This window comes from Pectobacterium brasiliense, from assembly GCF_016950255.1.
GTDB classification, from domain to species: Bacteria; Pseudomonadota; Gammaproteobacteria; order Enterobacterales; family Enterobacteriaceae; genus Pectobacterium; species Pectobacterium brasiliense.
On the sequence record NZ_JACGFN010000002.1, the window covers coordinates 634,388 to 749,730 of the forward strand.

At 52.4% G+C, this 115,343-nt stretch carries 95 protein-coding genes, 3 tRNA genes, 4 rRNA genes and 1 pseudogene (2 of these 103 running past the window's edge); 46 read left to right on the top strand and 57 right to left on the bottom strand.

The features are described from left to right. Both tssC and tssB read right to left on the bottom strand, forming a co-directional pair. A protein-coding gene (gene tssC, locus H4F65_RS17440) for a type VI secretion system contractile sheath large subunit (protein ID WP_010282534.1) crosses the window boundary here: on the bottom strand, nt 1-933 show its 5' portion. 546 nt of this gene lie to the left of the window's left edge; only the first 933 of its 1,479 coding nucleotides appear in the window; it begins with the start codon at nt 931-933; its stop codon lies off the left edge, out of view. 32 nt (nt 934-965) lie between these two features. After that, a complete protein-coding gene (tssB, locus tag H4F65_RS17445) occupies nt 966-1,469 on the bottom strand; it encodes a type VI secretion system contractile sheath small subunit (protein ID WP_010282535.1) in 504 nt (167 codons plus the stop codon). A gap of 1,209 nt (nt 1,470-2,678) precedes the next feature. Here tssB and H4F65_RS17450 point away from each other — a divergent pair. Further along, the gene (locus H4F65_RS17450; protein WP_010282537.1) at nt 2,679-3,311 is read left to right on the top strand and encodes a hypothetical protein; all 633 of its coding nucleotides are present in this window, start codon (nt 2,679-2,681) and stop codon (nt 3,309-3,311) included. 652 nt (nt 3,312-3,963) lie between these two features. Here the strand turns inward: H4F65_RS17450 and H4F65_RS17455 are convergent. From H4F65_RS17455 to H4F65_RS17465, 3 genes are all read right to left on the bottom strand, one after another. Next, complete coding sequence (locus H4F65_RS17455; protein WP_039320547.1) at nt 3,964-6,453, bottom strand: S8 family peptidase; 2,490 nt, start codon at nt 6,451-6,453, stop codon at nt 3,964-3,966. Between the two features lie 8 nt (nt 6,454-6,461). Further along, the gene (locus H4F65_RS17460) at nt 6,462-7,448 is read right to left on the bottom strand and encodes an AAA family ATPase (RefSeq protein ID WP_010282541.1); all 987 of its coding nucleotides are present in this window, start codon (nt 7,446-7,448) and stop codon (nt 6,462-6,464) included. A 465-nt stretch (nt 7,449-7,913) separates the two neighbouring features. Further along, nucleotides 7,914-7,989 (bottom strand) — tRNA-Thr (locus tag H4F65_RS17465). Nucleotides 7,990-8,515: 526 nt separating this feature from the next. On the opposite strand from H4F65_RS17465, the gene H4F65_RS17470 reads away from it, so the two are divergent. Beyond that, nucleotides 8,516-8,935, top strand: coding sequence for a hypothetical protein (locus H4F65_RS17470; RefSeq protein WP_010282545.1), 420 nt, complete (start codon nt 8,516-8,518; stop codon nt 8,933-8,935). A 308-nt stretch (nt 8,936-9,243) separates the two neighbouring features. On the opposite strand, the gene proA is transcribed toward H4F65_RS17470, so the two are convergent. The 5 genes from proA to H4F65_RS17495 all read right to left on the bottom strand — a co-directional run bounded on the left by proA (nt 9,244) and on the right by H4F65_RS17495 (nt 16,365). Continuing rightward, on the bottom strand, nt 9,244-10,497 hold the full coding sequence (gene proA / locus H4F65_RS17475) for a glutamate-5-semialdehyde dehydrogenase (RefSeq protein ID WP_010282547.1): 1,254 nt from the start codon (nt 10,495-10,497) through the stop codon (nt 9,244-9,246). A 10-nt stretch (nt 10,498-10,507) separates the two neighbouring features. Continuing rightward, nucleotides 10,508-11,611, bottom strand: coding sequence for a glutamate 5-kinase (gene proB / locus H4F65_RS17480; RefSeq protein WP_010282551.1), 1,104 nt, complete (start codon nt 11,609-11,611; stop codon nt 10,508-10,510). A gap of 123 nt (nt 11,612-11,734) precedes the next feature. After that, nucleotides 11,735-12,109 (bottom strand): sigma factor-binding protein Crl, encoded by a 375-nt coding sequence (gene crl, locus H4F65_RS17485; protein ID WP_010282553.1) that lies wholly within the window; start codon nt 12,107-12,109, stop codon nt 11,735-11,737. A gap of 114 nt (nt 12,110-12,223) precedes the next feature. Next, entirely contained in the window at nt 12,224-14,323 is a 2,100-nt protein-coding gene (locus H4F65_RS17490) for an ankyrin repeat domain-containing protein (protein WP_010282554.1), read from the bottom strand. Between the two features lie 11 nt (nt 14,324-14,334). Then, on the bottom strand, nt 14,335-16,365 hold the full coding sequence (locus H4F65_RS17495; RefSeq protein ID WP_010282555.1) for an ankyrin repeat domain-containing protein: 2,031 nt from the start codon (nt 16,363-16,365) through the stop codon (nt 14,335-14,337). A 172-nt stretch (nt 16,366-16,537) separates the two neighbouring features. Here H4F65_RS17495 and H4F65_RS17500 point away from each other — a divergent pair, with 172 nt between their 5' ends. Continuing rightward, nucleotides 16,538-16,873 carry a 5-carboxymethyl-2-hydroxymuconate Delta-isomerase gene (locus H4F65_RS17500; protein ID WP_010282556.1) on the top strand — a complete coding sequence of 112 codons (336 nt, stop codon included), beginning with the start codon at nt 16,538-16,540 and terminating at the stop codon, nt 16,871-16,873. Nucleotides 16,874-16,953: 80 nt separating this feature from the next. Here the strand turns inward: H4F65_RS17500 and frsA are convergent, their stop codons facing one another. Both frsA and gpt read right to left on the bottom strand, forming a co-directional pair. Further along, nucleotides 16,954-18,201: an esterase FrsA gene (gene frsA, locus H4F65_RS17505; protein ID WP_010282557.1), complete on the bottom strand. Its 1,248-nt coding sequence runs from the start codon at nt 18,199-18,201 to the stop codon at nt 16,954-16,956. A gap of 260 nt (nt 18,202-18,461) precedes the next feature. Continuing rightward, nucleotides 18,462-18,920 carry a xanthine phosphoribosyltransferase gene (gpt, locus tag H4F65_RS17510; protein ID WP_010282559.1) on the bottom strand — a complete coding sequence of 153 codons (459 nt, stop codon included), beginning with the start codon at nt 18,918-18,920 and terminating at the stop codon, nt 18,462-18,464. A 330-nt stretch (nt 18,921-19,250) separates the two neighbouring features. Here gpt and pepD point away from each other — a divergent pair, with 330 nt between their 5' ends. Beyond that, nucleotides 19,251-20,711, top strand: a complete 1,461-nt coding sequence (pepD, locus tag H4F65_RS17515; protein ID WP_010282560.1) for a beta-Ala-His dipeptidase — start codon at nt 19,251-19,253, stop codon at nt 20,709-20,711. Nucleotides 20,712-20,777: 66 nt separating this feature from the next. Here the strand turns inward: pepD and dinB are convergent, their stop codons facing one another. Together dinB and H4F65_RS17525 are read right to left on the bottom strand one after the other, a co-directional pair. After that, entirely contained in the window at nt 20,778-21,836 is a 1,059-nt protein-coding gene (gene dinB / locus H4F65_RS17520) for a DNA polymerase IV (protein WP_010282561.1), read from the bottom strand. A 75-nt stretch (nt 21,837-21,911) separates the two neighbouring features. Then, nucleotides 21,912-22,712: a helix-turn-helix transcriptional regulator gene (locus H4F65_RS17525; RefSeq protein WP_010282562.1), complete on the bottom strand. Its 801-nt coding sequence runs from the start codon at nt 22,710-22,712 to the stop codon at nt 21,912-21,914. Nucleotides 22,713-22,932: 220 nt separating this feature from the next. Between H4F65_RS17525 and H4F65_RS17530 the strand changes: the two are divergent. Continuing rightward, nucleotides 22,933-23,715, top strand: a pseudogene (locus H4F65_RS17530) (class I SAM-dependent methyltransferase); the annotation flags it as partial. Nucleotides 23,716-23,983: 268 nt separating this feature from the next. Further along, nucleotides 23,984-24,718: a peptidoglycan meso-diaminopimelic acid protein amidase gene (gene dpaA, locus H4F65_RS17535; RefSeq protein WP_010282566.1), complete on the top strand. Its 735-nt coding sequence runs from the start codon at nt 23,984-23,986 to the stop codon at nt 24,716-24,718. Here the strand turns inward: dpaA and H4F65_RS17540 are convergent. Continuing rightward, nucleotides 24,689-25,456: a class II glutamine amidotransferase gene (locus H4F65_RS17540; RefSeq protein ID WP_010282584.1), complete on the bottom strand. Its 768-nt coding sequence runs from the start codon at nt 25,454-25,456 to the stop codon at nt 24,689-24,691. The genes dpaA and H4F65_RS17540 overlap by 30 nt on opposite strands. Before the next feature lie 157 nt (nt 25,457-25,613). Then, entirely contained in the window at nt 25,614-26,195 is a 582-nt protein-coding gene (gene lpcA / locus H4F65_RS17545; RefSeq protein ID WP_005975726.1) for a D-sedoheptulose 7-phosphate isomerase, read from the bottom strand. Between the two features lie 350 nt (nt 26,196-26,545). Between lpcA and fadE the strand changes: the two genes are divergently transcribed. Further along, nucleotides 26,546-28,993, top strand: coding sequence for an acyl-CoA dehydrogenase FadE (gene fadE / locus H4F65_RS17550; protein ID WP_010282589.1), 2,448 nt, complete (start codon nt 26,546-26,548; stop codon nt 28,991-28,993). Between the two features lie 98 nt (nt 28,994-29,091). Continuing rightward, a complete protein-coding gene (gene yajD, locus H4F65_RS17555) occupies nt 29,092-29,442 on the top strand; it encodes an HNH nuclease YajD (protein WP_010282592.1) in 351 nt (116 codons plus the stop codon). Nucleotides 29,443-29,507: 65 nt separating this feature from the next. Here the strand turns inward: yajD and mtnK are convergent, their stop codons facing one another. Further along, a complete protein-coding gene (gene mtnK, locus H4F65_RS17560; protein ID WP_010282594.1) occupies nt 29,508-30,710 on the bottom strand; it encodes an S-methyl-5-thioribose kinase in 1,203 nt (400 codons plus the stop codon). Nucleotides 30,711-30,828: 118 nt separating this feature from the next. Here mtnK and mtnA point away from each other — a divergent pair, with 118 nt between their 5' ends. Beyond that, nucleotides 30,829-31,863, top strand: coding sequence for an S-methyl-5-thioribose-1-phosphate isomerase (mtnA, locus tag H4F65_RS17565; protein ID WP_010282596.1), 1,035 nt, complete (start codon nt 30,829-30,831; stop codon nt 31,861-31,863). Between the two features lie 360 nt (nt 31,864-32,223). Here mtnA and H4F65_RS17570 read toward each other — a convergent pair whose 3' ends face one another. The 3 genes from H4F65_RS17570 to H4F65_RS17580 are packed head-to-tail and all read right to left on the bottom strand — an operon-like array spanning nt 32,224 to nt 34,069. Then, on the bottom strand, nt 32,224-32,769 hold the full coding sequence (locus H4F65_RS17570; protein ID WP_010282598.1) for a 1,2-dihydroxy-3-keto-5-methylthiopentene dioxygenase: 546 nt from the start codon (nt 32,767-32,769) through the stop codon (nt 32,224-32,226). Further along, a complete protein-coding gene (mtnC, locus tag H4F65_RS17575; protein ID WP_010282601.1) occupies nt 32,766-33,455 on the bottom strand; it encodes an acireductone synthase in 690 nt (229 codons plus the stop codon). The genes H4F65_RS17570 and mtnC overlap by 4 nt, the downstream gene beginning before the upstream one ends. Further along, entirely contained in the window at nt 33,452-34,069 is a 618-nt protein-coding gene (locus H4F65_RS17580) for a methylthioribulose 1-phosphate dehydratase (RefSeq protein ID WP_010282603.1), read from the bottom strand. Before H4F65_RS17580 ends, mtnC begins: the two co-directional genes overlap by 4 nt. Before the next feature lie 180 nt (nt 34,070-34,249). Here H4F65_RS17580 and H4F65_RS17585 point away from each other — a divergent pair, with 180 nt between their 5' ends. Continuing rightward, nucleotides 34,250-35,407 carry a pyridoxal phosphate-dependent aminotransferase gene (locus H4F65_RS17585; RefSeq protein ID WP_010282605.1) on the top strand — a complete coding sequence of 386 codons (1,158 nt, stop codon included), beginning with the start codon at nt 34,250-34,252 and terminating at the stop codon, nt 35,405-35,407. Beyond that, nucleotides 35,395-36,162: an amidohydrolase gene (locus tag H4F65_RS17590; protein WP_010282607.1), complete on the top strand. Its 768-nt coding sequence runs from the start codon at nt 35,395-35,397 to the stop codon at nt 36,160-36,162. The genes H4F65_RS17585 and H4F65_RS17590 overlap by 13 nt, the downstream gene beginning before the upstream one ends. Nucleotides 36,163-36,189: 27 nt before the next feature. On the opposite strand, the gene hpxK is transcribed toward H4F65_RS17590, so the two are convergent. The 7 genes from hpxK to H4F65_RS17625 form a co-directional block, all read right to left on the bottom strand. Beyond that, nucleotides 36,190-37,452, bottom strand: a complete 1,263-nt coding sequence (gene hpxK / locus H4F65_RS17595) for an allantoate amidohydrolase (RefSeq protein WP_010282609.1) — start codon at nt 37,450-37,452, stop codon at nt 36,190-36,192. Then, nucleotides 37,449-38,693 carry a pyridoxal-phosphate-dependent aminotransferase family protein gene (locus H4F65_RS17600; RefSeq protein WP_010282612.1) on the bottom strand — a complete coding sequence of 415 codons (1,245 nt, stop codon included), beginning with the start codon at nt 38,691-38,693 and terminating at the stop codon, nt 37,449-37,451. The genes hpxK and H4F65_RS17600 overlap by 4 nt, the downstream gene beginning before the upstream one ends. 93 nt (nt 38,694-38,786) lie before the next feature. Then, the gene (locus tag H4F65_RS17605) at nt 38,787-39,530 is read right to left on the bottom strand and encodes an amino acid ABC transporter ATP-binding protein (RefSeq protein ID WP_010282615.1); all 744 of its coding nucleotides are present in this window, start codon (nt 39,528-39,530) and stop codon (nt 38,787-38,789) included. Further along, entirely contained in the window at nt 39,511-40,164 is a 654-nt protein-coding gene (locus H4F65_RS17610; protein ID WP_085996940.1) for an amino acid ABC transporter permease, read from the bottom strand. Before H4F65_RS17610 ends, H4F65_RS17605 begins: the two co-directional genes overlap by 20 nt. Then, nucleotides 40,164-40,829 (bottom strand): amino acid ABC transporter permease, encoded by a 666-nt coding sequence (locus tag H4F65_RS17615; protein WP_010282622.1) that lies wholly within the window; start codon nt 40,827-40,829, stop codon nt 40,164-40,166. Before H4F65_RS17615 ends, H4F65_RS17610 begins: the two co-directional genes overlap by 1 nt. A 12-nt stretch (nt 40,830-40,841) precedes the next feature. Further along, a complete protein-coding gene (locus tag H4F65_RS17620) occupies nt 40,842-41,627 on the bottom strand; it encodes a transporter substrate-binding domain-containing protein (protein ID WP_481859782.1) in 786 nt (261 codons plus the stop codon). Nucleotides 41,628-42,253: 626 nt separating this feature from the next. Next, nucleotides 42,254-43,093, bottom strand: coding sequence for a MurR/RpiR family transcriptional regulator (locus H4F65_RS17625; protein ID WP_010282627.1), 840 nt, complete (start codon nt 43,091-43,093; stop codon nt 42,254-42,256). A 199-nt stretch (nt 43,094-43,292) separates the two neighbouring features. On the opposite strand from H4F65_RS17625, the gene H4F65_RS17630 reads away from it, so the two are divergent. The 4 genes from H4F65_RS17630 to hpxZ are packed head-to-tail and all read left to right on the top strand — an operon-like array spanning nt 43,293 to nt 46,894. Next, nucleotides 43,293-44,879 carry a gamma-glutamyltransferase family protein gene (locus tag H4F65_RS17630; RefSeq protein WP_010282629.1) on the top strand — a complete coding sequence of 529 codons (1,587 nt, stop codon included), beginning with the start codon at nt 43,293-43,295 and terminating at the stop codon, nt 44,877-44,879. A 26-nt stretch (nt 44,880-44,905) separates the two neighbouring features. Beyond that, on the top strand, nt 44,906-45,103 hold the full coding sequence (gene hpxX / locus H4F65_RS17635) for an oxalurate catabolism protein HpxX (RefSeq protein ID WP_010282631.1): 198 nt from the start codon (nt 44,906-44,908) through the stop codon (nt 45,101-45,103). Then, nucleotides 45,100-46,518, top strand: coding sequence for an AtzE family amidohydrolase (locus H4F65_RS17640; RefSeq protein ID WP_010282633.1), 1,419 nt, complete (start codon nt 45,100-45,102; stop codon nt 46,516-46,518). Before hpxX ends, H4F65_RS17640 begins: the two co-directional genes overlap by 4 nt. Then, nucleotides 46,508-46,894 (top strand): oxalurate catabolism protein HpxZ, encoded by a 387-nt coding sequence (hpxZ, locus tag H4F65_RS17645; RefSeq protein ID WP_010282635.1) that lies wholly within the window; start codon nt 46,508-46,510, stop codon nt 46,892-46,894. The genes H4F65_RS17640 and hpxZ overlap by 11 nt, the downstream gene beginning before the upstream one ends. Before the next feature lie 49 nt (nt 46,895-46,943). On the opposite strand, the gene H4F65_RS17650 is transcribed toward hpxZ, so the two are convergent. After that, complete coding sequence (locus H4F65_RS17650) at nt 46,944-47,336, bottom strand: VOC family protein (protein ID WP_010282638.1); 393 nt, start codon at nt 47,334-47,336, stop codon at nt 46,944-46,946. A gap of 669 nt (nt 47,337-48,005) precedes the next feature. On the opposite strand from H4F65_RS17650, the gene proV reads away from it, so the two are divergent. The 3 genes from proV to proX are packed head-to-tail and all read left to right on the top strand — an operon-like array spanning nt 48,006 to nt 51,486. Beyond that, complete coding sequence (proV, locus tag H4F65_RS17655) at nt 48,006-49,208, top strand: glycine betaine/L-proline ABC transporter ATP-binding protein ProV (protein ID WP_010282640.1); 1,203 nt, start codon at nt 48,006-48,008, stop codon at nt 49,206-49,208. Continuing rightward, nucleotides 49,201-50,454: a glycine betaine/L-proline ABC transporter permease ProW gene (proW, locus tag H4F65_RS17660; RefSeq protein ID WP_010282642.1), complete on the top strand. Its 1,254-nt coding sequence runs from the start codon at nt 49,201-49,203 to the stop codon at nt 50,452-50,454. Before proV ends, proW begins: the two co-directional genes overlap by 8 nt. A gap of 27 nt (nt 50,455-50,481) precedes the next feature. Continuing rightward, complete coding sequence (gene proX / locus H4F65_RS17665; RefSeq protein ID WP_010282645.1) at nt 50,482-51,486, top strand: glycine betaine/L-proline ABC transporter substrate-binding protein ProX; 1,005 nt, start codon at nt 50,482-50,484, stop codon at nt 51,484-51,486. Between the two features lie 59 nt (nt 51,487-51,545). Here proX and H4F65_RS17670 read toward each other — a convergent pair whose 3' ends face one another. After that, a complete protein-coding gene (locus tag H4F65_RS17670) occupies nt 51,546-52,706 on the bottom strand; it encodes a lactonase family protein (RefSeq protein ID WP_010282648.1) in 1,161 nt (386 codons plus the stop codon). A 158-nt stretch (nt 52,707-52,864) separates the two neighbouring features. On the opposite strand from H4F65_RS17670, the gene H4F65_RS17675 reads away from it, so the two are divergent. The 7 genes from H4F65_RS17675 (at nt 52,865) to H4F65_RS17705 (ending at nt 60,445) form a co-directional block, all read left to right on the top strand. Continuing rightward, complete coding sequence (locus tag H4F65_RS17675; protein WP_010282651.1) at nt 52,865-54,085, top strand: MFS transporter; 1,221 nt, start codon at nt 52,865-52,867, stop codon at nt 54,083-54,085. Nucleotides 54,086-54,290: 205 nt separating this feature from the next. Continuing rightward, nucleotides 54,291-55,022, top strand: coding sequence for an AzlC family ABC transporter permease (locus H4F65_RS17680; protein WP_010282655.1), 732 nt, complete (start codon nt 54,291-54,293; stop codon nt 55,020-55,022). Continuing rightward, complete coding sequence (ygaH, locus tag H4F65_RS17685; protein WP_010282658.1) at nt 55,019-55,348, top strand: L-valine transporter subunit YgaH; 330 nt, start codon at nt 55,019-55,021, stop codon at nt 55,346-55,348. The genes H4F65_RS17680 and ygaH overlap by 4 nt, the downstream gene beginning before the upstream one ends. 189 nt (nt 55,349-55,537) lie before the next feature. Then, nucleotides 55,538-56,053: a transcriptional repressor MprA gene (mprA, locus tag H4F65_RS17690; protein WP_039318163.1), complete on the top strand. Its 516-nt coding sequence runs from the start codon at nt 55,538-55,540 to the stop codon at nt 56,051-56,053. Nucleotides 56,054-56,326: 273 nt separating this feature from the next. Continuing rightward, nucleotides 56,327-57,502, top strand: a complete 1,176-nt coding sequence (emrA, locus tag H4F65_RS17695) for a multidrug efflux MFS transporter periplasmic adaptor subunit EmrA (protein ID WP_010282662.1) — start codon at nt 56,327-56,329, stop codon at nt 57,500-57,502. Between the two features lie 17 nt (nt 57,503-57,519). Next, the gene (gene emrB, locus H4F65_RS17700; protein WP_010282664.1) at nt 57,520-59,055 is read left to right on the top strand and encodes a multidrug efflux MFS transporter permease subunit EmrB; all 1,536 of its coding nucleotides are present in this window, start codon (nt 57,520-57,522) and stop codon (nt 59,053-59,055) included. A gap of 205 nt (nt 59,056-59,260) precedes the next feature. Further along, nucleotides 59,261-60,445 carry a NupC/NupG family nucleoside CNT transporter gene (locus H4F65_RS17705; protein WP_010282666.1) on the top strand — a complete coding sequence of 395 codons (1,185 nt, stop codon included), beginning with the start codon at nt 59,261-59,263 and terminating at the stop codon, nt 60,443-60,445. A 50-nt stretch (nt 60,446-60,495) separates the two neighbouring features. Here the strand turns inward: H4F65_RS17705 and H4F65_RS17710 are convergent, their stop codons facing one another. Both H4F65_RS17710 and H4F65_RS17715 read right to left on the bottom strand, forming a co-directional pair. Next, entirely contained in the window at nt 60,496-60,930 is a 435-nt protein-coding gene (locus H4F65_RS17710; protein ID WP_010282668.1) for a DUF3574 domain-containing protein, read from the bottom strand. Nucleotides 60,931-60,999: 69 nt separating this feature from the next. Next, entirely contained in the window at nt 61,000-62,151 is a 1,152-nt protein-coding gene (locus tag H4F65_RS17715) for a tRNA/rRNA methyltransferase (RefSeq protein WP_010282671.1), read from the bottom strand. A 249-nt stretch (nt 62,152-62,400) separates the two neighbouring features. On the opposite strand from H4F65_RS17715, the gene trxC reads away from it, so the two are divergent. From trxC to pssA, 4 genes are all read left to right on the top strand, one after another. Next, nucleotides 62,401-62,820, top strand: a complete 420-nt coding sequence (trxC, locus tag H4F65_RS17720; protein WP_010282674.1) for a thioredoxin TrxC — start codon at nt 62,401-62,403, stop codon at nt 62,818-62,820. A gap of 182 nt (nt 62,821-63,002) precedes the next feature. Beyond that, nucleotides 63,003-63,716 (top strand): tRNA-uridine aminocarboxypropyltransferase, encoded by a 714-nt coding sequence (locus H4F65_RS17725; protein WP_010282677.1) that lies wholly within the window; start codon nt 63,003-63,005, stop codon nt 63,714-63,716. A gap of 32 nt (nt 63,717-63,748) precedes the next feature. After that, nucleotides 63,749-66,397 carry a bifunctional acetate--CoA ligase family protein/GNAT family N-acetyltransferase gene (locus tag H4F65_RS17730; protein ID WP_039320523.1) on the top strand — a complete coding sequence of 883 codons (2,649 nt, stop codon included), beginning with the start codon at nt 63,749-63,751 and terminating at the stop codon, nt 66,395-66,397. A 200-nt stretch (nt 66,398-66,597) separates the two neighbouring features. Then, entirely contained in the window at nt 66,598-67,953 is a 1,356-nt protein-coding gene (gene pssA, locus H4F65_RS17735; RefSeq protein ID WP_010287554.1) for a CDP-diacylglycerol--serine O-phosphatidyltransferase, read from the top strand. A gap of 108 nt (nt 67,954-68,061) precedes the next feature. On the opposite strand, the gene H4F65_RS17740 is transcribed toward pssA, so the two are convergent. From H4F65_RS17740 to gmhB, 8 genes are all read right to left on the bottom strand, one after another. Next, nucleotides 68,062-69,342: an MFS transporter gene (locus H4F65_RS17740; RefSeq protein WP_039320520.1), complete on the bottom strand. Its 1,281-nt coding sequence runs from the start codon at nt 69,340-69,342 to the stop codon at nt 68,062-68,064. A gap of 301 nt (nt 69,343-69,643) precedes the next feature. Continuing rightward, nucleotides 69,644-69,759, bottom strand: a 5S ribosomal RNA gene (gene rrf / locus H4F65_RS17745). Nucleotides 69,760-69,796: 37 nt separating this feature from the next. Beyond that, nucleotides 69,797-69,872, bottom strand: a tRNA-Thr gene (locus tag H4F65_RS17750). 18 nt (nt 69,873-69,890) lie between these two features. Further along, nucleotides 69,891-70,006: ribosomal RNA gene (gene rrf / locus H4F65_RS17755) — 5S ribosomal RNA — on the bottom strand. A gap of 137 nt (nt 70,007-70,143) precedes the next feature. Further along, nucleotides 70,144-73,050 (bottom strand): 23S ribosomal RNA (locus H4F65_RS17760). 227 nt (nt 73,051-73,277) lie between these two features. Beyond that, nucleotides 73,278-73,353 (bottom strand) — tRNA-Glu (locus H4F65_RS17765). A gap of 140 nt (nt 73,354-73,493) precedes the next feature. Continuing rightward, nucleotides 73,494-75,035 (bottom strand): 16S ribosomal RNA (locus H4F65_RS17770). Together the 16S, 23S and 5S rRNA genes with 2 tRNA genes alongside form the textbook arrangement of a ribosomal RNA operon. Nucleotides 75,036-75,417: 382 nt before the next feature. Beyond that, nucleotides 75,418-75,981: a D-glycero-beta-D-manno-heptose 1,7-bisphosphate 7-phosphatase gene (gene gmhB, locus H4F65_RS17775; protein ID WP_010287690.1), complete on the bottom strand. Its 564-nt coding sequence runs from the start codon at nt 75,979-75,981 to the stop codon at nt 75,418-75,420. A 180-nt stretch (nt 75,982-76,161) separates the two neighbouring features. Here gmhB and metN point away from each other — a divergent pair, with 180 nt between their 5' ends. The 6 genes from metN to proS all read left to right on the top strand — a co-directional run bounded on the left by metN (nt 76,162) and on the right by proS (nt 81,825). Beyond that, the gene (metN, locus tag H4F65_RS17780) at nt 76,162-77,193 is read left to right on the top strand and encodes a methionine ABC transporter ATP-binding protein MetN (RefSeq protein ID WP_039319028.1); all 1,032 of its coding nucleotides are present in this window, start codon (nt 76,162-76,164) and stop codon (nt 77,191-77,193) included. Further along, on the top strand, nt 77,186-77,839 hold the full coding sequence (locus H4F65_RS17785) for a methionine ABC transporter permease MetI (RefSeq protein WP_010681577.1): 654 nt from the start codon (nt 77,186-77,188) through the stop codon (nt 77,837-77,839). The genes metN and H4F65_RS17785 overlap by 8 nt, the downstream gene beginning before the upstream one ends. A 64-nt stretch (nt 77,840-77,903) precedes the next feature. After that, entirely contained in the window at nt 77,904-78,719 is an 816-nt protein-coding gene (locus tag H4F65_RS17790) for a MetQ/NlpA family lipoprotein (RefSeq protein ID WP_010681578.1), read from the top strand. Nucleotides 78,720-78,837: 118 nt separating this feature from the next. Continuing rightward, nucleotides 78,838-79,248, top strand: a complete 411-nt coding sequence (rcsF, locus tag H4F65_RS17795) for an Rcs stress response system protein RcsF (protein ID WP_010681579.1) — start codon at nt 78,838-78,840, stop codon at nt 79,246-79,248. Further along, nucleotides 79,245-79,961 (top strand): tRNA (N6-threonylcarbamoyladenosine(37)-N6)-methyltransferase TrmO, encoded by a 717-nt coding sequence (gene tsaA, locus H4F65_RS17800; RefSeq protein ID WP_010681580.1) that lies wholly within the window; start codon nt 79,245-79,247, stop codon nt 79,959-79,961. Before rcsF ends, tsaA begins: the two co-directional genes overlap by 4 nt. A 145-nt stretch (nt 79,962-80,106) precedes the next feature. Then, entirely contained in the window at nt 80,107-81,825 is a 1,719-nt protein-coding gene (proS, locus tag H4F65_RS17805; protein WP_010681581.1) for a proline--tRNA ligase, read from the top strand. A 104-nt stretch (nt 81,826-81,929) separates the two neighbouring features. Here proS and rpoS read toward each other — a convergent pair whose 3' ends face one another. The 7 genes from rpoS to ftsB form a co-directional block, all read right to left on the bottom strand. After that, a complete protein-coding gene (rpoS, locus tag H4F65_RS17810; RefSeq protein ID WP_205536109.1) occupies nt 81,930-82,925 on the bottom strand; it encodes an RNA polymerase sigma factor RpoS in 996 nt (331 codons plus the stop codon). 53 nt (nt 82,926-82,978) lie between these two features. After that, complete coding sequence (nlpD, locus tag H4F65_RS17815) at nt 82,979-84,001, bottom strand: murein hydrolase activator NlpD (protein ID WP_039317034.1); 1,023 nt, start codon at nt 83,999-84,001, stop codon at nt 82,979-82,981. 358 nt (nt 84,002-84,359) lie between these two features. Next, nucleotides 84,360-84,986, bottom strand: coding sequence for a protein-L-isoaspartate(D-aspartate) O-methyltransferase (locus H4F65_RS17820; protein WP_010681583.1), 627 nt, complete (start codon nt 84,984-84,986; stop codon nt 84,360-84,362). Between the two features lie 139 nt (nt 84,987-85,125). Beyond that, nucleotides 85,126-86,172, bottom strand: coding sequence for a tRNA pseudouridine(13) synthase TruD (truD, locus tag H4F65_RS17825; protein WP_010681585.1), 1,047 nt, complete (start codon nt 86,170-86,172; stop codon nt 85,126-85,128). A gap of 90 nt (nt 86,173-86,262) precedes the next feature. Then, a complete protein-coding gene (ispF, locus tag H4F65_RS17830; protein ID WP_005973491.1) occupies nt 86,263-86,760 on the bottom strand; it encodes a 2-C-methyl-D-erythritol 2,4-cyclodiphosphate synthase in 498 nt (165 codons plus the stop codon). 53 nt (nt 86,761-86,813) lie between these two features. Continuing rightward, complete coding sequence (gene ispD, locus H4F65_RS17835) at nt 86,814-87,527, bottom strand: 2-C-methyl-D-erythritol 4-phosphate cytidylyltransferase (RefSeq protein ID WP_010681586.1); 714 nt, start codon at nt 87,525-87,527, stop codon at nt 86,814-86,816. A gap of 3 nt (nt 87,528-87,530) precedes the next feature. Then, nucleotides 87,531-87,866 carry a cell division protein FtsB gene (gene ftsB / locus H4F65_RS17840; protein WP_010681587.1) on the bottom strand — a complete coding sequence of 112 codons (336 nt, stop codon included), beginning with the start codon at nt 87,864-87,866 and terminating at the stop codon, nt 87,531-87,533. 331 nt (nt 87,867-88,197) lie between these two features. On the opposite strand from ftsB, the gene H4F65_RS17845 reads away from it, so the two are divergent. The 3 genes from H4F65_RS17845 (at nt 88,198) to H4F65_RS17855 (ending at nt 90,590) form a co-directional block, all read left to right on the top strand. Continuing rightward, nucleotides 88,198-88,983 carry a basic amino acid ABC transporter substrate-binding protein gene (locus tag H4F65_RS17845; RefSeq protein ID WP_010681588.1) on the top strand — a complete coding sequence of 262 codons (786 nt, stop codon included), beginning with the start codon at nt 88,198-88,200 and terminating at the stop codon, nt 88,981-88,983. Between the two features lie 133 nt (nt 88,984-89,116). Continuing rightward, nucleotides 89,117-89,881: an amino acid ABC transporter permease gene (locus tag H4F65_RS17850; protein WP_010681589.1), complete on the top strand. Its 765-nt coding sequence runs from the start codon at nt 89,117-89,119 to the stop codon at nt 89,879-89,881. Next, entirely contained in the window at nt 89,868-90,590 is a 723-nt protein-coding gene (locus tag H4F65_RS17855; protein WP_010681590.1) for an amino acid ABC transporter ATP-binding protein, read from the top strand. Before H4F65_RS17850 ends, H4F65_RS17855 begins: the two co-directional genes overlap by 14 nt. Nucleotides 90,591-90,650: 60 nt before the next feature. Here H4F65_RS17855 and H4F65_RS17860 read toward each other — a convergent pair whose 3' ends face one another. The 5 genes from H4F65_RS17860 to cysG all read right to left on the bottom strand — a co-directional run bounded on the left by H4F65_RS17860 (nt 90,651) and on the right by cysG (nt 95,523). Further along, nucleotides 90,651-90,986, bottom strand: coding sequence for a DUF3561 family protein (locus tag H4F65_RS17860; RefSeq protein ID WP_039272805.1), 336 nt, complete (start codon nt 90,984-90,986; stop codon nt 90,651-90,653). A gap of 55 nt (nt 90,987-91,041) precedes the next feature. Next, nucleotides 91,042-91,722, bottom strand: a complete 681-nt coding sequence (cysC, locus tag H4F65_RS17865) for an adenylyl-sulfate kinase (protein WP_172644990.1) — start codon at nt 91,720-91,722, stop codon at nt 91,042-91,044. Beyond that, the gene (cysN, locus tag H4F65_RS17870; protein WP_039317090.1) at nt 91,661-93,088 is read right to left on the bottom strand and encodes a sulfate adenylyltransferase subunit CysN; all 1,428 of its coding nucleotides are present in this window, start codon (nt 93,086-93,088) and stop codon (nt 91,661-91,663) included. The genes cysC and cysN overlap by 62 nt, the downstream gene beginning before the upstream one ends. A gap of 74 nt (nt 93,089-93,162) precedes the next feature. Then, nucleotides 93,163-94,071, bottom strand: coding sequence for a sulfate adenylyltransferase subunit CysD (cysD, locus tag H4F65_RS17875; RefSeq protein WP_010299862.1), 909 nt, complete (start codon nt 94,069-94,071; stop codon nt 93,163-93,165). A 9-nt stretch (nt 94,072-94,080) separates the two neighbouring features. Continuing rightward, nucleotides 94,081-95,523 (bottom strand): siroheme synthase CysG, encoded by a 1,443-nt coding sequence (gene cysG / locus H4F65_RS17880; protein WP_010681594.1) that lies wholly within the window; start codon nt 95,521-95,523, stop codon nt 94,081-94,083. Between the two features lie 425 nt (nt 95,524-95,948). On the opposite strand from cysG, the gene H4F65_RS17885 reads away from it, so the two are divergent. The 4 genes from H4F65_RS17885 to pta all read left to right on the top strand — a co-directional run bounded on the left by H4F65_RS17885 (nt 95,949) and on the right by pta (nt 101,962). Beyond that, on the top strand, nt 95,949-97,328 hold the full coding sequence (locus H4F65_RS17885; RefSeq protein WP_010681595.1) for an aldehyde dehydrogenase family protein: 1,380 nt from the start codon (nt 95,949-95,951) through the stop codon (nt 97,326-97,328). A 135-nt stretch (nt 97,329-97,463) separates the two neighbouring features. Then, nucleotides 97,464-98,498 carry an HTH-type transcriptional regulator EutR gene (gene eutR, locus H4F65_RS17890; protein ID WP_010681596.1) on the top strand — a complete coding sequence of 345 codons (1,035 nt, stop codon included), beginning with the start codon at nt 97,464-97,466 and terminating at the stop codon, nt 98,496-98,498. 153 nt (nt 98,499-98,651) lie between these two features. Next, nucleotides 98,652-99,689 carry an alcohol dehydrogenase AdhP gene (adhP, locus tag H4F65_RS17895; RefSeq protein WP_010681597.1) on the top strand — a complete coding sequence of 346 codons (1,038 nt, stop codon included), beginning with the start codon at nt 98,652-98,654 and terminating at the stop codon, nt 99,687-99,689. Between the two features lie 128 nt (nt 99,690-99,817). Next, nucleotides 99,818-101,962 (top strand): phosphate acetyltransferase, encoded by a 2,145-nt coding sequence (gene pta / locus H4F65_RS17900; protein WP_010681598.1) that lies wholly within the window; start codon nt 99,818-99,820, stop codon nt 101,960-101,962. Nucleotides 101,963-102,002: 40 nt separating this feature from the next. On the opposite strand, the gene H4F65_RS17905 is transcribed toward pta, so the two are convergent. From H4F65_RS17905 to H4F65_RS17920, 4 genes are all read right to left on the bottom strand, one after another. Continuing rightward, nucleotides 102,003-102,737, bottom strand: coding sequence for a phosphoadenylyl-sulfate reductase (locus H4F65_RS17905; protein WP_010681599.1), 735 nt, complete (start codon nt 102,735-102,737; stop codon nt 102,003-102,005). A gap of 12 nt (nt 102,738-102,749) precedes the next feature. Next, a complete protein-coding gene (gene cysI, locus H4F65_RS17910) occupies nt 102,750-104,483 on the bottom strand; it encodes an assimilatory sulfite reductase (NADPH) hemoprotein subunit (RefSeq protein WP_010681600.1) in 1,734 nt (577 codons plus the stop codon). After that, the gene (gene cysJ, locus H4F65_RS17915; RefSeq protein ID WP_010681601.1) at nt 104,483-106,312 is read right to left on the bottom strand and encodes an NADPH-dependent assimilatory sulfite reductase flavoprotein subunit; all 1,830 of its coding nucleotides are present in this window, start codon (nt 106,310-106,312) and stop codon (nt 104,483-104,485) included. Before cysJ ends, cysI begins: the two co-directional genes overlap by 1 nt. 289 nt (nt 106,313-106,601) lie before the next feature. Next, complete coding sequence (locus tag H4F65_RS17920; protein WP_010681602.1) at nt 106,602-108,326, bottom strand: PilZ domain-containing protein; 1,725 nt, start codon at nt 108,324-108,326, stop codon at nt 106,602-106,604. A 543-nt stretch (nt 108,327-108,869) separates the two neighbouring features. On the opposite strand from H4F65_RS17920, the gene H4F65_RS17925 reads away from it, so the two are divergent. Further along, nucleotides 108,870-109,610 carry an EAL domain-containing protein gene (locus H4F65_RS17925; RefSeq protein WP_010681603.1) on the top strand — a complete coding sequence of 247 codons (741 nt, stop codon included), beginning with the start codon at nt 108,870-108,872 and terminating at the stop codon, nt 109,608-109,610. Between the two features lie 208 nt (nt 109,611-109,818). Then, nucleotides 109,819-111,498 carry a hypothetical protein gene (locus H4F65_RS17930; RefSeq protein ID WP_010681604.1) on the top strand — a complete coding sequence of 560 codons (1,680 nt, stop codon included), beginning with the start codon at nt 109,819-109,821 and terminating at the stop codon, nt 111,496-111,498. A gap of 82 nt (nt 111,499-111,580) precedes the next feature. Here H4F65_RS17930 and H4F65_RS17935 read toward each other — a convergent pair whose 3' ends face one another. Then, the gene (locus tag H4F65_RS17935; protein WP_010681605.1) at nt 111,581-112,873 is read right to left on the bottom strand and encodes an ABC transporter substrate-binding protein; all 1,293 of its coding nucleotides are present in this window, start codon (nt 112,871-112,873) and stop codon (nt 111,581-111,583) included. A gap of 573 nt (nt 112,874-113,446) precedes the next feature. Between H4F65_RS17935 and H4F65_RS17940 the strand changes: the two genes are divergently transcribed. Further along, on the top strand, nt 113,447-114,781 hold the full coding sequence (locus H4F65_RS17940; RefSeq protein WP_010681606.1) for a glycoside hydrolase family 28 protein: 1,335 nt from the start codon (nt 113,447-113,449) through the stop codon (nt 114,779-114,781). Between the two features lie 94 nt (nt 114,782-114,875). Then, nucleotides 114,876-115,238, top strand: coding sequence for a 6-carboxytetrahydropterin synthase QueD (queD, locus tag H4F65_RS17945; RefSeq protein WP_010681607.1), 363 nt, complete (start codon nt 114,876-114,878; stop codon nt 115,236-115,238). An 84-nt stretch (nt 115,239-115,322) separates the two neighbouring features. Here queD and queE read toward each other — a convergent pair whose 3' ends face one another. Continuing rightward, nucleotides 115,323-115,343, bottom strand: the final stretch of a protein-coding gene (queE, locus tag H4F65_RS17950; RefSeq protein WP_010681608.1) for a 7-carboxy-7-deazaguanine synthase QueE. The gene runs 651 nt beyond the window's last position; 21 of the gene's 672 nt are visible here — the last part of the coding sequence; the start codon falls outside the window, past its right edge — the gene reads right to left on this strand; it ends in the stop codon at nt 115,323-115,325.

Consider the following 115,343-nt stretch of genomic DNA (forward strand, 5'->3'; position numbering starts at 1 on the left):
TGGCAGGTCGGTAATCGCACCGCCGCTCTGCGGGCCAATGATGTTCGGACACCAGCGGTATTTCGCGAAGCTGTCCGTCAACGCCGTTCCCATCAGATAGGCGGTGTTGCCCCACAGATAGTGTTCGTGATCGGTGCTGATATCTTCCTTGTAGTTGAAGCCCTTAATCGGGTTCTCTACCGGGTCATAAGGCAAGCGAGCCAGGAAGCGCGGTGCCGTCAGCCCCAGATAGCGACCATCTTCGGACTCACGCAGCGAACGCCATTTCGTGTAGGCCGGGCCTTCGAAAACGGATTTCAGATCTTTGATGGAAGGCAGATCGGTGAAGCGATCCACGCCAAAGAAGGTCGGCGCAACGGAAGAGATGAACGGCGCATGCGCCATCGCACCCACGGCGCTGACATACTGCATCAGCTTGATATCCGGTGAACTTTGCGTCAGCGCATAGTCACCGATTACGCCGCCGATAGGCTGACCACCAAACTGGCCGTAGCCGCTGGAATACACGTGCTTATAGAAGCCAGACTGTGAGATTTCAGGGGCGAATTCGAAATCTTCCAACAGCTCTTCTTTTGTCGCATGTAACACCAACAGTTTGATGTTTTCGCGGAAATCGGTGCGATCGATAAGCAGTTTCATCGAACGCCAGGAAGATTCCAGTTCCTGTAATTCTTTCGCATGCAGAATAACGTCAATCTGCTTGCTAAGTTTTTTATCCAGTTCGACGATCATGCTATCGACCAGCGCTTTGTTCACGGGTTCTGCTGCATTACCGCTATCAAGAATGTTAGCGACCAGCGCGGCAATGCCCTGTTTAGCGACGCTGTAGCCTTCATCAACCGGGCTGATACGCGCTTGAGCCATGATGTCATCAAGCAGCGATCCAGAAGCACTGGTGGCTCCTGCCTGAACCTGTTCTTCAACTATTGACATATTCGTTTCCCTATTTCGTCAATAAACATCAATTATTCGGCGGGTTTGACCAGATCGAGCTCTTTCAGAAGCTGCTCTCTGGCTTCTTCGCTGGACAACAGATCCTGCAAACGATTACGGAATGAGGGAATATTGCCGAGGGGGCCTTTCAGCGCCACCAGTGCTTCACGTAAATCAAGCAGCTTACGTAATTCAGGCACTTGCTGGGCAATGCGGTCAGGGGAGAAATCATTCAGACCGCCGATGCTCAGTTTCACTGGCAGGTCATCCTGACTTTCTTCTTCAAGGCGGTTTGGCACACTGAAGTTCAATTCCAGATTTGCTTCTTTCATCACTGAGGTAAAGTTGTTCTTATCGATCGATACGGTCTGACGTTCTTCGATCGGCGTTTCCTCTGTGCGCCCTTTCATATTTCCCACGATCATCAGCGTCAACGGCAATTCTATTTCCGCCTGCTGACCACCAGTGGCCGGAACATATTTGATATTAATACGTTCCTTTGGTGCGACAGATGCACCATCAGTTCCTTTTGCCATGTGTCTATACCAACGTAAGGGCACTCGGGCCCGGAGAAGTAAAGTCGATTCCTACCAAAAGCCCGCCATAATCCATAAGGACGGCAGCAATTCGGCAAACAAATAACGCATTTGTTTTTCGACCAGCGAGATGAAATAAATTAAAAACCGAATTAAAAAGCATAATAAAACCGTAATGTTACGGATTATATCGGCGTAAAAAGAATCACACCAAGAAGGAATTAAATACATTTATATTTTGAGTTTAGATCATACACACAACACAAACGCACGGTCAATGCTTATATAGCAGAGCAACTAAACGGAACCACTAAAACATAAAATACATTAAAAACAACAAATTAACTTAAACTTAAGTAAAAACAAACAGAAGAAAAAATAATATACCTCTGATTTTCAATTAACGGAAAAGGCATATATTTTATGCCTTTTAATTTCGTTAAAAACGAAATACTTAATGCGCTAATAAAAATCATCAATAACAAAAACCCCATTAATTTTAATTTAGTGAAAATATTTACCCTCTATTTTTTACTTTTGACAGAACAAATACCTCCATTACATTAATAAACTATTTCCCTGTTAAGAAATAAATATTAGATAGTTTAGCAATCATTTATTATTTAATTAAAATTATTAGGTTTTTATACTATAAAAAAACACAAAAATAGCATCAATGGCTTACATTGGTATTTTTGCGTTATTTACTAACAAAAACCATTGCAGTAGGCAGTGAAATGATCTTTTTAACGTCATTTTTAGGTTAAAAAATGGCAGTTATTCGGTAGAAGACGATTCCAGGCTGAACGTGATTTTCTATGTCCGATAGAAAGACGAAATGAGAGAACAGATACGACGCGCCCAAAGCAGAATGCCTAGAGAAGTTCATCGATACGGATGACCTGCGGACACATCGTGTTGCGCACCTCGTTCTTGCCCAAGCGGTTCCCGCGACTGTGCGAGTATCCCGATTATGTTTGGGGTTTTAGTCGGGGCTGGTGGCTCAAGAGGCGTTTTCACCACATATCGAGAAATGACGCCTGATTAGCGTGCAGGAAGTGTAGCCCTAGGTTGAAATTAATAATATAGTAATAAATTAATTTGGAAATAATTATCACGATATTAATTTCATTGGAATGTATTTCGCTCCTTAGTCGATTACACTACAATCCACGCTGAGTAATCTTGTCATTCATGGATGGAATAACAATGACTGAAGCAGATCTGGATGAACTGGCCGACCGTATAGTAAAGATGCTAACCACTACGGATTTTTATGAAGGGATGGGAAATGGAATATCAGAGATAGGTAAGAATTTTGGCTATCTGGCCTATGATTTTATTGATACTGATACACGGTATGCCAAATCTCGAGAAATGGAAAGATTGATAAAAGCGGTTCATAGAGGGGTTGTATCAAGAGAAAAAATCATTGAGGCAATAAAAAGAATATTTAAGGTCTTTAATCGCAATGCCTCTGAATCTCAAAAGGAAGCAATTTACCATAAAGCAGTAGGCTCCGTAGCGGGTAGTATGCTTGTTTCACAAGCAGTATTTCAAATAGCGAAGAGAATCGGCAATGCCCCCAAAGTATCTACTGGTACGGTATACTATATCTTGTTGCTTGGTGGGATGGCGAAGCGGTCAATATATCGTTCAATGCATTTAAAAAATAACACACCTGAAGTATATTCAGAATTGAGAAGGGATGATTTAGATTTTCTGTTCTTCCTTTTTGAAGAAAATGTTGAGCCGCTAACCGAAGCGATAAAGATGAGGAGAACGTATGGTAATGGAATGTTTAATCAATTAATTGATAAAATAGAATATAGGATTAAGTGACATGACTATCTTTCTAAAAAAGGTATTTATTTTCATATTAAACAACATAACCATGTTTCTTTTCAGCATATGCTTCTTTTGGATTTGTTATATTCTATTTGTTGGCTATGCTCCCTGGAGTGAAAAAACAGTCCATTTAATTATTGCAGTTTCTATTTTTATTGGGTTAGGGAAATTATCTGACTGGTTCGATAAAAAATGAATATGAGCCAATGACATGCTTAAAATATTAAAAAATCGGCTTATTTTTTTATTTAAAAACATCATATTTTCTCTTTTCAGCATATCCTTTCTTTGTATCATCTACATTTTATTGGTTGGGTATGCTCCGTGGAATGAAAAGACCATTCATCTCATCATCGCGATTGTAGTTTGCTTCGGATTAGGGAAGTTCTTCACATGGGTTGATGAAAAATGAATGTAGGGTCTCCCCTGCACTTTTTAGTTCATGAACTTCGTCATTTCCCACAATGCATAACCAGACGTTCCGGCTTTATGATGCGTCCATGTCACATCTTTATACCTGATAGAGATATGCTCTAATATCAGGCCAGCACCATCATCGATGATATTAGGAGGAGCTTAATTATTGATCCAACTAATTAGTGAAGGACATTTTCTTTCGAATCTATAAAACCTTAAATATTGCACTTTAAATTTCAATATCTATTTGATTTTCAATTCGAATGGTATTTTCAACCTCACTGTAAATATCAATATTTTCATCTGGTACATCAATGCTAACTAATAAACTATATTTAACATTATTAGTATTGCGATCCTGCGCTGTACGGTATTTCCACCATCCACCAACGGGATAGACGGCGATAGTATTCATCTCTGTTAAATCTGCAGCACTGCCTTTCCAAGCATCCGAGTGTAATGAACCTCTAACTCTTAATTGAGGACCAAGAAACCATCCTGATGCATCCCCTTCAGGTCCATTATATTCTTCATTATTTGCATTTCGGTTTATCGAAGCGCGGAAGTTATCAAGGCTCTGATTAGGTCTAATGACTGCAAACCTCAGTCCATGAGATTGATAGGTATATTGTCGTCTGAACCCTTTTTGGCTTGGATTTGGTTCAATAAAATACGACAAGGTGATTCTTAAAATAACATTTGTTTCATGTGACAGTAAGCGAAGAGCTTCTACGGGCCAAGGGAGTGAAAATAGATGCATTTCATTCAGTATAGGATCATTAGAACCATTTCGATTAAATGGAGTAATTTCAGACTGAGATATTAATGTAAGCGCATTTTCTGCACTATGCATTGCTCGATGTAAATTAGGCACTCCATAACCAACCATCCTTAATAAGCTTTCTTTAGCCGATTTGGCTGTTCCCCTTGCAAGTTCTGTTTTATATCGTTCGTGCATACGACTAGTCCATCTTGCTGTATGAACAAGTAATCCCCTGATAGTTTCAGGCCAATATTCTGGGTACTGAGCCATTAGCATAGCTGCATGTTTTGAGACTAAAGCACAGGCCGCGCTAGTATCTGAATTAACTTCAAACAACTGGTTTGTTGCCCTACCAGAAGTTGTTAGCAAAGATAGCTCAATTGTATTTGTAATTTCATCACGGTTAGGTGATAAAAGTTTGTTTCCGCCTTCCTCCACTAAATCTGGCTTATATGGTGCATGCTTTTTCCACGCCCAAGATACCGATGAGCGTGATGACGGTGCGACATCTTCTGACATAGCGAAAGGAGACCAGCCATTATATCCTCGGTCTGTATGGGTTGTTTTATTTGTATACGCTCCCACAGTCAATGCATTCCAAGATTGAGCAGGATCCTCAATTTCAGCAAGAGTCACTGAATCCCAATAATCTAATCTCAGATTTATAGGTTGAGAATTACCCGCAGAAATTATAAACAATCTACGAATATCATCCTCTAAACCAAAGCTAAACTTGTCAATTTCTGCAGACCATGAGGAGGGTTGCCCCCCAAGAGTATTAGGCTCTGCGGTCACCGCAAGTGAATAAACTCTACGCCAGTGCGGATTTTCCAACTCCAGACGACTTGATGTTCCTGTAGTAATAGCTCCGTATAGCGCAGGATCGTTAGTGGCTCTTGGAGGAAGTATTCTTCCTGATTCTATACTGTACGGAATCGAAATCTCCTGATCGTTCAATACAACTGACAGGAAATCTCCATAAACACATAGTCCTGCTTGTCTGGAACCATGATCATTATAAGGCCTTTGATTATAATTATCGAAAAGTGGCCAAGATATGTCCCAAGCCACTGCCAGCGATGAGTTAGTAAAACTAGATAATAGTGGGTTGTTGTAGTTAACACCTGTATCTAATATACAAATAGAGACATCAGTTTCATTGTTATGGGTAATTCTCGCGACAACATCTTCTGTCCACTGATGCTGCTCAGTAGGTAAAGAATTTACTATAACTGATATATCATCCCTAGCTGCTCTGATCTCTTTTAAATTAGATATTAATTCAGGGCAAATGCTTAATCTCGATAAACTCGTACGAATAAGAACAACTGTAGTATCGAAAAAGTTAATAGAAGTATTCCCGAGCCTTCCATTAATTCTTTCACATAACCGCCGAGCAATATTTATTACACCCTCATTATTACCTTTAAGCCAAAGCTCGAACCACTTTTCAGTATCGAGGCCATCTGGAATAAGATCTATTTTATCTGTCCAGAAAGAAGTTATATCTGCTAATTCAATATGCTCTATACTGTCAATTAATAAATGATTTCTAGGGAATTCGATACCATCTTTCGAAGGATTCAAATAATCATTTATTTTTTTAGCAAATTTAGCTCTATCACTTTCATTAATGTATATAATCGCGGCTTCACGGTTATTTGACTTAACTAAAGAACAAAGCTTGAAATAAGTATTATCGATTTTTTCTATAGGAAGATCACATTGTTCGAAACTGATTAGTCTAACATAAATGCCACTTTCATCAGTAATAGGAGGGAGCTTCGGCCTTTCATCATAATGATTCAATATACGGCTATATTGATTTAGTAATGATGTACCTTGAACCACTCTATCACGAGTTGGAACTTGGGGACTACGACCAGTACTCCTGGAGCGATAGTTTTCGGGGGAAACAAAGCCGTTTAATAAAATATGCCTCTTGTTGGTAGTCATCTCATCCCTTATTGTCTACTTTCTTGCCTACGCTTTATAGCCTTCACTAATAAATCGGTTGTAATATTATTTTCATTATAAAGTACTGATTCTTTGGCAGCATCTTCGCTTGCCCGCGTAATCTCTGCTGCACTTAAACCTGAAGCACTATCAATGATCTTACTCCAAAATAAACTACAGAGATCAAAGACGGCTAGTCTTTGTTCAATAAGGTTCCTGATTAAATCCCCCTCAGGTCTTATGAACGGTATAATATCGTCAAATCGTCTATATAATGCGCGATCCAAAAGTTCTGGATGATTGGTTGCAGCTAACACTATGCTCTCAGAATCATCCTGCTCAACAAAGAGCAAAAAAGAGTTTAAAACCCTGCGGATTTCTCCGACGTCATTCTGTGCACCACGCTGAGTTCCGATAGCATCGAACTCATCAAAAAAATATACAGCCCTTGTTTGCCGTATATGGTCAAAAATCAAACGTAATTTGGCTGCCGTTTCACCCATATAACGAGTGATTAGATTATCTAAGACGACTGTATAGAGTGGTAATTTTAACTCTGTGGCAATGACTGATGCAGACATTGTCTTGCCAGTACCCGGAGGGCCAGTGAAAAGTAGTTTTCTCCTTGGAATAAGCCCAAACTCAGAAAGTTTATCCTTTTGTTTTTGTTCAAGCAGGACCTGATTCAACCTTTCTCTTACGCTTACAGAAATTACTAGTTCTTGAAGATGTACTGGCCTGTTCGTTTGCTCAAGTAATCCCTTAAGATCACCATCAGGCTGCTTAACAAATGGTGTAAGTCGTTTTTCAACTAAACCTACAGAACTCGTTGTTTTCTGATTTTTATCAACTAAGTTTTTTATATCATTAGCAAGCTTATGATGACCTTGTCTTGCTTCCTTAGCTGCCACTTGCAAAGCAATAGAAAAGAAACGCTGATCATCACGATCAACGTGGCTTTTCAATAAAGCTTTGATCTGCTCTGCAGTAGCCATAACCCCTCATACACCCATGTTCTCTTGTTGCAAAGTTTACTATAAATTCATCAAGTTCGACATCGTTAGCTACATTTCTCATTGCAGGAAAGTGATGCCTTATGAGCGTGCCGTTATTAATTAAAGAGTAATCAATTGCCTAGGTCTAGTACATTCACCAAATTAATTGTATCACTCGTTGTTATGTAATCGAATGTTCATTTCTGACACTTAAGCAACTCAGGTAATACGTTTTAAGCTGTTAATTAATAAGTTTTTTTCATCACTAGGTTTTCCTTGATACAACGTTTCCGGTAAGGCAAACATGTCGCGTTTATAATGAATTGGTTTGTTGGGCGTAACGATGTAATGCTGACCAATTAGCCATGCCACAATTTTTCCACACTCACAGTGCGTAAAAGCGCATGCTAGTGTTGAATAAAACAAAAGATCGCAACGTTAACTTGATGATTTTATGATAAAAACTGGTGCCGATAATAGGAGTCGAACCTACGACCTTCGCATTACGAATGCGCTGCTCTACCAACTGAGCTATATCGGCTTTGAGATCGTCGTGGCGAGAGCCAGACGTGAACTACGGGGTGACAAATTAGTGATAATGGTACGTCAAGTCAAGCGTTTGGCGATCGTCTGCTGGTTTTATCAGCATCCACGCTGTTCTGATAATTTTCCGTGCTAATAACGCTATAGGCTATAGCTTTTCGGCTTAACGGACGCGCATGCGGAGCATGTTTCCTATGCCACCATCTTCTTCGGGTGAAGTACAAGAAAGACAGTCCCTAATCATGTGAAAACACCGTTTTATTTGCAGATGAATATTCCTGTTTTATAAAGGGTGATATTTACAATAAAAATATCTTTTTACCTTTCAGGTATAAATGCAATACATAACAAAACCCAAGTGTACTGTTTAGGATAATTCCCTATTCTTTTTATTTTCTATTTTGCTCTACTTAAATGGCCAAGACGACAAGGAGGCGGTCTTAACGTGAAGCTTTCAATAATACGTTGTCGACGACAAGGTTATTGTTAGCGTAGTCATAGAGCGCAGTAAGAGGAAATAGACCATGAATATGAAACCACTGTTTTTAGGCTTAATTCTGGGAACCAGTTACATTGGCATGGTGGCAGCAAATGATCTGGATTCCGCCCGGGCGTCAGCAGAATCGGCCCTCAGTCACGATCGCACTGAAGCGAGAGAAAAAGCGTCAGAAGCGCGAACCAAGGCGCATGAGCATGAAGCCCAAACGCGGGAAAAATCTAATGATTTCAAAGCGGATCTCAAATCAAGGGAGCCAGAAGCCAGAGAAAGGGCAGACAAAGTCAAAGCTGATGTGAAATCCCGAGAATCCGAAGCCAGAAAAGACGCCGAAAAAGGCTGGGCCGACGTCAAATCTAAAGCGGATGGTTTTAACAGCCGCGCGGAAAAAAATGCTCGTGAAACCGCCGACTCCATCCACAATGCCGCAGAGAAACATCAACGTTAATATGAAATAACGTATTATTGTAATAGAGGATAAGTCACTATTACCCTTTATCCTCCGATAGCAATACAGGCTATGTATTTGTGAATACGCCCCACAGAGCATAATCTGTTACTATCGGAGGATATTTCTCTGATGCGGTTATTTTATTGAAATTCTATTGCTGTATTAAATTTTACGTTAAATATATATAACACAGCAAAAAATCACAGTTGGAATGAGATGTCTTATTTAGACAAAAAGAGAAAAGTAATAAAACGGAGTGAACATAACGCTGCGCATATCTCTCGATATACGCAGCTATGCATTGATTAGGCGCGAATCAAATCGTCACCATAACCAATCCACTTATAGGTGGTCAGCGCTTCCAGACCCATTGGGCCGCGCGCATGCAGTTTCTGGGTACTGACCGCCACTTCTGCACCCAGACCAAACTGGCCGCCGTCGGTGAAGCGTGTACTGGCATTGACATACACCGCAGAGGAATCCACTTCACGCACGAAGCGTTCCGCATTGCTCAAAGAGCGCGTCAGAATCGCATCAGAGTGCTGTGTACCATGTTCACGAATATGGGCAACCGCCGCATCCAGATCGTCCACCAACGTAACGTTCAGGTCGTTAGAGAGCCATTCATCGTTATAGTTGGCTTCTTCCACCGCAACGACGCTTGCCGGGCCGCCAGTCAGATAAGGCATCGCTGATGGGCTGGCGTGGAGCGTAACGCCTGCCGCCGCCATTTTCTTGCTCAGCTCTGGCAGGAAACGGTCGGCAATATGTTGATTGACCAGCAGCGTTTCCAGGCTGTTACAGGCGCTAGGGCGCTGCACCTTGGCGCTTTCAATGACGGTCAGCGCTTTGACGAAATCGATGCTGTCGTCAGCATAGATGTGACAAACGCCGATACCCCCAGTGATGACAGGGATCGTCGATTGTTCGCGACACAGCTTGTGCAAGCCTGCGCCACCGCGCGGAATCAGCATATCTACGTAGCGATCCAGCTTCAGCAGCTGATTGACCAGCTCACGATCCGGGCTTTCAATCGCCTGTACCGCAGCGGCTGGCAGGCCGCACTGCGACAGCGCCTGCTGAATCACTTTTACCGTCGCCGCATTGGTGCGGTACGTCTCTTTTCCACCGCGCAAAATCACCGCGTTACCGGTTTTCAGGCACAGAGACGCCACATCAATGGTGACGTTCGGGCGCGCTTCATAAATCACACCGACTACGCCCAGCGGCACCCGGCGACGCTCCAGCTTCAGCCCGTTATCCAGCATGCTGCCGTCAATCACCTGCCCCACGGGATCGGTCAGGCGGCATACCTGACGAACATCGCTGGCAATCGCGCTCAGCCTGTCCTGCGTTAAGAGCAGACGATCCTGCAACGCCTCACTCATGCCATTTTGGCGGGCATCGGCTAAATCCAGCGCGTTAGCCGCCAGAATCGTCGCGCTTTCAGCTTCCAGCAAATCCGCAATCGTCAGCAGAGCGCGATCTTTTTGCGCTGTGCTCAAGACCGCCAGCTGATAAGAGGCCGCTTTTGCCGCTTTACCCATTTGTTCAAGCATCGCGAACTCCTTAATTGATAATCATATCGTCGCGATGGATAGCCACCGGACCATATTCGTAGCCAAGAATCTCAGCAATCTGTTGAGAGTGGTGTCCGGCAATCATACGCAGCGCATCGCTGTTATAGCGCGTCACGGCATGCGCCACATCGCGGCCCGCCAGACTACGCACGCGGATCACTTCACCACGAGAGAAGTTCCCTTCTACGGTGCGGATGCCTTTAGGCAGCAGCGAACTGCCGCGTTCGAGGATCGCCGAGAGCGCGCCATCATCAACGGTGATTTCCCCCGCCGGCGGTGCGCCGAAAATCCAGTGTTTGCGGCTTTCCAGAGGCGCATCCAGTGCATGAAAACGCGTTCCGACGGAGATATCCGCAATCACATCGCCAATCACGCCCGGCTTGCTGCCAGCGGCAATCACCACATCGATACCGGCACGGCAAGCCACATCAGCAGCCTGCAATTTGGTCGACATACCGCCCGTTCCGAGGCCCGATACGCTATCACCCGCAATGCTGCGCAGCGCATCGTTGATGCCAGTGACTTCACGGATCAGCTCCGCATCGGGATTATTACGCGGATCGGCGGTAAACAGACCAGCCTGATCGGTCAGCAGCAACAGCTTATCCGCATCGGCCAGAATCGCCGCCAGCGCAGACAGGTTGTCGTTGTCACCGACCTTGATCTCGGTGGTCGCAACGGCGTCGTTTTCATTAATAACCGGAACGATATTGTTATCCAGCAGCGCCCGCATGGTGTCGCGCGCGTTGAGGAAACGCTCGCGATCTTCCATATCTGCACGCGTCAGCAGCATCTGCCCGACGTGAATACCGTAGATGGAAAACAGCTGTTCCCACAGTTGAATCAGGCGGCTTTGGCCCACGGCTGCCAGCAGTTGTTTGGTCGCAATCGTGGCGGGGAGTTCGGGGTAACCCAAATGTTCACGCCCGGCGGCAATCGCCCCTGAGGTGACAATAACAATCCGATGCCCTGCCGCATGTTGCTGCGCACACTGGCGCACCAGTTCAACAATGTGGGCGCGGTTAAGACGGCGCGAACCGCCGGTTAGCACGCTGGTGCCCAGTTTCACAACCAAAGTCTGGCTGCCGCTCATAATTTCTCTGCCGTTGGATGTCAAAAAATAAGAATAAGGAAAACGTTGTAGCAGGACAGACGCGTTATGCCAACAGGCACAACGCGAAAACCTGCGAATAAATCGGGGATCGTCAGGGAAGTATCACGGTCGTGCGACGAGGGTACAGGCGGGTTCCAACGAGTGCAGCTGTTTCTCCAGACGGACATGGAAAGCCTTTCTGGCATTTTCCACTTGTTCCATCACGGCTTTGTCCTTGATTTTTTCTTCACGCCAGTTGCCCTGTTTATCGAACAAACCGTAGTGATAGTCATAGGTAAAGCCTTTGCCAGTGTCTTCCAAATTCAACCACCAGCCCCAGAATTCACGATTTTCTGGCGCGGGCTTAATGTTGACGCAAACCGCCAGGCAATCAAAGAAGAACGCGGTATCCTCGCACTGCGCTTCACGGATATAAGGCCCCAACGACGTAAAATTTTTCATGAGTCGGCTTTTGGGGTGTCCACTCGGTAACATCATCTACGATCTCCTCTGGTTGAACATTCTTTTTAGCAGAGAATGGCAATTTATCAACCACCTGGCATCAGGTTACTGCCCGACGCCCGGCTGTTCTGCCTCAATACCAATGCACTGTCATGCTACGAATTTAGGCTGCACGGCAAAGCGTGACAGCCCCATTTCAGCGTGTGGCGCAGGCAATGCCAGCAGCGTTTGCAGGCGTTCAACAAAATAAGCGTGAACCGAACGCTTGCCGTCCAGCACGCTTCGCAGCTGTTCTTCCGTAAACGTCGCCAGCCTGAGCAACGCTTCGAAGATCTCTTTCCGCTCTTCCTGCACGCTGAGTGACAGCGGCGTGACTCCATCATCATTGCTTTGGCAGAGATCCGCACCGTAGGCATGCAGCATCGCCAACATGCGGGCGGACACCGACTCAGGGCGCGGTGGGAAATCAATAGCGCGGCGGCTCGTTATCGCACACAGCGCAGGCGTCATGCCACCTGCGCCACGCGCATTCGGGTTGGCACCATATTGCAGCAGCACGTCAAGACAATGCTGCGCGCCCTGTTTCGCCGCCAGCATCAGCGGCGTCATCCCGTGTTCGCCCCACGCGATGTCTTTCTCTATCCCCTGTTGCAGCAGTGCCTCAAGCGTCGCTTTACGCCTTTCCGGCGTCACGACCACATTATAAATAACGCGATGCAGCGGCGGAGCAAGGTGGCTTGCGGTTTCCGCATTGAGGCTAACGCCTTGTTGAATCAGCCAGTTTAGCACCAGCGGACGACACCCTGCCGCAGCGGCGTAAGCCATGTTCATCCCGTCTGGTGCCGTGCTATGCAGGTTCATCCCACAGGAATGCAGGTGCCGGAAAATATCAAGTAGCACGCTTTCATGCGGGCTGGACGGTAAATACAGGAGCAGCGCCATCCCCAGCGGAAGCACACCGCTTTCTTGTAGTACCTGCTGTTGATTGAAATCCGCACCGTGCGCTATCAGCAGATCGAGCAGGTCAGCATGATATTGTCCGGTGGCGATCATCGCCTCACAGAGCGTATAAAGCGCTGGCCACGTCGTCGGCGTGTCATCCTCCTCCTCCCACATCGTATAGCCAATATTGGGAGAAGCGCCCAGATCCAACAGATGCTGGAGAGAGGAACTGAACACGCGATGGACGCGGCTATCCGTTACCGCGGCCTTGGCTCGCAACATGAGATATTGCGCCAGTACCGTGCCCTGATTGACATCATTTTCACGCTCAGCATCGCGCTCATACTCTGCATCATCCTCATCATCGTCAGATTCGTTTTGCTCAAGACGCAGCGGATAACGGCAATTGAGATCGGCTGCCCGTTCCGCAATACGCCGTACCAGCGCAGGAGGAAACGACCTTTCCAGCGCATCCAGCAGAATGCTGTACGCAGGCACATCGCAGCGCATATCTGGGAATGCATCTAATAAGAACGCACACAGCGGCGCAGGCAGGCCGCAATGCAGCGCCATTTCCAGCCAGGTCACCGAGGTTTTCTGCTCTTGATGTTCCGCAGTCTGATGAAATGACAGCGTAAAGCCCGATTCCAACATCCCTTCACGTGCAGCCTGTGTAACGATCGGCTGAAACACATCCAGCGTCATCCATGCTCCGGCGTGCCGAAATACCGTTTCCAGTATCGACGTCCCCGTCAGTCGTACCGAGCTATCAGCCTGGAACAGCCGCATTAACAAAAAGCGATCCTGCTTTTCCAGCAGAATATCGACGGAATGGCGTTTCTCAGCCTCGGGATGAAACAGGACAGGCTGATTGATATCCAGCCCATTTGCCAGCAACACCCCCAACATCGTACTGCGCTGAGCATGGGTATAGACCGGGCTTTCGGGCAGATCAAAAAAGCAGTGTAGCCAACCGCGCCCCTGATTATCATGAAAATCTAGCTGGGCACCGTGCTGTAAAAGCAGCGCAGCAAGCTCAGGAGAGTAAGACGCGATCGCCGCGAAGAGCGCGCTTTCGCCTTCAGGCGTTTCGATACTCGCCCCTTTTTCCAGCAGATAGCGTACAAGATCGATCTCCGTGTCGCGATCCTGACTCAATTGATGCAGAACGGTTTGCCCACCGCTCAGCGCGTTGATGTCGCCCTGAGCCGCCAGATAGCGATCGATCAGTTTCCGCTTCTTGCTGGTGGGGACATCAGAGAAGCAAATCGTCTCTAACGTATCCGTTTTGGAAGATGAACCAAACATATACAACGTCCTTATAGCGGCAACGAATGGTGGGAAGACGGCTCGCCAGCGCTGAGTCGCGCAATCTGCTGGCGTAGCTGATCGGAGAAATAGCAGTAGCGGTTGCCCTGCGCCAGCCAGTCCAACAGCCGATGCATGTCATCCAGACTAGGAGACAGTATCTCCAGTAGCGCTTTGAACACCGCGTCGTGTTTATTGCGAATACAGCGAACCAGCAGATCGTTACCCTCTTCGTCCACCCGCGTTATCGTCACGCCATACTGATGAAGCAGGGTCACAATTCGCGCCGCCGCCGCATCCGCGCGGTGTAGCGCGCAGCGCAAGGGCGTCATGCCGTTGGCACTACGGACATATGGGTCGGCTCCCCGCGCCAGCAACACCTCGGCACACTTCGCTTCACCATAGTAGGCCGCGCACATTAGCGGCGTGAATTGTTCATCAATCGAGAACTCATCAATATTCGCGCCGTTATCCAGCAGTACCGCGACGGTTTCAGCACGTCGCTCCGGCGTCAGTGCTTCATCGCTATACAGGCTGATGGTTTTATGCAGAACGGGGGAATTGTCGAATCCGCTCAGGGTGTGAATATCCACACCGTGTGCAATAAGCCACTGTAAAACCTGTGGTCGAGAGCCAATCCCCGCAGCCGCTGCCGTGTTGATCAGGTAAGCATTGGTCGCCTGTAAATCCATACCGTGTTCGTACAGGTAATTCATCACCTGAAGCAGCACATCTTCATGTGTCGAATTGTAGCCACGCTGAAGCAGCGTAATGCAGAGTGGTTCGCTGACCGCACTTTTCTTCACGTTGAAATTCGCACCGTGTGCCACCAGTAAATCCAGCAGGTCGGGGCGAAAGTTATTCTGCGACACCATTTCAACGCAGACGAGGTAAAGCAATGACCAGTTCCGCATTTCATAGTTGCGCCCTCCGCTCATTTTATCGACCAGAGGCGACGCGCCGTATTGCAGCAACAGGCTCATGGCATCGTAGAAATAGACGTAATAGTCAGGCTCGCTCAGCGCCTTTATCAGACGGTTGTCCACAAACTGCATCATGGCCGAGCTACCTACGTCAGGGTACGCATCGGCCTCCCACCCGCTCTGTTTTTTCCGGCCAGAAGAAATGAACAGGGAATAAGGACGATCGATATCCGCCGTTTTTTGAATAATTCGCTCCACCAATTCAAGCGAATAGCGGTTAAGTAACGTGTCCAGAACGAAGCTGTAATTGCTTAAATCACAGCGGATATCAGGATAGGTATCGAGCAAGCATTCACAGAGTCGCTCATCCGCACAGTAAAAAATGGCCATTTCCAATAGCGAGCCATCGGTACGAATCTTCTTGTCTTCGGAAAGAATCACGCCAGGTTCGCGATAAGCAGCCCCACCCGCCCGTTTCACGATTTGCTGAAAAAGCGTCAGCGGAAGCCACTCGCTTTTATAGTTAAAGATGCGCTCAAAAATGCCGGTTTCAGCGAAATGGATCGGAATATCGAGCTGAAAAATGTGCTCCAGCAGGCTCACATCCTTCTCACAGAGCACGATCTCAATCGGAAAGCTGGTCTCCAGCGATGTCCAGAAAATGGTTTCACGATTGAGATCCAAACCGTAGCGTAACAACAGATCCAGCATTTGCTTACGCTGCTCGTCGGTGTAGGTATGTCGATCCTGAGGACAGTACAGGTAGTTCAGCCACGAATTGCTGAAAAAATTGAGGTAGTGCACATCAGCGTCGTACTGAAGATAAAGCTCGGCAAGGTCCAGATGGAAAAACTCGATCGCATTATGCAATGCGCTGAATCCTCCAGGCTGTTCAATAAAAGCCCCCTTATCCAGCAGGTAACGAACCAACTCTGTATCCGGTGCGTCCGTATTGACCGTTAGCAAACCGAGTACATTAGCAGTATGGCGCTGCCTTTCATTTATGCTGCCGCCCTGTGCCAGAAAACGGTCGATTTGTCGTTTTTTCTTTTCCAGCGGTAGGTCTGAACAGCAGATGTCATGCAGGCTTTGCTGCTGACGAGATAATATTCCCCACATCATTGCATCCTTCAACGATCCCAAAACGGGTAAAAATTGTTTATGAACCATCTGACATGACGGCCCTATCTCCCCCCTTATCCGCACAGACTTTCCTGAAAAGGATTGCCGATCGACACGGGGTATTCAATACTCTGGTCTCTTCGTTTTCGTTCATTGAGAAGTGACGCCCATGCCCCATTGTATCGCCGAACATTCGTCAGACATTGATGTAAATACCCTACTTCCTGCGATCTATCATGGCGCGCTCGAATCCGGTTTGTTTGCCAGCGACGGCAGCGACATCAAAGTCAGATCTCTTGCTTACGATAGCTACACGACAGGTGGCGTACGAGCCAGCTTTATTCATGTGGCAATCAAGGTGCTTTCTGGACGGACGCAGGAGCAGAAAAGCAGTCTCTCCAATCGGGTACTTCAGAAGATTGAAGCACTGGAATTGAAGAACCTGTCAGTGACGGTTGAAGTGATTGATATGGACAGGCTTTGCTATGCCAAAAAGATCCTGTGATCGACGGTTATCGTCTGGCAGGAACAACGGTCCGTGTAGTGAAGACTCGCCTGCACAGACCGTGCGTGGCCCCCGCTTTTCTACACTTTATCCTGCAACCACCCACTAATTTGCTGTAGTGCGCGGTGGAAATTCTGGTACACCGGCGAGAAATTCACCGGCAGCAGTTTCCCTTGTGCGGATGAGTTCACTATCAGGCTGGCCTCTTCTTTCGGGCAGAGCGGATCGTTATCCCAATAGCCTGCCAGCATCGGCGTCGGACAGCGGCGTCCTAGCAGCCCCTGCGTTTTCAGCGAATAGCGTCCCAGCTCGGTTTTCAGCGAGGTATCCGTCGAGAACGGCATACCGAGCCGGCTCGCCAGCACATCCATAAACATATCCGGCACCTGCTGCTGGCGAGTCGGATCGCTTAATAGGTGATGCACCACGGGGCCGAGACAGGCCACGCCGCGTAAGCGCTGCGATTCCAGATACGCCAGCCGAACGGCAATGTTGGCACCAAAGCGGAAGCCAAACGCGGCAACGCGAGTGTGATCGACCCACGGAACATCCGGCAGCGCGCGCAAGACCTGCTGGTGCAGGAAGCTGGAATCCTGAGTCAGCTTCCAGCGGGAAGAAAATCCAACGGAGGGAACATCAATCGTCAGCATTGCCATGCCCGCTGGCGCAAAATAGTCCTGAAACAGGCGATGATAATCGCTCTGCAACATTTCCAGACTGCCGCACATAAGCACAGTTGGGAAAGGCGCTTTCGCCTGCGCTGGCATATGCAGAAATCCGGTCAGCGTACCGCCGCCCGTAATCGGGAAGGTTAATTCTTTGAGTTCATAAGGCAGATACTTGGCAGCCTCTTCATAGGCGCGATTTGCCAGCGTTTGCGCCTGCTCCGCCAGCTCATCGCCTTTAATATGCGGGTAGGCAGCAATGCTGTAGAGGTTGGCGGCATTCAACCAGAGTTGCCCGGTTTGCGACTCATCGCGACTCTCAAGCGCCCGCTGCTGCCAGTCTGCGCCCTGCTTCGCCCATTCATAAATCCAGTTACCGCCTCGGTAGCCGATCACCGTATCGAGCAGTTGCTCGTTGCTTCTGTCAGCGTTGCTGGCAGCGATGCGCGACAGCACGTCTTCGATTTCCCACGGGTCGACGCCACGCCAAATCCACATCAGTCGGTTAATCATCCGATACCAACTGCGGGTCTTCTCCCCTTCCAGCGTAGAATGTAGCCCCTGCACGTCCTGACTATTCCGCGTACGTCTGACCAACGTCGAGGTTTCTGGATGTTTAAAGGATGGTTTGAATAGCGTTTCAGACAGGTTAGCTTGCGCCACAGCAGCCTCCGTTAATGTAAACCGCTGTTAGCGGACATCAGACGACTTCTTCGTCACCCGCTAAAGTGTAACGAACTCAGGCCAGAGAAGACAAATATCAACAGCAGAAACACACGATCGGATCAAAGCCTGCGCTAGAAATGGCGACCGTTCAGAAACAACCGTCGCCATAAACACTAATCGTCATAAATACCAATCGTCAAAAACGACAATGCCCGGCTAAACCGGGCATTGTTGGAAACGAATATTCGCTCAGGCGATTAACGGCCAGACAAAGGCGGAACAAACACCACGCCCATATCCCACGGCTGTTCAATCCAGGTGTCCTGCGGAATATCAATGACGTAGTCGTCAACCAGCGGTTTACCGGCAGGTTTCGCGAAAATGGTCACAAAATGCGCTTTCGGGTACATATCACGAATCGCTTTCGCCGTACCGCCGGTATCAACCAGATCGTCAATCACGATAAACCCTTCGCCATCTCCCTCGGCACGCTTCAGCACTTTCATTTCGCGCTGGTTGTCGTGGTCATAACTGGAGATGCAAACGGTGTCAACGTGACGAATACCCAGCTCACGCGCCAGCAGCGCGCTTGGCACCAGACCACCGCGGCTAACGGCAATGATGCCTTTCCATTGATCGGCAGGCAGTAAACGCTGTGCCAGTTTGCGGGCATGAATTTGCAACATATCCCAGGTTACGACGTACTTTTCGCTCATAAAATATATCCCAGCCGAATAAAAAACGGCTTAAGTTGAGTCTGAGGGGGGAAAAAGGTTGCGCGAGATTATAGATAGCCAACAACATAAAAACCAGTTTTTCTCAACGTGAGAATCGAGTTTTTCCTGACAAGCTGCGCCCTGCTGGGCCCATTGATTCATATTGCAGCAGGAAAAGTAAGACAGGGCTGACGGCAATTCCCCTGCTTTGATGGAAAGTGATATTCTGTCGTGACATGCCATGGTCCGTGGCTAACCGCGATTAACTTTTAACCTATAGCTTTGCCCGCCAGAACGCGAAGGCTGGCCGCTAAAAAGGAGACTGAAATAGTGTCTGAATTGTCTCAACTTTCCCCCCAGCCGCTGTGGGATATTTTCGCCAAGATCTGTTCCATTCCGCACCCGTCTTATCATGAAGAAGCATTGGCCGCGCACATTCTGGAATGGGCTAAAGAGAAAGGCATCTATACCGAGCGCGATCAGGTCGGCAATATTCTGCTGCGCAAAGCGGCAACCGCAGGCATGGAAAATCGCAAACCTGTCGTGTTGCAGGCGCATCTGGACATGGTGCCGCAGAAAAACAACGACACCGTACACGATTTCACTACCGATCCGATCCAGCCTTACGTTGACGGTGAGTGGCTGAAAGCACGCGGTACCACGCTGGGCGCAGATAACGGTATCGGTATGGCTTCTGCGCTGGCGGTGCTGGCCGATCCGAACGTCGAGCACGGTCCGCTGGAAGTGCTGCTGACCATGACGGAAGAAGCCGGTATGGATGGCGCGTTTGGTCTGCAACCTGACTGGCTTCAGGGTGAAATCCTGATCAATACCGACTCAGAAGAAGAAGGCGAGATCTACATGGGTTGCGCCGGCGGTATTGATTTCATTACCCGCCTTCCGCTAGAGCGCGAACTGCCACCTGCCGGTTACCACACGCTGAAGCTGACGATTAAAGGATTGAAAGGCGGCCATTCTGGTTGCGACATCCATCTTGGGCTGGGCAACGCCAACAAGCTGCTGGCACGTTTCCTGTTCGAGCAGGCGAAAGCGTTGGATATCCGCATTCTCGATCTGAACGGCGGGACGCTGCGTAACGCGATTCCGCGTGAAGCCTTCGCCACGCTGTCACTGCCTGCCGCTAACGTCGAGCAGTTGAAAGCGCTGAGCCAGGACTATCTGGCCGTGCTGAAAAATGAACTGTCCGTCGTTGAGAAAAACGTGACCGTGCTGGTGGAAGCCAGCGACAGCAATGAGCATCCGCTGACGCAAGACAGCCGCGATCGCCTGCTGGCGCTGCTCAACGCCACGCCGAACGGCGTGATCCGCATGAGCGATGAAGTCAAAGGCGTGGTAGAAACGTCGCTGAACCTCGGCGTTGTGACGATGGAAGACGATCACGCGGAAATTATTTGCCTGATTCGTTCGCTGATCGACAGCGGTAAAGATGCCGTCGTCGGTACGCTGACAGCACTGGGCCAGTTGGCTGGCGCGAAAACATCACCGAAAGGCGGCTACCCAGGCTGGCAGCCAGATGCGCATTCGCCGGTCATGGCGCTGGTACGCGAAACGTATCAGAAGCTGTTCAACAAGACGCCGAACATCATGGTGATTCACGCCGGTCTGGAATGCGGTCTGTTCAAAAAGCCGTACCCAGACATGGATATGGTTTCCATTGGGCCGACCATCACCGGGCCACACTCGCCGGATGAGCAAGTGCATATCGGCAGCGTCGATCTGTACTGGAAATTGCTGACAGCGCTGCTGAAAGCGATTCCGCCACGCGTTTAATCACGTAGTCGTAAAAATCAGGGCGGCGCATAGACGTCGCCCTTTTTTATCCTCAACTCAACAGCCTTATCCCCAATCAAACACCAGCTGTCGCTCAATTTGCGGGTCGAGCAGCGTCACATGTAGCCCAACCAGCCGGACACCTCTGGATTTACGCCGCTCCTGCCAGGTTTGTCGCGCCAGCTTCAACAGATCCTGTTTATTCAGCATCGGCCACACATGCTCCTGCGTCGTTTGCTGAAAATCATCAAACTTCAGTTTGACGCCCTGACGCGCAATATGCAGATCGGGCTTCACCCGTTTCAGGCGGACTTCCAGCTCATCATAAAGCTGTTCGATCAGGTTTTCACACTGTTCCCAGTCGTGAATATCCTGCGCCAGCGTCTTTTCCACGCCGACCGACTTCCTCAGCCGATCCGGTGAAATCCGTCGCTCATCAATCCCCTGACAGCGCTCCCACAGTACCCGGCCAAACTTGCCGAACTCTTTAAGCAGATCCGCCAGCGCATACACCCGAACATCCGCGCAGGTATAAAGGCCACGTTCTTCCAGCCGTTTAGCCGTCACCTTCCCGACGCCAGGGATCTTCTCCAGCGGCAGTGCCAGCAGGAAATCATCCACCTGCTCCGGTGTAATCACATATTGTCCATTCGGCTTATTTAACTCAGACGCGATCTTTGCCAGAAATTTGATCGGTGCGATCCCCGCCGAGGCAGTCAGATTCAGTTCATCCGCAATGGTTCGACGAATTTCTTCGGCGATGCGCGTCGCCGAACCGTTGCAGTGCGGGCTATCGGTGACATCCAGATAGGCTTCATCCAGAGAAAGGGGTTCGATCAGCGGCGTGTAGCGGGAGAAGATCTCGCGGATTTGGCGCGAGGTGGATTTATACACCTCCATGCGCCCCGGCAACAACGTGAGGTGTGGACACAGCCGCAAGGCGGTTGCCGTTGCCATCGCACTGCGGACGCCGTAGCGTCGGGCAGGATAGTTAGCAGTGCTGATGACGCCACGGCGATCGGCGCTCCCACCAATCGCCAGAGGAATATCGCGCAGGCGCGGGTTATCACGCATCTCAATTGCTGCGTAGAAGCAGTCCATATCAACATGAATGATTTTGCGCATACTGGCCCTCTAACAACACTGTATGAATATACAGATCAAAGTCAGTATAGACAAGCTGCGCGATGCCTGCCGCGTTTACTGGGCGATCAGCATAACCAGCTTAAATTCGCTCTGCATGGCAGGGTGAAAAGTTTGTTGGTGATAGGCTATATCGCCAAACGAAGGATGATGAAAACGTCGCTCGCCGCCTTCACGGGCGGTTACCGCCTGCTGTGACCACCAGAGGTTGAATTCACGGCTTTCTTCACACAGCGACATCACGATTTGCCGAACGGCGTCAGTCGGCGCGTAATGGCTTGATTCCGCGCGGAACTCCGCCACCACTCGCTTCGCGCGTTCCGGCCAATTAACCACCAGCGATCGTGCCAGCGGATTCAGAAACATGAAACGCAGCAGGTTCGGCTCGGGATCGTTCCCCAGCCATCCGGCAAACAGCTGTTCCGACGGCGCATTCCACGCCAGCATATTCCAGCTGCCATCCAGAAGATATGCAGGACAAGTAATGTGGTGCAGGCTGGCGGCAATCTGCGCATCCGGCGACGTTGCTCTACTCTGCTTCTGAGGATCCTTCACGCCAGCAAGGCTAAAAAGATAATCGTGCTCTGCGGGTTCCAGTTTTAACGCCTGCGACACGCGGAGCAGCGCCGATGCCGAAGCGGACACATCACGCCCCTGTTCAAGCCAGGTATACCAGGTGGTGCTGATGCGGGCGATTTGCGCCAGCTCTTCGCGACGTAATCCGCTGGTGCGCCGCCGCCCAGAGGCTGGCAGGCCCACCATTTCCGGCGTCGTCCGCTCACGCAGCGCCCGTAAGAAAGCCCCTAGCGCTTTGGGGCCACTCAGAGAATTGGCAGGTATAAACGAATGTGCAGACATAGTCAGATGTCCTTTTCATCCTGTTCGTCAAGGCAAGCTCGAGACGACAACAGCATGAGTGAAAGCGGTGTTAATCAAACAGGGAGTATTTTATACCCGTATAAATGCTCATATTGTACCCGTATTTTTCCCTCACTATAGTGTTCTCAGACCGACGTCTTCTTTAGTGGCTGGCGCGCCGCCGTTTAACCCATGATGAAACGAAAGCAATTCAGATAAAGCGAGAGCAATGATGGAAGAAAAACAGAACCATAATCATCGCGTCGAACATCAGTTCGGCTCACAGGCGCAGAACTACCTGACCAGCGCGGTGCATGCACAGGGCAAAGATTTAACCCAACTGGCCGCTTTATTAGCGCCCTTCCCGCAGGCGCGCGTGATCGACCTAGGCTGTGGTGCCGGACATGCCAGCTTCATTGCCGCACAGGCCGTCGCGGAGGTTGTCTCCTACGATTTGTCTTCCCAAATGCTGGACGTGGTGAGTCAGGCTGCCGCAGAAAAAGGACTGCATAACATCCGCGTTCAGCAAGGTGTCGCCGAGTCTTTACCGTTCGAGGATAGCAGCGCAGATATCATCATCAGCCGTTATTCTGCGCACCACTGGCATGATGTCGGACAAGCGTTACGTGAGATGCGACGCGTTCTGAAACCGGGTGGGCGCGCGATCATGATGGATGTCGTTTCGCCCGGTCATCCGCTGCTGGACAGCTATTTGCAGACGGTAGAGAAGCTGCGCGATACCTCACACGTGCGCAATTACGCGCCGGGCGAATGGCTGAGCCTGTTTACCGACGCTGGGTTTATCGTGCGTAACGTCACCAGCGACAGGCTGACGCTGGAGTTCAGCAGTTGGATCGCCCGTATGCGCACGCCAGAACATTTCGCGGTCGCGATTCGTGAACTGCAAAAAACGCTGCCGGATGAGGTGGTACAGCATTTTGACGTACAGACAGACGGTTCCTTTGTCGCCGACATTATGATGATAGAAGCTACTCGCGCCTGACACGCTTTCCCCGCAATTAACGACCTCAAAACGATCTCAAATTGGACGGCCCGTATCCTTTCGGGCTGTTTTTTGTAAATGTTATTTTTTAGCGCTTTTCAACGCTTGATTAATATGAAACCAATGATAATGTGATTTCGTTTTCGTCGTTATCTATTCGCCGACGAAATATATACCGATAACGGCTGTCCCCACGCTTTCGCTAACACACCAGTAGCGCGACGCGGATGCCGCGTATAGCACAGCACTCTTATTATCAGGAACCACGATGCAAAAAATCGCGCTGTCGTTTGCGATGTTGTTTTTTTTGCCTTCTCTTGTTGTTACCAGCGCCGCCAGCGAGATCGCACCGCCGCTAGCGCCGATAGCAAAAGAATTAAAACAGCAATTATTAGGCTCTCCGATCTATATTCAGATCTTTAAAGAAGAGCGAATATTCGAACTTTATGCGAAAGTCGGTAACGAATACCGTTTATTGGACCAATATCCAATTTGTAAATATTCGGGCGGATTAGGACCAAAACGCGTTGAAGGCGATTTAAAAAGCCCGGAAGGGTTTTATCAGGTCGATCTGCGTCAGCTCAAGCCAGACAGCCAATATTACCGCGCGATCAATATCGGTTTCCCCAACGACTATGATAAATCACAGGGATATTCCGGTCGCTATTTGATGATCCACGGCGAATGTGTGTCGGTTGGCTGCTATGCCATGACCAACACCTATATGGATGAGATTTATCGCTATGCCGAAGCTGCGTTACGCAACGGACAGGCGAAGATTGATATCGCCATCTACCCGTTCCGTATGACGGAACAGAACATGCATCGCCACCGTAATTCCACCTACGCCAGCTTCTGGAAACAGCTCCAGCCGGGGTATGCCTATTTTAATCAGCACAATCAGCCACCGGCCGTCACGGTGTTTAACGGACAATACGTCGTTAACCCACCGTTGATGACCAGCCAGCCAACCTTAAAGTATGCGTTCGCCGAAACAAAATAGAACGAATTCACCTGGCATAATCTGATGCCAGGTTTCGTTGCCCGTTAGCGGCTGCGTCGCCAGCACGGTGACGACATCATTGGGTGTCGTCTGCTGCTGAAAATCAATCTCCACATCCTGATCCAACAGCGTCGCTTTACCAAACGGCGCGCGACGAGTGATCCAGTAAAGTTTGGTTGAACAGTACCCCATCACAAAGCGCCCGTCCGACAGCAGCATGTTAAACACGCCTTTCTCCCGCAAGACATCCGCCTGTTTGGCGATATAGCGGAATACTGCCGGCCAGTTGCCCGGCGTACGCGGGTAGCGCTCAGCCAGTTGGGACAGCAGCCAGCAGAAAGCAAATTCGCTGTCCGTCTGGCCAACAGGGCGAAACATCCCCGTTTTCAGGGTATGGTAGCCTTTCAACTGCCCATTGTGGGCGTACGTCCAGTTCCGTCCCCACAGCTCGCGCGTAAAGGGATGGGTGTTTTCCAACGACACCGCGCCGCGATTAGCCTGCCGGATGTGTGAAACCACCGCACACGATTTGATAGGGTAATCCTGCACCAGCCGGGCAATCGGCGAATTATAGCTTGGCAGCGGATCTTTGAACGTACGACAGCCGTTCCCTTCATAAAAGGTAATTCCCCAGCCATCCCGATGCGGTCCGGTTTTCCCACCGCGCTGTATCAGCCCGGTAAAGCTAAAGCAGATATCCGTCGGTACATTCGCGCTCATCCCCAGCAGTTCACACATCTGACTTCCTACCCTTCCCTTCTCGTCATATTTCAAGTTGCATGTGCGTTGGCTACGCTCACTCACCCGAATCACTTACCTGAGTAAGCTCATCGGGATTCCTTCCCTTGCCGCCTTCCTGAAACTCGAACTATTTAGAGTTTATTATTAATGTGGCTTACTGATCCGCCATCTCTTTTTCAATCAGTTGAATCAGGATATGAATCGCTTTGATATGGATTTCCTGAATACGGTCGGCATAACCAAAGTGCGGAACACGAATTTCCACGTCGGCTGAGCCTGCCATTTTACCGCCGTCTTTCCCGGTCAGCGTAATGACCTTCATGCCCTTCGCTTTTGCTGCGGCAATGGCTTTAATAATGTTGCCGGAGTTGCCCGAAGTGGAAATCCCCAGCAGCACATCGCCTTCACGTCCCAGCGATTCGACATAGCGCGAGAAGACAAAATCATAACCAAAATCGTTGCTGACGCAGGACAGATGGCTCGGGTCGGAAATCGCAATGGCCGGATAGCCCGGACGGTTCTCGCGGTAGCGACCCGTCAGCTCTTCGGCAAAGTGCATGGCATCACAGTGTGAACCACCGTTACCGCAGGAGATCACTTTTCCACCTGCTTTAAACGCGTTAGCCAGCAGTACCGCAGCATTTTGAATCGACTGAATGTTCGCATCATCACTCAAGAAATTATTCAGTGTTTCTGCCGCTTCTTTCAGTTCACTACGGATTAAATCCTGATACATGGAATCCTCTCATTTTGTCTGGTGACAACATTCTTTTCTGTCCAGCAGTGTAGCGGATCGAACCAACAGCGAGAAGCGTGTAATCACGGGATTGAGAGGATCGCTGACGCCCGTCAGAAAACGCGCAACTGCCGCTCGGTTTGTGAAGTGAGTTGTAATTATGATGTAAACGAATTGATAAAAATAATCAGATAAACTACAACGAATATAAGCAACAGGTCAGACCTCTTATAACATTGACCTATTACGCCTTATTTCACTGATAAAAACGGTTCTCGCTTTCCCCCGCCACACAACGCCTGGTGGAAAGGTGAAAACCCTCCATTCGATCACAATGCTGGAGACACGTTATGGTTGCTGTCAGTATCCTCCTCCTACTGATTATCATCGGCGCGATGTTTTACCATCGGCTCAGTCTGCTTCTCGGCAGCGCCATCCTGTTGGCCTACTTCGCAGCCATGTCCGCTATGTTACTGTGGCCTGTCTGGCTGATGATTCCGCTCGTGATTCTGCTGATTCCGATTACGGTTCCCGCCCTGCGTCAAAAGCTGGTCTCCGCTTCCGCGCTGCGCATGTTCCAGAAGGTCATGCCGCCGATGTCGAACACGGAAAAAGAAGCGATCGATGCCGGAACCACCTGGTGGGAAGGCGATCTGTTTCGCGGCGCGCCGGATTGGAAAAAGCTGCATAACTACCCGCGTCCACAGCTGACCGCCGAAGAGCAGGCATTTATCGACGGGCCGGTTGCTGAAGCCTGCCGAATGGCAAACGACTTTGAAATCACCCACGAACGTGCCGATATCCCGCCAGAACTGTGGGAATATTTAAAAGAACACCGCTTCTTCGCCATGATCATCAAGAAGCAGTACGGCGGGCTGGAATTCTCGGCCTATGCACAGGCGCAGGTACTGCAAAAACTGGCGGGTGTCTCCAGTATTGTGGCGATCACCGTCGGCGTTCCTAACTCACTCGGCCCCGGCGAACTGCTGCAACATTACGGGACAGAAGCGCAAAAAGATCACTACCTGCCACGTCTGGCACGCGGTCAGGAAGTCCCCTGCTTTGCGCTGACCAGCCCGGAAGCAGGTTCAGACGCAGGCTCGATTCCCGATACCGGTATTGTCTGCTACGGCAACTGGCACGGCGAACAGGTCGTGGGTATGCGCCTGACCTGGAATAAACGCTATATCACACTCGCCCCCGTCGCCACCGTGCTGGGGCTGGCCTTTAAGCTGTACGATCCCGACCACCTGTTAGGCGATCAAGACGACGTAGGCATTACCTGTGCGTTGATTCCGACGGACACCGACGGCGTTAAAATCGGTCGCCGCCATTTCCCACTGAACGTGCCGTTCCAGAACGGCCCGACGCAAGGTGAGAACATTTTTGTTCCACTGGATTACATCATCGGCGGCGCGAAGATGGCCGGTCAGGGCTGGCGTATGCTGATGGAGTGTCTGTCGGTCGGACGCGGTATTACGCTGCCGTCCAACTCTACTGGTGGGCTGAAATCGATTGCTCTCGGCATCGGTGCTTACGCGCACATTCGCCGCCAGTTCAAAATCTCCATCGGTAAGATGGAAGGCATTGAAGAACCGCTGGCACGCATCGCGGGTAACGCTTACGTGATGGACGCCGCCGCAACGCTGATTACCAGCGGCATCATGCAGGGCGAAAAACCGGCGGTGCTCTCCGCTATCGTCAAATATCACTGTACCCACCGTGGTCAGCGCAGCGTAATGGATGCGATGGATATCGCCGGCGGTAAAGGCATCTGTCTTGGCCCATCCAACTTCCTGGCGCGCAGCTATCAGGGCGCACCGATTGCGATAACCGTGGAAGGGGCGAATATTCTGACGCGCAGTATGATCATCTTCGGGCAAGGTGCCATCCGCTGCCACCCTTACGTGCTGGAAGAGATGGCCGCCGCGCAGGAAAACGACGTATCACGCTTTGACCGTTCGCTGGTGGGTCACATCGGCCACGTCGGCAGCAACAAAGTACGCAGCTTCTGGCTTGGGTTGACCAATGGCCGCCTGAGCAGTGCGCCGGTGAACGACACAACACGTCGCTACTATCAGCAGCTCAACCGACTCAGTGCAAACCTGGCTCTGCTGGCGGATGTATCGATGGCGGTTCTGGGCGGCAGCCTGAAGCGTCGTGAGCGTATCTCGGCGCGTCTGGGGGATGTTCTCAGCCAACTCTATTTAGCTTCTGCGACACTGAAACGCTATGAGGACGAAGGGCGTCAGAAAGCGGATTTACCGCTGGTACACTGGGGCGTGCAGGACAGCCTGCATCAGGCCGAGCAGGCGCTGGACGATCTGCTGCGTAACTTCCCGAACCGTGCCGTCGCAGGGCTGCTGACCTTTATTATCTTCCCACTGGGTCTGCGCTGCCCAGCACCGTCTGACCGCCTCGATCATGAGGTCGCGAAGATTCTGCAAACGCCGTCAGAAACACGCAGCCGTCTGGGACGCGGCCAATATCTGGTTGCCAGCGAGCATAACCCTGTCGGGCTGCTGGAAGAAGCACTGCTGGATATCATGGCTGCCGAGCCGATTTACCAACGCCTGTCGAAAGCCAGCGACAAACCGCTGCCGTTCATGCGATTGGATCAGTTGGCAGAACAGGCGCTGGTGGAAGGTCAGATTACTGCAGAAGAAGCGGATATTCTGACCAAAGCCGAAGCCAGCCGCTTACGTTCAATCAACGTGGATGACTTTGCGTTCGACGCACTGGCCGCCAACAAGCCCGCGCCCGTACCGCAACCGGAAAGAAAAACTGAAGCAGCATAAACAGAATCAGGCCGCCAATATGGCGGCCTGTTCTTTCCTTTAAAGGCACATCAGTTGTAAAATCCACATCATCTTTCCTTCTGAATGAAACCCGACACATGGCTTACATCCCCAAGAACTACGCCAGACTTGAAAGCGGCTACCGCGAAAAAGCGCTCAAACTTTTCCCGTGGGTATGTGGTCGTTGTTCACGCGAATTCGTCTATTCCAACCTGCGTGAATTAACCGTTCACCACATCGATCACGATCACAGCAATAATCCGGAAGACGGCAGTAACTGGGAAATGCTGTGTCTCTACTGCCACGACCATGAGCATTCGAAATATACCGATGCGGATATGTACGGTTCGACCGTCGTTGCAGGTGAAGATGCGCAGAAGGATGTCGGTGTTGCCACCCATAATCCTTTCGCAAATTTGCAGGCCATGATGAATAAAGGGAAGAAATAATCGGTTTGCCGCTCCCATCAGGTTCGTTGACGGGAGCGATTATGAAATAGCGTGGCTAGCGACGACTAGGCACCGCTCTGTCGCACACGCGCCAGCAGCGCATCCACATCCGCAATATGCGGGGCGGCTAGTACCAACGTTCTGCCCAGTGAAATAGCATGACGCTGACACGCTAAACGCGCTTCCGCCTCCTGAATACTATCCAGATCGGCAACGTGCGCCAGCCCAATCGTGCGGCGAATCAGTTCGGTTCCGCAGTAGCCAACGGCATCCCGCCACACCTGCTGTAAAAACAGCGTGGCATAGCCCGATTCCGCCAGTGCCGGATCGCAACTTTCACTTTCGCTCAATGCCAGAAAACGGGCGGAAAAGGTCTGCCACAGCGTACGGATATCTTCCAGACGTCGTTCGCGTCCAGCCGCCGCCTCGCGCGGTGCCTGCAGCCCCGGCAGGCCGCAATAATTCAGCAGCAGATTGCCGATTGCCGTGCCGACATCGAAGCCAATCGGCCCGTAGAAACCGAATTCAGCATCAATCGCTTTTAAGCGCCCTTCTGCGACAAAGATCGACCCACTGTGGATGTCACCGTGCAGCAGCGCCTCGGCTTTGCTCAGGAAGCCATGCTTCAGCCCAGCAACCGCCAGCTTCAGCGCCCGATCGTCACGCAATGCCAGCACATCCGGCGTCAGCGCAGCGTCAAACTGGTTTCTTTCATGATCGATATAAGGGTCGGTAAAGAAAAGATCTTCGGTAATCTGACACAGTTCTGGGTTAGTGAACTGGCTTACCGCCGCTTTCTTCTCATGTGGATGCTGATGAAAATCAGAGGTATGGAATAACGTCTGCGCCAGATACTCTCCCAGCTGTGCCGCCGCCTGCGGATAATCCACGCCGTTAACCAGCTCGCTGCGCCAGATGCGATGATCGGAGAGATCTTCCTGCACCATCACCGCTAATTCGGGGTCGTGATAGAGCACGGTCACGGTGTGCTGTGGACAAAACCGCGCATGCGTCAGCAACGTTTCGGCCTCAATACGGGCGCGATCAAGCGTCAGCGGCCAGGATTCCCCGACACAGCGCACATAGGGCAGCGCCTGTTTAACAATCACTCGACTAACGCCCGTTTCATCTTTAATTTTAAACACCAGATTCAGATTGCCATCGCCGATCTCTTCTGCGGCTACCAGCGTTTGCGGCTGACTGACACCGCCGTACTGGCGGGCATATTCAACAGCGTCATCCGCCGTAAAAGTGCGGTAAAGTGACATTCCAACCCCTCGCTATGCTTAAATTCAAGATACGGACATAAAAACGTTCGGACGTCTATACATCTATTAGGCATCTTGGCAGAATAAGAATATCGATGCAACATGGATTTAACGACCTATGCAGACACTTAACACAACCAGCCTGAAAATCGTTGATAACCAACTGTGGATCCTCGACCAGCAGGCGCTACCGCAAGAAAAACGCTGGAGCCCGTGCCCGGATGTCGCGTCACTGGTTGAACATATCCAGACGCTACGCGTACGCGGCGCACCGTTGATTGGCCTGTCCGCTAGCCTGCTGCTGGCGCTTCTGGCTGAGGAAGGATTATCGCAGGCCGAGCTGGCGCAGGCGCTGGAGACGCTGCGGGCATCGCGCCCTACCGCCGTGAACCTGATGAACAATTTGGATCGCATGAAGCTGGCGCTAGCACAGCCGCAGTTTGTCGAGGCGCTGGTGCAGGAAGCTCTGCGTCTGGTAGAAGAAGATCGCGCGCTGTGTGAACGCATTGCCGATCACGGCGCAGCGCTGGTGAAGCCAAACAGCCGCTTGCTGACCCACTGCAACACCGGCGGGCTGGCAACGGCAGGCATCGGCACCGCCATCGGCGTGCTGCTGCGCGCACATCAGCAGGGAAAGGTCACTCAGGTGTGGGTCGATGAAACGCGCCCACTCTTGCAGGGCGGACGCCTCACAGCCTGGGAGCTCGGCGAGCTAGGCATTCCTTATCAGCTAATCTGTGATTCGATGGCCGCCAGCCTGATGGCGCAGGGTCAGGTCGATGCGATTTGGGTCGGCGCAGACCGCATTGCCGCCAACGGCGACGTCGCCAATAAGATCGGCACTTACAGCCTCGCGGTGTTGGCGCACTATCACCAGATTCCATTTTACGTCGCGGCACCGCACACCACGCACGATCCCGTATGCCCGGACGGCCGAGCTATCCCTATCGAACAGCGTGCCGCCGCCGAAGTCACCGGGGTTTCCGGCAGCTTCGGCCACTGCCAGTGGGCACCGCAGAATGCATCAGTCTACAACCCAGCGTTTGACGTTACTCCCGCCGAATTAATCAGCGGCTGGATACTCGATACTGGCGTGGTCACGCCACAGGACGTCAAAGAAGGGATCTTTCAGACAGCGTTGAAAAGCCATTGAGTGGTAAAAAACGCCATTTTTCTATGTCCGATAGCGCGAATATTTCGGGCGTGTTAATTACTCGATTCTTCTGTAATTTCATCACACGCCCGACAAGGAGCGCTCAGTTGCCGCAGCTCCTTGACCACTGGCTTTTGGCGTGAATTGTGCCGCTGCGCGGTGCCTTCGGCGTTCATGATTGCTTGAGGGCCGCCAGTGACGCGTTCCCGACGCGGCACTGGCTCTCGCCGCATCCATGCGGCTCACCCAGCCCTCATGCCCACCTCAGCACAATTTTTTACGCCTATAAAAAATCGGTCAGATACTTACAAGCATCTGACCGATAAAAATTCCCTTTCATCTTAAATAATTAGCGGTGCGCTAGCGCTCCAATTTCGGATACACATCCGCGATCTTATCGCCGGTAAAATGCGCGATCCAGCCTTCCGGGTTATCGAACAGGCGGATGGCGGTGAAGTGCGGTTCCGGCCCCATATCAAACCAGTGCGCGGTGCCCGCGGGTACAGACAGTAGATCGTTCTTCTCACACAGGATCTGGTAAATCTTGCCGTTCAGGTGCAGACAGAAAAGCCCCGCGCCTTCCACGAAAAAGCGCACTTCGTCTTCGTGATGCACATGCTCGGATAAAAACTTGGTGCGTAGCTCCGCGCGCTGCGGATTATCAGAACGCATGCTGATGACATCCCAGCTCTGATAGCCTTTTTCTGCCACCAGCTTATCAATCTCATGCTGATAGGCCGCCAGCACTTCCTCCGACGACGGCGCATCGCTCAGCTTCTGGCTGGCTTCCCAGCGTTCAAAACGTACGCCGATTTCATTCAGTTGTTTCTGAATCGCGTCGGCATCCTGACTTTGCCAAATCGGCTGGCTTGCATCGCTGTCGCTAAAAATGGTTAATCCACTCATTGGGCGTACTCCGGTAAGTCGATCTGGTCAAAACGTGCCACCTGACGGTGACGGCTTACGTTATCCGCGTCATCACGAATAAGCTGACAGGTGTGCCAACCGGCTTCCTGCGCGGCATCCAGCTCCTGGCGAATGTCCGACAGGAATAACAGTTGCTCAGCAGGCAGCCCGATGGCTTGTGCAATCGTGCGATAAGAATCGGTCTCCCGCTTTGCGCCGACGCGGGTATCAAAATAGTCGCTGAACAGCGGGCGCAGATCGCCCGCGTTGCTATACCCGAACAGCAGTTGTTGCGCTTCCACCGAACCTGACGAGTACACATACAGGCGCAGGCCCTGCTGCTGCCATGCAGCGAGCTGTGCCGCCACTTCAGGGTACAGATGCCCCTGAAAATCGCCGTTACGGTAGCCCGTACGCCAGATAATGCCTTGCAGCTGCTTCAACGCAGTGGATTTACGATCTTCATCCATAAACTGGTTCAGCGCGGCAATCAGCGTCTCGCTATCCGCATCGGGCTGACCTAGCTCCTGACGCAACGCGTCCAGCGCCTGCGCGATCTCAGGATCGCTACCGTGCTGCCGAACGGTGTCGGCCAGACGTTCGCGGGCATAAGGGAACAGCACGCTGTGAACAAAACGGATGTCGCTGGTGGTACCTTCAATATCCGTCACAATCGCGTTAATCATGCTTTCGCCTCCAGCAGCCGACGTTGCAATTCGCATTGGAACAGGAACTCTAACCCTTCCAGATGACGACGCGCTTCTTTCACCGTCGCGCCCCAGCAGTAAAGACCGTGGCCGCGCACCAGAAATCCGTAGCGTAGCGGTGTGTGGCTGGCATACTCGGTTACCCGCTGCGCCAGCGCCGGAATATCCTGATCGTTATCGAAAATCGGGATCGCCACACGATCCAAATGAGTGGTTTGCCCCGCCAGCGACTTTTGCATTTCGTAGCCTTGCAGCACCAGCTCAGCGCCGTTCTCCACCCGAGATAGCACCGTCGCGTTCACCGAGTGCGTGTGCAGTACCGCGCCGATAGTCTCCTCGCGGCGATACAACAGCGTATGCAGCCCCATTTCCGCCGACGGCGTGCGACCACTCGGCACATGGTTAGTGGCAATCTCCACCAGCAGGAAATCCTCTGCCTGAAGGCTGCCTTTGTCTTTACCCGATTCAGTAATCAGGCACTGCGCGTCATCAAGGCGTACGGACATATTGCCGCCCGTCGCCGGACACCAGCCTTTCTCGCCGATCCAGTGGCAGGCCGCAAGCAGCGCCGTCAATTGTTGATTTTCAGTCATGAGGCTTCCCGTTTTTGGTCTTTCTGTTTCAAAGCATGCAGTTGCAGGTTTAGATCTTTTCATTATGTCTTAGCACGCAAAGGCATTTAGCCGTTTAAACGTCCAAGCGTCTTGATTGCCAAATACTAACAGCATGTTATATTACCAAGCAATACAGGCTTGCAGGAGTTCCACCCCGCTATGAGCGCCGCTCTGATCCCCGACAGTAAACTGCCTTCGCTGGGCACCACCATCTTCACCCAGATGAGTGCGCTGGCCCAACAGCATCAGGCCATCAATCTATCACAAGGTTTCCCTGATTTTGACGGCCCGGACTATTTACAACAGCGGCTGGCGTATCACGTCAGTCAGGGCGCCAACCAATATGCGCCAATGACCGGCGTCGCGCCGCTGCGTCAGGCAATTGCTGAAAAAACGGAAGAACTGTACGGCTGGAAGCCGGATGCCGATAGCGAAGTGACCGTCACGGCGGGTGCGACTGAAGCGCTGTTTGCCGCCATTGCCGCGCTGGTACGTCCCGGCGACGAAGTGATTTGTTTCGATCCCAGCTATGACAGCTATGCGCCTGCCGTTACGCTGGCCGGCGGCGTACTCAAACGCATCGCCTTGCAACCGCCCGCGTTTCGCGTGGACTGGTCGCATTTTGCTGAGCTGCTGAGCGAACGCACTCGTTTGGTCATCCTGAATACGCCGCACAACCCATCCGCCACCGTCTGGCAGAAGGCTGATTTTGAGCAGCTGTGGCAGGCGATTGCCGCGCGTAACATCTTCGTGCTGAGCGATGAAGTCTACGAGCACATCTGTTTCGACAGCGAAGGACACGCCAGTGTGCTGGCACATCCATCGCTGCGCCAACGCGCCATCGCCGTTTCATCATTTGGCAAAACGTTCCACATGACCGGCTGGAAAGTCGGTTATTGCGTCGCCCCAGCCGCCTTAAGCGCAGAAGTGCGTAAGGTTCACCAGTATCTGACGTTCTCCGTAAATACGCCCGCGCAGTTCGCCATCGCCGATATGCTGCGTGAACAGCCGCAACACTGGCGTGAACTCCCCGATTTTTACCGCGCACGTCGCGATCGTTTCATCAAGGCGCTGGCAGGCAGCCGTTTTGACATTCTGCCCTGTGAAGGCACTTACTTCCTGCTGGCGGACTATCGGGCGATTTCCGATCTGGACGATGTCAGCTTTTGCCGCTGGCTGACCGAACACGTTGGCGTCGCGGCCATTCCGCTGTCCGTCTTTTGCGCCGATCCGTTCCCACATACGTTGATTCGACTATGCTTTGCTAAACAGGAAGCAACGTTGGATGCCGCTGCGGAGCGTTTATGTCGACTTTAAAGATTTCATTGCTGCAACAGCCGCTGGTCTGGCGCGATGGCGAAGCCAACCTGCGCCACTTCGATACCTTATTAGCGGAGATGAGCGGGCGTGATGTGATTGTCCTGCCGGAGATGTTCACCACCGGTTTTGCGATGGAAGCCGCCAAAGGCAGTCTGGATCAGTCGGTTGTAGAGGCGTGGCTGCACCAGTGGGCGCAGAAGACCAATGCGCTGATCGGCGGCAGCGTCGCGGTAAATACGCCAAAAGGTGCGGTGAACCGGTTCCTGCTGGTCGATCCGCACGGCGAGGTGTATCACTACGATAAACGCCACCTGTTCCGCATGGCGGACGAACACCATCACTATCAGGCAGGTACGGAGCGGGTCACCCTTGAGTGGCGCGGCTGGCGTATCTGTCCGATGATCTGTTACGACCTGCGTTTCCCGGTCTGGTCGCGCAATCGGCAGGACTACGATCTGGCGCTGTATGTCGCCAACTGGCCAGCGCCACGAGCCGCACACTGGCAGACGCTGCTGGCGGCGCGCGCCATTGAGAATCAGGCCTACGTGGCAGGCTGCAACCGCGTCGGTACCGACGGCAACGGCCACAGCTACCGCGGCGATAGCCTGATTATTAATGCGCAAGGGGAAATTCTGGCCTCTGCCGCTCCCAACCAGCCTGCGCGTCTGGACGCCGAACTGTCTCTGGAAGCACTGCAAAGCTACCGGGAATCCTTCCCCGCCTGGCGCGATGCCGATCGTTTTACGCTGTAGTGGCTGTGGCTGTGGCTGTAGCTGTCGTTACTGTGCTGAAGCGTGGTAGAACACCGCCTGACTGTACGCCTGTAGCGCCAGCGCCACATCTGCCGTGGTCACGGACTCGTCAGGATGATGGCTGATGCCGCCGCGGCAGCGGACAAACAGCATCGCTACCGGCCAGCGTTCAGCAATAGCAATCGCATCATGTCCCGCGCCGCTCGGCAGCATCAGCATTTTCCCCTGCACCTGCGTTACCGCGTCGTTTAATACCGACTGCAACGCAGGATCGCAGCGGGTTGCCGCAATACGATAGTACTCTTCGGCGCTGAACTGGCAGCCGCGCTGGTGCGCAATAGTCTGCCCGAGCGTCAGGAGTTTTTGTAGCAACGCATCCAGCGGTGCATCCTCCGGCCCGCGAATATCCAGCGTCATCTTCACCTCACCGGGAATAACGTTCGCCGCACCCGGTAAGCACTGTAATGTGCCAAACGTGGCGACCAGATGAGGATCGCTTTCCCGCGTTATCCGCTCAGCCTGCGCCATCCAGTCAGCCGCAGCTGCCAGCGCATCCTGCCGCTGCGTCATCGGCACCGTGCCCGCATGCCCCGCCAGCCCGAGGAACGTGCAGTTAAGCCGCCGCGCCCCGTTGATCGCGGTGACCACGCCCAGCGCCAGATCCTGCTGTTCCAGACACGGCCCCTGTTCGATGTGCAATTCCAGATAGGCGGTGATATCGCTGACCGGACGTGCCGCCAGTGCCACCTCAAGCGGATCCAGTCCCGCAATGGTCAACGCCTGCGCCACGCTGGTGCCCTCGGCATCCTGACACGCCAGCCAGTTCTCCGGCCAGGTGCCCGTCAATCCCCGACTGCCCAACAGCGTAATGCCAAAACGCGTACCTTCTTCATCGCCGAAGCCGATGATTTCCAACGCCACGGGCAAACGCATCCCCTGCTGATGGAGTGCACGCACGACTTCAATCGCCGTCAATACGCCCAGCATGCCGTCATAGCGTCCGGCATTGCGCACCGTATCCAGATGCGAACCGAGCAACAGCGCTGGCGCATCCGGTGTTAATCCTTCATAGCGACCACAAATGTTGCCAACGCTATCCTGCCAGACGTTCATGCCCGCTTCGCGCATCCATTCCCCCACCTGCGCATTGGCACGCAGGTGCTCCAGCGACAGATAAACACGGGTCAGTTGGCCGGGCGTTTCGCTGATCTCAGCCAGCGCATCGCAGCGCGACATAATCTGCTCGGCAGCGGCCTGTGCAGCAGCGGGCAACATCAACATTTCACTCATGCACGTCCCTCATCCGCCGCATAGCAATTCCAGGCCGCCTGCAAGGCTTCGCCCTGCACGCTGCGGAAACCAAGACGATTCAGCACCGCCTCCAGCGCCGTCAGCGTTTGCATCACGCAGTCTTTACGCGCGTTGTAGCCCATCGTCCCGATACGCCAAATCTTGCCCTGAAGCGGGCCAAAGGACGTGCCGATCTCAATGGCGAAATCTTCCAGCAGCAGCTTGCGCACCTGCTCACCGTGAACGCCGTCAGGAATCACCACGCCCAGTACGTTGTTCATTTTGTGGGTCAGCGAGCCAAAGATCTCCAGCCCCATTCCCTGAATCCCCGCCACCAGCGCACTGCCGTGCAGCGCATGGCGGGCAATGCTGCGATCCAACCCTTCTTCGAGGATCGTTCGGGCACACTCGCGTGCGGCGAACAGCATGCTCGTCGCCTCGGTGTGGTGGTTCAGGCGCTCCGGCCCCCAGTAATCCATCACCATGCCCAGATCGAAATAGTTGGAATAGATCATCTCATCGTCGCCGTCCTGATGCGCGTCCGTTCGGATCCCCTGCTCCACGCATTTACGACGGCGGATCACCGCTTCCATCTGCGAACTGAGCGTGATCGGTGAACTGCCAGATGGCCCACCGAGACACTTCTGCAATCCGGCGGAAACCGCATCCAGCCCCCACTTATCCGTTTCCAGCGGGTTGCCGCCAAAAGACGCCGTGGCATCGGTATAGAACAGTACGCCGTGACGGCGGCAGATCTCGCCCAGTTCCTCCAACGGTTGCAGCATGGTGGTCGACGTATCGCCCTGCACCGTCAGCAGTAAACGCGGGCGTACCGTTTTGATCGCATCTTCGATTTGATCCGGCGAGAACACCTCGCCCCACGGCACTTCAATGGTATGAACGTCAGCACGACAGCGGCGGGCAATCTCACACAGCAGATGACCAAAACGACCAAACACCGGCACCAGCACCTTATCGCCAGGACGGATCGCCGACAGCAGAATCGCCTCAATGCCCGCGCGCGAGGTGCCATCCACCAGGATCGTCCAGCGGTTTTCCGTGCGGAAAAGTTGACGATAGAGCGCCATGACCTGATTCATGTAGTTCGTCATCGCGGGATCATACTGACCCACCAATTGACTGGCCATTGCCCGTAATACGCGCGGATCGGCATTGATCGGCCCCGGCCCCATCAGCAGGCGATGAGGGGGATTAATTTGCGCGTACAGTTCGCTGTTCATGGTTATGTGCTCCAGATTCTTTACGTTACTGATCTGCTAATCGAATGATTTGATGCGCGTTTCCGTGCGTGATTAGCTCAAAAGAGGGAAGCCTTACGCTTCCGATAGTCCCCGGACCGAGGCGATGAACTGTTTCAGTTCACGGGTCTGTGGGTTAGCGAACAGCGTTTTGCTGTCGCCCTGCTCCCAGACCGTGCCCTGATGCATAAACACCACGCGGTCGCCCACTTCACGGGCAAAATTCATTTCATGCGTGACCAGAATCAGCGTCATACCTTCTGCGGCCAGCTGTTCCAGCACTTTCAGCACTTCGCCGACTAATTCAGGATCGAGCGCCGAGGTAATTTCATCGCACAGCAGGACTTTCGGGCTCATCGCCAGCGCGCGGGCAATCGCGACGCGCTGCTGCTGGCCGCCCGACAGGTTGGCAGGGTAATAGTGAAGGCGCTCACCCAGCCCCACCTTTTTCAACACCCGCTCGCCCAGCTCACGGCACTCCGCCGCACTTTTACCCAGCACGCGGCGCGGTGCCAACATCACGTTTTCCAGCGCCGTCATGTGCGGAAACAGATTGAAGTTCTGGAACACCATCCCGACCGAGCGGCTGATTTCCCGCGCCTGCGAATCCCTGTCGGTGACCGTCATCCCGCCCAGCTTGATGCTGCCGTCCTGATAGCCTTCCAGACCGTTCATGCAGCGCAATAGCGTGCTTTTACCAGAGCCGCTGCGCCCGATGATCGAAATGACCTCACCCATTTCAATATCCAGATCCACGCCTTTCAGGACATGGTTCTGGCCGTAATATTTTTGAACCTGATTAATGGTGATGAGCGGCATTGAATTTCTTCTCCAGATAGCGGCTGTAGTAAGAGAGCGGATAGCACATCAGGAAGTAACCCAGCGCCACCAATCCGAACACTTTAAACGGCTGATAGGTCACGTTATTCAACATGGTTCCCGCCTTGGTCAGTTCGATAAACCCGATAATTGACGCCAGCGCGGTACCTTTAATCACCTGCACGGAAAACCCCACGGTAGGCGCGATGGCGATACGCATCGCCTGCGGTGCAATCACCCGATAGAGCGTTTGGCCGAAATCCAGCCCGAGGCAGCGCGACGCTTCCCACTGCCCTTTCGGCAACGCTTCGACACTGCCGCACCAGATATCCACCAGAAAGGCGCTGGTAAAGAGCGTCAGCGCCAGTGCCGCCGCCGTCCATGGACTCACATCGATGCCGAACAGCGCCAGCCCGAAAAACGCGAGGAATAGCTGCATCAGCAGCGGAGTACCCTGAAACAGCTCGGAATACAGATGGACAAAGCGCGTCGGCCATTTGCGTTTCGTCAGCCGCAGCAGCATCAGCGGAAAAGTCACTATCGCGCCGCCGATAAACGCCGTCAGCGACAGCAGTAGCGTCCAACGTGCCGCCAGCAGCAGGTTGCGCACAATATCCCAGTCGGTAAATGTCATCATGACGGATTCCCCAGAAAGCGCCGACCTGCCAACAGTAAGAGTTGTCGCATCAGAACAGACAGCACCAGGTAACACAGCGTGGTTGCCAGATACACTTCAAAGCTCAAGAACGTACGGGACTGAATCAGGTTGGCGGCAAAGGTCAGTTCCTCGTAAGACACCTGCGACACCACCGACGACCCCAGCATGACGATGATGCACTGGCTAACCAGCGCCGGATAAATCCGCTGGAGTGCGGGCGGCAGAATCACACGTAAAAAGGTCTGCATTCGCGTCAGCCCCAGCACACGGGCAGCTTCCCACTGGCCTTTCGGCGTCACCTGAATCCCCGCGCGGATAATCTCGGTGCTGTACGCTCCCAGATTAATCAACATCGCCAACAGCGCGGCCTGTCCGGCGGTGAGCTTCAAGCCCAGACTCGGCAAGCCGAAGACAATGAAGAACAGCTGAACCACAAACGGCGTATTGCGGATCAGTTCAACGTAGACCCCCCATAGCCGACTCAGCAGAGTGGGCTTGCCGCTGCGCAAGGCCGCACCGAAGATGCCGATAGCAATGCCGCCGAGGGTTGCCATGACCGTCAGTTCAATGGTGACCCACAATCCCTCCAGCAGCTCAGGCCAGAACGGAAACAGCGCAGAAAAATTAAGCTGATAGGTCATGGCGTGCTCCCGTTAAGCTTTGATGCTGGCCGGCAGCGGCGCTTTCAGCCATTTTTCCGACAGGGTATTGAGCGTATTGTCTTTCAGCGCTTGCTCAATCAACGCGTCGACTTTCGCTTTCAGCGCAGGCTCATCTTTTTTCAGTCCGATGTAGCACGGCGAATCTTTCAGCATAAACTTCGCTACGGGGGCTTTCGTCGGGTTCTGCTCGGCGATAGCCGCGACAACCAGATTACCCGTCGCAACATATTCCACCTGCCCGGACAGGTACGCCGACAGCGTGGTGTTGTTATCTTCGTAGCGCTTAATCTGTGCGGCCTTAGGCGCGATATCCGTCAGCACCATGTCTTCTACCGCACCGCGCGTGACGCCGATGCTCTTGCCTTCCAGCGCTTCAGACGATGTCAGCGTGCTGTCTTTCGGCCCAAATACGCCGAGGAAAAACGGCGCGTAGGCGCGGCTGAAATCGATCACTTTTTCACGCTCGGCATTTTTGCCCAGACTGGAGATCACCAGATCAACTTTGTTGGTTTGCAGATACGGCACGCGGTTGGCGCTGGTGACAGGAACCAGCTGCAACTTTAGTTTCATCTCTTTCGCCAGATAGCGAGCGATATCGATGTCATACCCCTGAGGTTGCAGATCCGTTCCTACCGATCCAAACGGCGGGAAATCCTGCGGGACGGCGACACGCAGCACACCGCGCTTCTCGATATCCTGCAACTGATCGGCCATCGCGCTACCGGCTTGAATCAGTAACATTGCCGCGCCCATCACCGCCAGTAACCCTTTTTTGATGCCCAGTTTATTGATCAACATCGTCTCTGCCCCCGGTTAGTATAATTGAAACGAAAGATTCTTTAAAAACAAATATTGAAACTATCGTTACAGATACCAAGCAAGGAGTGTGCCAGATTACGCAGGTACTCTTAACGATGAGGAACAGCGTAGAAAGTCAGAGAGTTTTTCTAAATCACGGGGTAGCGATGGAGATGATTATGGTATGGGTATGTAATATCAGTGAAAGGTTTCGGGCGTGATTGCAGAAAGATAATTTATGCAACTCATGCACCACGCCCGAGTCTTCTGTTTTTTATGCCTTATTCGCGTAAAAAATTGCGCTGAGGTGAGCATGACCGCCGGATGAGCGGCATGGACGCCGCGAAAGTCAGCGCCGCGTCGGGAGCGTGTCGCTGGCGGTCCGTGTTGCGGGCATGAACACCGAAGGTACCGCGAAGCGGCGCAATTCCGCGAAAAAAGCCTGGGTTCATAGGGCAAGCGGCGTTTGAGCTGCCCTATGTCGGGCGTGGCGCTACGTCACAAAAATAATCCAGAGCTATCACGCCCGAAACGATCTGCATGGCTATATAACAATCAGTCAAAAATGCACCATTAAGGTGCAAAAGCACCAAGTTAACGCCCCATTAGCGTTGCTCAAGCTCATCCAGCTCACCATAAAGATCCACGATCTGGTGAATACGCTGGCGTCCGTCACGCAGCATTTCATGCAGCAGCGCATTGCTGATCACGTTCACCAGACTCATAGCGGACGAATAGCTGTCAAACGCCGAGACGCTATCCAGCGGGACGCACAGCGACCAGGTTGCCAGCGACATTAGCGTACTCACCTGCGGTTCGCACAGCAGCAGTACAGGCACGCCGCGTTTTTGCAGTTGTACCAATAGCGGCTGAATCAGGCGCGGACGGCGGCGAAAAGCCACCACAATCACGACATCCTGCGCAGTGAGATCCACCAGCTCTTCGGATAACGTCTGCCCCGGCTGCGTCAGCAGTGTGACCTGTTGGCGGATCTGGAGCAGCTGTTGGCGCAGGTGCAGCGCCACCGGATAGCTATTGCGCAGTCCAATCAAACACAGGCGCTGCGCCTGCATCAACGCCTGAATCACCGCGCCAAACTGCACGGGATCAATCTGGTTTATCCACTGCGTCAGGTTCGCCATTTCCTGCTTGTAATGCCGCGCCAGCAGCGTATTCCCCTGCACGGCATCCCGGTTATCCGCCAGCGGCATCCCGCTCTGGCGCAGCGTTCTGAGCTCATCGCGCATGTCGCGGTAGCTGGGGTAGCCCAGCCGTTTGAACAATCGGCTGACGGTCGCTTTGGAGACGCCGCTCAGCCGTGCCAGCTCGGCGCTGTTGTAGCTAATCAGATCGTCAAAGTGATCGAAGATGAAATCCGCGACACGCTGTTCCTGCGGTGAAAGCTCGCTGTAGCGATCCCGTAATCGTTCATCTATTTGCATCATCGTCTCTCACCCGTTGCGCTTGCTGTAACGTTTGTTTCATGTCGCAGAACATAGCACAGGATTGTCAGGATGATATAGATACCTCCTCCGGCACCGCATACAGACTTTCCACCGCAATAAAAAACTGGAACGCCGTTTGCTTATAGCTAGGGTTAATAGAACTCATCACCCTACATAAAACTTAAAAAGGAATCCTGAGATGATGCAAAGCAACACCGCCCCGCTGGGCATGGCGGTAGCACCTCATCATTTAGCCAGTGCCAGCGCGTTGGCGATTCTGCGTGAAGGTGGAAACGCCATTGAAGCCATGGTCGCAGCGGCGGCAACTATTGCCGTGGTGTACCCGCATATGAACGGGATCGGCGGCGACGGTTTCTGGCTGATTGTTCCACCACACGGTGAGCCAGTAGCCATTGATGCCAGCGGTGCAGCTGGGTCGCTGGCCTGCCGTGAATACTATCAGGGCGAAAGCCGCATTCCGCACCGCGGCCCGAAAGCGGCGCTGACGGTCGCAGGCACCGTCGGCGGCTGGCAGGAAGCGCTAGCCTATTCACACGAAATAGACAGCACGCCGATGCCGCTGGCTCGTCTGCTATCTGACGCGATTCGCTATGCGGCTGACGGTATTCCCGTCACGCAGTCTCAGGAAGATGCACTCACCCAGCGCTATCACGAACTGGGCGATTGTCCGGCCTTCAGCCAGCTGTTTATGCCGCAGGGAAATATTCCGCGCGCGGGCAATCGTTTCACGCAGTCGGATTTAGCCGATACCCTGACGACGCTCAGTATTGAAGGGCTGGACAGTTTTTATCGCGGCTCCGTCGCTGCCAGACTGTCGGCACAGATGGCGCAACTCGGGATGCCGCTAACGGCTGACGATCTGGCAAATTACCGCGCCAAGCGGACAACGCCGCTGGTGCTGAAGCACAGCAAAGGCGACATCTATAACCTCGCGCCGCCGACGCAGGGTCTGGTGTCGCTCGCGATTCTCGGCCTGACCGATCATTTAGACATGGAAGATCTAAGCGATAGCCAGACGATCCACCGCATTGTCGAATCAACCAAGCTGGCGTTTGGCCTGCGTGACCGCTTTATTACCGATCCCAAGCTGATGACGCAGGACGTTCAGGCACTGCTGGAAAGTGATGCGCTCGGCGTGCTGGCTCGGCAAATCGATACGCGAAAAGCCGCACCGTGCGGAGAAGGGAAAGGCCCTGGCGACACCGTCTGGATGGGCGTATGCGACAGCAGCGGCCTGTGCGTCTCTTTTATTCAAAGCATTTACCACGAGTTTGGCAGCGGCGTGGTATTACCGGGCACGGGCGTGCTCTGGCAGAACCGCGGTGCCTCGTTCAGCCTCAATCCGGCACACCTGCTGGCGCTAGAACCGGGTAAACAGCCTTTTCATACCTTAAACCCTGCCGCCGCACGCCTGTCCGATGGTCGAACGATGGTCTATGGCTCGATGGGCGGCGACGGACAACCGCAGACGCAGGCGGCTATCTTTATTCGCCATATCCAGCAGGGGATGCCGCTACAACAGGCGATTACCGCTCCGCGCTGGCTGCTTGGCCGTACCTGGGGACAGGTCTCCGATACGCTGAAGATCGAAGATCGCTTTAAACCCGCCACCGTGGATGCTCTGCGTCAGCTCGGTCACGATGTCGAACTCTTGAGCAGCTTTAGTGAAACGGTAGGCCACGCGGGGGCCATCGTACGGCACACCAACGGCATGCTGGAAGGCGCCTTCGACCCACGCAGCAACGGCAGCGCGGCAGGTTTTTAATCATGACTCAACCGGGAGAACACCGCATGACAACAACATCCATCGATAACGACACGTTAGCCGCTTATCTTCAGCACATGGAAACGCTGCACGCGCTGCAACTCAGTCAGGAACGGCGTCAGGAGCTGTTAGTGCAGTTCAACCGCATTCACGCCATGGCGCAGCCGCTGATGGATTTTCCTCTTGATGAGCATCAGGAAATTGCCGGAGTTTATACGCTATGAGTTCACACGCCAGAAGCGCCCCCTCATCGTTATCCATCCGACAGATTCAGCAAGGCTTGCAGGCCGGCACGTTCTCCGCCAAAGAGCTTGCACAGCAGGCGCTGGGCACCATTGAGCAGGCCAACCCCACGATTAATGCCTACACCCATGTCACCAGCGAACGCATGCTGGCAGAGGCAGAACGCATCGACGCCTGCCGTCAACGCGGGGAAACGTTACCCGCGCTGGCCGGCGTGCCTTACGCCGTCAAAAACCTGTTTGATGTCAGCGGCGAAACCACGTTGGCAGGTGCCGAGCTTTTCAGCCAGCGACCGCCCGCCGCACAGGATGCCTTTGCCATCCGACAGCTTGCCAGTCAGGGCGCGCTGCTGTCCGGCATGTTGAATATGGATGCCTATGCCTACGGCTTTACCACCGAAAACAGCCATTACGGCCCCACGCGTAACCCGCTTGATACACAGCGCATTGCGGGTGGGTCGTCTGGCGGATCGGCTGCGGCCGTCGCAGCCGGTTTGGTTAACTTCACACTGGGCAGCGACACCAATGGCTCGATCCGTGTACCGTCGTCGCTCTGCGGCATTTTCGGGCTAAAGCCAACGTTTGGTCGTTTATCACGTCACGGCAGCCACCCGTTTGTCGCCAGCCTCGACCATATCGGTCCGCTGGCGCGTAGCGCAGACGATCTGGCCTTGGTGTTCGATGCCTTACAAGGTCGCGATGAACACGATCGCTTTCAGGCCAAGCGGGAAACGCAGCATTCCGCCGCACAGTTGGAAGCGGGCAGTGGCGGATTACGCTACGCGGTGCTTGACGGTTATTTCTCAACGTGGGCCAGCGAGGAGGCCAACGCCGCCGTTCGTCAGATCGCACAGGCGCTGGGCGCGCAGGACAGCCTGACGCTAACCGATGCCGCACTGGCACGTAGCGCCGCCTTTATTCTGTCGGCTAGCGAAGGGGGCAATCAGTATCTGCCAGACTTACGCTCGCAGCCCGAGCGTTTCGAGCCCCTTTCGCGTGAGCGGCTGCTGGCAGGCGCTATGATCCCCGCGGCCTGGTATGTGCAGGCTCAGCGCTTCCGTCATTATTTCCGTCAACAGACGCTGGCGCTGTTTGAGCACACCGACCTGCTGATCGCCCCAGCAACGCCCTGTTCCGCCACGCTCATTGGGCAGGAAACCATGCGCATTAATGATACCGATCTGCCCGTCCGCGCCAGCATGGGCATGCTGACACAGCCGATCTCTTTCGTTGGGCTGCCCGTCGTGACAGTGCCGGTAGCAACCAACAGCGGCCTGCCGATAGGCGTGCAGATTATTGCCGCACCGTGGCGCGAGGATCTTTGTCTGCGGACGGCGTGGGCGCTGGAGCAGCAGGGCATAACCTACAAAGTAGAGGAAAGAAAATATGTTGCCTGAGGATATTAACCAACCGGATGTGCTGGCCGACGTGACTGCCGCGTTCTATCGCTATGAGAAAGCCTTAACGGGTAATGACGTTGCGGTATTGGATGAACTGTTCTGGCACGATGAAAAAACGGTGCGCTACGGTGCCGGAGAAAATCTGTACGGGATCGAGGAAATCCGCGCCTTTCGCCTCGCTCGCCCCTCTGCCGGTCTGGACAGAGCCCTGCGTAATACGGTCATCACCACTTATGGTCATGATATGGCCGTCGCCAGCACGGAGTTTACCCGCGTGGGCAGTACGAAGATCGGTCGCCAAATGCAAACCTGGGTAAAAATGCCCGAAGGCTGGCGCGTTGTCGCCGCCCACGTCAGCCTGATGAGCGAATAGTAAGAGGGGAGGATTTTTCCCCTCTGCCACGTCTACCGAACTCACATCCTCAAGGCTGGCGGTGATACACCGCTTCAATATTGTAGCCATCGGGGTCGTGCACGAATGCGGCGTAATAATCCTGATGATAATGTGGGCGCAGCCCCGGCGGCCCGTTATCTATGCCTCCTGCCGCAGTAGCGGCGGCAAAGAAAGCCTCAACATGCTCTCGCGAGGCGGCGCTGAACGCAAAATGCACCGCCGGACACGGTTCGCCCTTCGACTGGTAAATCCAGAACTCGCCGCCGGGATCGCTTGACTGCCCATACCCTTCCATCACTGCAAAGCTGACGGCAAATGACATGTCCTTAATCAGGCGATAACCCAACGGCTTGAGCGCCATTTCATAGAATTGTCGGCTACGGGTAATATCCCTCACCGGAATGCTCAGGTGATCTAACACGATGGCCCCTTTCGATAATCGCTGTGGGTGATATCTAGCCACTATAACCATAGTTTTATCATGGATAATATGATCGCGATCGGCAAAAGAGAAACACACGATGGTTCACAAAGTATCCTATCAAATCAGCTCTGCCACCCTGTTTTTATTCCCCCTAAATATGACAGATATATTATTCAGAACACTCTCATTTATTGGTGGGAATTAACGCAATCATTTTACCCGCAATATCTTTGCTATACTGTATAAAATACCGACAGATATCATAAGTAAAAAATGTACCTACGTCGGCCTATTTGAGTGTCTATAACCCGAAAAATGTGATTTATTTATCATATTATTCGATTAGTGAAATTCACTATAAATCGCGGTTTATCCACCATCAGAAAAGGTTATATCCCCTCCGAATCCAACGTGTAAAAATCAACAGGTAACACACTGTTATAAAAAGAATTACCCTTCCAATCAAAAATCATAAAGATCACGTAAATCATGAAGATAAGACAGTAATAATAGCGTTACTGCTATCGCGAATATTAGCCTTACGAGAAACACCTCTGAGGTAATCAAGGGTTGTCTCAGAATCTGATTATGGTAGGGTAGATTATGTTTAATCATTATCAGGGCTACGTTATAGAATTATAAACGACATAGGAAAACAATAATTTCATGGCAATTAAACTTGAAGTAAAGAATCTTTATAAGATATTTGGCGAGCATCCTGACAGAGCATTTAAACTGATTGATAAAGGCCTGAGCAAAGATCAGGTATTTGAAAAAACAGGGCTTACTGTCGGAGTGAAAGATGCCAGTCTGGCCATTGAAGAAGGCGAGATATTTGTCATCATGGGATTATCCGGTTCCGGCAAATCAACCATGGTACGCCTTCTCAATCGTCTGATCGAACCCACTCGGGGTCAGGTGCTGATCGACGGTGAGGATATCTCCAGGATATCCGATACCGCATTGCGGGACGTACGTCGCAAGAAGATCAGTATGGTGTTCCAATCCTTTGCGCTGATGCCGCATCTGAACATCCTCAACAATACCGCGTTTGGTATGGAACTGGCTGGCGTGCCGAAAGCGGAACGTGAGCAAAAAGCGCTGGATGCCTTGCAGCAGGTTGGTCTTGAAGCCTACGCCGCGTCTTACCCGGATGAGCTGTCCGGCGGGATGCGGCAGCGTGTCGGTCTGGCACGTGCGTTAGCAAATGACCCCGATATCCTGCTGATGGATGAGGCTTTCTCCGCACTCGACCCGCTTATCCGTACTGAAATGCAGGATGAGTTAGTCAAACTCCAGTCTCGTCATAAACGCACTATCGTCTTTATCTCGCACGATCTGGATGAAGCGATGCGCATCGGCGACCGCATTGCCATTATGCACGGCGGTGAAGTTATTCAGGTCGGTACACCCGATGAAATCCTGAATAACCCAGCCAATGACTATGTGCGCACCTTTTTCCGCGGCGTCGATATCAGCCACGTATTTAGCGCCAAAGATATCGCTCGCCGTCGCCCGGTCACCTTAATCCGTAAAACGCCCGGCGTGGGCCCACGTTCCGCGCTGAAAATCCTTCAGGATGAAGACCGTGATTACGGCTACGTACTCGAAGGCGGAAAACGCTTCATTGGCGTCGTCTCGATTGATTCACTGAAGCAGGCGCTGAAAGAACAGCAGCCGCTGGAACAGGCGTTACTGCCTGAACCTGCTCCCGTGCCCGCAGATATGTCACTCAACGAGCTGATTTCTCAGGTCGCACAGGCTCCCTGTGCCGTTCCTGTCGTCGGCGAAAACCATGAGTACATTGGCATCATTTCCAAAGGAATGTTGCTACAGGCACTGGATAAGGAAGGAGTGACCAATGAGTAAATCAACATCAAATCCGTGGGATAACACCACGGCACAACATCAGCCAGCCGATCAAAATGCAGCCCCTGAACAGGCTAATGGCGCCCAGCAAAACGATCCGTGGTCGACCAGCACGCAGAACGCGCCTGCCGATTCGGCTCCAGCCCAACACAACGCAACGCAAAGTGATCCCTGGTCCACTGGCGCACCCGCTCAGGATGCACCGGCTAACGGCAGCGATGCCTGGAGCACCGCACCGGCTCCCGATGGTTCCGCCGATGCCGCCCATCAGGCGGCGCAATCCGGCAGTGACTGGCTGAATAACGCCGCCCCTGCAACGCCCGAGCATTTCAACCTGCTCGATCCGTTTAAGGACACGCTGATTCCACTGGACAGTTGGGTCACTCATGGGATCGATTGGGTTGTGCTGCACTTCAGACCGGTCTTTCAGGGCGTTCGCGTCCCGGTCGACTTCATTCTGAGCGGTTTCCAGCAGTTGCTGCTGGGTATGCCAGCGCCGATTGCCATTCTGGTGTTCTCGCTGCTTGCCTGGCAGATGTCCAGCTTCGGCATGGGTGTCGCCACCCTGCTGTCTCTGATCGCCATTGGTGCGATTGGTGCCTGGTCTCAGGCCATGATCACGCTAGCGCTGGTGCTGACCGCGCTGTTCTTCTGCGTGCTCATCGGACTCCCCATGGGGATTTGGCTGGCGCGTAGCGAACGGGCGGCGAAGTTTATCCGGCCACTGTTAGATGCCATGCAGACGACGCCCGCGTTCGTCTATCTGGTGCCTATCGTCATGCTGTTCGGTATCGGTAACGTGCCGGGCGTCGTGGTGACGATAATCTTTGCCCTGCCGCCAATTATTCGCTTAACGATTCTGGGTATTCGTCAGGTGCCAGCCGATTTGATCGAAGCTGCCGAGTCATTCGGCGCGAGTCCGCGCCAGATGCTGTTTAAGGTTCAGCTTCCACTGGCTATGCCGACCATCATGGCGGGTGTTAACCAGACGCTGATGCTGGCGCTGTCGATGGTGGTTATCGCCTCGATGATCGCCGTAGGCGGTTTGGGCCAGATGGTACTGCGCGGTATCGGTCGTCTGGATATGGGTCTGGCTGCCGTCGGTGGCGTTGGGATCGTTATTCTGGCGATTATTCTTGACCGCCTGACGCAGTCTCTGGGACGCGATCGCCGCAGCAAGGGCAACAAAAGCTGGTACACCAGCGGCCCGATTGGCCTGCTGACCCGTCCTTTCATCAAGCAATAACGCACGATAAAAACAGAGGGAATCATGATGCGTAACACCACACTTTGGGCCACCGCCCTGACTACCGCCCTGTTGAGTACGCAGGTTTACGCCGCAGACACCGCGCAACCTGGTAAAGGTATCTCCGTTATTCCGGTGCAAAGCACCATCTCCGAAGAAACGTTCCAGACGCTGCTGGTCAGCCGCGCGTTGGAAAAGCTGGGCTATGACGTGCAGCCTCCACGTGAAGTGGACTACAACGTGGCCTACACCTCAATTGCCTCCGGCGATGCGACGTTTATTGCCGTGAACTGGGATCCGCTGCACGCCGATCAGTACAAAGCCGCGGGCGGGGATGCGAAATTCTACCGTCAGGGTGAATATGTCTCCGGTGCTGCACAAGGTTATTTGATCGATAAGAAAACGGCTGAGAAATATAAAATCACCAATATTGCGCAGCTAAAAGATCCGAAAATCGCCAAGCTGTTTGATACCAACGGTGACGGCAAAGCCGATCTGACGGGCTGTACGCCGGGCTGGGGATGTGAAGCGGCGATTAATCATCACCTGCCTGCCTATGGCTTAACCAACACGGTAGAACATAATCAGGGTAACTATGCGGCGATGATTGCCGATACCATCACCCGTTATAAAGAAGGTAAACCGATTCTGTACTACACGTGGACGCCGTACTGGGTCAGTGATGTGCTGGTGCCGGGACGTGACGTAGTCTGGTTGCAGGTGCCTTTCTCTTCCCAACCGGGAGAAATGAAGGATGTCAGCACCAAACTGCCTAACGGGGCTGACTATGGCTTCCCTGTCAACACAATGAAGATTGCCGCGAATAAAGCGTGGGCCGAGAAAAACCCAGCTGCGGCGAAACTGTTCGCTATCATGAAGCTGCCGATTGCTGACGTAAATGCGCAGAACCTGCGTATGCACGAAGGCCAGGGTTCACAGAAAGATATCGAACGTCATGTTGATGGCTGGATCAAAGCCCACCAGCAGCTGTTTGACGGCTGGGTGAAAACCGCTGCTGACGCCGCGAAATAATCACCGGTAGACGAGCGCCCCTTTCACAGAAAGGGGCGTTTTTTATTGATGGGCGATAATTACGGCAGGTTAACGATTTCGACCCAGTTCGCGCCTTTTCCAGTCGGATATTGCCCGACTCGCACTAAATCTCCGTTATCCTGATTGATGCGATACACCGACAGCGATGTCGATTTTTCGCCGCTGGCGATCAGGAATTTCCCGCTTGGATCGATCTGAATACCGCGCGGCTGCGTTTCCGTCGGGTAGCGCGTAATGTATTGCAGCTGTCCAGTTTTCGGTTCTACCCGCAGCAGCGCAATCGTGCTTTTGGTGCGTTCCGATACGTACAGGAATTTTCCATTTGGCGTCAGACGTAAATCTGCGCTCCATATCTGTGGGCGGCTGTCTGTGCTATTTTTATCCGGCGTAACGGTTCCCGCTCGCATCCCCGCATCGGCTGGTACGGTGTCCGTGTAATCCAACAGCGTGAGCTGCCCTGTATTTTCATTCAACGCCAGACGCGCGACTTTGCCGGACAGTTCATTGCTCACGTAGAGCGTTTTATTATCTGGCGATAGCACCAGATGGCGCGGCCCGTTTCCTTTAGGTAGCTTAATTTCTGCCGGTTCATTTGGCGTCAGCGTGCCGGTTTTCTCATCAAACCGGAACTGTACGATTTGGTCGCTGCCCAGATTGCTGGCAAAAACGAATTTATTTTTGCGATCGGCAATAATACTGTGTGCCTTCTCGCCTGTCGGCACCACCGTGACCGCACTCGCGTTCACTTTACCGTCTTTATCAATGCCATTAACCGCGACTTTATTACCGCCGTACGAGGCGCTGAACAGCCACTTTCCCGTACGGTCCGTCGAGATGTAGGCCATGCTGTCCGGCAGTTCAGCTTTGCCTAATGGGCTCAGCGCACCGCTTTTAGGGTCGATTTTATAGCTAACCGCCGAGTAAGGAATGCCGCGCGTCGCAGCATAAAGGAAGGATTTATCCGGGCTAACGGCCATCGGCATCACTTTCGCGCCTGCGGCGGCTTTCCCAGTAGCGGTTAATTCACCGCTTTGCGTATTGAGTGTGTAGGCATCAATTGCGCCGTCAGTGGCAGCAGAAACGTAAACGGCCGTTACCGCCTGCGCGCCCATCGACCACAGTGCAGCTGCGGGCAGAAGTGCACATCCCATTAACACTGCAACGCTTTTTTTCTTAACTACCTGATAATGCTTAAGCATAATGTCCCCTGTCGATGATGTTATGACGCTGGCGATAAGCTAAATCAATATCATTAAAAACAAAACAAACTTAAGAAGCGTAAAGATATTCTGGTATCTCATTAGGCTCTGCCGGATACTATACCCTCAGTTTTTAACATCATATTAACGTTCACACTATGTCTCTTCAGCAACAATCTGTATCACCCCAGCCGCAACCGGGGCTTAGCCTGTCTTTGACCCTGATTATGTCTGTCGCGACCGGTCTTGCCGTCGCCAGTAACTATTATGCCCAGCCGCTGCTGGAGACCATTGCCAGAGTTTTTGCGCTTTCCGTCAATCAGGCTGGGTTTATTGTCACCGCTGCGCAGTTGGGTTATGCCGTCGGTCTGCTGTTTTTGGTGCCGCTAGGGGATATGTTTGAACGCCGGACGCTGATTGTCGGCATGACGTTACTCGCCGCAGGCGGGATGCTGATCACCGCCTCTGCGCCCACGCTTTGGATCATGATTGCGGGTACAGCGTTAACTGGGCTGTTATCTGTTGTTGCACAGCTGCTGGTGCCTCTCGCCGCCACGCTGGCGACGCCGGAAACGCGCGGTAAAGTCGTTGGCACGATTATGAGTGGCCTGCTGCTGGGGATTCTGCTGGCGCGTACCGTCGCGGGTGCACTGGCTTCACTCGGTGACTGGCGCACCGTGTACTGGGTTGCCAGCACGCTGATGGTTATCATGGCGCTGATTCTGTGGCGGGCATTGCCGCGCATTCCTCAGCAAAACACGCTGAACTATCCGCAACTGCTCGTCTCAATCTTCCGCCTGTTCTCCACCACCCCGCTGCTGCGCACGCGTGCCATCCTGGGCTGTCTGTCCTTTGCTAACTTCAGCATTCTATGGACGTCAATGGCCTTCCTGCTGGCCTCACCGCCATACGGTTATTCCGAAGGCGTTATCGGCCTGTTCGGTTTGGTTGGTGCAGCCGGAGCCTTAGCGGCATCACGCGCTGGGCGTTTAGTCGATCAGGGCAAAGCCAAGCCGACCACCAGCGTAGGGATTATCCTGCTTTTGCTGTCGTGGGGCTTTATCGCGCTCGGTATTCATTCCGTGGAAGCGCTGCTCATTGGCATCATCGTGCTGGATCTGGCGGTTCAGGGCGTACACGTCACCAACCAGAGCGTGATCTACCGTATGATGCCCGAAGCGCGTAATCGCCTGACATCAGGCTACATGACCAGCTATTTTATCGGCGGCGCGTTGGGTTCGCTTCTTTCCGCCTCGGCTTACCAGCAGTGGGGCTGGCTTGGGGTCTGTGCCGCGGGCGGCATCATCAGCCTGTTGAATCTGCTGGTGTGGTGGCGAAGCCATCATCACGAAACGCAGGAAGCGATGGCGGCACTATAAACCTTCATATTTGCAACACAGACCTTCGTATTTGCCACACGCTCGCGTGAGACTGTCTTATTTGAGACCGTTTCTCGCGAGAAAATTACGCCCGATATCATTGCATCAAAAACCATCACGCCTGTTACGCAATAACGTGAAATTCCGGTGACGCTTTGCTAGTGTTATCGATTAATTTCCTTTAAGAACAAAACATACCAAGCTAGTGAAGACATTAACCTCATCTGCACCGACAAAATCTGCGTCTTTTAGCGAAGGCGTATTTGACAGCCTGCCGATTGTTATCGGCTACATGCCCGTCGCATTCGCGTTTGGCATGAACGCCGTCAAGCTAGGTTTTACCCCGTTGGAAGGCATTTTCCTTTCTTGCATCATTTACGCGGGGGCCAGCCAGTTCGTCATCACCGCCCTGCTCAGCGCAGGCATGTCCATCTGGGTGGCGGCATTGACCGTCATGGCGATGGATGTGCGCCATGTGCTGTATGGACCCGCGTTACGGCATCGTATTGCGCAGCGGCTGCCGACCCGAAAAACCGCGCTGTGGGCGTTCGGCCTGACGGACGAAGTCTTTGCCGCAGCCGCCACCCGACTCGCGAAAGATAACCGCCGCTGGTCAGAAGAGTGGATGATGGGCGTGTCGCTGCTCGCCTGGCTCTCATGGGTGCTCGGTACGGTGATCGGAGCCGTGTTCGGTAACGGCCCGTTGAATGATTACCCTGCCGTCGAAGCAGCGCTGTCTTTCATGCTGCCCGCACTTTTCCTGAGCTTTTTACTCGCGTCCTTCCGGCGGAAGCAGAGTCTGGTCGTCGCCTGCGCGCTCGGCGGCGCGCTGCTTGGTCTGCTGCTTTCCTCCATCCCAGCCGCAATACTGTTCGGCATTCTCAGCGGCTGTCTGGCTTCGCTGGTTAATCCTGCCACGCCACAGGTGAACGCATGAGTACAGAAGTCATTCTTATCGGGCTGATTGTCGGGCTGGTGAACTACCTCTTCCGCTATCTGCCGCTACGGCTGAGCGCCTCACGCGCTTCCGGTTCGCTGCAACGCGGTAAAAAAGCACTGTTGCTTGATAGCATCGGTATTGCCTCCATTTGTGCGCTGCTGATTGTTTCCAGCGTGCCGGATATTCTCGCGCATCGTGAAAAGCTGCTGCCAACGCTGGTAGGATTCATTACGCTGACCGCCTGTTTTTATAAAATCCGCAGTATCGTCTTATCAACGTTACTGGGTGCGCTCTGCTACGGCATTGCCTTTAAGCTGCTTTGAATCCGCCGTGAGAATTATCATATAACATTTTGATTTAAATAAGGTAAGTGGTGAATAATCTTCATTTTAAGCGATTGTCCGCTTACTTTCTGTCACATAAATAAGCACAATTTCCCACCCGAATGCCGTTTACCCATTTAGTAACATTAGTTACTATGCATACCGTGATTAATGAGGTTTATATAAAAAATGGACAGTTCATTCACTCCTATAGAACAAATGCTCGACCTGCGTGCTTCGCGTAAGCCCGACTTCCCGCGTCAGGAAGTGCTACTGCTACGTTTATTCATGCACGTTCAGGGCAAAATCCTGGAACACAGAAACAGAATGCTGAAAGAACAGGGCATCAATGAAACCCTTTTCATGGCATTGCTGACGCTGGAATCTCAAGAGTCTTATAGCATTCAGCCCTCTGAACTCAGTGCCGCGCTGGGATCGTCACGCACTAACGCGACGCGCATTGCCGACGATCTGGAGAAAAGAGGCTGGATTGAACGACGTGAGAGCAGTAGCGACAGACGCTGCCTGCATCTGCATCTGACAGAAGAAGGCAAAGCATTTCTGGGTCAACTGATTCCACCGCAGCATCATAGCCTCCATGTGCTTTGCTCCGTGCTTGAATCTGGTGAGCAAAAGCAGCTCGAAAGCTTGATGAGAAAGCTGCTGGTCCGGCTGGATGAGATGGACGAGTCAGTCAACGAATAACAGAAAAAACAACAACAAAAACAATAGTCAGCACCTTTCCACCCGGAATGACCCGATGCTTATGTATCGGGCGGGGGCGTTTTGCTGCGAAAAATAGGCATGACCTCTCCGCAACCGCGACATGCGGCTTAGCAAAACGGCAATCTCACGCTCCGGGCGGGCGGCCTTAAGCCTCCCGAGCCGCACAGCAAAATGAATTCATTGCGACTATCGCCAGACTGCTCTGTCTGGTGCGATAGCCGATACAAAGAAAATAAAAAGAGAGAGAAGAGCATGAGTGAAAGTGTGGAAAATCAGGTGCCACAGACGCCACAGAAAAACAAAAAACAGCAGCGCAAACGCGTGTTATCACTTCTGACGTTTATTTTCGTCGTGCTAGGCTGTGCCTGGCTGGTTTACTGGTTCCTGGTGCTCAGACATCACCAAAGCACCGACGATGCCTACGTCGCAGGCAATCAGATTCAGATCATGGCGCAGGTCAGCGGCAGCGTCACCCATGTTAACGTCGACAATACCGATTTTGTTAAGCAGGGACAGGTGCTGGTGGAGTTAGATCCGACCGATGCCCAGCAGGCGTTTGAACGCGCGAAAACCGGGCTGGCCAACAGCGTCCGCCAGACGCACCAGTTGATCATCAACAGTAAGCAGTATCAGGCCAATATTGAACTGCGCCAAACCGAGCTGAACAAGGCACAAAGTGACTTGAGCCGCCGGGAAGCACTCGGCAGCGCCAATGCTATCGGGCGTGAAGAAGTGCAGCATGCTCGTGATGCCGTCGCAACCGCTAAAGCCGCACTGGAAGTCGCCAGACAGCAATATCAGGCGAATCAGGCAATGATTCTGGATACGCCGCTTGAGAAGCAACCCGCCATACAGCAAGCCTCCGTAGAAATGCGCGATGCCTGGCTAGCGCTGCAGCGTACCAAGATCGTCAGCCCGATTGACGGCTATGTCTCACGCCGCAGCGTGCAGATTGGGGCGCGTATCTCTTCGACATCAGCGCTGATGGCCGTCGTTCCTGCCAATCACCTGTGGGTCGATGCGAACTTCAAAGAGACACAGTTAGCCAATATGCGTATCGGCCAACCGGCTACCGTGATCGCGGATATCTACGGTGACGACGTCGTGTATCAGGGAAAAGTGGTCGGTCTCGATATGGGTACCGGTAGCGCGTTCTCTCTGCTGCCTGCGCAGAACGCGACGGGCAACTGGATCAAGGTCGTGCAGCGCCTGCCCGTGCGTATTGAGATCGATCCGAAGCAAGTCGCCGAACATCCGTTGCGTATCGGTCTGTCCGCGCTGGTTAATGTCGATACTGCCAATACCGAAGGCAGCGCGTTAGCAGAAACCTCACGCACCACGCCGGCCTACCAAAGTGATGCGCTGACGTTAGATCTCACGCCTGTTAATCAGGAAATCAGCGCCATTATTCAGGCGAACGCCGGTTAAGCTGGCAGGAGAGAAACGTGCAGAGAGAACCGCTTAAAGGCGCGAGTCTGGCCTGGATGACCGTTGCTCTGTCGCTGGCAACGTTTATGCAGGTGCTGGACTCCACCATCGCCAACGTCGCTATTCCGACCATCGCCGGTAATCTGGGTGCGTCCAACTCACAGGGAACGTGGGTCATCACCTCGTTCGGGGTCGCCAACGCCATCTCTATTCCTATTACCGGCTGGCTGGCCAAACGGTTTGGGGAAGTCCGCCTCTTTCTGTGGTCAACGGCGCTCTTCGCCCTGACATCCTGGCTGTGCGGAATATCCACCAGCCTGGAAATGCTGATTTTCTCCCGCGTGTTGCAGGGGATTGTCGCCGGGCCGCTGATCCCGCTGTCACAGAGTCTGTTGCTCAGCAATTATCCCCCCGCCAAACGCAGTATCGCCTTGGCGCTGTGGTCCATGACCGTGGTCGTCGCGCCAATCTGTGGCCCGATTCTGGGCGGCTGGATTAGCGACAACTATCACTGGGGCTGGATATTCTTCATCAACGTTCCGTTGGGCATCGCCGTGGTATTTATTGCTATGCAAACGCTGCGCGGGCGAGAAACCAAAACCGAGATCAAACCCATCGATACCATCGGGCTGGCGTTGCTGGTTGTCGGCATCGGCAGCCTACAGATGATGCTCGACCGCGGAAAAGAGCTGGACTGGTTTAACTCGACGGAGATCATCACGCTAACCGTAGTGGCGGTGATTGCAATCGCGTTCCTGATTGTCTGGGAGCTAACGGACGACCACCCGGTGGTGGATTTGTCGCTGTTTAAGTCGCGCAACTTCACCATTGGCTGTCTGTGTATCAGCCTCGCCTACATGTTTTACTTCGGGGCGATCGTACTCTTGCCGCAGCTATTGCAGGAGGTGTATGGCTATACCGCCACCTGGGCGGGGCTGGCATCCGCACCCGTTGGGTTGATGCCAGTAGTGCTGTCGCCGATTATCGGTCGATTTGCTCCGCGTCTGGATATGCGCAAACTGGTGACGTTCAGCTTTATCATGTACGCCGTCTGTTTCTACTGGCGAGCGTATACCTTCGAGCCGGGCATGGATTTTGGCGCATCGGCCTGGCCGCAGTTCGTTCAGGGGTTTGCCGTCGCCTGCTTCTTCATGCCGCTGACGACCATCACGCTGTCTGGGCTGCCACCGGAGCGTTTGGCAGCAGCATCGAGTTTGTCGAACTTTACCCGAACGCTGGCGGGATCGATCGGGACATCGATTACCACCACGCTCTGGACACAGCGTGAATCGCTGCACCATGCGCATCTGACGGAATCTATCACACCGTATAATCCGATCGCGCAGGAAACGTACCAGCAGCTTCAGGCGATGGGAATGAGCCAAACGCAGGCCTCGGCCTACATCGCAGAGCAGATTACCGCACAGGGGCTGATTATCTCCGCCAACGAAATCTTCTGGGCGGCAGCCGCCGTATTTTTGGTTCTGCTGGTGCTGGTCTGGTTCGCTAAACCGCCCTTTACCACTGGCGGTGGAGGCGGTGGCGCGCACTAACTCGCCGTAAGCGTTCTTTCCCCTTCTGTCAGCAACGGGCCGAAGGGGAATTCTCTTTTCCCCTTCAACCGTCCCCTGATGACTCAAATACATATCCCCTTCTTATAGCGCTGTAGCGAATAAGGATTTACAGATTCGGGATAAACATATTTTCACATTCCGATTACAATGCGCCTCTTTTATTCGGGGATTAAGTGGTTCTTCTATGTCACAGGTTTTACATTTCATTTTGGCAACGGCAGCCATTTTTTTGCTGGCACTGCTCGTCAGTCACGACAGAAAACGCATCCGACTGCGCTTTATTGTGCAACTGCTGGTGATTGAAATTTTGCTGGCCTATTTCCTTTTGCATTCCAGTATCGGGCTTAACGCGATTAGCTCCTTTGCCGGGTTGTTTGAAAAGCTATTATCTTTCGCCAATCAAGGAACCGACTTTGTGTTTGGCGGGATGAACGCACAAGGGCTTTCCTTTATCTTCCTCAACGTGCTCTGCCCTATCGTCTTTATTTCCGCCCTGATCGGTATTTTGCAGCACTGGCGAATTTTGCCGCTGATTATCAAAGGCATCGGTACTCTGCTGTCTAAGGTCAACGGGATGGGGAAACTGGAGTCGTTTAACGCCGTGAGTACGCTGATGCTCGGGCAGTCAGAGAACTTTATCGTCTATAAAGGCATCATCGCTGACATGTCGCCACGGCGGATGTACACGATGGCAGCGACGGCAATGTCGACCGTGTCCATGTCGATCATCAGCGCCTACATGACCATGCTGGACGCCAAATATGTCGTCGCCGCGCTGATTCTGAATATGTTCAGCACCTTTATCATTCTGTCAATCATCAACCCTTATCAGCCTGACGACGAGCCAGAACTGAAGCTGGAAAAGCTGCATGAAGACCAAAGCTTCTTTGAAATGCTGGGGGAATACATTCTTGCCGGGTTTAAAGTGGCGATGATTATCATGGCGATGCTGATCGGCTTCGTGGCCTTGATTGCCGCCGTGAATGCGCTGTTCAGCACCGTCTTCGGCATTAGCTTCCAAGCGATTATGGGCTATGTCTTTTCACCGTTAGCCTGGCTGATCGGCATTCCGTCTTCCGATATTCTGAACGCGGGCAGCATCATGGCGACCAAGCTGGTGGCGAATGAATTCGTTGCCATGATCGAACTGAAGAAGATCGCGGCAGAGATGTCGACACGCGGCTTGGGCATTTTGTCCGTATTCCTGATTTCCTTCGCTAACTTCGCGTCAATCGGCATTATCGCGGGCGCAATCAAAGGACTGAATGAAGCGCAGGGCAACGTGGTATCACGCTTTGGCCTGAAGCTGGTTTATGGTTCTACGCTGGTGAGTTTACTGTCTGCGGCAGTAGCGGGACTGGTGCTGTAATATTTGTATATTGAAAATAATCAGCCCCTGAAAAGGGGCTGATGAAAAAATCAGAAAGCGACGCAGACGGGAGCATCAATCCGCATGACGGATTCCTGCGCGAAACGTGATTTGTAGATGGTACGCAGCGCTTCAATATCACGCTCTTTATCAGCACCGTGAATCAACATCAGCGCCTTGCTGTTCTCTCGGGCAACCACGCCATCGTTCCCTAGCCATTGTCCTTTGGCATCAAACACCGTCAGCCCTTCTTTAAAGCGTGGCGTAACGTCACCATCCAAAAACGCTTTCCATTCGGCCTCTGAAATCACTGGGCCAGCAGGACGGTTCAAACCAAAATAAAGCGTGGTCTGCACCTGCTTATCGCCAATCTGACACGCATCAGCGGCTGACGTAGCGGCAACGGACGAGTGCGGCAGCGAATGGCAACCGCTTACCAGCAATGTACCCAACAGCAACGATACCGCGATAACTTTCTGCTTCATCAATCGTCCTCTCATCCGTGGTGATACCGACTCAGGGAGCCAATTCTCCCTGAGCGTCGATGCGTGATATCAGGCCTGATTCTGTCGCCACCACTCGGACAGCAAAATGCCCGTTGCGACCGAAATATTCAGACTTTCAACTTTACCGGTGCCGCCGATAGAGACTTTTACGTCCCCCTGTTGCCAGGCGCTATCCGACAGACCATCACCTTCCTGACCCAGCACGATCACAGTTTTCGCCGGAAGCGTCGCTTGCGACAATGCCGTGCCTTTATGGCTGGAGGTGGTCACGATGGTGTAGCCTGCGTTACGGAACTCTGTCAGCACGGACAGGAAATCGTCAGCGTTAATCGCTTTAACGTGTTCCGCACCGCCTTCTGCCGTGCGCACGGCCGCGCCGGATTCCAGCAGCGCCGCATCTTGTACCAGCACACCTTTCACGCCGAAATGCGCGCAGCTACGCATAATGCCGCCGAGGTTGTGCGGGTTACCCACATCTTCCAGCGCCAGTACACAGTCTTGCTCGCCAGCCGTTTTCAGGTACTCACGCACATCCAGTCCCTGACGCTTTTTAATCAGGAAACAAACACCGCCGTGGTGCTCAGTGCCGGAAGCCTTAATCAGCTCGTCCTCTTCCACAACGTGGTAAGCCTTGCGGTTTGCCGCCATCCAGCGCAGTGCATCGCGGAAACGCGGCGTCACTTCTTGCAGGAACCAGGCACGAACGATCACTTCAGAGCGGTTTTTAAACAGCGCCTGACAGGCATTCTCACCGTAGACACGTGTTTCTTCCTGACGCTGGCGACGCAGTTGCTCAGGATCGATATGGCTCTTGCCAGCGATCCCGCCATGGTCCGGCGTTTCACTGTCACTTGGCGCACGAGACACGGTTTTCCACGGGGATTCATACCCTCCCGTCTCTTCACCGCGTGGACGACGCGGACGATCGCCACTACGTTCGTTACGATCTTTATTGCCCCACGGCGATTTCGCATTGCTATCGCCGTCGCGGGACGGATTTTCCCGGGCATAGCGCGGGTTAACGTCGCGCGGATGCTTCGGCTTTTCGCGTTGATCGCGAGAGCCACCGCCATCACGCCGATCGCCACGGCGATCTTTGTCAGTTGGGCGCTTGTTTTTATTCTCTTTCTCGCCCTCATCATCACTACGGACGTACATCACACGGACTTTGCCGCTTTTACTATTGAATGAATCGCTCATTGTTCTCTCCACCTACGCGCTGGGCGCGAAGATTACCTTATGTACACCCGCTTAGCCACACGCTTGTGGTAAAAGAGCGCTAACAGTCAGAAGCTATTGTAGCTATTGGGCAAACCACGTTGTTGCCATAATGTCTCCCCACCATAATTTATTCACGCTTAAGCAACATGCCGTTGACTTTCCAATGCCGCATTGCGCGCATTTTATCAGCGACATCTCTATTTTAGCCCTTTTATCTGAGGCCCTGTTATGAATACGGTATGTGGATCTTGCCAAACAACCAATCGCCTGCCAGAAGAGCGTGTTGATGACCATGCAAAGTGTGGTCGTTGCGGAGAAACCTTATTCAGCGGTGACGTTACCAATGCCACAGAAACGACGCTCGATAAGCTGTTACAGGACGATCTTCCCATCGTGATCGATTTCTGGGCGCCTTGGTGTGGCCCCTGCGTCAACTTTGCCCCGGTGTTTGAAAATGTCGCGCAAGAGCGTAGCGGGAAAGTCCGCTTTATTAAGGTCAATACCGAAGCCGAACCGGCGCTCAGCGCACGTTTCCGCATCCGCAGTATTCCAACCCTCATGATCTTTAAACAGGGCCAGATGGTCGACATTCTCAACGGCGCGCTGCCAAAAGCACAGTTCGAGAGCTGGCTGGACGAATCGCTGTAGAGAATTAGGGTAGGAGCGTAGGTATTATTGCCTCCTACCCTTTTGGTCAACCCGCCTGTCGATTAGAATGTCGCCTTTCTGAATCAGCTTCTCAATGATGAAAACGAAGCAGGTTCGTTGCAGAATCTCATGGCGTCATCTATTTCATGCTCAACCATCCTTTAATGGTCAACCGTCCCCTCATGGACAATGCCGTACTCCGTCTGCGCCAGCAACGTCTTGAGCAGTCAACCAAACCGTTCCGCGCCCGTGGCTGCCGCGTAGTACGCTGTCAGCAGTGTTTATTACCCGCAACTAACTGTCTGTGCCACACCATTCAGGCACAGCAATCTCGCAGCCGCGTCTGTCTGGTAATGTTTGATACCGAACCGTTAAAGCCAAGCAATACCGGACGCCTCATTGCCGATATTCTGCCCGAGACACAGGCGTTTCGCTGGTCACGCACCGAGCCCGATCCCAAGTTGCTTGCTGCCCTGCAAAACCCGGACGTTCAGCCGTATCTGGTTTTCCTTGCCGATGCCGCGGAAGAAGGACGTCAGGTGTTTCACCAGCTTCCCGCAACGGAAAAGCCCGCGCTATTTGTCTTACTCGATGGTACGTGGCCGGAAGCGCGTAAAATGTTCCGCAAAAGCCCTTATCTGGACAACCTGCCGATCCTGTCGCTGAATGTAGAGGCACTTTCCCGCTATCAACTGCGTGAAGCCAGTAGTGCAGGACAGCATTGTACCGCCGAAATTGCCATCGCCCTGCTCGCACAGGCGGGGGATATCGTCGCGGCCGACGCGCTATCACAGCATTTTGACCGTTTCCGGCGACACTATCTGGCTGGGAAATCACACCACAGCTTGCGGGAAAATTTACCCATCGTCACAGCACAAGCGGCAGAAAGCGTTTAGTATCAAAGGAGATTGATCTAAAGGAGTGACGCATGAGCCAGCGCGGATTGGAAGCACTGTTACGCCCTAAGTCTATCGCCGTTCTCGGCGCGTCAGAAAAACCGGGACGAGCCGGTTTTCTGATGATGAAAAATCTGCTGGACGGCCATTTCAGCGGTCCTGTGCTGCCTGTTACACCGAAATATCGTGCCGTTTGCGGCGTACTGGCCTACCCGACGGTCGCCAGCCTGCCGATGACGCCCGATCTTGCCGTGATTTGCACCAACGCCAGCCGTAATCTGACGCTGTTAGAAGAACTGGGACAGAAAGGCTGCAAAACCGTCATCATCCTCTCCGCGCCGCCGACCCAGTTCAGCGAATTAAAGGCCTGCGCCGTGCGCTATCACATGCGCCTGCTTGGCCCCAACAGCCTCGGGTTACTCGCTCCCTGGCAAGGCCTGAATGCCAGTTTCTCCCCAGTCCCGATTATGAAAGGCAAATTGGCATTTATTTCGCAGTCGGCCGCCGTGTCCAACACCATACTGGACTGGGCACAGCAGCGCGGTATTGGCTTTTCCTATTTCATCGCTCTGGGCGACAGCCTGGATATCGATGTCGACGACCTGTTAGATTTTCTGGCACGCGATGGTAAAACCAGTGCGATTCTGCTGCATCTGGAACATATCAGCGATGCGCGCCGCTTTCTTTCTGCCTCCCGTAGCGCATCCCGAAATAAACCGATACTGGTGATAAAAAGCGGGCGCAGCCAGCAGGCACAGCAACTGTTGAATGACCAGCGCCACGGTCTGGATGCCGCCTACGACGCAGCAATTCAACGCGCAGGCTTACTGCGGGTACGGGATACGCATGAGCTTTTTTCTGCAGTGGAAACGTTAAGCCACCTGCGGCCGCTGCGCGGTGAACGTTTGATGCTGGTGAGCAACGGTGCGTCGCCCGCCGCACAGGCACTGGATCAGCTCCTCAGCCGACAAGGCAAGCTCGCCCAACTCAGCGAGGCAACCCGACAAGCGCTACAGGAAGCGCTGCCGCCAACCGTCATTATCGGTAATCCACTCGATCTGCGTGATGACGCAACCGCAGCCCGCTATCAGACAGCGGTTTCGGTATTACTGGACAGCGATGAAGTCGATGCACTCTTAATCATTCACGCGCCCAGCGCCGCTGCTCCGAGTACAGATAGCGCTGCGCAATTGATTACGCTCTTCCAACAGCATCCGCGTGGGAAGAGAATTACGCTGCTGACCAACTGGTGCGGTGAATTCTCCTCTCAGGAAGCGCGACGCTTGTTTAACGATGCAGGCATTCCGACCTATCGCACGCCGGAAGGCGCGGTTACGGCATTTATGCATATCGTCGAATATCGGCGTAATCAGAAACAGCTAAAGGAAACCCCGGCGCTGCCGCTGAATTTAGGCATCAACGCCAGTCAGGCACATGCGCTGATTCATCAGGCGCTGTCAGACGGCGTGACGCAACTCGATACGCATGAAGTTCAGCCCATCCTGCAAGCCTACGGTTTGGATACGTTACCCACCTGGATCGCGGGCGACAGCGCAGAAACCGTCCATATCGCCGAACAAATTGGCTACCCAGTCGCGATTAAGCTGAGATCGCCCGATATTCCGCATAAATCGGAAGTTCAGGGCGTCATGCTGTACCTGAGAACCGCCAGAGAAGTCCAGCAGGCGGCAGAGGCTATTCTTGACCGAGTGAAACGCACCTACCCACAGGCACGCATTTACGGTCTGCTCGTGCAGAGCATGGCAAATCGCGCTGGTGCGCAGGAGCTTAGGATTGCCGTCGAGCAGGATCCCGTTTTCGGACCGCTGATTATGCTAGGAGAAGGCGGCGTTGAGTGGCGAGAAAAACAGGCCGCCGTCGCCCTGCCTCCGCTGAATATGACGCTGGCCCGCTATTTGGTGCTGCAAGCGGTGAAAGGCGGCAAGATTCGGGAATACAGCGCGCTGCGTCCGCTGGACATTCCCGCGCTCAGCCGCTTGCTGGTTCAGGTATCCAACCTGATTCTCGACTGCCCTGAAATTTCCCGGTTAGACATTCATCCTCTGCTGGCATCCGGGGACACCTTTACGCTGCTGGATGTCACGCTACATCTGACGCCGTTCAGTGGCGATCCGCAGTCAAGGCTGGCAATCCGCCCTTATCCACACGAGCTGGAAGAAACGGTTACCCTCAAAAATGGTGATAGCTGTCTGTTTCGGCCAATTTTGCCGGAAGATGAACCGCTGCTCAGTTCGTTCATTGCAAGAGTGACGAAAGAAGACCTGTATTACCGTTATTTCAGCGAAATTAATGAATTTACTCACGAAGACTTAGCCAATATGACACAAATTGACTACGATCGTGAGATGGCATTCGTTGCCGTGCGCCAGCTCGGTGAGGAGACTGAGATTATTGGCGTGACGCGTGCGATTTCCGATCCGGATAATACGGATGCAGAATTTGCCGTGCTAGTGCGATCCGATCTAAAAGGGCTGGGCCTTGGCAGACGCCTGTTGGAAAAGCTGATTGATTACGCCAAAGCGCATGGTCTCTCCCGCTTGACCGGCATCACCATGCCGCATAATCAAGGCATGATCCAGCTGTCCAAAAAGCTCGGTTTTCACATTGACGTACAATTAGAAGAGGGAATTGTGACGCTGGAATTGCCACTGAAGAATTGATAGCAAGACGTGACATGACTCTTGCAACGGGAATTGTGATACCGATTCAATGGCAAAACAGACTCACAACAGCTGGAAAGTAATGGTATTATCGCCCATTCGGCTACTCCTTAACTTTTGATAATGACCAGAAGGTCATATACCCTAATGCAGCTCGACGTATGGTGGGTATAAACTGATGAGAGAAGAAACGCACTGTGATGCTGTCAAATTTTAAACGCAATAAATACCAACAGCACCTTGCACAACTGCCCAGAATTCCCCAGAACGCAGATGATGTTCAGACGTTGCATTCGCCTGAACTTTTCCGCACGACGCTGATCAACGCCATTTTGAGTGCTAAAAAACGCATCTATATCGTGGCGTTATATCTTGAGCGCGATGATGGCGGGATGGGAGTTCTATCCGCAATTTATGAAGCCAAACGGCAGTGCCCAGAGCTGGATGTCCGCGTTCTAGTAGACTGGCATCGTGCTCAGCGCGGCAGGATCGGCGCAGCAGCAGAAAATACCAATGCCGACTGGTATTGCGATATGGCGAAAAAACATCCAGACACGCATTTCCCTATCTATGGTATTCCGGTCAACACACGCGAAGCATTGGGCGTGCTGCACCTGAAAGGATTTGTTGTCGATGACACGGTCATCTACAGCGGGGCCAGCCTGAATGATGTTTATCTGCACCAACATCAGAAATACCGTTATGACCGCTATCAGCTAATTCATAACCCGGTATTGGCCGATACGATGGTGCAATATATCCAGACCATGCTGACAGCTCCGGCAGTACAGCGATTGGATCATACCGATCGCCCGAAAAGTCTGGAAATAAAAAATGATATCAAGCAGTTCCGCCAGACGTTACGTACTGCCAATTATCAAGCTCCGGAACACAGCACGGACGCGAACGAATTAACCGTCACGCCACTGGTCGGGTTAGGAAAACAAAGCCCGCTGAATAAGACCATACATCACCTGATGTATTGCGCTGATGAGCATGTGGTTATCTGCACCCCGTATTTCAACCTGCCAGCGTTGCTGGTGAGAAATATCATTCGGCTATTGCGAGACGGTAAAAAAATAGAAATTATTATCGGTGATAAGACCGCTAACGACTTCTATATTCCAGAAGATCAGCCTTTCAAAATCATCGGCGCGTTACCGTATCTCTATGAGATAAACCTTCGCCGTTTCCTGAGCCGGCTGGAGCGCTACATTGAGAATCAGCAGCTTGTTGTGCGGCTATGGAAAGACGGTGACAATAGCTTCCACTTGAAAGGCATGTGGGTAGATGACAAGTGGCAACTGTTGACGGGAAATAACCTTAACCCACGCGCATGGCGTCTGGATCTGGAAAATGCCATCCTGATTCACGATCCTCAGAAGGTTCTATTGCAACAACGTCTGGACGAGTTGGACACGATCAGGACGCATACTCACGTCGTACAAAGCTATACGGAACTGGAGAGCATTGCGCAATATCCAGTGAAAGTCCGCAAACTGATACGACGTTTGCGCCGTATTCGTATCGATCGGCTCATCAGTCGTATTCTCTAAGACCCGAGATCTGCTTTAAAAAAACCTCGGAAGCCGAGGTTTTTTATTGTCATTTGGGAACCTGGCCGGTGCAACTACCGGCTAGGTGTTATGGCAGCGGTCGGAAAACTAAAGCTTCATTCCCTTGCCTCTGCGATGTAGCGTCAATGACACAATAAACGCAATTGCTCCCATCACTGATACATACCAAAAGAAAGCCGTTTCCATACCAAACGATTTCAGCGAAAGTGCAACATACTCAGCCGAACCACCAAAGAGTGCATTAGCAACCGCATAAGATAAGCCGACGCCCAACGCCCGGACTTCAGGCGGGAACATCTCTGCTTTTAAAATCCCGCTGATAGACGTGTAGAAACTAACAATAATCAGTGAAAGCATCACCAACGAGAAAGCAATGATAGGGCTAGTTACACTCTGCAGTATCGTCAGAATTGGAACCGTCAGCAATGCCGCAAGCCCGCCGAAACAGAGCATGGAGCTACGACGGCCAATCTTATCCGACAGCGCGCCAAAGAACGGCTGTAGCAGCATAAAAATAAACAGTGCGAGGGTCATTAACCCGCTAGCCGTTTTCGCATCCATTCCTGCTGTATTCACCAGATACTTTTGCATGTAAGTGGTAAACGTATAAAAAGCTAAAGAACCACCGGCCGTAAAACCCAGTACGGTAATAAAGGCGCGGCGATGTTTCCACAAACCCGCAAGTGAGCCAGCATCTTTATGTCCGCGAGTCGTTTTATCAGACGTTTCATTCAAAGAGCGACGTAAATAAAGCGCGACAATCGCTAAAATAGCGCCGAGAGCAAAAGGAATACGCCATCCCCACGCCCGCAAATCTTCATCACTCAGTATCTGTTGTAATATCACAACGACTAACAGCGCCAGCAGTTGGCCGCCAATCAGCGTGACATACTGGAAAGAAGCATAGAATCCTTTCCGTCCCTCAACGGCAACTTCACTCATATACGTTGCGCTAGTGCCGTATTCTCCACCGACAGAAAGTCCCTGAAATAAGCGGGCTAATAACAGTAAAAAGGGAGCCCAGGTGCCAATGGTTTCATATCCTGGTAAACATGCAATAACCAGAGATCCAAAGCACATCATGCAAACCGAAATTAGCATTGAATTTTTACGACCATGCTTGTCTGCAATGTAACCGAAAAGCCAACCGCCTATCGGTCTCATTAAAAAGCCTGCTGCAAAAACCCCTGCGGTTTGTAGTAATTGAGTGGTGGTATTTCCCGAAGGGAAAAAGATATGGGCAAAATAGATTGAGCAAAAGGAATAAACATAAAAATCAAACCACTCAACCAAATTACCCGATGAAGCGCCAACTATAGCTCGGATACGTTGACGCGTATCTTTCGCATTTTCCGTTAGATCAGTCATCTTATTTTATTCTCCTGTTTTTCCGGGCACAAAACGATGCCCGCTATAGTAAAGCTGCACTTAAACCCAGAGGCAACAAGTTCCTGATTGTAATAATTTATTAATGTAACAACGCAAACAGTGCTTTTATTACCCTTAACTGAAACACGGATAAATAAAACAGCACAAACAGGTCGTTATTATGAGGTGGGTTAATAAGAAGATAAGCGAGTCTATTCAGGTAAAAAGAAGTGTTAACTATCCTGAAAGAGAAATAAATAAAAGGCCATCCTGTTAAGGATGGCCTTTTATCTTAATTGAAACCTGGCAGTTCCCTACTCTCACATGGGGAAGCCCCACACTACCATCGGCGCTACGGCGTTTCACTTCTGAGTTCGGCATGGGGTCAGGTGGGACCACCGCGCTATCGCCGCCAGGTAAATTCTTTTTTAAGCCGAACATTAACCCAAATAACTGGTGCTGATACCCAGAGTCGAACTGGGGACCTCACCCTTACCAAGGGTGCGCTCTACCAACTGAGCCATATCAGCGCACCTGTATAATTTGATGCCTGGCAGTTCCCTACTCTCACATGGGGAAGCCCCACACTACCATCGGCGCTACGGCGTTTCACTTCTGAGTTCGGCATGGGGTCAGGTGGGACCACCGCGCTATCGCCGCCAGGCAAATTCTGTTTCATTCCAGCCGTTACTGTGCTGACTTTCTCTCTCTTGTCATCACGTAACCACCAGAACCAATCTCTGAACAAGCTGAACATCGTTCTTATATGAGTCTTTCATCACAAAACACCTTCGGTGTTGTAAGGTTAAGCCTCTCGGGTCATTAGTACTGGTTAGCTCAACGTATCGCTACGCTTACACACCCAGCCTATCTACGTCGTCGTCTTCAACGGCCCTTCAGGGGCATCTAGTGCCCAGGGAAGACTCATCTCGAGGCAAGTTTCCCGCTTAGATGCTTTCAGCGGTTATCTCTTCCGCACTTAGCTACCGGGCAATGCAATTGGCATCACAACCCGTACACCAGTGGTGCGTTCACTCCGGTCCTCTCGTACTAGGAGCAACCCCTCTCAATCTTCCAACGCCCACGGCAGATAGGGACCGAACTGTCTCACGACGTTCTAAACCCAGCTCGCGTACCACTTTAAATGGCGAACAGCCATACCCTTGGGACCTACTTCAGCCCCAGGATGTGATGAGCCGACATCGAGGTGCCAAACACCGCCGTCGATATGAACTCTTGGGCGGTATCAGCCTGTTATCCCCGGAGTACCTTTTATCCGTTGAGCGATGGCCCTTCCATTCAGAACCACCGGATCACTAAGACCTGCTTTCGCACCTGCTCGAGCTGTCACTCTCGCAGTCAAGCTAGCTTATGCCTTTGCACTAACCTCCTGATGTCCGACCAGGATTAGCTAACCTTCGTGCTCCTCCGTTACGCTTTGGGAGGAGACCGCCCCAGTCAAACTACCCACCAGACACTGTCCGCAACCCGGATCACGGGTCCACGTTAGAACATCAAACATTAAAGGGTGGTATTTCAAGGTTGGCTCCATGCAGACTGGCGTCCACACTTCAAAGCCTCCCACCTATCCTACACATCAAGGCTCAAGGTTCAGTGTCAAGCTATAGTAAAGGTTCACGGGGTCTTTCCGTCTTGCCGCGGGTACACTGCATCTTCACAGCGAGTTCAATTTCACTGAGTCTCGGGTGGAGACAGCCTGGCCATCATTACGCCATTCGTGCAGGTCGGAACTTACCCGACAAGGAATTTCGCTACCTTAGGACCGTTATAGTTACGGCCGCCGTTTACCGGGGCTTCGATCAAGAGCTTCGCCTTGCGGCTGACCCCATCAATTAACCTTCCGGCACCGGGCAGGCGTCACACCGTATACGTCCACTTTCGTGTTTGCACAGTGCTGTGTTTTTATTAAACAGTTGCAGCCAGCTGGTATCTTCGACTGATTTCAGCTCCATGAGCAAGTCACTTCACTTACCATCAGCGTGCCTTCTCCCGAAGTTACGGCACCATTTTGCCTAGTTCCTTCACCCGAGTTCTCTCAAGCGCCTGAGTATTCTCTACCTGACCACCTGTGTCGGTTTGGGGTACGATTTGATGTTACCTGGAGCTTAGAGGCTTTTCCTGGAAGCGTAGCATCGGTTACTTCATCACCGTAGTGACTCGTCATCACGCCTCAGTGTTAACGATGACCCGGATTTACCAAAGTCATCCACCTTCACGCTTAAACCGGGACAACCGTCGCCCGGATAACCTAGCTTTCTCCGTCCCCCCTTCGCAGTAACACCGAGTACAGGAATATTAACCTGTTTCCCATCGACTACGCTTTTCAGCCTCGCCTTAGGGGTCGACTCACCCTGCCCCGATTAACGTTGGACAGGAACCCTTGGTCTTCCGGCGTGCGGGTTTTTCACCCGCATTATCGTTACTTATGTCAGCATTCGCACTTCTGATACCTCCAGCAGCCCTCACAGGCCACCTTCGCAGGCTTACAGAACGCTCCCCTACCCAACAACACCTAAGTGTCGCTGCCGCAGCTTCGGTGCATGGTTTAGCCCCGTTACATCTTCCGCGCAGGCCGACTCGACCAGTGAGCTATTACGCTTTCTTTAAATGATGGCTGCTTCTAAGCCAACATCCTGGCTGTCTGTGCCTTCCCACATCGTTTCCCACTTAACCATGACTTTGGGACCTTAGCTGGCGGTCTGGGTTGTTTCCCTCTTCACGACGAACGTTAGCACCCGCCGTGTGTCTCCCGTGATAACATTCTTCGGTATTCGTAGTTTGCATCGGGTTGGTAAGTCGGGATGACCCCCTAGCCGAAACAGTGCTCTACCCCCGAAGATGAGTTCACGAGGCGCTACCTAAATAGCTTTCGGGGAGAACCAGCTATCTCCCGGTTTGATTGGCCTTTCACCCCCAGCCACAAGTCATCCGCTAATTTTTCAACATTAGTCGGTTCGGTCCTCCAGTTAGTGTTACCCAACCTTCAACCTGCCCATGGCTAGATCACCGGGTTTCGGGTCTATACCCTGCAACTTAACGCCCAGTTAAGACTCGGTTTCCCTGCGGCTCCCCTATACGGTTAACCTTGCTACAGAATATAAGTCGCTGACCCATTATACAAAAGGTACGCAGTCACCTAACAAGTAGGCTCCCACTGCTTGTACGTACACGGTTTCAGGTTCTATTTCACTCCCCTCGCCGGGGTTCTTTTCGCCTTTCCCTCACGGTACTGGTTCACTATCGGTCAGTCAGGAGTATTTAGCCTTGGAGGATGGTCCCCCCATATTCAGACAGGATGTCACGTGTCCCGCCCTACTCATCGAACTCACAGCTTGTGCATTTTTGTGTACGGGACTATCACCCTTTACTGTGCGACTTTCCAGACGCTTCCACTAACACACAAACTGATTCAGGTTCTGGGCTCCTCCCCGTTCGCTCGCCGCTACTGGGGGAATCTCGGTTGATTTCTTTTCCTCGGGGTACTGAGATGTTTCAGTTCCCCCGGTTCGCCTCATGACACTATGTATTCATGTCATGATAGTGTGTCGAAACACACTGGGTTTCCCCATTCGGGTATCGTCGGGTATAACGCTTCATATCAGCTTACCGACGCTTATCGCAGATTAGCACGCCCTTCATCGCCTCTGACTGCCTAGGCATCCACCGTGTACGCTTAGTCGCTTAACCTCACAACCCGAAGATGTTTCGATTGATTCATCATCGCGCTGCGATTATTTGAGAGACTCATTGACAGGCTGATTCATCATGACCCGCCCGAAGGCAGTCATCAATGTTCAGCTGTCATGTTTCAATTTTCAGCTTGTTCCAGATTGTTAAAGAGCAATATCGTAAACATGACTCCGAAGAATCATCTTTAAGATATTCGTGATAATGTCTTTCACTCATTATCGGATTGGCGTCCCCAAGGGGATTCGAACCCCTGTTACAGCCGTGAAAGGGCAGTGTCCTAGGCCTCTAGACGATGGGGACACGAAAAATCCGCACCAGGTCATAAACCCGGCACGCTCGCGTCAGCATGAGTCTACACTCATGACATCAACAGGTGCGCTTGCTCAGTATTTTCATCAGACAATCTGTGTGAGCACTTCACGCAACACACATCTTCTTGGTAAGGAGGTGATCCAACCGCAGGTTCCCCTACGGTTACCTTGTTACGACTTCACCCCAGTCATGAATCACAAAGTGGTAAGCGCCCTCCCGAAGGTTAAGCTACCTACTTCTTTTGCAACCCACTCCCATGGTGTGACGGGCGGTGTGTACAAGGCCCGGGAACGTATTCACCGTAGCATTCTGATCTACGATTACTAGCGATTCCGACTTCATGGAGTCGAGTTGCAGACTCCAATCCGGACTACGACGTACTTTATGAGGTCCGCTTGCTCTCGCGAGGTCGCTTCTCTTTGTATACGCCATTGTAGCACGTGTGTAGCCCTACTCGTAAGGGCCATGATGACTTGACGTCATCCCCACCTTCCTCCGGTTTATCACCGGCAGTCTCCTTTGAGTTCCCGACCGAATCGCTGGCAACAAAGGATAAGGGTTGCGCTCGTTGCGGGACTTAACCCAACATTTCACAACACGAGCTGACGACAGCCATGCAGCACCTGTCTCACAGTTCCCGAAGGCACTAAGGCATCTCTGCCGAATTCTGTGGATGTCAAGAGTAGGTAAGGTTCTTCGCGTTGCATCGAATTAAACCACATGCTCCACCGCTTGTGCGGGCCCCCGTCAATTCATTTGAGTTTTAACCTTGCGGCCGTACTCCCCAGGCGGTCGATTTAACGCGTTAGCTCCGGAAGCCACGCCTCAAGGGCACAACCTCCAAATCGACATCGTTTACAGCGTGGACTACCAGGGTATCTAATCCTGTTTGCTCCCCACGCTTTCGCACCTGAGCGTCAGTCTTTGTCCAGGGGGCCGCCTTCGCCACCGGTATTCCTCCAGATCTCTACGCATTTCACCGCTACACCTGGAATTCTACCCCCCTCTACAAGACTCTAGCCTGTCAGTTTTGAATGCAGTTCCCAGGTTAAGCCCGGGGATTTCACATCCAACTTAACAGACCGCCTGCGTGCGCTTTACGCCCAGTCATTCCGATTAACGCTTGCACCCTCCGTATTACCGCGGCTGCTGGCACGGAGTTAGCCGGTGCTTCTTCTGCGGGTAACGTCAATCAATAAGGTTATTAACCTTACTGCCTTCCTCCCCGCTGAAAGTGCTTTACAACCCGAAGGCCTTCTTCACACACGCGGCATGGCTGCATCAGGCTTGCGCCCATTGTGCAATATTCCCCACTGCTGCCTCCCGTAGGAGTCTGGACCGTGTCTCAGTTCCAGTGTGGCTGGTCATCCTCTCAGACCAGCTAGGGATCGTCGCCTAGGTGAGCCATTACCTCACCTACTAGCTAATCCCATCTGGGCACATCTGATGGCGAGAGGCCCTAAGGTCCCCCTCTTTGCTCTTGCGAGGTTATGCGGTATTAGCTACCGTTTCCAGTAGTTATCCCCCTCCATCAGGCAGTTTCCCAGACATTACTCACCCGTCCGCCGCTCGTCACCCAAAGAGCAAGCTCTTCTGTGCTACCGCTCGACTTGCATGTGTTAGGCCTGCCGCCAGCGTTCAATCTGAGCCATGATCAAACTCTTCAATTTAAGATTTGTTTGATTTGCTGAACTCGTCAGCGATGCTCAAAGAATTAGTAACTGTTTATTCGTAATGAATTTACTGTTGTTCACTCTTCAAGACTTTTTTATATCGTTAAGATACGGTCTTGTGAGTGCCCACACAGATTGTCTGATTAAATTGTTAAAGAGCAGTGCGTTGTGGCCTTAACCACTTCGCGAGGTGGCGTATATTACGCTTTTCACCTTCAGAGTCAACGCTTATTTTAAAGCGTTTTCTCTTTCTTTATCGACCCGGTTGTGTGTTCACAGCGCCGTGTCGATGGAGGCGCATTATAGGGAGCCGATTTAGAAGCGCAAGCAAATATCGTAAACTTTTTTCTGTTTGCGCATCTTTCATTCGTTCCGCTTGTTAACTGCGCGTTTTTATCCATTTTGGCAGGTCTGCGAGGCTTTCCAGCACACCATCAGCCAGTGTCTCGCCTTGCTCAGTGACGGGTTTACCGGTACGAACTAGCAGTTTTTTTCCTATACCAGCACCAATTGCAGCCTGAATATCCTCTAATTTGTCTCCCACCATATAAGAAGCCGTCATATCAATGTTCAGCTCACGCTGTGCGGAAAGCAGCATGCCCGGCTCAGGCTTACGGCAATCACAACTCTGGCGATACTCACCTTCCCCTGCTTCAGGGTGATGCGGACAAAAATAGATGCCATCCAGATCAACACCACGATCGGCAAGCGACCAGTCCATCCACTCTGTAAGTTGCATAAACTGATCTTCTGTAAACTTACCGCGGGCGATGCCGGACTGATTCGTCACAACAACCAGCGCGAACCCCATGCTTTTCAACTCACGCATGGCATCGATGACGCCATCAATAAATTGAAAATGGTCAATGTCATGAACATAACCGTGATCGACATTGATCGTGCCGTCACGATCAAGAAAAACTGCTGGAACGCTTTGTGCCACTGACTTTGCTCCTGAATGCCTAAATTACGCAGTAGTATCGCATGTTTTCACGCATAGGGAGAATGCAGAGCCATGACAATCCCGATTGACTTAGACGTCTAGACGCCCTAACATCCGTTTCATATTCTGTTAATTCAGAAACTGATTTATCCAGCCATAGGCACTCACGATAAAAAACATATGATTGAACTTTCTAATATTACTAAGGTTTTTCAGCAAAACGGGCGAACAATTACCGCGCTTGCTGATGTCAGCCTTCATGTTCCCACCGGGCAAATATATGGCGTTATCGGCGCATCGGGCGCAGGTAAAAGTACACTCATCCGCTGCGTCAATTTATTGGAACGTCCGACAGAAGGGAAAGTGCTGGTTGATGGACAAGAGCTAACCCAGCTGTCAGATAGCCAGTTGACGCGTGCACGCCGTCAAATCGGCATGATTTTCCAACACTTCAACCTGCTCGCTTCGCGCACCGTTTTTGGCAACATTTCACTACCGCTGGAATTGGATAACACGCCGAAAGCCGACATAACCAAACGAGTCAATGAGTTGTTGGAGTTGGTTGGACTGGCAGATAAGCATGATGTCTACCCGGCCAATTTGTCCGGCGGACAAAAGCAGCGCGTCGCCATTGCCCGTGCACTGGCTAGCAATCCTAAAGTTCTGCTGTGTGACGAAGCAACCAGCGCGTTGGATCCTGCAACAACCCGTTCGATTCTTGAGTTACTGAAAGACATCAATCGCCGCTTGGGCCTCACCATCCTTCTTATTACCCATGAGATGGACGTGGTGAAACGCATTTGCGATCAGGTTGCGGTGATCAGCGACGGACGGCTCATTGAGCAGGACACCGTAAGCGAAGTCTTCTCACACCCGAAAACACCGCTGGCACAGAAATTCATTCAGTCAACGTTACACCTCGACATCCCAGACGATTACCTCGCCCGTCTGTCCCCTGACTCTCGCCCGGATACCACGCCATTATTACGCATGGAATTTACGGGTAAATCTGTGGATGCTCCGCTGCTGTCCGAGGTTGCTCGACGCTTTAACGTCAACAACAACATTATCAGCGCCCAGATGGATTATGCCGGTGGCGTCAAGTTCGGCATCATGCTGGCAGAAATGCACGGCAACGATGCGGATATCAAAGCCGCAATCCAATTCCTGCAGGAAAGTCACGTTACAATTGAGGTTCTGGGTTATGTCTGAAGCAATGATGTGGTTAATGGCTAAGGGTGTATGGGAAACCGTCGCAATGACGTTCGTTTCTGGTTTCTTTGGCTTTGTGCTTGGCTTACCCGTAGGCGTTTTGTTGTATACCACACGTCCGGGGCAAATCATCGCCAACCCAAAGCTCTACCGAACCGTTTCTGCACTGGTAAATATTTTTCGCTCGATTCCATTCATTATTTTGCTGGTGTGGATGATTCCTTTTACCCGCATCATTGTCGGAACCTCGATTGGCCTACAAGCGGCTATCGTTCCTCTCACCGTCGGCGCGGCACCATTTATTGCACGTATGGTGGAAAACGCGCTGCTTGAAATTCCTACCGGCCTGATCGAAGCCGCTCGTGCGATGGGTGCGACGCCAATGCAAATCATCAGAAAAATATTACTGCCGGAAGCATTACCAGGACTCATTAATGCCGCAACTATCACGCTAATCACACTCGTAGGCTATTCTGCTATGGGTGGAGCCGTGGGCGCAGGCGGCTTAGGTCAAATTGGTTATCAGTATGGTTATATTGGTTATAACGCGACGGTCATGAATACGGTATTAATATTACTGGTTGTTTTGGTTTACCTGATTCAATTCTGCGGCGACAGGGCAGTAAAAGCTGTCACACACAAGTAGTCATCACAATACGCATTTGCCATACAGGCATCTGCCAAGAGAATAATTAATTAGGGGTAAGGATATGGCGATTAAACTGAAATCTATTGCGACCATTGGCGCACTTATTGGTGCTCTGGCGCTAGCAGGATGTGGTCAGGAAGAAAAGAATCCTAATCATATTAAAGTCGGCGTTATTGTTGGTGCAGAGCAGCAAGTGGCGGAAGTCGCGCAGAAAGTGGCGAAAGATAAATACGGCTTAGACGTTGAATTGGTCACATTCAACGACTATGTGTTGCCAAATGAAGCCCTGAGCAAAGGCGACATCGACCTGAATGCCTTCCAGCACAAACCTTATCTGGATCAGCAGATCAAAGATCGTGGTTATAAACTGGTTTCTGTCGGCAACAGCTTTGTTTACCCAATCGCGGGTTACTCCAAAAAGATCAAATCGCTGAATGAGCTGCAAGATGGTGCTCAAGTTGCGCTGCCAAACGATCCGACCAACCTGGGCCGTTCTCTGCTGCTGCTGCAAAAAGTCGGCTTGATTAAACTGAAAGACAACGTTGGTCTGCTGCCAACCGTACTGGATGTGACTGAAAACCCGAAAAACATCAAACTGGTTGAGCTGGAAGCACCACAGCTGCCACGTTCTTTAGATGACGCACAAATCGCGCTGGCGGTAATCAACACCACTTACGCTAGCCAGATTAACCTGACGCCGACCAAAGATGGCCTGTTTGTTGAAGAGAAAGACTCTCCGTATGTAAACCTGTTGGTTTCACGTGAAGACAACAAAGACGCTGAAAATGTGAAGAAATTCGTTCAGGCTTATCAGTCTGATGAAGTGAATGACGCAGCAAATAAAATCTTTAATGGCGGCGCAGTGAAAGGCTGGTAATCCCATCCTAACGCGTTTAATTAAAAGATATCTGTAAGACGGGCTACGGCCCGTCTTGTTATTTGTGCAATTGCTTGCTTCAATACTCGCTCTTTGAGAAAAAGCAGAGGAATCCTTAATGCGTGCTGTTCCCTTTATATTGTTGGCAATGTCGCTGACAGGCTGTTCTTTATTTCAGAAGCCACCGGCACCGGCACCTCAACCCGCTATTGAAACCAAAACTGTAGAACCTGCGCCTAAACCGAAGCCTGTAGCTCGCCCGACGCCAGCGGTGTTATATAAAAGTGCAGAAGAATTAGTCGGTAAACCTTTCCGTGATATGGGCGAAGTTTCAGGCTCCTCATGTCAGGTCAGCGCTCAGGACTCTCCCCCTAACGCGGCAAATGCGCGTAAAAGAATGCAAAACCGTGCAACGGCAATGAAAGCTAATGCGGTTTTACTGCATGAATGCCAAACCGTCAGCGGCGTAGCGGGTTGCTACAGCCAGGTCGTTTGCCAAGGCACCGCGCTGAAAGTTTCTGCACAATGAGTCAATTTGTTTTCAATCAGATCGGGATTATCCGCTCACCGTATAAAGAAAAGTTTGCCATTCCACGGCAGCCGGGTCTGATTGAAGACGGAGGCGGAGAGCTTCAGCTATTACCGCCGTACAATCAGGCGGACTGTGTGCGGGGGCTGGAAGATTTCAGCCATATTTGGATAGTGTTCATTTTTCATCAAACGATGGAAGGCGGATGGCGTCCGACAGTTCGACCACCGCGTCTGGGAGGAAACACACGTACAGGCGTTTTCGCTACGCGTTCCACCTTCCGTCCCAATCCTGTTGGCATGTCGCTGGTTGAATTAAAAGGCATCCGAGCAAAAGGCGATGCGATTACGCTCGACTTAGGCAGTCTCGATCTGGTTGATGGTACACCGGTCATCGATATTAAACCTTACCTACCCTTTGCAGAAAGCCATCCTCAGGCACGAGCGGGATTTGCCCAAATGGCACCCGATGCCGCGATGCCCGTCGCTTTCTCCCCCCTTGCGGAAAGTCAGATCGCAAAACACCAAAAGAAATATCCCCAGTTAAAACGCTTTATCTCTCAGGTATTGGCACAGGATCCCCGCCCCGCCTACCGTAAAGGGGAAATCACTACACGGGAATACGCCGTTTTACTATTGGAATTCAATGTGCGCTGGCGCGTCAGCGAAGAACAAACCGAAGTGTTAAGTCTCGACCCGTCACATACGTGTTAATACACGAACCGCAGCAATATATTCTAAAATTGTCCCTGCTCTCTTTTGACACGTCGCCCACGCTGGTAAACTAAGCCACTTTTTATGTGCCTTCGGCTGCGCGGCAGCCCTATGCTACTTGTCGTTCTAACGGAACTAAAACCCCATGCGTACTAGCCAATACATGCTCTCCACACTCAAGGAGACGCCAGCCGATGCAGAAGTCATCAGCCATCAGTTGATGCTCCGGGCAGGAATGATTCGTAAACTGGCCTCAGGTCTTTACACCTGGTTGCCGACCGGTTTACGTGTTTTGAGAAAAGTTGAAAATATCGTGCGCGAAGAGATGAACAACGCTGGCGCGATTGAAGTGTCCATGCCCGTTGTTCAGCCTGCCGATTTATGGGTGGAAAGTGGACGTTGGGATCAATATGGCCCAGAACTGCTGCGTTTTGTCGATCGTGGTGAGCGCCCATTTGTGCTCGGCCCAACGCACGAAGAAGTGATTACCGATCTGATTCGTAATGAAGTCAGCTCTTATAAGCAGCTGCCGCTGAATTTCTTCCAGATTCAAACCAAATTCCGCGATGAAGTGCGCCCACGTTTTGGCGTCATGCGCTCGCGTGAATTCCTGATGAAAGACGCCTACTCTTTCCATACCTCGCAGGAATCGTTGCAGGTCACTTACGACGCGATGTACGCCGCTTACAGCAAGATTTTCAGCCGTATGGATCTGGATTTCAGAGCCGTTCAGGCGGATACCGGTTCTATCGGTGGCAACGCCTCCCATGAGTTTCAGGTACTGGCGACCAGCGGCGAAGACGATATCGTTTTCTCAACGGAATCCGACTACGCGGCAAACATTGAACTGGCAGAAGCTGTCGCGCCGAAGTTAGGCCGTGCTGAAGCGACGGAAGAGTTGCGTCTGGTTGATACGCCAAATGCCAAGACCATTGCCGAGCTGGTTGAGCAGTTTAAGCTGCCGGTAGAAAAAACCGTGAAAACGCTGCTGGTTAAAGCAACGGAAGAGAGCGGCCATAAACTGGTTGCCCTGCTGGTTCGCGGCGATCACGAACTGAATGAAATCAAAGCGGAGAAAATTGCTCAGGTTGCCAGCCCGCTGACGTTCGCAACAGAAGAAGAAATTCGTGCAACTATCGGTGCAGGTCCAGGTTCACTTGGCCCAGTCAAGTTGTCGATTCCTGTTGTTGTCGATCGTACCGTTGCGGCGATGAGCGATTTCAGCGCTGGCGCGAACATTGATGGCAAACACTATTTTGGTATCAACTGGGAACGTGACGTTACGCTACCGCAGGTTGCAGATATCCGTAACGTAGTTGAAGGCGACATCAGTCCAGACGGCAAAGGCACACTGCAAATTAAACGCGGTATCGAAGTGGGCCATATTTTCCAACTGGGTAGCAAGTATTCTGAGGCGCTGAAAGCGACGGTTCAAGGTGAAGACGGCCGTAACCAGACACTGACGATGGGTTGCTACGGTATTGGTGTGACGCGCGTTGTCGCGGCGGCGATTGAGCAGAATCATGACGAACGCGGCATCATCTGGCCAGATGCAATTGCACCTTTCCACGTTGCTATTCTGCCAATGAACATGCACAAGTCTTTCCGCGTGAAGGAAGTGGCTGAGGATATCTACCAGCAGCTGCGCGCTAAAGGCATTGAAGTTCTGCTGGATGACCGTAAAGAGCGTCCAGGCGTGATGTTCGCCGATATGGAGTTGATTGGCGTGCCGCATACCATCGTCATTGGCGATCGCAATCTGGATAGCGAAGAGATTGAATATAAGAACCGTCGGGTCGGTGAAAAGCAAATGATTAAAACCAGCGAAATCATCGATTTCCTGCTGGCGAATATCGTACGCTAATCGCCGTCGGACCGCCCTTTCACGCGGAAGGGCGAATACAGGCATAAAAAATGGTGGGTTTCCCCACCATTTTTTATTTCAAGACATCAGTAACGCGTCACGAATTATTCACGAAACAGTTCTTCAATGCTCAACCCCTGAACCTGCAAAATTTCCCGCAGGCGGCGTAAGCCTTCAACCTGAATCTGGCGAACCCGTTCACGCGTTAAGCCGATTTCACGACCTACATCTTCCAGCGTAGCCGCTTCGTACCCTAGCAGGCCGAAACGACGCGCCAACACCTCACGCTGTTTGGCATTAAGCTCAAACAACCATTTAACGATATTCTGCTTCATATCGTTATCCTGAGTGGTGTCTTCAGGTCCGTTATCTTTTTCGTCTGCCAGAATATCCAGCAGCGCTTTTTCCGAATCGCCACCCAGCGGAGTATCGACGGAAGTAATACGTTCATTCAGGCGCAGCATGCGGTTGACGTCATCAACGGGCTTATCAAGCTGTTCGGCAATTTCTTCCGCACTCGGCTCGTGATCCAGTTTATGAGACAGTTCGCGCGCAGTGCGCAGATAAACGTTGAGTTCTTTGACAATGTGAATCGGCAAACGGATGGTACGGGTTTGATTCATGATCGCCCGTTCTATCGTCTGTCGAATCCACCAGGTCGCATAGGTTGAAAAACGGAATCCTCTTTCTGGATCGAATTTTTCAACCGCACGGATCAGGCCGAGGTTCCCCTCTTCAATCAGGTCCAGCAGCGCCAGACCACGATTGTTGTAACGGCGGGCAATTTTCACCACCAGCCGCAGGTTACTCTCGATCATCCGGCGGCGCGATGGAACATCGCCACGCAACGCGCGTCGGGCAAAATAAACTTCTTCTTCTTCTGCGGTTAAAAGCGGCGAATAGCCGATCTCTCCTAAATAGAGCTGTGTTGCGTCAAGGACACGCTGTGGGACCCCTTGCGATAATAACTCGTCTTCCGCCGAGTCATTATCATTGGTATCTTCCTCTGCCAGCGCTTTATCGTCAAAAACGTCAAGTCCATTTTCTTCGAAATCGGTATCTTCATGTAACTCGTTAACTTTCAGCGTACTTTGGCTCATAAGTGGCTCCTACCCGTGATCCCTTGGCAGAATACCGAAATACTCTGCCCGATTTATCGCTGCGGCAGAAAACGCAGCGGGTTTACGGATTTCCCCTTGTAACGAATTTCAAAGTGCAAGCGAACTGAGCTGGTGCCCGTACTGCCCATCGTAGCGATTTTTTGTCCTGCCGTGACGTCTTGTTGTTCACGGACTAGCATCGTATCGTTATGGGCATAGGCACTGAGGTAGTCATCATTATGTTTGATGATTATCAGATTTCCGTAACCACGTAGCGCATTACCCGCGTACACCACGCGCCCGCTGGCGGTTGCGGTGATCGGTTGCCCACGTGAGCCGGCGATATCAATCCCTTTATTTCCCCCCTCAGAAGCGGAGAAACTATCTATGACTTTCCCATCGGTAGGCCAACGCCAGCTGCCGACAGCAGCCGTATTGCTGCTGGCAACAGCCGCTGGTGCGGAAACAGGAGCGGTTGTTGGTGCCCCTGTCGTAGGTAACATCTTACCTACATTCTGTTTACCCTGATTACCAGAATACGCATTAGTTGACTGAGAATCAACCGATGTAGTTTGTATTTGCGCACTTGATGGCGGCGTTGGTATACCACCTCGGGTGGCATCGGTTGTTGCCAACATTCCACCACCACTCGTCAGGCCACCGCCCGAAGCGTTGTTACCCGATCCGTTGCCTAAGCTCAGTGATTGCCCCACATTCAGGCTGTATGGCTCAGGAATATTGTTGCGTTGCGCCAGATCCCGGTAGTCATTACCGGTAATCCACGCGATATAAAACAGGGTATCGCCCCGTTTAACCGTGTAGGCATTGCCGCCGCTATAGCTGCCTTTCGGAATATTGCCGTAGCTGCGGTTATAAACAATTCGTCCGTCGGACGTTGTTGCAACGCTTTCACCCGCCGTTGAAATGCGTGATGGTGGCGCAGATAACATTCCCCCTCGGTTGCCCGTATTTCCGTCAACGCTGCTGATCGGTGCGGATTTGGAATTATTGTTGGTACATCCCGCCAATCCTAAGGCAATCACCGTACAAGCAGCAATGTGACGCAAATTCATCATTCGGCTTCCCATGCGCCTTACTCCCCTATAACTATAGCGTTCAAAAAAGTGTCGATAACATTCAAAAAACAGTAATACTCAGAACTCAATTCGGACATGTCTACCTCGCATCTGCTCTCGCTTAACGGGTTGTAGCTCAACTGCCCGTAGCGTAAGTGATTGTAGCGTAACCGGTATCCGGTGATTTATTCGTTAGTTGGAACGAGAAAGATCGCTACTTCACCATCGCTGGCGCATAAGCAAAACGAGAAAGGCACCACGATGATTAGATGCTAACAATATCAACAAGTTCGCACTATAAAACAGTTGTGTTGAAATTTTAAAGACTTAACAACAAATGCATACCAACGCCACGGTATCAGGCTAATTCCCCTTTGACCAGCGGAACAAACCGAACAGCTTCAACCGTTTGAATAATAAATTCGCCAGCATGGCGTTGAACAATTTGTAAGTATTGTGACTGTTCACCAACAGGCAACACCATCACGCCACCTTCATCAAGCTGTTCCATCAGCGCTCGGGGAATTTCCGGCGGTGCAGCAGTCACGATGATGGCATCAAACGGCCCGCGCGACGCCCAGCCCTGCCACCCATCGCCATGACGGGTAGAAACATTATGCAAATCAAGCTGCTTTAAGCGACGTTTAGCCTGCCATTGCAGCCCTTTGATGCGCTCAACCGAGCAAACGTGCCGCACCAAATGCGCCAGAATTGCCGTTTGATAACCCGACCCAGTGCCAATCTCCAGCACGCGAGATTCGGGCGTCAGGCTGAGCAGTTCCGTCATCTTCGCAACGATATAGGGCTGCGAAATCGTCTGGCCGGAACCAATAGGCAGAGCGGTATTTTCATACGCTTTATGCTCGAAAGCCTCATCAACAAAACGTTCTCTGGGTACGGCTTCTATCGCCTTCAGCAGACGCTCGTCCTGAATGCCCTGCTGGCGCAACTGCGCCAACAACGTTTCTATACGCTTGTTTACCATTCCCCGCCGACCTCAGCTCTGGTTAACCTCGTCACCAATACAGCAATTTTCCCGCACAGGGGTAAGCTAACCGCCGCTATCGCACGGTTGCCAGCATTATTCTTTTCAACTATTTTCTGCAAAAAAGTATCGCAGTACATCAGGCACCGAGATCGGTATCCTGCTGTGAATGCAGCAATTCACGCACCACGCTGGTCGCAAAACTACCCGCAGGTAGCCAAAACTTCACTTCCACGGTCGCATCGTCCTGCCATTCCCAGTGCATCTGCTGCGGATACAGCAGCACCGCACGCCGGGCAGGTTCGACCCGCTCACGCTTAATCAAAGACCACAGCGTGTCTTGTCCGAGCAAAGCCTGTTCTTCAAACACCCGCGCGTCATCCTGCGTGCCCAGTTCACCATCACCAGGCAGCGGTGCGGTAATCTGGAGTTCGCCCGCATCAAGGCGAGTCTGTAAAACGTCTAATTCGTCAGGCTTAGCAACAAACCAGCTGCCGCGACCTGTTAGCTGCAATGCATCACCACACAAGACCGTTTTCGCCTGCTGCCCCGCGAGTCGTGCACTGGCAACCTGATTAAACATCGCACTGCGGCTAGCGGAAAGATAAAAACTCCGCTTACTGCGTTCTTTTACCCGAATCTCGTTATTTGCCCAAAGACGAGCCTGCTCAAGATTATTTCCGTTGCGTCCGAAACGCTGGCTGCCGAAATAATTAGGCGCGCCGTTCGCGGCAATTAGCGCCAAACGAGCGTCGACCTCGTTTCGGTCACTGACCTGACGCAGCACCAGCGTAAAATGGTTACCTCGCAGCGTACCGATCCGCAGCTTGCGACGATGGCGAGTCACCTCAAGCACATCACAACCTTCAAGCGCCAACGAGGAGAAATCTGGCGTCTCTTTTCCCGGCATGTGCAGGCAGAACCACTGTTCGGTGACAGCATGACGATCTTTCAGGCCCGCATAGCTAACGGCACGCAGCGGTAGACGAACAAATTTCGCCAGCATCTCGGCCACAAATTGCGTATTGCAACCGCGCTTGCGCACGCGCACCAATACCTGCTCACCGTCACCATCTGGCTGAAACCCCAGATCTTCCACCACCAGAAAATCTTCAGCAGCGGATTTCAATGAGCCAGTAGCCTGTGGTTCACCGTGCAACCAGGCGAGTTGTTCGTTATTTTCCATCGTTATCCTACAAGGTGCATGGCCGGATGATGCACGGCCACGACATTGTTTTTTATACTGTTAACTTTCTATGACTGATAAGACTATCGCTTACCACGCAACAATTTCGCCCGTTTCTTTTTTCACCAACAGGGCAACAGCTTCACAGGCAATGCCTTCGCCGCGGCCAGTAAAGCCCAGTTGCTCTGTCGTGGTGGCTTTCACATTGACGTCGTCCATATGACACTGCAAATCTTCCGCCAGATTCACGCGCATTTGCGGGATATGCGGTGCCATTTTCGGCGCCTGAGCAATAATCGTGACGTCCAGATTGCCTAACTGATAGCCTTTTTCATTGATACGACGCCAGGCTTCACGCAGCAGGCCACGGCTGTCCGCGCCTTTAAAGGCCGGATCGGTATCAGGAAACAGCTTGCCAATGTCGCCCAGCGCCGCGGCTCCCAACAGCGCATCGGTCACGGCATGCAGCACCACATCCCCATCGGAATGGGCCAGCAGGCCTTGAGTATAAGGAATTCGCACGCCACCGATCACCAGCGGACCTTCTCCACCGAACTTATGGACATCAAAACCGTGACCGATACGCATCGCGCGTTCTCCTTATCTGTATTTAACGAATAAATTTAGCGAATAAAATGAGGTTACTGCAAACTGGTTAAATAGAATTCGGCTAATGCCAAATCCTCTGGACGAGTGACTTTGATATTATCTGAACGTCCGCTGATAATTTGCGGGCGATAGCCACAGTATTCCAACGCGGAGGCTTCATCTGTGACGGCAACGCCATCCTGAAGCGCCCGTTGCAGGCACTGTTTCAACAGCGCAGCAGGAAAAAGCTGCGGCGTCAGCGCATGCCATAAATCGTTACGTTCTACCGTGCGATCGATAAACCCGTCCGTGCCGCGCTTCATGGTATCACGAACCGGCGCGGCCAGAATCCCACCAACGTCACTCTGCTCGACAATCGCCAGCAGGCGCGTCAGATCGTCCTGATGCAGACACGGACGCGCCGCGTCATGCACTAACGCCCATGCGCTATCGGCAACGGCGGACAGCCCAGCCAACACGGAATCCGCACGCTGCTGCCCGCCCGTCACGGCACAAATACGGGGATCGTTGGCAATCGCCAGGGTATGAAAGAATGCGTCATCAGGACTGATAACGACGACGACACGCTGCACGCGTGAATGGCGTAAAAGCGCGTCGATGGTATGTTCAAGAATGGTTTTATGGCCGGTCGCATCATTGCCAATCGTCAGATACTGCTTAGGACGATCGTTTTGCATCCGGCTGCCGTTACCCGCAGCGGGTAAAACGGCAACAATGTCAGGCGGGGAAAGGCGTGGTGTCTGCATGCGTCAACGTTGTGTGTTGTTGGATGGAGCGTTATTAGATGACGTCGTATTCGCGTTACGATGGTTCGATTCTGGCACCAGACGATAGAAGCTTTCACCGGGTTTAATCATCCCCAGCTCATTGCGTGCACGCTCTTCAATCGCTTCCTGTCCGCCATTGAGGTCGTCAATTTCAGCAAACAGCTGTTCGTTACGGTCTTTTAATTTGGCATTGTTCCCCTGCTGGACAACAACATCATCTTTCACCCGAACATAATCATGAATGCCATTCTTGCCCAGCCACAGTGAGTACTGAAGCCAGCCAAGCAATATCAATAATAACAGCGTAAGCTTTCCCATCCCGCCCCCTGAAAAACCGCCTAATCATCCCATAACTTTTGTTTCGACTCCACTGTGTCCGGCAGTGGGAGGCAATATTCACCCTGCCGCGTGCCCAAATGGGGATATTTCGGGCAGAAGATCACGCCAAACGCGCGTCCACATCACACTCACGTCGTCCATTCATCCCCTAGTACTTTCTATTCATCAGAAGACGCAAGCGCATAGCGTTCGTCTGGCTAAAACCGTCCATAGGAAAAACGTCAGTTGAACCATTAATGCTATCTGTGTATTTTTATGCATACAAAGTGCATAAAAAAAGAAAATTTTACATTTAAACCAGGAGAAAACCATGTTCAAAAAATTGTTATTCGTTGGTGCGCTCTTCACCACCGCCCTATCCACTACCGTACTCCCCACCAGCGCCTTCGCCGCGGAACCCACTTACGTTGTAGGCTCTGGCGGAACCTATCGTCCCTTTGAATTTGAAAATGCGCAGAAAGAGCTGGAAGGCTTTGATATTGCTATTATTAAAGCGATCGCCAAGGCGGAGAATTTTAATATCAAGTTGATCAATACGCCGTGGGAAGGGATCTTCGCGACCCTTAACTCCGGCGACCGCGACATTATCATTTCCGGTATCACGATTACCGACAAACGTAAGCAAATGGTCGATTTCTCCACACCGTATTTCCCAGCTGAGCAGTCCATCGTGGTGCCTAAAGGCTCGACGATCGACTCAATTGCGGCGCTGAAAGATCACAAAGTCGGCGTTGTGAACTCCAGTACCGCCGATATCGTGGTCTCAGATGTATTAGGTAAAAACAGTACATCGATTAAGCGCTTTGATAACACCCCGTTAATGTTACAAGAGCTGTATGAAGACGGAGTGGGCGCAGCGGTTGGCGACGTGGGCGTAGTGAAGTTTTACATTAAGACTCACCCTGAAAAACAGTTCAATCTGGTTTCCGACGCTAAATTCGAACGCCAGTATTTCGGGATCGCCGTCGCGAAAGGCAACGATCAGCTGCGCGCGAAAATCAACTCCGGGCTGAAAAAAATCGTTGCTGATGGCACCTACGCCAAGATCTATCAAACCTGGTTTGATAACAACGTTCCGACCTTACCCGCAGAATAACGCCTGCAAGATACTGCGCACCTCTCCAGATCTCCACCGCTTCACACGAGACGTCGCATCAACCGGACAGCTAGCCTGTCCGGTTTAATTTAGAGTAATCATTACGTTAGCCTATTCAAAAAAGGAAACGATCTTGACGGGATTTCGTTGGGAGATCATTCAGGAATATGCCCCGCTGTTTATGGAAGGCACCTGGATGACCATCAAATGCACCATTATCTGTGTCATTCTTGGCACCTGCTGGGGATTAACGCTCGGATTAGGTCGCTTAGCGCAGGCACCGCACGGGCCGTGGAAATATATCCTGCACTACGGCGTTCAATGGCCAGTACGCATCTACATCAGCGCCTTCCGCGGCACGCCGCTGTTTGTACAAATCATGGTGGTGCACTTCGCGCTGGTGCCGCTGTTCATCAACCCGCGTGACGGGCTGCTGGTGACCAGCAATATTATGTCGGTCGATTTTGCCCGCACGCTACGCTCAGATTACGGCGCGTTCCTCTCTTGCATCGTGGCGATTACGCTGAATGCGGGTGCCTATGTCTCTGAGATATTCCGCGCCGGTATTCAGTCGATCGATCGCGGCCAGATGGAAGCGTCACGCTCTCTCGGCATGAGCTATGGTCGCACCATGCGGAAAGTCATTCTGCCGCAGGCTTTTCGCCGCATGCTGCCACCGCTGGGCAACAACGCCATCGCAATTGTGAAAGATTCATCGCTGGCTTCGGCAATCGGATTGGCGGATCTCGCCTATGCCGCTCGTACGGTGTCAGGGGCTTACGCCACGTACTGGGAACCCTACCTGACGATTTCTATCGTTTATTGGGTTATTACTTTCCTGCTTTCGCTGCTGGTGCGGCACATGGAAACGAGGTTTGGCAAAAGTGATTCACGTTAAAAACCTGCAAAAACAGTTTGGTGATACGCATGTCCTGCGCGGTATTTCCTGCGACATCGCACCTCAGGAAGTGCTCTGCCTGATTGGCCCATCCGGTTCAGGAAAAAGTACCTTTCTGCGCTGTATCAACGCACTGGAGACTCTGTCGGCAGGCGAGATCACGGTCAACGGTTTTGCCATTCACGATCAGAAAACCAATATCAATCGCGTGCGTGAAAGCGTCGGGATGGTGTTCCAGCGCTTTAATCTGTTTCCGCACATGACGGTGTTGGAAAACATCATTATGGCACCGATGGATGTGAAAAAATTGCCGCGAGCACAGGCCGTTGAACGGGCTAAAGCGTTGCTCAGCAAGGTCGGCCTGCTGGATAAAATCGATGCCTGGCCGAATAGCCTATCCGGTGGACAGCAACAGCGTGTCGCGATTGCCCGCGCATTAGCGATGGAGCCCGCGATCATGTTGTTCGATGAACCGACATCCGCGCTGGACCCGGAGCTGGTTGGCGAAGTGTTAGCGGTTATGAAAACGCTGGCGAATGAAGGCATGACGATGGTCATCGTGACCCATGAAATGGCCTTTGCCAGAGAAGTGGCCGATAGAGTGATCTTTATCGATCAGGGAGTCATTCAGGAACAGGGAACGCCAGAGGCGATCTTTACTCACCCGAGTAACCCGCGCACGCAGGCTTTCCTGAGCAAGATACTGTAAATACGGTAAGACCATGGACCATGGGCTGTCAGCGTCTTCCACGCTGGCAGCCTTTTTCTTTTACCACCCCGTCAGAAAAGAAAATACCAGCCAGAACAGGCAGATCACCGTCAGCCCTGTCGCAAAAAGCGTATAAAAAATATAGCCTCGCAGCAGGAAGCTAAACCCGACGCCAACCAGCACTGAAAACGGCATCAGCGCCAGAAAAAACGGCCAGGTGTAGAGCATGAAGAAAAACGTGGTATTGGAGCCGTATACCAGAAAAGGGATGGCAAAGGCCAACCAATAGAAGGAGAACCCCGTTACCGCCCCCATAAACAGGTAGGAAACGCCGTCATCTTCTTCTTGTTGCGCTGGCCGAGTCTTGCTAATCGTTAACTGCGTGGCATTTTGCATAATCTTTCCCATTCGTCCCCTCATCACCCACTAGCGCGGTGAAAAAAGCGGGATATCAGAGCTTGATAATAGCTCTCTTGCCCAGCAGATCTAACAATTGGCCTGTCAAATTTGTTACTAATTGTTCGCCATCCAGATGACTATCCGGCGCTTCCGGCGCTTCATACGCCGAGTCGATCCCAGTGAAATTACGCAGCTCTCCCGCACGGGCTTTTTTATACAACCCCTTAGGATCGCGCGCTTCACAGGTCGCTAACGGCGTATCCACGAAGACTTCGATGAACTGCTCTTCGCCCAGTAAATCCTGCACCATTTTACGCTCGGCGCGGTGCGGCGAGATAAACGCGGTCAGGACCACCAGACCCGCATCTACCATCAGTTTGGCGACTTCACCCACGCGGCGGATATTTTCGCGCCGATCGTCGTCGGTGAAGCCTAAATCACGGCACAATCCGTGCCGCACATTGTCGCCATCCAGCAGATAGGTGCTGACGCCACGTTGATGTAGCGCCTGTTCCAACGCCCCCGCCAGCGTGGATTTACCGGATCCAGACAACCCGGTAAACCAGATAACGACGCCCTGATGACCATGCAATTTCTCGCGCGACTCTCGGGTGACATCGTGCGCATGCCAGACGACGTTATCGTCAGTCGGTTCATCGCGTAAAGACACGTTATTTGCCTCCCAGCAGATCGCGCGCACCCCAATGTGGGAAGTGGCGACGTACCAGTGCATTCAGTTCCAGCTCAAACGCACTGTGCGCGCCCGGCTCCTGATACACCTGCTCGATAGGTTCCCGCACCAGCCCCGCACCGATCGTGACGTTGCTCAGGCGATCGATAAAGATCATCCCGCCCGTCACCGCATTGTGCTGATAGTTGTCCAACACCAGCGGCTCATCAAAAATCAGCTCAACCGAACCGATACCATTCAGCGGCAGGTTCTCCGCGACGCGCTGCGTCAGCGTATTGATCTCAACCTGATACTGAATATTCTCGACCCGAGCGCGCGTTTTCTTACCGCCAATCTTGATGTCGTAACTCTGTCCCGGCACCAGCGGCTGCTCCGCCATCCAGACGACGTCCACCAGCGCATGCTGCACCGCTTTCAGCGACTCGCTGCTGTCGATCAGCAGGTCACCACGGCTGATATCCACCTCATCCGCCAGCACCAGCGTAATCGCTTCACCCGCCTGCGCCTGCGGTAAATCCCCGTCAAAGGTCACAATACGGCTGACGGTGGATTCTACGCCGGATGGCAGCACTTTAACCCGTTGCCCAACGCGGATGATGCCGGAGGCCAGCGTTCCCGCGTAGCCACGGAAATCCAGATTCGGGCGATTCACATACTGAACCGGGAAACGCATCGGCTGTTCCAGCGTACGCTGTGCCACATTGACCGTTTCCAGCACGTCCAGCAGCGTCGGTCCGGTATACCAGCCCATCGTCGTACTCGGCGTTGCGACATTGTCGCCATCCAGCGCGGAAATCGGCACAAAGGTGATATTCAGGTCGGCAGGCAGTTGCTGAGCAAAATCCAGATAGTCCTGCTTAAACTGCTCAAACACCGTTTGCTGATAATCCACTAAGTCCATTTTGTTCACCGCCACCACCAGATCGCGAATCCCCAGCAGGGTCGCAATAAAGCTGTGACGACGGGTTTGATCCAATACGCCTTTGCGAGCGTCAATCAGCAGGATCGCCAGTTCGCAGGTTGATGCGCCCGTTGCCATGTTGCGGGTGTACTGCTCGTGTCCCGGCGTATCGGCGATGATGAATTTGCGTTTTTCCGTGGAAAAATAGCGGTAGGCCACGTCAATCGTGATGCCCTGTTCACGTTCAGCCTGAAGCCCATCGACCAGCAGCGCCAGATCCAGTTTTTCGCCCTGCGTGCCCAGACGCTTGCTGTCATTGTGCAGCGTACTGAGCTGATCTTCATAAATCTGGCGCGTATCGTGTAACAAACGGCCAATCAGCGTACTTTTTCCATCGTCGACGCTACCGCAGGTCAGGAAACGCAGCAGCGTTTTATCCTGCTGCGCGTGTAAATACGCTTCCACACCGCCCTGCTCGGCGATCTGCTGTGCAATCGCATTGTTGATGATGACGGCATCTTTCTCAGCCGCATTGTCTGCCGCTGTGTCTTTTAAAGAAATTTGGCTCATTCGACGATTCCTCAGAAATACCCTTGACGCTTTTTCAGCTCCATTGAACCGGCCTGATCGCGGTCAATTACCCTTCCCTGACGCTCACTGGTCGTGGAAACCAGCATCTCTTCGATGATTTCCGGCAGCGTTTGCGCCTCTGATGCCACCGCGCCCGTCAGCGGCCAGCAGCCCAGCGTGCGGAAGCGCACCATGCGTTGTTCGATCACTTCACCGGGTTGCAGATCGATGCGATCGTCATCCACCATCAGCAGCATGCCATCGCGTTCCACCACCGGACGCGGCGCGGCCAGATATAGCGGAACAATATCGATGTTTTCCAGATAGATGTATTGCCAGATATCCAACTCGGTCCAGTTGGAGAGCGGGAAAACGCGGATGCTCTCGCCTTTATTAATCTGGCCGTTGTAGTTATGCCACAGCTCCGGGCGCTGATTCTTCGGATCCCAGCGGTGGAAACGATCGCGGAAGGAGTAAATACGCTCTTTGGCACGCGATTTCTCTTCATCGCGGCGCGCCCCGCCAAACGCGGCATCAAAACCGTATTTATCCAGCGCCTGCTTCAGCCCTTCGGTTTTCATGATGTCTGTGTGCTTGGCGCTGCCGTGCACAAAGGGGTTAATTCCCAGCGCTTCCCCCTGCGGGTTGCGGTGCACCAACAGTTCACAGCCATAGGCTTTTGCCGTCCGGTCGCGGAATTCGTACATTTCACGAAATTTCCAGCCGGTATCAACGTGCAGCAGCGGGAAAGGCAGCGATCCCGGATAGAACGCCTTGCGCGCCAGATGCAGCATCACCGAAGAGTCTTTGCCGATGGAGTACATCATCACCGGATTACTGAACTCGGCCGCTACTTCGCGGATGATGTGAATGCTTTCGGCTTCAAGCTGCCGTAAATGCGTGAGTCGTTTCTCGTCCATACCCTTTCCTTAAGCCAAGTTTACTACCGCTGGGCGGCTGTCTTGCGGCACCGTCGGCGTTGTCTGACCAAACCAGGCAATCTGATGGTGCAAATCCACCACCTCGCCAATCACCAGCAGCGCAGGTGTCGGCGCTTGCCGTGCCAAATGTTCTAACTGTTGCAACGTGCCAATTTGCACTTGCTGATCGTGTCGGGTGCCGCGACTGATCACGGCAACGGGCGTCTGCGATGAACGGCCATGTGCGATCAGTTGCTGCGAAATCTCGGCGGCCTTCATCGTTCCCATATAAATCGCCAGCGTCTGACGGCCACGCGCCAGCGTCGACCAGTCCAGCGAATCGCCATCCGGGCGACAGTGTCCGGTAATAAAAAGTACGCTCTGCGCGTAGTCACGGTGCGTTAACGGGATCCCCGCATACGCCGTGACGCCTGCCGCAGCCGTCACGCCGGGCACCACCTGAAACGTGATACCGGCCTGCGCCACCGCTTGCAGCTCTTCACCGCCGCGGCCAAAAATGAAGGGATCGCCACCTTTCAGGCGCACTACCCGCTTCCCTTCCTGCGCCAGCTTCACCAATAGCTGATTAATCTCATCCTGCGGCAACGAATGCGTACTGGCGCGTTTTCCAACGCAGATACGTTCGGCATCGCGGCGCACCAAATCCAGTACGTCGGCGCTGACCAGATGGTCATACAGCACCACGTCCGCCTGCTGCATCACCTGCAATCCACGCAGCGTCAGCAGTCCGGCATCGCCGGGACCTGCGCCAACCAGTGCGACTTCGCCACGTGCCGCCGCGGGCTGCTGCTGTTCCTCTTGCTGATGCGCCAGCTGCTGTTGCAATTCATCCTCGGCCTGCGCCAGTTGCCCCGCGGACACCAGCGACGCAAAGCGTCCGACAAACAGCCGTTCCCAAAAACGACGGCGTGCCGGCATCGAATGCAGTCGGGTTTTAATTCTGTCGCGCCAGCTTCCGGCGATATCCGCCATCGTGCCCAAACTGGCGGGCAGTAATGATTCCAGCTTTTCACGCAGCAGACGCGCCAGCACCGGTGCCTGTCCACCCGAGGAAATGGCCACCACCAGCGGAGAGCGATCGACAATCGAGGGGAAAATAAACGAGCACTTCGGCTGATCGTCTACCACGTTCACCAGCAAGTGGCGCTGATTCGCCGCCTCAAATACCGCGGCATTCAGCTCGGCGTCATCCGTAGCGGCAATCACCAGAAATACGCCGGATAGCAAATCAGGCGTAAAAACCTGCGCCAGCCATTCAACCTGCCCGGCCTGATGCTGCGCCGCCAGCGGTTCGGCCAGCGCCTGTGCGACAATTTTTACCTCCGCACCCGCGCGTTGCAGTAGATCGATTTTGCGCGTAGCAACCTCGCCGCCGCCGACAACCAGTACCGGACGCTGACGAAGATCGGCAAATAAAGGGAGATAGTTCACAATCGCCTTAACTAAGCAAAAAAGTAGATAATGCGACTATACGGTGCGGACAGAACACTTATGAAATGCCGAATTGGAATGACAAGTTCCGTAATGGAATAACAGTAAAATAAATCCGACTACTCACACATCCTCGTCAGCTATCGACCTTACACCGACATTTGTTCGAAAGAGTTTATGACGCATGTCAAAGTTGCGGACAGTTTGCCGATTTTTGATATTTGCTTTTCCAGATTCATTGCAACATGCCAGTAGCCCCGCGGGTAGCAAAAAGCCATTAACGAGAAGAGGTTCACACGATTCGTTCAAGCGTTGACTGAACAGAATGGATCACGATTCCTCGTGGTATGGACGCAAATCTGTTGTGGTCATGCCACGACAAACGTCAAGCCAAATTAGCTTATTAATAGAAGAGGATTGCGCGTATGGAACAATCAACACTCGAGCTCAACGCCCCGGCACGCCCTGTTACTGATTTCGATGCACAATATGGGATCTTTGCCTCTCTGGACGATGCCGTCTCTGCCGCAGCGCACGCGCAAAAACGGCTGGATAACGTCATTGTGCGGCAAAACGTTATTGCAGCCGTCCGTCAGGCCGGCGAACGCTATGCGCAGGTTCTGGCCGAAATGGCCGTGGAAGAAACCGGCATGGGACGTGTGGCGGATAAATATGCCAAAAATGTCTCGCAGGCGCGTAGTACGCCCGGAACTGAGAGCCTGTCGGCAAAAGTCGTGACAGGAGATAACGGCCTCACGCTGATTGAAAACGCACCATGGGGCGTCGTGGCATCCGTCACGCCATCAACCAATCCGGCCGCCACCGTTATCAATAACGCCATCAGTATGATTGCCGCAGGCAACAGTATCGTTTTTGCTCCACATCCCTCGGCAAAGAAAGTATCGCTCTACACGATCAGCCTGTTGAATAAAGCCATTGTTGCCGCAGGTGGCCCAGAGAATCTGTTAGTGACGGTGGCTGAGCCTAATATTGAAACTGCACAGCGGCTATTCCGGCACCCCGGTATCAGCCTGCTGGTTGTTACCGGCGGCGAAGCCGTCGTGGAAGCAGCTCGCAAACATACAGACAAACGTTTGATTGCCGCTGGCGCGGGAAATCCACCGGTAGTGGTTGATGAAACGGCAAATATCGAACGTGCCGCACGTGATATTGTTCGCGGCGCATCGTTTGATAACAACATTATCTGTGTCGATGAGAAAGTGGCAATCGTGGTCAACAGCGTCGCCGATGAGTTACTGTCGGAAATGCAATACCATCAGGCTGTATTACTTACTCGCCAACAAACCGAGCAACTTCAGTCATTGTTACTCACCGATATTGACGAGCATGGGAACGGGCGTCCACATCGCGATTGGGTAGGACGCGACGCGGCCAAAATTGCGGCGGCCATTGGTCTGGATGTCAGCGAACACACTCGCCTGTTACTGGCGGAAACGGACGCGAATCACCCGTTCGCCGTAACCGAAATGATGATGCCGGTTCTGCCCATTGTTCGTGTACGGGATGTGGAGGAAGCCATCGAACTTGCCATCCATCTGGAAGGCGGACGCCGTCATACCGCTGCCATGCACTCAACAAATATTAATAATCTGCACAAGATGGCGAATGCGATCAACACCAGCATCTTTGTGAAAAATGGCCCCTGTATTGCGGGATTAGGATTGGGCGGCGAAGGATGTACGTCCATGACCATTTCCACGCCGACGGGCGAAGGTGTGACATCTGCACGTACTTTTGTGCGAATTCGACGCTGTGTGATGGTAGATATGTTCAGGATCGTTTAATTTTATCAGTACTACAGCCATCGCCGTGAATAACAGGCAGGAGCGCGTTATAGCGACGATGGCTTGCAAGCATGCTGGGTATCACGATGTTGGATGTCACCATAGAGTAAAGCTTTTTCTGGGAGGAAAATGCCTATGAGAACCGAGAATACCCCACCACTGCATCAGCTTGATGCCAGGGTCACTCCTCCAGAAAAACGATTGTCTTCTCAGGAGCAGTACATCCATCAGTATTCCACACAGGATGTTTATGCCCAGTCCTGTACGATCACAGCCTGGCAGCAGTTGTACGATCAGGTTTCACCCGGCCATTTCCGCGGCGAACTTCAGGAATTACTGTTAGATGGCATTCAGCTTTGTCACGAATACACAAACCTCGCGCTCCGCCAATCTTGTATGGTATGGCCCGGTTCATTCTGGTTCGGCGTCCCTTCAACACAAGAGAGTATGGGATTTATTGATGCCCAACCGCTGGATGAATACAGCATCGCTGTTAGCCCCGGCGGCAAAGAGTTTGAATTAAGTACACCCGACGAGTTTTCCATTTTGGGCGTTGTTATCTCACACGATGTGCTTAATCAGTATATTGGCGCACTTAGCGATCCAGAATGGCTGACTCAGAGGTTGAATCAGGGGGCAACGCTGCAAATAGAACACGACAAAAAAGCCACGCTGTGTTCATTTATCCGTCAGGCTCTGTGGTATAGCTGCCATTTCCCCCACGTGATGAAAACACGTAATGCAGAAAAAGTGCTGAAACATAACCTACTGACTACGCTCATTTCCTTTCTGGAAAACGCTCAATCGCCCTCTGAATATGCGCAAAGTCATCACTATCGCAAATTGATTTCGTTTGTACGTGAGTATGTGTTGAGTCAAACATCAGAGCCAGTCACCGTGCTCGATCTCTGCCGCCAGTTACACGTGAGTCGCCGAACATTACAGAACGCCTTCCACAGCGTGGTAGGCATTGGCCCCAATGCCTGGCTAAAAATCATCCGTCTCAATGCGGTTCGTCGCGAACTCATCAGCCCAATATCGCCGCACCGTACGGTTCAAGATGCCGCCATGCAATGGGGGTTCTGGCACCTGAGCCAGTTTGCCAGAGATTATCAAAAGCTCTTTAACGAGAAGCCATCGTTAACGCTACGACGGCGCTTACAACACTAGCCACTTATCTTTTCTTTATCCGTATAACGAGTCTTTCTGTGATGCCATCCAGCATCACAAGGTCAAACTCATCTTAATTTTTCGCCGTCGCCTCATAAGAGGCATGTGTCATCGTCAGCTTATTTATGTGTTAAATACGAACAGGAGTCAGTTATGAAAGCAGTTGTCGCCGGTAAAGGTGGAAAAGCCGAAATTATTGAAAAAGCATTACGCGAACCCGGCCACGGCGAAGCGTTGCTTGCCATGGAATACTGCGGTGTCTGTCATACGGATCTACACGTCAAAAATGGCGATTATGGTGATAAAACCGGGGTCATTCTCGGCCATGAAGGCATTGGCATCGTTAAAGCCATTGGGCCCGGTGTCACCTCACTCAAACCGGGCGATCGTGCCAGCGTGGCCTGGTTCTATCAAGGATGTGGACACTGTGAATACTGTGTCGGCGGCAATGAAACGCTATGCCGTGGCGTCAAAAATGCCGGTTATACCGTCGATGGCGGTATGGCTGAGGAATGTATTGTCGTCGCAGATTATGCGGTCAAGGTTCCCGATGGGTTGGATCCGGCTGCGGCCAGCAGTATTACCTGCGCGGGCGTAACAACCTACAAAGCGGTCAAAGTTTCCACCGTTAAACCCGGCCAGTGGATTGTTATTTATGGCCTCGGCGGGTTAGGGAATCTGGCATTGCAATACGCAAAAAATGTCTTTAACGCCAACGTTATCGCCGTGGATGTTAACGATGCCCAACTGGCCTTTGCAAAAGAGATGGGTGCAGATTTAGTCATCAACCCAGCGAAAGAAAACGCGGCAGAAATCATTCAGGAAAAAGTGGGCGGTGCACATGCTGCCGTCGTCACCGCCGTCGCACGGGCGGTGTTTAATTCTGCCATTGATGCGGTACGCGCCGGGGCGCGGGTGGTTGCCATCGGCCTGCCTCCCGAAAGTATGGACCTGTACATTCCGCGTCTGGTGCTTGATGGCATTCAGGTCATCGGTTCACTGGTAGGGACACGTCAGGATTTACAGGAAGCGTTCCAGTTTGCTCAGGAGGGGAAAGTCGTCCCTAAAGTGACACTACGCCCAATGACCGACGTCAACGCCATTTTTGAAGAAATGGAGCAAGGAAAAATCAAAGGCCGGATGGTCATTGATTTACGTAGCAGTAGCCTGGCGGCGTTAAATCACAGTTAACCCAGCTCTCAATAAATTATATTCAGGACAGTGCATTGGCGTATCCAACTATGCATAACCCATTTTATGCATAACCCATTTGCTGTATGACGAGCCGCTATCGCACGAGAAAATAAGAAGGATAAGACATGCCCCGTACCATTATGCTCATCCCTACTGGCACAGGTGTGGGGCTGACGAGCATCAGCCTCGGCCTTATTCGCGCAATCGAACGTAAAGGTGTACGCCTGAGTATCTTCAAGCCTGTCGCGCAGCCGCGCGACAGCAACGACATCACGGATCTAACCACGGCAATAGTTCGCACCAGTTCCCGCCTCCCCGTTGCGGAACCTCTTACGATAGCGCATACAGAATCACTGCTGTCACAGCAGAAAAAAGAGATTTTACTGGAAACTATTGTTGCCCGTTATCACGAAAACATCCGCCATGCCGATATCGTGCTGGTTGAAGGTCTGGTACCGACGCGTAAGCACCCATTCGCCGCATCGCTTAATATGGAAATTGCCAATACCCTGAACGCGGAAGTCATTCTTGTTCTGTCGCAAGGTTCTGACAATGCCGATGAACTAAAAGCACGCATTGAACTGGCGCGAAGCAGTCTGAAACCCAATAAGGGAACCTCCATCATTGGTGCCATCGTCAATAAGCTCAACGCGCCAGTTGATGAACAAGGCCGTGCACGACCGGATCTTTCGCGGATTTTTGACGATGCAACCGGAGCTAACGTCGTCAGTCTGGACATAAAGCGGCTGAAGGCGATGAGCCCACTTCCTTTACTCGGTGCGGTGCCATGGAACTTTGATCTGATTTCAACTCGGGTCAGCGACATTGTCAGCCATTTGCAGGCTGCCGCAATCCACACCGGCGATCGACAGACTCGCCGCATAAAATCGATCGTCTTCTGCGCGCGCAGCGTGCCGCATATGTTGCAGTATTTCCAGCCTGGCGCACTGCTGGTGACATCAGCCGATCGTCCCGAAGTCATTATTGCCGCCTGTCTGGCTGCGATGAACGGGGTGGAAATCGGCGCTCTTCTCCTCACCGGAGGCGAGCCAATCCCGAGCAGTATCCATACGTTGTGCGAACGTGCTTTTGCCACTGGCCTACCCGTCTATCTGGTACAGAGTAATACCTGGCAAACCTCTTTGGATTTACAGAGCTACCAGCCAACGGTGCCCGTTGATGATTACGAGCGTATCGAGCAGGTATGCGACTACATGGCAAACTACATCGACCCCGTCTGGATTGATACGCTGAGTGCGGCCACCGAGCGTACGCATCGTCTGTCACCACCGGCGTTTCGCTATCAGTTAACCGAACTGGCGCGTCGCGCAGGTAAACGAATCGTGTTACCCGAAGGGGATGAACCACGTACAATCAAAGCGGCGGCCATCTGTGCCGAACGCGGCATCGCTCACTGTGTATTATTAGGCGATCCGGAAAATATTCTGCACATCGCGGCATCTCAAGGCGTATCGCTGGGCGATGGAATCACGATTATCGATCCCCACGTTGTCAGGGAACGCTATGTGCCACGCCTGGTTGAGTTACGAAAAAACAAAGGAATGACGGACATCGTCGCCCGCGAACAGTTGGAAGATAATGTCGTACTTGGCACGCTGATGCTTGAACAAGACGAAGTGGATGGTCTGGTTTCTGGCGCGGTACACACGACAGCCAACACGATACGCCCTCCACTACAGCTGATTAAAACCAGGCCGGAAAGCGCTCTGGTATCCTCCATCTTCTTTATGCTACTGCCCGAGCAGGTATTGGTGTACGGCGACTGCGCGATCAATCCCGATCCTACGGCAGAGCAACTGGCCGAGATTGCGATTCAATCCGCAGACTCAGCGGCGCTATTCGGCATTGAACCACGCGTGGCGATGATATCCTATTCGACCGGCAATTCCGGCTCTGGCAACGATGTCGAAAAAGTGAGGGAGGCGACGCGGATAGCACAGGCGAGACGGCCGGATATGATTATTGATGGTCCACTGCAATATGATGCCGCAATTATGGCGGATGTTGCCCGCGCGAAGGCACCGGACTCAAAGGTAGCAGGGAAAGCGACCGTTTTTATTTTCCCGGATTTGAATACCGGCAATACCACCTACAAAGCCGTTCAACGTTCCGCCGACCTGACCTCTATCGGGCCAATGCTGCAAGGGATGCGCAAACCCGTAAACGATCTTTCACGCGGGGCGCTGGTTGACGATATCGTCTACACCATCGCGCTGACTGCGATTCAGGGCGCGCAGCACAACCCTTAATCCCAGAAGTAAAAAACCGGGCGATGCCCGGTTTTCTCTTTTACCCTTCGTGCAGCCCGCATTCGCGTTTCAGGCCGAAGAAACGCGTTTCTTCTTCGGCCATACCCGGTTCCCATTTACGGGTGGTGTGCGTATCACCGACTGACAGATAGCCCTGCTCCCACAGCGGATGGTAATCCAGGCCGTTTTCTTTCAGGTACCGGTACACCGTTCGGTTGTCCCAGTCGATAATCGGCAGGAATTTGAAGACGCCGCGCTGAATCGCCAGCACCGGTAATTCCCCCCGGCTGCCGGACTGCTCACGACGCAGGCCAGCAAACCATGTTTTCGCTTTTAACTCACTCAGCGCCCGATTCATCGGCTCGACTTTATTCAGCAGGTTGTAGCGCTCAATGCCTTCCACACCCTGCTCCCACAGCTTGCCGTAGCGCGCCTCTTGCCAGGCCGGAGATTCAGCCGCGCGATACACTTGCAGATTCAGCTTCAGCTGTTCCGTCAGCGCATCAATAAACTGATAGGTTTCAGGAAACAGATAGCCCGTATCCGTGAGGATAACCGGAATATCCGGCCGCTGTTGCGTCACCAGATGCAGCGATACCGCCGCCTGAATGCCGAAACTGGACGACAACACATAGTCGCCCGGCAGATTCTCCAGCGCCCAGCTCACTCTTTCCTGCGCCGATAGCAGCTCAAGCTGACCATTGACGATAGCCAGCGCGGCCGCCTGCTCCGCTTTCGGCAACGCGTTGAGCGCCTCAAGATTAAATTCGGCCATCAGGCTCTCCTGTCAGTCATAAAAATCGCGGGCAGGATCCAGCACCGCTTTAATGATGTTGGTGCGAATCACGAAATCCCCGAAGCCTTCATTCTGCTGGCGATCTTGCGCCCACAGCCCGATAAATCGATCCATTTCTGCAAGGATCTCGGTTTCATTAATGTTCTCGCGATACATACGCGGAATGCGTGTTCCCTCGCGATTCCCGCCCAGATGCAGGTTATAACGCCCCACCGCTTTGCCCACCAGACCGATTTCCGCCAGCATTGCGCGACCGCAGCCGTTCGGGCAGCCCGTCACGCGCAGAACGATGTGTTCATCGCCCACGCCGTGCTGCTGCATGATGCCTTCCACTTTCGTGACGAACTCCGGCAGGAAGCGTTCGGCTTCCGCCATCGCCAGCGGACAGGTCGGGAACGACACACAGGCCATCGAATTCTTGCGCTGCTCGCTGACGTCGTCATCAATCAGGCCGTGCTCACGCGCCAGCGCATCAATCTTCGCTTTGCTACGTGCAGGAACGCCTGCGATGATCAAATTCTGGTTCGCCGTTAAGCGGAAATCCCCTTTGTGGATCTTGGCAATTTCCGCCAGACCGGTTTTCAACGGACGACCCGGATAATCCAGAACACGACCGTTTTCGATAAACAGCGTCAGATGCCATTTATTGTCGATGCCTTTTACCCAGCCGATGCGATCGCCACGTCCGGTGAATTCATAAGGACGCACGGCTTCAAATTTCACACCGGCACGCGCTTCCACTTCCTGCTTGAAGTTGTCTACGCCCACACGCTCCAGCGTGTACTTGGTTTTCGCGTTTTTACGGTTAGTACGATTACCCCAATCGCGCTGCGTGGTCACCACCGCTTCCGCGATGGTCAGCGTATGCTCAATGGAAATGTAACCCAGCTCACTGGCGGTACGCGGGTAAGTTTCTTTGTCGCCGTGCGCGATAGAGAGCCCACCGCCCACCAGCACGTTGAAGCCCACCAGACGGCCGTTATCGGCAATCGCAACGAAGTTGAGATCGTTCGCATGCAGATCGATATCATTCTGCGGCGGGATCACCACCGTGGTTTTGAACTTACGCGGCAGATACGTTGAACCTAAAATCGGCTCCTCATCCGTCGTGGCGACTTTCTCCTGATCCATCCAGATCTCAGCATAGGCGCGCGTACGCGGCAGCAGATGCTCAGAAATCTTTTTCGCCCACTCATAGGCCTGCTGATGCAGTTCGGATTCTATCGGGTTAGACGTACACAGCACGTTACGGTTCATGTCATTCGCCGTCGCCAGCGCGTCCAGCCCGATGCTATTCAGCATCTGGTGTACCGGTTTCACATTCGATTTGAGAATACCGTGATACTGGAACGTCTGGCGGTTCGTGATACGAATGCTGCCGTAGATCGTATTTTCAGTCGCAAATTTGTCGATCCGCAGCCACTGCTCTGGCGTCATCACGCCACCGGGAAGACGGCAGCGCAGCAGCATCGCATGGCGCGGCTCCAGCTTCTGCTCGGCACGTTCGGCGCGAATATCGCGGTCATCCTGCTGATACATACCGTGGAAACGGATCAGCAGAAAGTTATCGCCCCTGAAACCACCGGTCAGACCATCGTTCAGGTCTTCAGCAATCGTGCCGCGCAGAAAGTTACTTTCTGTCTTCATGCGCTCAGCATCAGCGAGTTTCCCTTCTACCACCAAGGGGCCGGGGTGTTTTTCACTGAAAACGTATTTTTCACTCATTAGTACACATCTCGCTGATAACGGCGCTCAAGGCGCAGATCGCTTAAAAACTCATCGGCCTGTTCACTGTCCATGCCGCCATGCTCAACTATCACGTCCAGCAGTGCCCGCTCGACGTCTTTCGCCATACGGTTGGCATCACCACACACGTACAGGTGCGCGCCATCCTGAATCCAGCGCCAGACTTCCGCGCCTTTTTCCCGCAGTTTGTCCTGCACGTAAACTTTATTCGCCTGATCGCGCGACCAGGCCAGGTCGATGTTGGTTAACAGGCCATCTTTAACGTAGCGCTGCCATTCAACCTGATACAGAAAATCTTCCGTAAAGTGTGGGTTGCCGAAGAACAACCAGTTTTTCCCTTCAGCCCCATCGGCATCGCGCTGCTGCATAAAGGCGCGGAACGGCGCAATTCCGGTGCCCGGCCCAATCATGATGACTGGCGCGTCGGAATTCGCAGGCAGACGGAAGTTATCGTTATGTTCGATGAAGACGCGGATTTCATCGTCTTCACTCAGTCTGTCGGCCAGATAGCTGGAAGCGCCACCGGCGCGCTCGCGGCCTTCGTATTCGTAGCGCACCACGCCAACGGTGATGTGCACTTCGCTTTCGACTTCCGCCTGCGAGGAGGCAATAGAGTAAAGACGCGGCGTCAGCGGACGCAGCAGACCCAGCAGTTGCTCCGCCGTCAGTTCCGTCGGCGCTTGTCGTACCATATCCACCAGCGGTGTGCGCTGTGCGAACTGCTGAAGCGCAGGCTTATCGGCCAACAGCGACAGCAGCGTTTCATTACGCGACAGTGCCGCGTATTTCTCGACAATCGGTGCCGTGTTCTGCGTCAGTTCAAAATGGCTTTTCAGCGCCTGCGATAGTGGCAGCGTCTTGCCGTCAACGCTGACGGACTCATCGCCTTTCAGCCACAGCAGTTCCAGCAATTCCTGCACCAGCGCGGGGTCGTTATCGAACCACACGCCCAGCGCATCTCCCGGCTGGTAACGCAAACCAGAATCGCCCAGATCGATCTCGATATGGCGAACATCTTTTTCGGAGTTACGCCCGGTCACTTTCTGATTGACGGCAAACGTGGCATGCAGCGGTGAGGATTTGCTGTATGGGCTGCTGGTAATTTCATCCAGTGCGCCCTGAGCGGCAATCTGCGCGACGGCTTCGCCCTGAACCGGCACCCGCGCCTGCAAAATATCAACCAGCTGACGTCGCCATTGTTCGGCAAGCCCCTGATAATCTACATCGGCATCCACGCGATCCAGCAGACGTTCAGCGCCAAGTTCAGCCAGACGGCTATCGAAATCTTTACCCGCCTTGCTGAAGAATTCATAAGAGGTATCACCCAGACCAAACACGGCAAACGCGGTGTCTTTCATCTCCGGGGCTTTTTTGGACAGCAGGAACTTGTGCAGCGCGACGGCTTCTTCCGGCGGCTCCCCTTCCCCCTGAGTCGAGGCGACGATCAGCAGCAGTTTTTCCTGCCCGATTTGCTTGAATTTGTAATCACCCGCATTGACCAGATTGACGGACAGCTTGGCTGCCAGCAGATCGTCACGCAGCTGTTCCGCTACCCGACGTGCATTGCCCGTTTGTGAGGCGGAAATCAGCGTAATCGTTTGTACTGGTACCGTGACTGCGGATGCTGTCGTTGCCGTGGCGGCGATTGCCCCCGGCTGCGCGTTCCCAGGCTGCTGTACCAGCCCCCAGAAATAGCCGGATAGCCAGGCCAGCTGCGTCGATGAGAAATCACCGGTTGCCGCCTGTAAACGCGTTAATTGCTCCACACTCAGCGGAAGCAATGAAGTGGGGGAAACCGGAGTAGTCATTGTGATTTCTGTTTCCTTGTGCCTGTGCTGTTAGCCAACGACGCTAATACAAAAACATGCAATAAAAAGATGGATGGAGGATAAGGGTAACGATCTGCATCTTAACAATTAAAGAAATGATGGAAATATTAAATAACCAAAATGACTAAATGGTTTTTCTGATAGTCCTTATTGCTTAAAGTGTTATGCCTGATGGCACGTACGCTTCAAGCCTGTCACGAGGGAAATACAGGTAGGATGTCATGAGGAAGAAGGGCTGCCATGCAGCCCTCTATGAAGACGGTACTCACTAAATTTTCAGGACCTTCATGCCGAAATCGTCAGGATGAACGATGTTTTCGAGCTTACCGACCTGCTGCAAGTCGCCATTAGAAACGACGCTGCTGATATTGGTATCAGGAAAACGAAGGTTCTTGGTGAGATGCACCACGATAGGCTTACCCTTTTTATCAATATCCATCACCCACCCGAGGAAACCTCCCGAATATTTCGCCAGACTGCCGATGGGGTAGAGGCCGTAAATCTGCACATATTTGACCAGCACAGCTTTATCATAGGCCGCGTTAGCCTCATAGATTTTGCGATAGGCGGCCAATGGCGTGCGAGGGGAAATACCATTACGCGCATGCCTGAGCTTATTAATCGCCTTAATCACAGAGACCAGCCGGACTAACGGCGACAATGGTTCGGCACGCTTGCCTTGCGGATACCCGCTGCCGTCCACACGCTCGTTGGCATTCTCAATCACATCGCGGCAGGTGGGGCTTATCGACCAGCCTAGCTCACGTAACTTCGCGCCCAGCACCGCCACATGACCGCTAAGGATCGCTTTCTGCGCCGGATTCATATTGACCTTGAGCGACGGAAGGCGGGCGTTGACCAACAGCGGTTTGCCCATCGTGTGGAGTAACGCGCCTAACACCGCCTCACGCAAATAGGGATCGTGTGGATCGGCAATTAACAACATGTCGGCCAATTTCCCCGCGACCTGCACCGCATGCCTGACCCAGTCCGCCTCATCACGCAGGAACGACAGCGCATACAGAAAAGCCTTTCGATCTTTTTTGACCATATACAGCAAGGTATCAACACAGTCATAAAAGATCTCAACGGGCAGCTGATTGCGCGTTTTGATATACATCAGCCCAATCTGAAGCCGATGGGCAATCTCCATAACGCCGCGTTCCATCGGGGTCTGGCGGGTACGTTTCTCTCGCTCCTGACTTTCTCGCAGCAACAGATTTTTCTCCTTAGTACCCGGAATGAACAACGGAGACGAATACACCATGCTGCCAGTCATACCGGTTCGGTATGCAGCCTCTCTTTCCGACTCATTCGTGTAATGAAGCAGGGCTTCGGACTGGGATGAAGACAAATGGATAAATTGGATGCCGACGGCCGCATAGCCATTATTACCAAAGGGGCGTATATGGCGAATTTTCCCCTCGGCATAAAAGCTTTCTCCATTAGGGAATTCAAGCGTAATGCCGGGGATATCTTGACCCACTTCAATCGCAATACTCTCAACCAGATCGATTTCGACCAGACATCCACCGGTCGATAAATTACGCAGGGTTCCGGGTACGTTAAGCGTGTGTAGATAAACCTCAATGCGAACACGAGCCTGCATACCAAGAATAAAGGGAATACGAATCGCCCCCCTGTTTTCAGTGACAAAAACAGATTCTGGCAAACGACATTCCAGACGATAAAACATACTGTCCGTCTTGAATAATTGGGTCGGAATATTACAAAGACTGTAGGTTTCTCGTTCGATGTTATCCGTGCCTTTGAGCGCCTCCAGATCAAAATTCAAACCCCCATCGGCAAGATATCTGTCAATATCCGAGCCTGAGTATTCCACATCCAACACGATACGGTTTTTATCCGGATTCAATTCCGCAACGTCTGCTTTCAATGCATATAGCATATCCTTCGCATAGATAGACATCACATAGGTATGTTGCAGTAATGCGCTAATCACTTTAGCGGGAGGAGGAGAAAAGTGTTCCACGATAAGATCTACCTATTAACGCGACGGTGATATACCCCAAAATCCAAAAAGGATTTCCCTTTTAATAGAAACGAATTTTTACACGAACGTAAAATTTTTACACAAAATTAAAAACGGTAAAAAACACCTATTCTTACTGAGTGAAACCTCTCCCAGATTTAATTTATGCGATTTTCTTCACCCTAATACCATGACGACATGACGATCTTCATGATGTTGATCATCCTAACAAGGATGTTATGAAGTCACAACGATCGCCCCTACACGTTAAATTGATTAAAATTAAAACAAAAATAAATCAAAAACCAATTAAACAAAAAATAATGAAACTAAAAACCAATTAAATAATAACAAACAGGATAAACACCCAAAGATAATATAGATTTAAACGATCATTAATTTTTAATTGATAGTCAAAAACTATTAAACGTAGATAATTGATCATTTAAAACAATTTCCAAATATTCCAAACTATTGTGTAGAATCCAGCCGAGTAAGGCTCTGGAATTCCTATTTCTATGGAGAGGGTGAGTAATCAGTAAAATGAATACAACAACATTGAATATCGATGGAAAAATTCTTAGGCTGACAGCAGAGTTTCAGCCTATTATCCATCTCCCTCAAAATAAAATATTCCGCTATGAAGCCCTCGCCAGGTTTTATAACTCAGAAGGCGTTTTAACATCGACTCAGCAGACCATAGATAAAATTGAGGAGTGTAAAGCCATCGATAAAGTGACAGACTTTATGTTTGATGTGGTCTGTCAGGTAATAAAAAATAAAAGTAGCATGACAATATCATTCAACCTGTCGCATTTACTTTTCAATAATTCCGCCTATCTGGAAAAGTTATACCAAAAATGCCTCATGCATGAGGTTAGCCCACAGAATATAGAAATAGAGATCAGTGAAAAAACAACCCGGCAGCAGTTAATAGACGGGATACCCTTTTTAAATCAGGCCAAGAAATATGGCTTTATGATTTCATTAGATGACTTCGGCGCAGGAAATTTACAAATAGACAGCCTGAGCTTGTTTGACTTCGATACCATAAAAATCGATCGCTCTATTATCGATGGCATCGGGAAAGAAGAGACAAAATCACAAAAACTAAAAGTCTTATTGAACAAACTCATTCCTCTTGGCGTAAACATTATCTGTGAAGGCGTTGAGAAGGCGACCGATTTGAACCGGTTAAATAAATATCACCCCATTGGGATTCAAGGATATATCTTCTATCGCCCACTCACATTCAGCCAATTAAGGCTGCTGGAAGGCTTTTAGCTGGCATTCCTCGATTTTGCTGCCCTGCCAGTTAACGCATCATAACCAATCCGCGATACCCACTCCCACAATAAATGCCACGTCAACAACATGTTAGACGATCGCGATTAGCGAACAGGCTCACATTTCTGACGTTCGCCACAGGAATTTATCCTTTGCGATAACACATCAATGCGATACTCACGCCAGTGGCAACGGGAGAAAAATGATGTGGCAACGACGCGCGCTGGAACTTAATACGCAGGATATTTGGCACTGGCAACAGGTCATCTCGGTCGTCGATTACGCCCGTGAACAGGGTTTCAATACGCTGGTGCTGGGGGCGGCGGATTTACTGGATAAGCTGGTGACGCCAGAAGCCTACAATAACGCGCGTTTTGACGATCGCATCAGCAGCCAGCAGCGTTCCCGCTGTGTTTACCTGAATCAGGTCGCGGCGCACTGCCGTGAACAGGGACTAGCGTTATATCTGCAATGCAAAGAGCTGTCCTTTCCCACAGATTTACTGCTCCATCACCCGGAATTACTGGACGACAAACATAGCCTCCGCATGGATACCGATTTTTGGTGCGACTACCTTGCCGCCAAAGTCGAACTGCTGATGCAGCAGATCCCGAGGCTGAGCGGCCTGCTGCTGGCGATCTCCAACAGCGATAGCCTGCTGCGCTTTTCTGCCCCTTCCGGCGATGCGATCAACGGTGTCGCTCCCGTTACCACGCTCTGGCCGACCAACGCCGACAGCGAGCAGATCTATCATCGCCTATTTTCCGCCGTTGCCCGCGTGATGCACTACCACCAGCGTCATCTGGTATTACGTGCGTTTCCCGCCAGCCATCAGGATATCGGTAATGTCCTGAACGCCATTCGCACGCTGCCCGAATCGGTCTCCGTCGCCATTAAAGTCACTCCAGAACGCTTCTGGCCGGAGTTTCCCAATAACCCCGCGCTGCTGGACATCAGCGGGCGTGAAGTCTGGGTTGAGCTGGATCTGGCTGGCGAAGAAGTCGGCTGGGGCAATCTCCCCTTCCTGCGCTACACCGAGGTGCAGGGGCGGCTGCTGTGGTGCCGGGAGAAAAATCCCGCGATTGTCAGCGCACTATGCCGCATCAGTTGGGAAGGGGTGGATAATCACAGCGTGATCGGCACGCTCAGCGAATTTACGTTATTTGCCTGTTCGCGACTCCTGACTAACCAGACCGCAGCGGCAAATGAAAGCACGCTGTTCGCACAGTGGCTCATGACGCGCTACCAATGGCAGCCGGACGATACTGTGCTGCATGCGATGCTCGCCTTGTTGGAGCAGGCTCATCAAGCCATTTCTCTGTCGCTGTATGCGCGTCACCACGTTTTCCATCGCCACAGTCTGCTACCGACCAGCTTTGGTCAGGCGATCTGGAGCCTGTACGGTCAGCTCAATCGCAACCACTGGCTACCGGGTTCCGGTCAGGATATTACGTTCGATCCGCAGCATGCAGAGCTGGCTTCACAGAATCTCTATCACATTGCGAAAGAGAAAGACGCCGCCTGGCAGCTGGCGGAACAGTGCCAGCAGGCCGCACTGCAATTCTCCCGCGAACACGCGATGCCGGACGCGCTCAGACAGCGCTGGCAGCAGGAATGGCGCGGGCTGACGCTGTATTGCCGCGCCTTTGTTCACGCGCAGAAAGCCTTCTTTACGCTGCACTACTGCAAACAGGTGGAGAACAACTGGACGCTGCGGGAAATCGCCAAAACCAATATTCAGACGCTGTACGGGATTGGGCATGAAATGGAGGATTTCTGCCTGCAACACCGGGATTACCCGGTGAGCCTGCATGTGATGTTTGATGCCGGGCGTCCACGCGCGTTAGCCGATAGCCTGCAACAGCAGTTGGCTGAACTCACGTAACGCACCGGCAATCCCTACATTAATCAATAACGAACGTAATCAGTAACAAACATAATCAATGACGATCTGAGTCAGTCGCTTGCTAGCGAATCACCCGTTTCAGAATGCGATCGCCTGAATTGCTGAAGTTTTTCGCCGATTCTTCCACGCTCTTCTTGCCATAGTCGAGCTGTTCGATGGTTTGCAGGATCAGGCTGGCCAGCTGTGGATCTTCAAGATACGAGGACACTGGCGTTTGCATCGGTTTTTCTAGCGCCATCGAGAGCCCGGCAACCGACAGATCGTTGGTATCCAGCTTCTGCTTTTCTTCCAGCGCTTGTCTGGCGATACGGCTGAGCGGAATACCGCGCTCGGTGCCCATCAGCAGCGCGCCTTCAGGATCGTTCATCAGATAATTCAACAACAGCGCCGCCTCTTTCGGGTGCTTGGTATTTTTACTGATGGCAAACAGCATTGACGGTTTGAAGAACTGCCCGGAGTTATCCGATCCCGGCGTCATGATGTACGGGCCTAGTTCGAGCTTACTGGGTGCCGCCAGCGGATCGGCGTATTTCTTCACAACCGAAATCCACAGATGGGCCCCACCGTATTCCCCGTTAATCCAGGGGCGAGTTTCATACATTCCGACTTTGCCGAACGCGTTGTAATACTTCGAAGACGGCATCACATGCTCGTCGATCAAACGCTTATAGAAGCGAAACGCCTCGATCCACTGCGCCTCGCTGTAGTTAAAGCGTTTGTTCTTTTCATCGATCATGCCGATCTGGTACTTCTGCGTCATGTAATAGTTGATCAGCTCCAGCATGCCTTCACCGCTGTCCTGCGCAGGTGAAGCAATAGGGAAATAATTATCGCCCAGTTTCTCTTTAAACACCTTGCCCGCATGGAACAGTTCATCCCAGGTGGTGGGATATGGCAGTTCGGCCTTCTTCCAGGTTTCCGTGTTGTAGTACATCACCAGCGCATTTAGCGAAGTGGAAATCGCGTTCACTTTGCCATCAATCGTCGCGGGTTTCAGCGCATCTTCGGGGAAATCCTGTAATTTCAGCGTATCGGTCAGCTTATTCAGGTCATAAAAGCCGGTGCCAGTCTTGGAAAAAATCGGCAGCCAGTTCCAGTTAACCTGTAGCACATCCGGTTCTTCACCGCTGGCAATCTGCGTCGTCAGACGGGATAAGTGCCCATCCCAACCGGTATATTCTGGTTTCACGCTAATGTGCGGATACTTTTTCTGAAACGCTTCCAGCGCGGTTAAGGTCGCCTGATGGCGGCTGTTTCCTCCCCACCAGGAGAGGCGTAATTCTACGGGTTCAGCAGCCTGCGCGAACGAACAGAGCGCAGAGAAGGCGATGACAATCAGTCCAGGTAATCTCATTTTTCCCCCAACGACATTATTATTGTGTTTGTGCGTGTGTCTGGCGTACTGGTGTGGCGTATGGATGAGAAAGCAGGTCGGGTACATAGCCGTGAATCAAACCATTTCTCGACCCTGACAAGATAGGCAGAACCCTTTTTATCGCGCTAGTCAGCACGGCGGGAAAACGTGTGATTTGCGGGGCTGACGGAAGAAATGCGGATGACTGACCGCGTTAGCGAGCGTTTCAACCACACGGCGTGAGCCCTATGTGACGCGGCAGGGAGGTGCCTCACATCATTAACTGACGCACCACACCAAAAAGAGATTTAATTCACAAATAAGAAACACAAAAACAACAAAACCGCTCCATGCACGCGGCAAAAGAGAAAAAGCGGCGTAAAAGTGTGATGAAACACACATGGCATAACGCGCCACCACGCCCTCTTCGTTATGCCTTTCACATTTTCTTGCGCCGCGCGCCGTGCGCTGTGAAGCCCGCTCCAACCTCCGCAGATTTCATCACGGCAGCCACAGCCAAAGGCCAGCAAACGTGCTGCAATCGGAGCAGGCTCGATCAGATAGGATAACGCGATGAAGCACTCTATTCAGTCATACTCCCCCGCTGCCGACGGTATCACGCCGGATACTGCCATCTTTCAGCAGGCTATCGATCGGATTGCGGCACAGGGTGGCGGCACGCTGACGGTGGAACCGGGGCGCTATCTATTAGGGGGATTACTGCTGCCTTCCAATTTTTGTCTGCAATTGGAGGCGGGGGCTGTGCTCATCGTCAGCGGTGACTATGAACAGTTTGCGCAGGCTACCACGATCAGCATGGCCGAGCTGTCGCACCGCGCGTTTCTTTATGCCTACCAACAGCGCAATATCACGATCTGCGGTCAGGGTAAGATCATGGGAAATGCCGACGCCTATTTCTCTGCAGAGCCCGACGCTCAAGGCTATCGCCTGCCTGCACAGCATCGCCCGCGCATTGTGGTCTTTGAGGATTGCGAACACGTCCGCCTGTGTGATTTTACGATTGAACACGCCCCGATGTGGACCGTCCATCTGGTCAGCTGTCGCCACGTCATCGTCGAACGGTTGACGATTGATAACGATCTGAGCATGGCAAATACCGATGCGCTGGATCTCGACAGCTGTCAGCAGGTGCAAATCAGCAACTGCTCGCTGAGCGCCGCCGACGATGCGCTGTGCATCAAAACCACCCATAAGCCGCCACATCTACAACGTAAGGTGCAGCAGATCGTCATCAGCAATTGTCTGTTACGATCCAAGAGCTGCGCCCTGAAGATCGGCACCGAAACCTTTGCCGATATCGAAGACATTTCCGTCAGCAACTGCGCCATTTACGATACCAACCGTGCGATTGGCCTGATCTCACGCGATGGCGGCGCGTTCCGACGCCTACAGTTCAGCAACATCACGTTCCAGTGTGTCGCCGCGCATCCGTGCCACTGGGGAAAAGCCGATCCGATCTTTATCTCCGTGCGCTATCGCGATCCCACCATTGAGCCGGGCAGGATCGAAGCGGTACAGTTTTCCCAGATCGCCGGAGTCAGTGAGGGAGCGATTAACCTGCATAGCACGCCCGCAGGCTACATTCGGGATATCCATTTTCATGCCGTGCATCTCGAACAGCGGCAGAGCGACTCGCCGGAACAGGGCATGTACGATGTGCGTCCGCCCTGCAATCCAGAACGCCCGACGGGTATGGGGCTGGACAATGCGTATCGGGTCGATCCGGCGACAGGTCGCGCCTTCGGTGTCGACTATTACCCAGGCGGTATGCCCGCGATCTTTGCCCGTGGCGTGCTGAACCTGACCACCAGCCACATGACGATCCGCCGTCCCGATCCGCTGCCCTCCGGCTGGCATCACGCCGCGATCGTGCAGCAGGAAGAATAAGTGATCCAAGCGACACTTTCGGGTAGTATGCGACGGTTTTTTGCATACTATGTTCTGAGAGCTACTTTTTCAGAACGACACCGGGAACATCGCTATGGTCACTACGCTATTTAAAGATTTTCAGTTTGAAGCCGCACATCATCTTCCTCACGTACCAGACGGCCACAAATGCGGACGGCTGCATGGGCACTCTTTCATGGTGAGACTGGAAATTACCGGTGAAGTGGATCCGTATACCGGCTGGGTGATGGATTTCTCCGAGCTGAAAGCCGCGTTCAAACCTACATGGGAACGATTGGATCATCACTATCTGAATGAGATCCCCGGTCTGGAAAACCCGACCAGCGAAGTGCTGGCGCACTGGATCTGGCACCAGTTGAAACCGACATTACCGCTGCTCAGCGCCGTGATGGTGAAAGAAACCTGCACCGCTGGCTGCGTCTATAGAGGTGAGTAACAATGAAGTAGTGGTGCTGTAGTCTGGCGTGAGCATCCCTCCCTCACGCCGCTACGATTGGTCGCTATTATCAGTAAATGAATATCAGGCGATATTCAGGTACTT

Bases quoted from the DNA above. Each gene is read 5' to 3' on its own strand.
- H4F65_RS17725 (WP_010282677.1), top strand. From the start codon at position 63,003: ATGGACAATGCCGTACTCCGTCTGCGCCAGCAACGTCTTGAGCAGTCA.
- adhP (WP_010681597.1), top strand. From the start codon at position 98,652: ATGAAAGCAGTTGTCGCCGGTAAAGGTGGAAAAGCCGAAATTATTGAA.
- H4F65_RS17630 (WP_010282629.1), top strand. From the start codon at position 43,293: ATGATGCAAAGCAACACCGCCCCGCTGGGCATGGCGGTAGCACCTCAT.
- H4F65_RS17590 (WP_010282607.1), top strand. From the start codon at position 35,395: ATGTCGACTTTAAAGATTTCATTGCTGCAACAGCCGCTGGTCTGGCGC.
- cysI (WP_010681600.1), bottom strand. From the start codon at position 104,483: ATGAGTGAAAAATACGTTTTCAGTGAAAAACACCCCGGCCCCTTGGTG.
- H4F65_RS17935 (WP_010681605.1), bottom strand. From the start codon at position 112,873: ATGAGATTACCTGGACTGATTGTCATCGCCTTCTCTGCGCTCTGTTCG.
- hpxX (WP_010282631.1), top strand. From the start codon at position 44,906: ATGACAACAACATCCATCGATAACGACACGTTAGCCGCTTATCTTCAG.
- rcsF (WP_010681579.1), top strand. From the start codon at position 78,838: ATGCGTGCTGTTCCCTTTATATTGTTGGCAATGTCGCTGACAGGCTGT.
- H4F65_RS17675 (WP_010282651.1), top strand. From the start codon at position 52,865: ATGTCTCTTCAGCAACAATCTGTATCACCCCAGCCGCAACCGGGGCTT.
- hpxK (WP_010282609.1), bottom strand. From the start codon at position 37,452: ATGAGTGAAATGTTGATGTTGCCCGCTGCTGCACAGGCCGCTGCCGAG.
- H4F65_RS17820 (WP_010681583.1), bottom strand. From the start codon at position 84,986: ATGGTAAACAAGCGTATAGAAACGTTGTTGGCGCAGTTGCGCCAGCAG.
- proB (WP_010282551.1), bottom strand. From the start codon at position 11,611: ATGAGCGGCAGCCAGACTTTGGTTGTGAAACTGGGCACCAGCGTGCTA.
- tsaA (WP_010681580.1), top strand. From the start codon at position 79,245: ATGAGTCAATTTGTTTTCAATCAGATCGGGATTATCCGCTCACCGTAT.
- H4F65_RS17605 (WP_010282615.1), bottom strand. From the start codon at position 39,530: ATGCCGCTCATCACCATTAATCAGGTTCAAAAATATTACGGCCAGAAC.
- pta (WP_010681598.1), top strand. From the start codon at position 99,818: ATGCCCCGTACCATTATGCTCATCCCTACTGGCACAGGTGTGGGGCTG.
- trxC (WP_010282674.1), top strand. From the start codon at position 62,401: ATGAATACGGTATGTGGATCTTGCCAAACAACCAATCGCCTGCCAGAA.
- H4F65_RS17860 (WP_039272805.1), bottom strand. From the start codon at position 90,986: ATGCAAAATGCCACGCAGTTAACGATTAGCAAGACTCGGCCAGCGCAA.
- queD (WP_010681607.1), top strand. From the start codon at position 114,876: ATGGTCACTACGCTATTTAAAGATTTTCAGTTTGAAGCCGCACATCAT.
- H4F65_RS17925 (WP_010681603.1), top strand. From the start codon at position 108,870: ATGAATACAACAACATTGAATATCGATGGAAAAATTCTTAGGCTGACA.
- H4F65_RS17640 (WP_010282633.1), top strand. From the start codon at position 45,100: ATGAGTTCACACGCCAGAAGCGCCCCCTCATCGTTATCCATCCGACAG.
- H4F65_RS17470 (WP_010282545.1), top strand. From the start codon at position 8,516: ATGAATATGAAACCACTGTTTTTAGGCTTAATTCTGGGAACCAGTTAC.
- dinB (WP_010282561.1), bottom strand. From the start codon at position 21,836: ATGCGCAAAATCATTCATGTTGATATGGACTGCTTCTACGCAGCAATT.
- truD (WP_010681585.1), bottom strand. From the start codon at position 86,172: ATGGAAAATAACGAACAACTCGCCTGGTTGCACGGTGAACCACAGGCT.
- hpxZ (WP_010282635.1), top strand. From the start codon at position 46,508: ATGTTGCCTGAGGATATTAACCAACCGGATGTGCTGGCCGACGTGACT.
- H4F65_RS17885 (WP_010681595.1), top strand. From the start codon at position 95,949: ATGGAACAATCAACACTCGAGCTCAACGCCCCGGCACGCCCTGTTACT.
- H4F65_RS17580 (WP_010282603.1), bottom strand. From the start codon at position 34,069: ATGACTGAAAATCAACAATTGACGGCGCTGCTTGCGGCCTGCCACTGG.
- mtnK (WP_010282594.1), bottom strand. From the start codon at position 30,710: ATGTCACTTTACCGCACTTTTACGGCGGATGACGCTGTTGAATATGCC.
- dpaA (WP_010282566.1), top strand. From the start codon at position 23,984: ATGCAAAAAATCGCGCTGTCGTTTGCGATGTTGTTTTTTTTGCCTTCT.
- H4F65_RS17785 (WP_010681577.1), top strand. From the start codon at position 77,186: ATGTCTGAAGCAATGATGTGGTTAATGGCTAAGGGTGTATGGGAAACC.
- H4F65_RS17710 (WP_010282668.1), bottom strand. From the start codon at position 60,930: ATGAAGCAGAAAGTTATCGCGGTATCGTTGCTGTTGGGTACATTGCTG.
- lpcA (WP_005975726.1), bottom strand. From the start codon at position 26,195: ATGTATCAGGATTTAATCCGTAGTGAACTGAAAGAAGCGGCAGAAACA.
- H4F65_RS17845 (WP_010681588.1), top strand. From the start codon at position 88,198: ATGTTCAAAAAATTGTTATTCGTTGGTGCGCTCTTCACCACCGCCCTA.
- gpt (WP_010282559.1), bottom strand. From the start codon at position 18,920: ATGAGCGAAAAGTACGTCGTAACCTGGGATATGTTGCAAATTCATGCC.
- proS (WP_010681581.1), top strand. From the start codon at position 80,107: ATGCGTACTAGCCAATACATGCTCTCCACACTCAAGGAGACGCCAGCC.
- H4F65_RS17740 (WP_039320520.1), bottom strand. From the start codon at position 69,342: ATGACTGATCTAACGGAAAATGCGAAAGATACGCGTCAACGTATCCGA.
- H4F65_RS17460 (WP_010282541.1), bottom strand. From the start codon at position 7,448: ATGGCTACTGCAGAGCAGATCAAAGCTTTATTGAAAAGCCACGTTGAT.
- ispD (WP_010681586.1), bottom strand. From the start codon at position 87,527: ATGCAGACACCACGCCTTTCCCCGCCTGACATTGTTGCCGTTTTACCC.
- H4F65_RS17670 (WP_010282648.1), bottom strand. From the start codon at position 52,706: ATGCTTAAGCATTATCAGGTAGTTAAGAAAAAAAGCGTTGCAGTGTTA.
- H4F65_RS17455 (WP_039320547.1), bottom strand. From the start codon at position 6,453: ATGACTACCAACAAGAGGCATATTTTATTAAACGGCTTTGTTTCCCCC.
- proW (WP_010282642.1), top strand. From the start codon at position 49,201: ATGAGTAAATCAACATCAAATCCGTGGGATAACACCACGGCACAACAT.
- H4F65_RS17600 (WP_010282612.1), bottom strand. From the start codon at position 38,693: ATGAACAGCGAACTGTACGCGCAAATTAATCCCCCTCATCGCCTGCTG.
- ygaH (WP_010282658.1), top strand. From the start codon at position 55,019: ATGAGTACAGAAGTCATTCTTATCGGGCTGATTGTCGGGCTGGTGAAC.
- eutR (WP_010681596.1), top strand. From the start codon at position 97,464: ATGAGAACCGAGAATACCCCACCACTGCATCAGCTTGATGCCAGGGTC.
- H4F65_RS17610 (WP_085996940.1), bottom strand. From the start codon at position 40,164: ATGACATTTACCGACTGGGATATTGTGCGCAACCTGCTGCTGGCGGCA.
- nlpD (WP_039317034.1), bottom strand. From the start codon at position 84,001: ATGATGAATTTGCGTCACATTGCTGCTTGTACGGTGATTGCCTTAGGA.
- cysD (WP_010299862.1), bottom strand. From the start codon at position 94,071: ATGGACGAGAAACGACTCACGCATTTACGGCAGCTTGAAGCCGAAAGC.
- rpoS (WP_205536109.1), bottom strand. From the start codon at position 82,925: ATGAGCCAAAGTACGCTGAAAGTTAACGAGTTACATGAAGATACCGAT.
- mtnA (WP_010282596.1), top strand. From the start codon at position 30,829: ATGCAGACACTTAACACAACCAGCCTGAAAATCGTTGATAACCAACTG.
- ftsB (WP_010681587.1), bottom strand. From the start codon at position 87,866: ATGGGAAAGCTTACGCTGTTATTATTGATATTGCTTGGCTGGCTTCAG.
- metN (WP_039319028.1), top strand. From the start codon at position 76,162: ATGATTGAACTTTCTAATATTACTAAGGTTTTTCAGCAAAACGGGCGA.
- H4F65_RS17715 (WP_010282671.1), bottom strand. From the start codon at position 62,151: ATGAGCGATTCATTCAATAGTAAAAGCGGCAAAGTCCGTGTGATGTAC.
- H4F65_RS17625 (WP_010282627.1), bottom strand. From the start codon at position 43,093: ATGATGCAAATAGATGAACGATTACGGGATCGCTACAGCGAGCTTTCA.
- mprA (WP_039318163.1), top strand. From the start codon at position 55,538: ATGGACAGTTCATTCACTCCTATAGAACAAATGCTCGACCTGCGTGCT.
- H4F65_RS17500 (WP_010282556.1), top strand. From the start codon at position 16,538: ATGCCCCATTGTATCGCCGAACATTCGTCAGACATTGATGTAAATACC.
- H4F65_RS17495 (WP_010282555.1), bottom strand. From the start codon at position 16,365: ATGTGGGGAATATTATCTCGTCAGCAGCAAAGCCTGCATGACATCTGC.
- H4F65_RS17930 (WP_010681604.1), top strand. From the start codon at position 109,819: ATGTGGCAACGACGCGCGCTGGAACTTAATACGCAGGATATTTGGCAC.
- H4F65_RS17540 (WP_010282584.1), bottom strand. From the start codon at position 25,456: ATGTGTGAACTGCTGGGGATGAGCGCGAATGTACCGACGGATATCTGC.
- H4F65_RS17940 (WP_010681606.1), top strand. From the start codon at position 113,447: ATGAAGCACTCTATTCAGTCATACTCCCCCGCTGCCGACGGTATCACG.
- H4F65_RS17570 (WP_010282598.1), bottom strand. From the start codon at position 32,769: ATGAGTGGATTAACCATTTTTAGCGACAGCGATGCAAGCCAGCCGATT.
- proA (WP_010282547.1), bottom strand. From the start codon at position 10,497: ATGCTTGAACAAATGGGTAAAGCGGCAAAAGCGGCCTCTTATCAGCTG.
- fadE (WP_010282589.1), top strand. From the start codon at position 26,546: ATGGTTGCTGTCAGTATCCTCCTCCTACTGATTATCATCGGCGCGATG.
- H4F65_RS17450 (WP_010282537.1), top strand. From the start codon at position 2,679: ATGACTGAAGCAGATCTGGATGAACTGGCCGACCGTATAGTAAAGATG.
- H4F65_RS17790 (WP_010681578.1), top strand. From the start codon at position 77,904: ATGGCGATTAAACTGAAATCTATTGCGACCATTGGCGCACTTATTGGT.
- H4F65_RS17490 (WP_010282554.1), bottom strand. From the start codon at position 14,323: ATGTTTGGTTCATCTTCCAAAACGGATACGTTAGAGACGATTTGCTTC.
- ispF (WP_005973491.1), bottom strand. From the start codon at position 86,760: ATGCGTATCGGTCACGGTTTTGATGTCCATAAGTTCGGTGGAGAAGGT.
- proX (WP_010282645.1), top strand. From the start codon at position 50,482: ATGCGTAACACCACACTTTGGGCCACCGCCCTGACTACCGCCCTGTTG.
- mtnC (WP_010282601.1), bottom strand. From the start codon at position 33,455: ATGATTAACGCGATTGTGACGGATATTGAAGGTACCACCAGCGACATC.
- H4F65_RS17905 (WP_010681599.1), bottom strand. From the start codon at position 102,737: ATGGCCGAATTTAATCTTGAGGCGCTCAACGCGTTGCCGAAAGCGGAG.
- H4F65_RS17615 (WP_010282622.1), bottom strand. From the start codon at position 40,829: ATGACCTATCAGCTTAATTTTTCTGCGCTGTTTCCGTTCTGGCCTGAG.
- proV (WP_010282640.1), top strand. From the start codon at position 48,006: ATGGCAATTAAACTTGAAGTAAAGAATCTTTATAAGATATTTGGCGAG.
- cysC (WP_172644990.1), bottom strand. From the start codon at position 91,722: ATGCACTGGTACGTCGCCACTTCCCACATTGGGGTGCGCGCGATCTGC.
- pssA (WP_010287554.1), top strand. From the start codon at position 66,598: ATGCTGTCAAATTTTAAACGCAATAAATACCAACAGCACCTTGCACAA.
- H4F65_RS17730 (WP_039320523.1), top strand. From the start codon at position 63,749: ATGAGCCAGCGCGGATTGGAAGCACTGTTACGCCCTAAGTCTATCGCC.
- H4F65_RS17705 (WP_010282666.1), top strand. From the start codon at position 59,261: ATGTCACAGGTTTTACATTTCATTTTGGCAACGGCAGCCATTTTTTTG.
- H4F65_RS17525 (WP_010282562.1), bottom strand. From the start codon at position 22,712: ATGTCTGCACATTCGTTTATACCTGCCAATTCTCTGAGTGGCCCCAAA.
- H4F65_RS17585 (WP_010282605.1), top strand. From the start codon at position 34,250: ATGAGCGCCGCTCTGATCCCCGACAGTAAACTGCCTTCGCTGGGCACC.
- emrA (WP_010282662.1), top strand. From the start codon at position 56,327: ATGAGTGAAAGTGTGGAAAATCAGGTGCCACAGACGCCACAGAAAAAC.
- crl (WP_010282553.1), bottom strand. From the start codon at position 12,109: ATGATGTTACCGAGTGGACACCCCAAAAGCCGACTCATGAAAAATTTT.
- yajD (WP_010282592.1), top strand. From the start codon at position 29,092: ATGGCTTACATCCCCAAGAACTACGCCAGACTTGAAAGCGGCTACCGC.
- cysJ (WP_010681601.1), bottom strand. From the start codon at position 106,312: ATGACTACTCCGGTTTCCCCCACTTCATTGCTTCCGCTGAGTGTGGAG.
- tssB (WP_010282535.1), bottom strand. From the start codon at position 1,469: ATGGCAAAAGGAACTGATGGTGCATCTGTCGCACCAAAGGAACGTATT.